Raw genomic sequence first — 107,414 nt, forward strand, 5'->3', positions numbered from 1 at the left:
GGCCAAGAAGATCAAGCGCGACCACCGCGAAAAGGCCTGACCCCACAGCGCAGAGGAGCGACGCATGGCCGACCTGCCCGAACGGTTCGACTATATCATCATCGGCGCGGGATCGACCGGGTGCGTGCTGGCCGAGCAATTGTCGGCCGATCCACGCAACCGGGTGCTGCTGGTCGAGGCGGGCGGGCCGGACCGGTCGCCGCTGATCGCCATGCCCAAGGGGATTGCGAAGCTGGTGTCGAACCCGGCGCATATCTGGGCCTATCCGGTCGCCCAGCCGCGCCGCCCGGACGAACCGGCGCAGGAAATGTGGATCAGGGGCAAGGGGCTGGGCGGATCGTCGGCGATCAACGGCATGATCTGGAGCCGGGGCGAGCCGCAGGATTATGACGATTGGGAAGCGGCGGGCGCGACCGGATGGAATGCCGGGTCGATGGTCGCCGCCTTTCGCGCCATCGAGGATCATGGGCTGGGCGGGAGCGCATTGCGCGGGGAAGGCGGCCCGGTGCATGTGACGCCGCGCACCTATCGCTATCCGCTGGCCGAGCGGCTGATCGCGGCGGGCGAACAGATGGGCCTGCCGCGTACCGATGACCTCAACAGCGTGGTCGGGGATCGGGTCGGCTATTATTGCCATAATATCCGTAATGGGCGGCGCGAGAGCGGGGCCAAGATATTCCTGCGCCCAGCGATGAAGCGCAGCAATTTCAAGGTGATGACCGACACGCTGCTGCGCCATGTGCGACTGTCCAATGGCCGGGCGGTCGCGGTCGAACTGCTCCATGGCGAACGCGGGTCGTTCAGCGTGGATTGCGATGGCGAGGTGATCGTCTGCGCTGGGACGATCGAAAGCCCGCAGATACTCCAGCGGTCGGGCATCGGCGATGGCGATGCGCTGGCCGCCGCCGGGATCGCGGTGCGGCATCATAATGTCCATGTCGGGCGGCATATGCTGGAACATCTGTCTTATTCCATGCCGTTCCGCTTGCGGCGGAACAGTGGCATTCAGGGGCGCTATCAGGGGTTGGGGCTGATGGCGTCGGTCGCGCGCTATTATCTGCGGCGGGATGGGCCGATGGCGACCGGGCCGTTCGAGGTGGGGGCGTTCCTGTCCACCGGGGTCACGGGACCGCGCACCGACCTGCAATTGTACCTCAGCGGCTATATGTTTGCGCTGGGCGATGCCAACGATGCCGTGCCGCTCGGCAATATCGACAAGCGGCCCGGTCTCACCGTGTCGGGCAGCCTGCTGCGGCAGAGCAGCGAGGGGGAAGTGCAGGCGCGCGGGCGCGAACCTGGGGACGGCGTGGCGATCACGCCCAACTGGCTGGACAGCGAAGCGGACAAAGGTTCGGCGATTGCGGCGATCCGGCTGATGCGCGCTTATGTGGGGCAAGCGGTGCTGGCGAGCGATGTCGGCGATGAGCTGATTCCCGGCGCGGCGGTGCAGGAGGATGCGGCGCTGCTGGAGAGTTTCCGGTCACTGTCGACCAGTGGATTGCATGGTGTCGGGACGTGCCGGATGGGCGCGGCGGACGATGCGGTGGTCGATCCAGCGTTGAAGGTTCATGGGGTCGAGGGGCTGCGGGTGGCCGATTGTTCGGTGATGCCGCGTCTCATTAGCGGCAATACCAATGCGCCTGCCATGGCGCTGGGCTGGCGCGCGGCGCAGATCATCTTGGGCAAGGCGTGACGATGGAGAAGGCGATGATGCGGCAATGGCAATTGGCGGACCGACCGGTCGGGCGTGCGCTCGCTGATGGCGACTTTCGCCTAGCCGACGTGCCAATGCCGGTGGCGGGCGAAGGCGAGATGCTGCTGGCGGTGCGCTGGCTGGGTTTCGAGCCCGCGCAAAAGGGGTGGATGGAGAATTTCGGCGGCTATGTCGCGCCGATCGAGCTGGGCGATGTGATGCGCGGCATGGGCGTCGCGGAGGTGGTCGAGAGCCGGGATGGCCGCTGGCCGGTCGGCACGATGGTTGCCGGCATGACCGGTTGGACCGAATATCTGGTGAGCGATGGCGAGGGCTTCGATGTCTGCCACCCCGACCTGCCGCCCCATGCTATGCTGGGGGTGCTGGGGATACCGGGCCTGACCGCCTGGCACGGTTTTCACGCGATCGGCCGCCCGGTGGCGGGCGATGTCGTGGTGGTGTCGGGCGCCGCCGGGGCGACCGGATCGGTCGCAGGGCAATTGGCCAAGGTCGCGGGCTGCCATGTCATCGGCATTGCGGGCGGGGCGGAAAAATGCGCCTGGCTGACGCAGGAGGCCGGGTTCGACGCGGCGATCGACTATCGCGAGGGCAAGGTCGCGGCGCAGCTCAAGGCACTAGCCCCCAAGGGATGCGACATCGTCTATGACAATGTCGGCGGCGTGGTGCTGGACGCGATGCTGGGCCGACTCGCGATCGGCGCGCGGGTGGTGCTGTGCGGCGGGATCAGTCGCTATGAGCAGGGCGGCGAGATTGCCGGGCCAGGCAATTATTTCAACCTGATCCTGCGCCGCGCGCGGATGGAAGGGTTCATTATCCTGGACGAACAGCCACGCTGGGGCGCGATGCGCGATCGGCTGGCGGCGCTGGTGCTGGCGGGGCGGCTGCAATGGCAGGTCGATGAGCAGCAGGGGTTCGAAGCGGCCCCGGCGGCGTTGGCGCGGCTGTTCACGGGCGCGAACCGGGGGAAGCAGATTTTGCGGGTGTGAGGGGGGGAGCCTATCTCCCACCTTATCGCCCTGATTTTGGGTTGGGAGATGGGTCCCCGCCTTCGCGGGGATGACGAAATTGGGGGGCGGTGCGCATTGCGCAACGCCCCCCCTTACGCCGCCGGATTTCAGGTGAGTTTAAGGATCATCTTGCCGTCGTTGGTGCCGTCGAAGAGGCGCATGAAGGCGGGGTAGGCGTTGTCGATGCCCTGTTCGATATGTTCGTCGAAGACGAGCTTGCCCTCGCCGATCAGCGCCGCGATGGCCTGGCTGCCTTCGGGGAAGCGGTCAGCATAGCGGGCGATGAGGAAGCCGCGCATGGTGGCGGTTTTCACGATCAGCTGCCAGATGTTGCGCGCGCCGTGGGGGTCGCCATTATATTCGGAGATGAGGCCGCACAGGAGGATCTGTGCGTCCTGGTTGATGTGGCGCAAGGCCGCGTCGAGGCAGACGCCGCCGACATTTTCAAAGACATGATCGATGCCGTCCGGGCAGGCCGTGGCGATGGCGTCGGCGAGCGCCGCTTCATCCTTGCCGCGATAGTCGATCGCCGCGTCGAAGCCGTAGCGCTCAGTGAGCCGCGCGCATTTGGCCGCGCCCCCGGCGATGCCGACCACGCGCGCGCCGCGCAGCTTGGCGAGTTGCCCGACCATCGAGCCGACCGCGCCCGCAGCCCCGCTGACCAGCACGGTCTGGCCGGGACGGGGCTGCATCGCGTCGCTGATGCCGAACCAGGCGGTGAGGCCGACCGCGCCCATGGCGGAGAGGTAACTGGTGACAGACGGGGCCGCCGACACGTCGATCGGGTGCATGAAGTCATTGGGGGTGACGAGGCTATATTCCTCGATCGCGTTCAGGCCCATGACCCAGTCGCCCGGCTTGAAGCGATCGACGCCGCTCGCCTCGACCGTGCCGATGGTGGAAGCGCGCACCGGATCGCCGATCGCGATAGGCGGCAGATAGCTTGGCGCATCGTCGAGCCAGCCGCGGATAGCTGGGTCGAGCGAGGCATATTGGTTGCGGATGAGGATTTCGCCGGGGCCGGGCGCGGGGACGGGGCTGTCCTCCAGCCGGAAGTCGCTTTCGCGCGGCGAGCCGTCGGGGCGGGAGACGAGGAGGAAACGGCGATTGACGGAGGCGGTCATGATACGGTGTTTCCCCAGAGGCTATGGACGGGATCGGACGGTCCCTGCGCGCCGCGCAGGAAGCCAGCGTAGAGGTCGTCGCCGCCACCGGCGGGCTGGCGGACGACCCAGTCGCACACGAAGCGCCGTTCGATGAACTGCCATGTGCCGTTGGTGCGGACGAAGCGGTCGAGATAGCGGCCGCCGGTCAGCATATGGATGGGGTCGCCTTCCTGCCCGCGCGGGGTGGCGAGCGCGGTGACATAGGTTTCGCCCTTCGCGCTGTCGCCATCGACCTCCACCCATTGATGCGCATTGGCGTGGCTCGTCTGGGTGAAGACGGTGCGGACGATGGCGCAGATTTCGCGGGCGAAATCCTGGCCGCTGCCGTTGAAGGGGCCGCTTTCGACATGGCTGTCGGGGTGGAAAAGCGAACCCAGCAACGCCGCATCGGCGCGATCGACGCCCCGGCAATAGGCCGCCGTCAGGTCGGCGATCTGCTGCTTCGCAACGAGGGCGTCGATCAGCGCGGGATCAGTCATGGATGCCGCAGACGTCGTTCAGCTTTTCATGGAACATCTGCACCCGCTTTTCCTGATTGGGCAGGATGCCGCCGGTAAAGCCGCGCGAATGGAGGCCGAGTTGCTGGCCGATCGCCACGCTCATATCCTGATCGGCGACATCGCCCAGCGACCTGGTGCCGAACTCGATCTTTTCGCGTTCGACATGCTGGAAGGGGGTCGGCCCCATCGGTCCCATAACGACATCGCTGCCGGGCATTTCATGGGCCATGAACCAATGGTCGAAGATGCAGCGTTCCGGGTCGGTCGGGTGCGGTTCGGAGCGCAATAGCTGAAACCCGTCCGGCCACATGGTGAAGGTGATGTTGGGGAAGAGCGTATAGTGGTGATAATCCACAATCTCGCTGTCGCCCATGGTCGCATAATGGGCATAGCCCTTTTCCGCGCCAAGCTTGCGCTTTTGCGCGAGGATGGCGTCGCGCGCCTGGCTGGCGCGGCCTTCGAAATCCTTGGGGTCCAGCTCCCAATATTCGAGTGCCTGGGCCAGCGGCATTTCGAGGATGTCGGAGGTGGGATAGCGGCCCGATGGCTTGAGGCCGCGCATGATCATGCAATTATGGCCTTCGGGGTTCATCTCGAAGATGGTGCCTTCGAGGGCATCGTCGATCGACCCGGCGATTTGCGGGTGGAGATTGGGGAGGTGATAGCTTTCGTTGAAATTGTCGCGAATGATCTTCCAGTTGCACGGCACGTCGGAACTGAGCGATAATACGCGGGTCATCTTACCCATCTGCCATTGTTCGAGCTGTTCGCCCGCTGCGCCGAGCCATGTCTTGAGCGGCGCGGCGTCGCGATCCATGGTGAACCAGACGAAGCCGCCCCAGACGGTGCAGGGAATTTCCTCCAGCTTCACCTTGCCGCAGGGTGAGCCGCCGGGAAAATCATCGGGGTCTTGCACATGGGCGAGCGTGCCATCGGGCGCATATTTCCAGCCATGATAGCCGCAGGTGAGGAAGGGGGAGCCGCCGACTTCGGTCCAGGCGAGGCGATAACCGCGATGCTTGCAGGCATTGTAGAAGGCTTTGACCGATCCATCCTCCTGGCAGAGCATGACCACCGATTCCCGGCCGATATTATGGGTCAGGAAGTCGCCTGCCTCTTCAAGGTCGGCGGCCATGCCGCCAATATGCCAGGCCTTGGTCCAGACATGCGCCCATTCAGCGTCCGCCCAGCGTTTTTCATGATAGCGTGCGCCCGTGATACGGTCACCGCGCACGGGCGGATCATAGGCGGCAATCGCGCGGCCCAGGAAAGACTCGATGGTCATGATACCCTCTCGCTATTTTTTAGTTGAACGATCGACTAAATTTACCCCGATCGGTTGCTGCCTGTCAATATCTTCGCCATAGCTGTCCGATGGGCAGGAAAGCGTTGAAACTAGCGGAAACGACAGGTGGGCCGGAGGGGGCGGCGGCGCCGAAACTCGATCGGCGGCGGGCGCCCGATACGGCGGCGCGGATATTGGACGCGGCGGAGTCGCTCTTTTCGATCCGGGGCTATCATGGCGTGTCGTTGCGCGACATTGCGACGCAGGCCGGGGTGCAGGTGGCGCTGACCCATTATCATTTCGGGTCGAAGGAAGATTTGTTCGGGGCGGTGATCGACCGGCGGGCCGACGCGCATGTCGCGGGCATGGCGGACGCGCTGGTGCAGGCGCGGCAGGTCGCGGGCGACCAGGCGACGCGCCGCCGCGCGATCATCCGCGCCTTCATCACGCCGATCGTCGATCGATCGATGCGCGGCGGGGCGGGTTGGAAAAACTATATCCGGCTGATGGCGCTGGTGGCGAACATGCCGCAGCAGGAAGCGTTCATATCGCCGTTTCGCCAGCATTTCGACGATGTGATCGCCGCCTATGTCGAGGCTTTGCGCGCGCTGCACCCGGAGATGGACGAGGGCGATGTGCAGTGGGGCTTCTTCTTCTTCCAGGCGATGATCACGCATATATTGGCCGAAAGCGGCATGTTGGATCGCCAGTCGGGCGGCCGGTTCAGTTCCAGCGATCTGGACGCGATGGTCGAGCGGATGGTGGACTTCGTCGGCGCGGGCTTCACCGGGCTGGGGCGGGTTGCCTAGCATAAAGCCGAGTTTGGTGCGTCGTCCCGGCCCGTTACCTTGGCGCGTAAAATAGATGTGCGAAGGAAGAGATGATGGGCAGGTTGAACGGCAAGACGGCATTGGTGGTTGGGGCTGCGGGCAAGGATAATATGGCGCAGGTCATCGCCCGCCGCCTGACCGCCGAAGGGGCGCGGGTCGCGGTGGCGGGGCGCAAGGCCGACGCGCTGTCCGCCTTTGCCGACGAGATTGGCGGGGTGGCCGTCGCCTGCGACATGACCGACCAGCAGAGCATAAATATGGCGGTGTCCGACACCGAAGCAGCACTGGGCGGGGTCGATATTGCGATTAACGCGACCGGCTGGGGATTGCTCAAGCCGTTTCTGGAGACGACGCAGGACGATCTGGACGCCATGTATGCGCTGCAACTGCGCGGGCCGTTCCAGTTTTTCCAGGCGCTGATCCCGGCGATGGAGCGGCGCGGCGGCGGGTCGATCATCCAGATCAGTTCGGCGACCGCGACGATCATGTTCCACGACCATGCCGCCTATATGGCGACCAAGGCGGGGACCGACCATCTGGTCCGCACCGTCGCCAATGAATTTGGGGCGATGGGCATCCGCGCCAACAGCGTGTCGCCCGGCATCACCGAAACGCCGATGACGGCGGATGCGGCGGCGGTGCCAGGCTTGATGGATGCGTTTCGCAAGGGCTATCCGCTGGGCCGTTATGGCACATCGGAGGATGTGGCCGAGGCGTGCGTGTTCCTGGCCAGTGACGCCTGTTTCATGACGGGGCAGAATTTGCAGGTGAATGGCGGGCTGACGCTGCGCGCCAATCCGACCAAGGCGGATATCGAGGCGTCGGTTGCCGCCGCGATGGCTGCTGCCGGGGCGTGACGCGGGACCGTTTGCCACCACTCTGCATGGCGTCGGGCATCATGCCCGAAGCGACGCCGCTGCAATTGGTGGAGGCAGCGGCACGGGCCGGTTTCGATTATGGCGGCATGTGGTTCGAGGCGGCGGAGTGGACGGATGCGACGACGCGGCAGGTGAAGGCGGCGCTGCGCGACACGGGCCTGCCGCTGATCGACATTGAAGTGGTGTGGATCAAGCCGGGGCCGCCCGATCCCGATCATCTGCGGCTGGTTGATGTGGGGATGGAATTGGGCGCGCGGAACGTGTTGTGCGTCAGCAGCGATCCCGACGACGGGGCGACGCGCGACAAGCTGGCGATGCTGGCCGAGCGGGCGGGCGATGCGATCCGCATCAATCTGGAATTCGGCATTTTTACCGAGGTTAAGACGATCGGGCAGGCGAGCGCGATACTGCGCGCGATTGATCATCCGGCGATGGGCCTGTTGATCGACGCGCTGCATTGGCGGCGGTCGGGTGGGACGTTGGCAGAGGTGGCGGCGGTGCCGCGCGCGTGGCTGAGCTATGTCCAATTATGCGACGCGCCCGACCCCGGCGCGGACCCGGCCGACGCGGACGCGATCCTGACCGAGGCGATCGACGGGCGCGTGGCGCTGGGCGCGGGGGGATTGCCGATCGAGGCGCTGTTGGACGCGATGCCGCAGGGGTTGCCGGTGGCGATCGAGGAACGGTCGATCGCGTTGCGGGAGGGGTGGCCGGACCTTAACGAACGGGCGGCGCGGATGTTGGCGACGACGCGGGCTTGGATGGCGGGGCGGTAGCGAACCGGGCTGGCTTCCCGGTCCGTTCGCCCTGAGCCTGTCGAAGGGTTTCCCTTCTTGAAGAAAGGAAGAGGCTTCGACAGGCTCAGCCTGAACGGTGTTTTTTGGCGCCTACCCAACCAGCAGCGTCGGTTCCTCAATCAATCCCTTGAGCGTGCGCATGAAGTCCGCGCCCACTGCACCGTCGATCGCGCGATGGTCGCAGGAGAGGGAGAGCTGGACGATGGTGGCGAAGGCCAGCGCGTTGCCGATCTCGATCGGTTGGCGGCTGCCCGCACCCACGGCCAGGATCGCGCCCTGCGGCGGGTTGATGATCGCATCGAACTGGTCGATGCCGAACATGCCGAGGTTGCTGATCGAAAAGCTGCCGCCTTGGAACTCGTCGGGTTGCAGCTTTCCGGTGCGGGCCTTGTCGGCCAGCGCCTTCACCGTGCGCGAGATGGCGGCGACGGAGAGGGTGTCGGCGCCTTTCACGATCGGGGTGATGAGGCCCTTGTCGGTCGCGACGGCGACGGCGATGTCGGCGCTGGCGAAGCGATGGATTTCATCGCCATGGACCTGCACATTGACATCGGGATGCCGGGCGAGCGCCAGGGCGCAGGCGCGCACGAGATAGTCGTTGATGCTGGGCGCTTCGCCGGTCGCCGCCTTTGCCTGCGCGCGCAGGCCCAGGATCGCGTCGATCCTGACGGCCGAGCGCAGGTAGAAATGCGGGATGGTCGATTTGCTGTGGCTGAGCGCCTTGGCAATCGCTTTGCGCATCGGCGACATTTTGACGATTTCCGTGCTGCCTGCCGCCGGGCGGGCGAAGTCGATCGCTGCCGGGGCTGGGGCAGGGGGCGCAGCGGCGGGGGCTTCGACCGGCTTGACCTTGGCCAGCACGTCCGCCTTGCCGATCCGGCCCTTGGGGCCTGAGCCGGTCAGGCCCGTTAGGTCAACGCCATGCTGCACCGCTAGGCGCTTGGCGAGGGGGCTGGCGAAAACCTCGCCCAAGGCGTTGCCGACGGGGGTCAGGTCCACCGCCGCGCCGCCGCCGACCGCGACCGGGGGCAGGCTCGCCTGCTGCACGTCCTGGAAGGTCAGACGACCATTGGGGCCGGAGCCGGTGAGCGCGGTGATGTCCACGCCATTCGCCTGCGCGAAAGCGCGGGCGGCGGGGCTGATATTCGCGTCGTCGGCGATCGCGACCTGCGGAGCGGGTGCGGACTTCGCCTCCGGTTCCGGCGTAGCGGGCGGTGGCGGGGCTGCGCCAGCCTTGGACGCGACCTTGGTGTCGGCGGGCTTGAACCCGGCGACGAAGGCATCGACCTCGTCGGCGCTGACCTTGTCGTCCGGCCCCGCCAGCACGGCGATCAGTTCACCGACGGCATAGGTGCTGCCCTGCTGGGCGATGAGGCGCGGGAACATCCCGTCGGCCTCGGCCTCGATCTCATTGGTGATCTTGTCGGTTTCGATGAGGGCGAGCAGGTCGCCCTTCTTGAACGGCACGCCTTCGGCGACCATCCATTCGGCGACGACGCCTTCAGTCATTTCTATGCCCCATTTGGGCATCGCATATGCGCGCAGAGTGGCCATGATATACTTATCCCCGCCGATAGGATAGGAGCTGCACCGCCGCCGCCACGATCTTGTCGGGCGAGGGCAGATAGGCGGATTCGAGTTCCCGTGCGAAGGGGACGGGGCTGTGTGGCGGTGTCACCATCTCGATCGGCGCCTTGAGCGAGGCGAACGCCTTTTGCGCCACCAGCGCCGACAGGTCGGTCGCGAAGGAGCAGCGCGGCGGGGCTTCGTCGACGATCAGCAGGCGACCGGTGCGTTCGACGCTGTCGAGGATTGCCTCGACATCCAGCGGGCTGGTGGTGCGCAGGTCGAGCAGGTCGCAACCAATGCCGTCCTGGGCAAGCTGTGCTGCCGCCTTTTCGGCAAAGCCAACCATCATGCCGGTGGCGAGAATGGTGATGTCATCGCCCTGCGTGACATGCCGGGCATGGCCGAAGGGGATGGTGTAGTCGCCATCGGGCACTTCCCCCTTCACGCCATAAAGCGCCTTATGTTCAAGGAAGATCACCGGATCATCGTCGCGGATCGCCTGGGTCAGCAGCCCCTTGGTATCGGCGGGGGTGGAGGGCATGACGACCTTCAGCCCCGGCATGGCGGTGACGAACTGATGGATCACCTGGCTATGCTGGGGCGCGGCGTTGAAACCGGCACCATAGGGCATGCGGATGACCAGCGGGCATTTGGACTTGCCACCGAACATGTAGCGGAACTTGGCCGCCTGGTTCCAGATCTGGTCCATGCACACGCCGATAAAGTCGGCGAACATGATTTCGGCAATGGCGCGCTTGCCGGTCAGCGCCGCGCCGGACGCCGCGCCGATGATGGCGCTTTCCGAAATCGGGGTGTCGATCACGCGGTCAGAGCCATATTTGGCCCACAGCCCCCCCGACGTGCCCCATATGCCGCCGATCGCTTCGGGGCCGCCGGGGGCGCCATGGCCGCCGACGATATCCTCGCCCAGCATGATGACGCTGTCGTCCCGTTCCATTTCCGCATCGATCGTGTCGCGAATGACGTCGCGGATCATCTTGATAGCCATGTGTCGATCCCTCTGGCGTCAGTAGCTGATATAGACGTCTTCCAGGACGTCGGCAGCGGTGGGGCGGGCGGCGGTCTGCGCTTCGGCAACCGCGCGGTCGATGAGGTCGGTGACTTCGGCATCGACCGCGTCGAGTTCGGCCCCGTCGAGCAGCTTGGCTTCGGTAACGCGCGTGCGGAAGGTCTTGAGGCAGTCGCGCTCCTCGCGGATGCGGTCAAGTTCGCCGGGGCCGCGATAGCGTTGCGGATCGCCCTCGAAATGGCCGTAGAAACGCTCGCAATCCAGCTCGATCGAGGCCGGGCCATTGCCTGCCTTGCAATAGTCGATCAGCTCGCGCATCGCGTCATAGACGCTGAAGAAATCGATGCCGTTGGCCTTGATCGCCTTCATGCCGAAGGCAGCGGAGCGGACGGTCATGCTTTCCGCGCCAACGGCATAGGCTTCGCCGGTATGTTCGGAATAATGGTTATTTTCGAACACGAAGATGACGGGGAGCTTCAGCACCACCGCCATGTTCATCGCTTCGAATGTCGTACCCTGGTTGCAGGCACCATCGCCCGAAAAGGCGATGGAGACGGTGCCATTGCTCTTGGCGGTGATGCCAGCGCCGACCGCGATCGGTGCGCCCGCGCCGACGATGCCGTTCGCACCGAGCATGCCGACGCCGATGTCGGCGATGTGCATGGAGCCGCTCTTGCCCTTGCACAGGCCATCGCGCGATCCGTAGATCTCTTTCATCATCGCCATGACGTCGCAGCCCTTGGCGATGCAATGGCCATGGCCCCGGTGGGTCGAGATGATATAGTCGGTCGGCCCCAGATGCTCGCACACGCCCACCGCGCAGGCCTCCTGGCCCGCATAGAGATGGGTGAAGCCGGCGATTTCGCCCAGCGCGATCTCATCGTGCAGACGCTCTTCGAACAGGCGGATCGTCTTCATTTGACGATAGGCCCGGATCAGTGCCTCGCGGCTCAATTGCATCTATTCTCTCCTGGTCGATCGACTCTGGTGGCGGTCACAGCCCCAGCACCGTTTTGGCTATGATATTGCGTTGAACCTCATTGGTCCCGCCAAAGATGGTCCAGGCGCGCGAATTAAGATAGCGCGGCGCGGCAAGCTGCGCGGGCTTGCCATGGAGGGCGGGCGGCGCCTGGTTGCCATAGAGCGGCCGCTGTTCCTCCAGCGCAATGCCGGCATAGCCATAAAGCTGCACCGCGAGGCCATCGACCTGCTGGCGCAGGGTGGACGCGACCAGCTTGGACAGCGAGGTTTGCGGGCCGGGCGGCAAGCCCTTGGCCATTTCGGCCAGCACCCGCATTTCGGTCATTTCCAGCGCCTGCGCCTCCAGTTCGGCGCGGGCGAGGCGGGCCATATAGTGCGGATCTTCGGCCATGCAGCCGCCCTTGCCGTCAGGTTCGGTAAGAGCTGCGATGCGCAGCTTGGCGATGTCCGACAGCAATTTGGGGGCGTGGCAGGCGCCACCGCGCTCATTTTCGAGCAGGAATTTGGCGATGGTCCAGCCTTGGCCTTCCTCGCCCACCAGATGATCGAGCGGGGTCACGGCATCGTCGAGATAGACTTCGTTCACCTCATGGTCGCCCGCCAGCCCCATGATCGGCCGCACTTCGATGCCGGGCTGCGCCATGTCGATCAGTAGGAAGCTAATCGCGCGTTGCGGCTTGGCGGTGGGATCGGTCTTGGCGAGGCAGAAGATGTGCGAGGCGTGATGGGCGTGGGTGGTCCACAGCTTGCGGCCGTTGACGACATAATGGCCATCCTTGCGCTCGGCGCGCGTCTTGAGGCTGGCGAGGTCGGAGCCGGAGCCGGGCTCGGAAAAGCCCTGGCACCAGAAATCCGTGCCATCCAGGATGCGGGGCAGGAAATAGGCTTTCTGTTCCTCGGTGCCGAAATGGCAGATGACCGGGCCGAGCAGCTTGAGGCTCAGCACCGGCAGGCTGGGCGCGTCGGCGAGCGCGCATTCCTTTTCGAAGATATAGCGCTGGATCGGCGTCCAGCCGGTGCCGCCGCAGTCGGTCGGCCAATTATAGGCAAGCCAGCCCTTGGCGCGCAGGATCGCCTGCCACTCGCCGCCAATGTCGGGTTCGACGAACACGCCCGGCGTTGCGCGCATGCCTTCGCGCAGATGCTGCGGCAGATTATCGTCGAGGAAGCGGCGGACTTCGGCGCGGAACGCCTGATCCTGAGGGGAGAAATCAAGGTCCATCTTATCGTTCCAAAATGGTCACGCCGGAAATGCCGGGCGCGCCGTAGACATGGGAATAGGCCGTGCGCGGATCGCCGGGCACTTGCCGCCCGCCGCCACGCCCGCGCAGTTGCAGCGCATTTTCATAGACCTGGCGCAGGCCCGACGCCCCGATCGGCTCGCCACAGGCGAGGCACCCGCCATCGGTGTTGACCGGCAGGCGACCGTCGATGTTGGTCCAGCCATTGGCCAGCCATTCTTCCTGATCGCCATCGGCGCAAAAGCCGTTTTCGGCCATGTGCATGATTTCCGCGCCGGATTCGGTGTCCTGCAACTGGGCGAGGTCGATGTCCTCCGGGCCAATGCCTGCCATCTCATAGGCGGCCTTGCTGGCGAGCAACGTCGGCGCACCGCCGCGTTCGATGTCCATCGACGGGGCGAAGACCTCGAACGATCCGGGCGGGCGGGTGCGGATGACCGCCGCCTTGATCCGCACCTGATCGCGGCCGAGTTCGCGCGCCTTCTTGGCGCTGGCCAGAACCAGCGCGACGCCGCCTTCGGCGGGCGAGCAGAACATATATTTGGTCAGCGGGTCGCTGATCATCGGGGCGTTGAGGATGGTGTCGAGATCGACCGGCGACCGTCGCCACGCATGGTCGGCATGGACCGCGTTGCGAAACGCCTTTTCCGCGACCCGGCCGAGCGACGTCGGGCTGATGCCGTGCAGCGCCATATAGCGTTGCAGCTTCATGGCGAAGAACTGCGTGGTGACCATGAAGCCCGCTTCGCCATACCAGTCGGGCAGACTATATTCGGCGGGCATGGCGTTGAACGCGCCGCGCGGATGCTTGTCGAAGCCGATGGCTATGCCGACATCATGCGCGCCCGACGCGATCGCCTGCCAGGAACCGATCAGCGCCGATCCGCCCGTGGCGCAGCCATTTTTGACATTGATGAAGGGCAGCCCGGTCAGGCCCAGCTCGTTGACGATCGTGTCGGCATTGCCCGCCGAATCCGACCCGCCGAACCCGAACTGCATGTCGGGCCACTCAAGCCCTGCGTCGGCCATGGCGGCGCGGGCGGCATTGGCTCCCTGTTGCAGACCGCTCAAGCCTTCGCTGCGGCCAAAGGGGTGGATGCCGATCCCGACGATATAGACGTCCTGCATGGCTCAGGCCTCCGTGGCAGGGGTAAAGGCGTACAGGCGGATCGCATCGCCATTGGCGGCGGTGGCGAAGTCGGTGGTGACCAGGTCCATCGCCATGCCGATCGTCAGGCTATCAAAGTCCGCGCCGACGATCTGCGTTTCCACGATCGTCGCACCAGGCAGTTCGACATAGCCGATGGCGAAGGGGGTGAACGCTTCCGGACCGATATAGGGCGGCGATTTGGGGCGGAAGCGCTGGACAGTCCAGGACCAGAGCGTGCCGCGGCGCGGCAGGTCGATCGGCTCCCAGCGCGCGACATCGTCCGGGCAGGGAAAGACGATCCGCCCCGTATCCCGGTTGCGGCCGCCGATCAGAGTCGGTTCGGGCGTTTCCCGAAACAGTCCCTGCGCTATCGCTGATGCGCCCAACGTCTAAGCCCTCTCATTCTTGTGTGGGGGCACTATGGGAAGGGAAGCGGGCGAAGGCTTCTGTAAGAAAGCATAGGTTGGCAGCGTCGTTGGACGCGCGGGCACAAAAAAAGGGCCAGCCGGTCGCCCGGCTGGCCGCACACTTTCTCAGGGGGAGAAACTTTATTTCGCGGCGGCCGACGCCTGCGTTTCGTGCGGCAGATGCGGCACCATGACGGCGGCGACATTGCCGAGATAGCCAAGCTGCGTCGCCTTGAACACGGTCTGGCTGCGGTTGACCGCCTCCAACTTGATCGCGGCATTATGGATGTGGAAGCGCACGGTGGCGCAACTGCGGCTGAGGATCATCGCGATTTCGGCGTCTGTCTTGCCCACCGCCGCCCAGCGCAAACATTCGACTTCGCGCTTGGAGAGGCGGCAATTTTTGGGAATCCAGGGGCGCTGGCTGCTGACGCGGGTATAGCCGTTGACGAAGCGCCGGGCATGATATTCGAGCTGGTCGCTATAGAGATCGAACTCGCACGATAGGTCGTCGCGCTTGTCGTTGATCGGCGAAAAGCTGATCGCGGCGATCTGACCAAAGGACATATGCACCGGCACGACGATCACGGCCTTGGCATTCACTTCGCCTTCGAAGAGGCTGAGGTCGATCTGGTCGAGCAGCGGATTGGGCGCGCGGGTATGGATGCCATGGGCATTGGCCCAGAAGGGTTCATTTTCATAGCGGCAGGCGAAGGGCAGGGGCGAACTGAGCGCGAGCAGCGGCTTTTGCCACCATTGTTCCTTGGTCGAGGGCCAGCCGAATACCGCGCTGGCCAGCACTTCGCCTTCCGCATCGGTCATCGGCGATCGCGACGCGATATTGGCGCAGGCCGCGACGCGGAAATTGCCCAGGTCGCGGGCAATATCGCGCAACGCCTCCGCCGCCGGCCTTATGTCGGCGGGCGCGAAAATAGCGGTTGGAACCTGCCTGCCCGAACGGAAATCGGTCGCCACTTTTGCGGCTTGTCCGGTATCCTTGCGGGGGGCGACGAGCGTGTCACCTGATCTCTCCATGCGCTGGATGCTATTATGGGCAGGGGGTGCGGGCAAGCGACAAAAACCTATGACTAGCGTTAGGTTTTCCGGGCGCAGCGTGCCCATGGTGAAACTAGCGGAATATCCAGTCCACGCCCTGCCCGCTGCCCGTGCATAAATGCGTCATGAAACAGCAACAGCCGGACGGCGCAGCGCGCGGTCCAGCCAGGACAATCCGGGGGATGGTGGCTTGAATTTCGATCTCAGCGATGAGCAGGCCATGCTTCGCGACCTTGTGCAGCGTTTCGGGGCGGACCGCTATGACGCCGCCAAGCGGCTGGCCTATCTGCGCGAACCGCGCGGCTTTGCCGACGCCAATTGGGCGATGTTGGCCGAAACGGGCTTGCTGGCGTTCGCGCTGCCCGAAGAAGCGGGTGGCTTTGGCGGTTCGCCGGTGGACATCATCACGGTGATGGAAGCGCTGGGGCGCTTCGTTGCGGTGGAGCCGGTGCTGCCCGCGCTGATCCTGAGCGCGGGGCTGGTGGCGGCGGCTGGCACGCAGGACCAGAAAGACGCGCTGCTGCCCGCCATTACCGGCGGCGAAGCGATCGTCGCTTTGGCGCTGTTCGAGACGCAGGCGCGTTTTGGCCTGGACCGATTGCGGACGCGGGTGACCGCGGGACGCATCAGCGGGATCAAGCAGATGGTGCTGGGCGGCGGCCATGCCGATCGGTTCATCGTCGCCGCGCGCGCAGGCGACGGCGCACCGCTGACGCTGCATCTGGTCGAGGCGGGCGCGCCGGGGGTCAGCATCGACCCCTATCGGCTGGTCGATGGCTCGCATGCCGCCGATGTTCGCTTTGCCGATACGCCCGCAGAACCGATGGCGGGTGGCGAGGCGGAACTGGCAGGCGTGATGGATCAGGCACGGCTGGCGGTCAGCGCCGAACTGCTCGGCCTCATGGAAATGATGTTCGCCGCGACGCTCGACTATCTCAAGACGCGGCAGCAATTCGGCCAGGCGCTCGGTAGTTTCCAGGCGTTGCAGCACCGCATGGCCGATTGCTATGCGCGGCTCGAACTCAGCCGGTCGCAACTCTATCGCGCGGCGGGGGCTGGCGCGGACGGGCGGGCGGCAGCGATCATCGGCGCCAAGGCCTATATCGCCCAGAGCGCGGTGCATATCGGCGAAGAATCGGTGCAATTGCATGGCGGCATCGGCACGACCGAGGAATTATTGGTGGGTCAGGCGTTCAAGCGGGTGATGGCGCTTGTCACGCTGCTTGGCGATGTGGATCATGACATGGACGCCTATAGGACGATGACGACCAAGGCCGCACGAGAGGATCAGGCGCGCGCATGACGGAAAGCTATCATCGGGTGGTCGAGGCCAGCGCGATCGAGGAGCGGGCGATGATGCCCTTCATCGTCAATGGCTGGCCGGTACTGCTCTGCAAGGATGAGGGCCAGGTTCACGCCCTCATAAACCGGTGCAGCCACGCCGCCGCGCAACTGGCGCCGGGCGGCCGCGTGCGGCGCGGCGCAGTGATGTGCCCGCTGCACGGCGCGCGCTTCAAGCTGGACAATGGCGAATGTCTGGGCGGGGCGGGATATAAAGCGCTCAAACTCTACCCCTGGCGCGAAAGCGCGGACGGATGGATCGAGGTGGCGGTGCCGGACGAGGCTCCGGGCGCGGAGCATCTGCCGGTCAAGCCGTTGGGGTGAAGCGGGGGGCTAAATCCTCCCCTGTAAGGGGAGGGGGACCACGAAGTGGTGGAGGGGTGTCGCCCTATCGATAGCGCGACACCCCTCCGTCAGGGCTACGCCCTGCCACCTCCCCTGCCAGGGGAGGATTTTAGGTAATTTACTCCCCCTTGCACCACGCAATGCCCCGCCGCAGCAGGTCGTAGAACACCGGCAGATCCCAGGCGCAGCGGTCGATGGTGGGCCACCAGTCGAGGAAGGGCTGCATGTCATAATGGCTGCGGCAATGGCCGAGCGTGTTGTAGAGGACCGCGCCTTCGCCCTGCGCCTTGATATATAGGACGGGGTGCCGGTCCTGCGTCCATTGATGCTCGTCGAAGCCGGTCGCTTCGCCCGCAAATTCGGTGTCGAGCAGGACATGGAGATCGCCATGCCGTTCCATAAGATACAGCTCGTCGGTCGTTTCGAACGGTTCGATGCCGCGGGTCAGCGGGTGATCGGCGTCGGCGACCTCTACCCGGTAGGGGGCGATCGGCGGGTGGGCGATGAACTGACTGCCCAGCGTTTCCATCATCAACGGTGCCCAGCGCGGGCTGCCATAAAGGCCATTGTCGAACAGGCGCAGCACCGAATTGGTGCCGTGCAGCGCATACCAGCGGCCACCATCGCGCACCCATTGGCGCAACGCTTCCTGCGCGGGCAGGGGCGGCACGACGTCGCACGTATAGGTGATGAGCATGTCGGCGGCGAGAATGGCGTCGAGATGACCATAATCCTCGAACACGCGGGTCCGCACGCGCGGGTCTTCGCCCAGCAACTTCAACAGCTCCAGCCGGGCGAAGTCCATGTCGTGATAAAGGCCGCCGACGATCAGCACGCAATTGATGCGGGCGGGCTGTGTCTCGCTCATGCTATCGTCCCCGCTTAATATTGCACGCCCTTGGTGATCCCGCCGTCGATCAGGATGTTGGCCCCGGTCATGTAGCGGCAGGCGGGTGATGCGATGAAGGCGATCGCCTTGGCCAGTTCCTCGCCCGTGCCCATCCGGCCGAAGGGGATTTGCTGGAGGATGCCGTCATGGAAATCGGTCATATTCTTCTTGATATAGGCCCAGGGGCCATCGTCGGTGTAGATAGGGCCGGGCGAGACGCAATTGACGCGCAGCCCTTGCGGCGCATGTTTCTGCGCCAGCGCGGCGCTGTAGTTGATGACTGCAGCCTTCAGCGCATTATAGGGCTGCGGCCCCATAAATTCCTCCAGCGCGCCGGTGGACGAAATGGTGACGATCGACCCGGCATCCGACTGTTCGAGCGCGGGTAGGGCCGCGTGGATGCCGCGCACCAGCGGCAAGATGTCGCCGTTCAGCACCGTGGTCCAGGCTTCGGGCGTGTCCACCCCCGGATTGACCGAGACGAAGGAAATGAAGATGTCGCAGCCGCCCAGTTCCTGCGCGGCGCTGCTGACCCAATTGGGGAAGGCTTCCGCATCGGTGACGTCCACCGACGCGCCGATGCCGCGCACGCCGAGCGCCTGCACTTCGGCCACGACGGCGTCGACCTTGTCCTGCGTCCGCCCGCACAGCGCGACGTCGCAGCCTTCGGCGGCCAGAACCTTGGCAACGGCCCGGCCGATGCTGGCGTTGGCGCCTGCGAGAATGGCTTTGCGCCCCTTCAGACCAATGTCCATGACGGCATCCTTTCCTGTTCACACGGTATTTGCCCGCCTGTTTATCGGCAAAGGAGCGGGGCTGCACTGGCAAAAGCGTCAGGGGCGTTAGCACTCAAGATATGACCCTTAGCGATTGTGAGAGGGGGACGGCGCGGCTTTTGCCGCTATGCTGCGGCCTTGAATGGAGGGTATATGGGGACGGATGCGATCAGAGTAGCGGACCATGTCAGGGCGCATGCCGCCGCGACACCCGAAGCCATCGCGCTCATCTTCGAAGGGCGCGAGACGAGCTATGCCGCGCTGGATAGGCAGGCGAGCCGGGTGGCCAATGGCCTGATCGCGGCGGGTTATGGCGTGGGCGATCGGATCGCCTATCTCGGCAAGAATCGCGACGACTATTTCGGGCTGTGGCTGGGCACGGTGAAGGCCGGGCTGGTGATGGTGCCGGTCAACTGGCGGCTTGCCCCGCCGGAGGTCGCCTATATCCTCACCGACGCGCGGCCGCGCATGATCGTCGTGGAGCCGGAGTTTCTCGATCGGGTGGCGGACAGCGCGGCGAGCATCCTGCTCACTGATGCAGGCGAGGGGCATCCGCTCTTTGCCGACTGGCGCGACGCGCAGGACGTAGCCGATCCGCGCCGCGATGTCGGCTATGACGAGGCGGTGCTGATGCTCTACACATCCGGCACCACCGGCAATCCCAAGGGGGCGATGCTGTCCAACCGCAGCCTGCTCGGCCTGCGCGCGTCGGTGCCGTCGGCGGAGTTGCCCGACTGGTACCGCTGGACAGCGCAGGACGTGTCGCTGATCGCGATGCCGATCTTCCATATCAGCGGGTCGGGCTGGGGGCTATGGACCTTGCAGCATGGCGCGACCGGGGTGGTTGTGCGCGAGTTCGACCCGACGCGGGTGCTGGACCTGCTGGTCACCTTCCGCATTACCAAGATCATGCTGGTGCCAACCGCGCTGCGCATCCTGTGCGATCATCCCCAGGCGGCCCACACGGATTTCAGCTTCCTCAAGACCATCTGCTATGGTGGCTCTGCGATCCCGCTCGACCTGTTGCGGCAGGCGATTGCGGTGATCGGCTGCGGCTTTGCGCAAATGTATGGGATGACCGAGACGGCGGGGACGATCATTGGCCTGCCGCCGCAGGATCATGACCCGCAGGGGAGCGAGCGGATGCGGGGCATCGGCGTGCCTTTGCCCGGCGTGCGGGTGCGGATCGCGAACGAGGCAGGCGAAACGCTGCCGGTGGGTGAGATTGGCGAGATATTGGTGGCGTCGCAGGCGTGCATGATCGGCTATTTCGACCGGCCCGACGATACGGCGCAGGCGCTGGATGCCGAAGGCTGGTTGCGCACGGGCGACGCGGGACGGATGGATGCCGATGGCTATCTCTATCTCGCCGACCGGATCAAGGACATGATCATCACCGGTGGCGAAAATGTCTATCCGGCGGAGGTCGAAAATGCGCTCTACAGCCATCCTGCCGTGGCCGATGTCGCGGTGATCGGCGTGCCGGACGCGAAATGGGGCGAGGCGGTTAAGGCGATCGTCGTGCCGGTGGAGGGAGAAACGCCCGATCCCGCTGCGCTCATCGCCTGGGCGCGCGAGCGGATCGCGGCCTATAAAGCGCCCAAGACGGTGGAGTTCCGCAGCGACCTGCCGCGCAACCCATCGGGCAAGATATTGCGCCGCCTGCTGCGGGATGACTATCGATAGAATGCGATGACTTCGGGTCGAAATACTCAACCTCCGTTCGTTTCGAGCGAAGTCGAGAAACGCCGCGCAACGTTTCTCGACTTCGCTCGAAACGAACGGGTCGGGTTGAAGTCATCGCGCTAAACGATTTGCCGCTAAAACCTGCGATTTCCGGCAGGTTGCCGCGCGTTGCCGAGGGCATATCCTGCGCTGACACATAATCGAGGAGAGGCGTTTTGACCGCCAATTTCACCGGGCCGATCGAGGACCGGATCGCAATCCGCGAATTGCTGGAAACCTATGCCGATGCGGTCAATCGCGTCGATCAGGATCTGTGGGCGTCGCTCTGGGTCGAGGACAGCCATTGGGATCTGTCCCATTATCCAGAGCTAGGCATCGTGTCGGGCAAGGACGCGATCGTTGCCCTGTGGGCGGGCGCTATGCCGCATTATCCGCAACTCAGTTTTCTGGTGAATCCCGGCATGATCCGCGTCGATGGCGATACTGCGGAGGCGCGGGCCTATTTCTCCGAAGTCTATGCCGAGCCGGAGACGGGCAAGGATAAGCGGGCGCGGGCTTGCTATAATGACAAGCTGGTAAAGCGCGACGGGCAATGGTTCTTCCAGAGCCGGTCCTTCACCATCATCCACCAGACCTGAAAACAGGCGCTAGTCCCGCCCACTCGCTCTCCATGAGGGGGTAGGAATTGACCCGGCCGCTTGAGAGCGACCGGGTCTTTTTTGGCTTAGGCCTGAAGTCCCTGACTTTGAAATGACCGTTCGTGCTGAGTAGCGACTGAGCTTGTCGAAGGCGCGTATCGAAGCATCTGCGCCTAGCCCAATCCTTCGATACGCCATTTCGACTTCGCTCAATGGCTACTCAGGACGAACGGACCGATAGCATCGCAGCCGATCATTGCGCGGTCATGCCGCCGTCGATGACGAGTTCGGAGCCGGTCATGAAACTGGCGGCCGGCGCGGCGAGATAGACGATGCCGTCGGCGATTTCCTGCGGCGTGCCCATCCGGCCCAGCGCATGGCCCGCTGATACGGTGGCGCGCGCGGTTTCTTCGTCGGGGAAGGCGCCGGTTTCGACATAGCGCGCGTAGATGGTGTCCATCATGTTGGTGTCGATGCCGCCGGGATGAACGCTGTTCACGCGGATCGGCTGCTTGAGCGCGGCATATTCGAGCGCGGCGCATTTGGTGAACAGCCGCACCGCGCCCTTGGATGCGCAATAGGCGGACATAAAGGGCGCGCCCGCCAATCCCCCGACCGACGACAGGTTGATGATCGACGATCCGCCGCGCCGATCCGCTCCGCTTTTGGCCAACAGGTCGGCCATAGCGCGAGTGCCGAGAAAAATGCCTTCGACATTGATCTGCATGCAGCGGCGGAAGGTGGCGAGGCTGGTGTCGGCGATCGCGTCGGTGACGGAAATGCCCGCATTATTCACCAATATGTCGAGCCGCCCATAGGTGGCATCGACATAGGCCGCCAGCGCAGCCCAGCCATCCTCGTCCGTGACGTCGAGCGGGCGATAGTCGGTCGCCCCCGCGACCGTGGCTGTCTGCGCCATGTCAGTGGCGATCACGCGCGCGCCTGCACCGGCGAGCGCTTGGACAGTGGCGCTGCCGATACCGCCGCTGGCACCCGTCACCAGCGCAACCTTGCCGGTCAAATCGAAATTGCTCATAAACTATCCTTCTGGTTTAGCGCGCGGTCCAGCCGCCATCGACCACGACTTCGCTGCCGGTCATATAGCTGGCGTCGTCACTGGCGAGGAAGGCAACGACCTTGCCGATTTCGATCGGTTGGGCGAGGCGTTTGACCGGCGTGGTTTCGGCCATCTGCGCGATCAACTCCTGCGCGGTCACCGTGCCGTCGCGTTCGGCCCAGCGCTCCATGCCCTTGCGCAAAAGCGGCGTGTCGACAAAGCCGGGATGGACGGAGTTGACGCGGATCGGCACGCCCGCATCGGCAAATTCCAGCGCATTGGATTTGGTGAACAGCCGCACCGCGCCCTTGGACGCATTATAGGCCGATACCTCACCCATGCCGACCAGGCCCATGATCGAGCTGATATTGACGATGCTGGAGCCATAGGGCGTTGTCGCGCCGGTCCGGGCGAGCATCGGCTGGAACGTCTTGGTGCCAAGGAACACCGTATCCATGTTGAGCGTCATCAGCCGCCGCCACGACGCCAGTTCGATATCCTGCACCTTGCCGGTCAGGTCCGCGCCGACATTGTTGACGAGGATGTCGAGTCGGCCATGGTCGGCCTCGATGGCGTCGCGCGCGGCCTGCCATGCCGCCTCCTCGGTCGCGTCGAGGCGGAGGTAGCGGGCGTTCGGCATCGCCGCGAGAATGTCGATGACGGGCTGGCTGTCGGGCGCGTCCAGATCGGTGGTGATGGTGGTCGCGCCATCGGCTGCCAGGCATTGCGCGATGGCATGGCCGATCCCCCTAAGCGCGCCCGATACCAGCGCCACGCGTCCGTCCAATCGTCCTGCCACAGCCATTCCCTTCCCGTTCCGCCCTCACATGGGCGCGTCTTTTGCACCCCTGCTTGTCCGCCCTGCGCGTCTTTGCTTCACCTGCCGTTTTTTGCAGGTTCGCTCCTGGAACGATACGCGCATTGAGGGCCGACGGGCAGGCGCGCCGCTACGGCGTGCCACATCCCGATGCGATTTCGAGAATATAATCAGGTGAGGGTTTAATAATGACCAGGATTTTCGCGCAACGATCAGCCTATGCGATGGCGACCAGCGCCATGGCGCTGTCGATGGGCCTTGCCCAGCCGCTGTTCGCGCAGGATGTCGCCCCGCAGGCAGCGCAGGCAGCGCAGGAAGGCGGCCTGACCGACATCGTCGTCACCGCGCGCAAGCGCGAGGAAAGCGTGCAGGATGTGCCGGTCGCCGTCACGGCCATTTCCGCTGAACTGATCCAGCGCCAGGATCTGACCTCGATCGAAAAGATCGCGGCGCGCACGCCCAACCTCAATGTCGGACGCGCCTCCAACGGGTCGGGCGCGCAGTTGACGCTGCGCGGGATCGGTTCGTCCTCCACCTCCATCGGCATCGAACAGTCGGTCGCGGTAGTGGTTGACGGGGTCTATTATGGCCAGGGCCGGATCATCAACGAAGGCTTTTTCGACCTTGGTGGGGTGGAAATCCTCAAAGGGCCGCAGGCCTTGTTCTTCGGTAAAAATGCGACCGCAGGCGTCATCTCGCTGACCACCGCCGATCCGACATCGACGCCGGAGTTCAAGGCGCGCGCCGGTTACGAGTTCAAGGCGCAGCAGGTGCAGGCCGAATTCGTCGGGTCCGGGCCGTTGACCGACACGCTGGGCGTGCGCGTCGCGGTGCGCGCGTCGAAAATGTATGGCGGCTATTATCGTAACGTCTCGACGCCGATCGACTATCCCACCTTCGACATCGCGACGGGCGCGACCGGCTTTGCGGTCGCCAACCCCGCGCCGGAAGAACAGCCCGGCGAGAAGGAGCTGCTGGGCCGCGTCACGCTGAAATGGGAGCCGACCGACCGGCTGACCGCGACGCTCAAGGCGTCGGGTTCCTATAACAAGACCAACAACAATAGCTGGAACTATGTCGCCTATAATTGCCCCAGCGGCGAGAGCCAGCTCAACGGCTATGCCTGCGCGCGCGATTTCGTGACGCATCAGAACAAGCTGCCGGCCGAATTTGCGGCGCAGATTCCCTATGCCAAATCGGACGGCAGCCTCTATAATCGCTACAAGAGCTGGGCGGTCACCGCGAACATCAATTATGAACTGGACGATGTCACGCTGACGTCGGTGACCAACTATAATTGGAACAACAACCGCTGGGCCTGCGCCTGCGATTTCCAGTCGAGCACGGCGTCCAACTGGGCGACGGAAAATTCGACCTTCGATGCGTTTTCAACCGAGTTCCGGGCGCTGACCAGCTTCGACGGGCCGGTCAACCTGATGGTCGGCGGGCTTTATCAGAAGACCAAGCGGACGTTCGATCAATATATCGTGCTGGGCGGCCTGACCAACAGCGCCGCCGCGCCGGAGGATGAGTATCTCGCCACGCGCAAGACCAGCTTCACCGATGGCGAGACGGTCGCTTTGTTCGGCCAGGCGACGTGGAAGATCGTGCCGACGCTCGAACTGGCGGTGGGTGCGCGCTACACCCATGAGACCAAGGACAGCTATTTCACCCAGCCCTATAATAATGCCGGTGTGGCGGCGATCTTCCGCGACCAGAATGACCCCGATGGCCTGGGCGTCATCACCGCCGATCAGACGTTCAACAACTGGTCGCCCGAAGCGTCGCTGACGTGGAAGCCGGTCAACGGCGTGCTGGTCTATGGCGCCTACAAGACCGCCTATAAGTCGGGCGGCTTTTCCAACGGCGGCATCAATTCCAAACTGTCGGCCGACCCGGTCGCCGATCTGACCTTCGATCCCGAACGGGCGCGCGGTTTCGAGGGCGGGGTCAAGACGACGCTGGCCGACAATCAACTGCGCCTGAACCTGAGCGTCTACAGCTATGCCTATAAGGATTTGCAGGTCGATTTCTTCAACTCGCCCATCTTCGCCTTCCAGACCTTGACCGCCGACGCGCGGACCAAGGGTGTCGAGGTCGATTTCGAATATGCGCCACGCGCCGTAGCAGGCCTCAACATCCATGGGTCGATCAACTATAACCGCGCCCGCTATACCAGCTTCCCGCAGGCCCCCTGCTATGCCGGGCAGAGCGTGGGCGAAGGGTGCAACATCGTGCTGCCGGGCGGCGGCGTCCGCCAGGATCTGAGCGGTCAGGCCTTGTCGGTCGCGCCGGAATGGACCGGGACGATCGGCGCTTCCTATGATACGCCAATGGGCAATGGGCTGATGCTCGGCCTGAATGCCGACGTGCGTTACAGCGGTTCCTACTTGCCGTCCGGGTTCGGCAACCCGGACTCGCGCCAGAGCAAATATGCGACGCTGGACGCGGGCATTCGCGTCGGAGCAGAGGATGACCGCTGGCAGGTGGCGCTGATCGGCAAGAACCTGACCAACCGCTTCTATGTGACCGGCGTGGTCGATGGTCCCTCGACCGGCGGCGCGTCGGGCGGGGCAGTCCCGGCCCATGCCGACCAGCTGGGCTTTGGCACATTGCCGCGCACGGTGATGGTGCAACTCAGCACCAGGTTCTGATAGGTTGCGCCCCCGACCGATAGTCGGGGGCGGCCTTGTTTTGGGAGAGAGAGATGGACCCGCAACGCTATGCCGCCGTCAAGGCGATGGTCGAACAGATTTATGCGCTTACCGGCTCTGGCCAATGGGACGCAGTCGAAGCGATGATGACCGATGATTTCCGCATCGTCGAGGCCGACAGTCTGCCCTTTGGCGGGGAATATCTGGGCAAGGCGGCGTTGCGCGAACTCTATACCAAGGTGTTCAGCTTCTGGGACGATGCGGCGCTTGAAACCGGCGATATCACCATATCTAACGATCATGCGATCGTGATGGTGACGATCAAGGCGACATCGCGGCATAATGGCGAACGCATGACCCTGCCGCTGTGCGAAGTTTTCCACCTGCGCGGCGATAAATTTTGCGGCATCACCCCCTATTATTTCGACACGGCACTGATCGCGCGGGCGTCCGGCACGCTGATGGCTGATTGAAGGACAAGGAAACGACATGGCTGATCTAACGGGCAAGGTGGCGCTGGTCACGGGCGGCACGTCGGGCATCGGACGCGCGACGGTGCAGCGGCTGGCGCGCGATGGCGCGCAGCTGGTGTTCACCGGATCGAAGGAGGATGCCGCCGCGACCTTGAGCGCGGAGACGGGCGCGCGCTTCGTCAAGGCGCGGGTGCAGGAAGAGGCCGACTGGGCGCGGGTCGCGGACCTGATCGCCACCGAGTTCGGCCGACTGGATATCGTCTTCGCCAATGCCGGAACCGAAAGCCATGACGGCAGTGTCGAATCCATCTCGATGGACGGGTGGAACGGCATCATCGGGGTCAACCAGACCGGGGTGATGCTGACCGCGCGCACCGCGCTTGGCCTGATGCGCGCCAATCCGGGCGGGCCATGCGGGTCGATCATCATCAACTCGTCCATGTCGGCGCATAAGGTGATGGGCAATTATATGGCCTATTCGGTGACGAAGGCCGCCGTGCTGGCGATGGCCAAGTCGATCGCGATCCATTGCGCCACGGAAAAGCTGCCGATCCGCTGCAACGCCATTTTGCCCGGCGTGGTGGAGACGGAGATGATCAGCGCGATCATCGCCAAGTCGCCATCGCCCGACGCCGCGCGCGCCGCTTATGAAGGGATGTCGCCGTTGGGCCGGATGGGCCGGGTCGAGGAAATCGCCGCGCTGGTGGCGTTTCTGGGGTCGGACGAGGCGGCGTTCATCTCCGGCGGCGAATATGCGATCGACGGAGCATCCACCGCGGGCATGACCGGGGTTTAGGGTCAGGCGGTGTCCGCCGCCTGTGCCCGGATCGTGTCGATCAGCCAGCGAAGACCGGGGTCATTGCTGCGCGTGACATGATATTGCGCCATTTCAACGAGCGGTGGGATCGGCACTGGCGGCGGGACGATTTTGATGGCGAAATTGCGCTGCATCAGATGCGCCAGCCGCCCTTGCATCAGTGTCAGCCAGTCGGTTTCCTGCAACAGCCAGGGCAGCATGGCGAAATTGGGCGCGGTCATCGCCACGCGGCGCTGGATGCCGATCCGGTCGAGATAGGCATCGCCGAAACTCGGCAACCGTTCCTCGCCGATCGCGACCATCACATGCTCATAGGCCTGCATCGTCTCCAGCGTGATCCCCTCGACCAGCGCGGGATGGTCGGCCCGGCCCACCAGCCAGTAGCGATCCTCCAGCAGGAAGTCGGACGGTAGTTCGGGCGTGAGATATGCTTCCAGCGTGATCAGCAGGTCGATATTGCCATTGTCGAGCAATTCGATCCGCCTTTGGCTGGGCAGGAGCAGTTCGACCCGCACACCCGGCGCGGCCGAAGCGAGGCGGGTGATCATCGGGAAGAGAACGGCGGTGGCGATATAGTCCGACGTCATGACGCGAAAGGTGCGGCTGGATGTCGCCGGATCGAAATGACGGGAGGTCGCCACCACGCTTTCCATCGTCGCGAGCGCGGCCTGCACCTGCGGGATCAGCGTTTCGGCAAAGGGCGTGGGATACATGCGCTTGTTATGCGCGATCAGCAGGTCGTCGCCGAAATAGGCGCGCAGCCGCGAAAGCGCGTTGCTCATCGCAGGTTGGCTGAGATTTACCCGCTGCGCCGCGCGCGACACGCTGCGGTCGACCATCAGCGCATCGAACGCCACCAGCAGATTGAGGTCCAGACCCTTGAAACGCACACGCCTCTCCATTCACGACATGAATTGAATTGCATCAAAACAATCCTTTTATCAATCGTGCAGAACCGCCCTATATGCTTGCGACGAGGTCGTCTGTGGACGAACCGACCCATCATTATCGGAGCAGGATCGCTATGAGCCGCGTCACTGAAATTCGCTTTGTCGGCTATGCCGTCACTAATCTGGAAGCCGAACAGAGCTTCTACCGCGACGTCTGGGGGCTGAAGGATGTCGGCATGCAGGATGGCATGCTGCACTTCGCCGCAGAGGGGAATGACGAACATCATGTCGTCCGCCTGCGTGCCGCCGAGGACAAGCGCGTCGATGTCATTGCCCTGGCGGCCGACAGCCGCGCCGATGTCGATGCTCTGCATCAGAAGGTGACGGAGGCCGGATGCCAGATCATCTTCGAGCCGCGTGACCTTAATACGCTGGGCGGCGGCTATGGCTTCCGCTTCTTCTCGCCCGATGGCCTGCCGTTTGAGATTTCGAGCGATGTCGCGCGCGGCACCGCGCGCGAAATGCACCGCTGGGACGGCGTGCCGCAGAAGATCAGCCACATCGTTCTGCACTCGCCCGATCACAAGGCGATGGTGCAATTCTTCGTCGATGTGCTGGGCATGCGGGTCAGCGATTGGCTCGGCGATTTCATGTGCTTCCTGCGTTGCAACAGCGCGCATCACCGGATTGCCATCTTGCCGGGACCGGCCTGCCTCAACCATGTCGCCTATGACATGCTGACGGTGGACGACATGATGCGCGGCATCAGCCGCCTGCGCAAAAAGGGCACCGATATCCTGTGGGGTCCGGGGCGTCACACCGCCGGGAACAACACGTTCAGCTACTTCACGACGCCCAACGGCTTTGCGGTCGAATATACGTCGGAACTGGAAGAGGTCGATTTCGAGCATCATGTCGATCAGGTCCATGTGCCTGGACCGACCGTGATGGACCAGTGGGGCGTTGGCGTCGGCGGACCGCAGACCATGCCCCATCCAGAGGCCGACAAGGGCCTGTTTCAGCCAGTAGAGGTATAAGCCATGGCTTTGTTTGAATATTTCCCCAACTATATCTGGAACCTGTCGGTTTCCATCGCGCTCGAAAGCGGCGGCAAGATTGGCGAAATCGTCGATATGTGCCAGCCGATCCGCGACGCGGCGGCCTCCGGCGCGGATGCGGGCACGCCCCAGTTCATGGCCCAGTGGGTCGCGATGGCCGAGCGGCTGATCGGCCTCGCCGATGAAGACATCGCCGCCGGGCGCGCTTTCTCCGCCTCCGACAAGATGGAGCGCGCGGCGCTTTATCTGTTCGTGGCCGAACGGATGCAGGGCCATGGCGCTCCGGGCCGCGAAGCAACCTATGCCAAGGCGCGCGACATTTTCGATCGCTCGACGGTACTGGGCAAGATCAATCGCGAGCGGGTGGAAATTCCGTTGGCGCAGGGCACGATGCCCGCGCTCTATACCCGTGCGGCGGGACCAGGGCCGCATCCGGTCGTCGTCTATTGCAATGGCCTCGATAGCTGCAAGGAACTGCTCTACTGGTCCAATCTGCCCGAAGCGCTGGCACGGCGCGGCATTTCGACGCTGAGCGTCGATCAGCCGGGCAGCGGCGAAGCGCTGCGCTTGCAGAATCTGCCGGTCGATCCGCATAGCGAAAATTGGGCGAGCAAGGCGGTCGACTGGCTGGAAATCCAGGCCGACGCCGATCCCAAGCGCATCGGCATGACCGGCATTTCGCTGGGCGGCCATTTCGCGCCGCGCGCCGTCGCCTATGAACCGCGCTTTGCCAGCGGCGCCTGCTGGGGTGCCAATCATAATTGGGCCGAGGTGCAGCAGAAGCGGCTGAACCGCGAAGGCGAAAATCCCGTCCCCCATTATTGGGCGCATGTCATGTGGGCCTTCGGTGCCGACACCATGGAAGACTTCCTGGAAAAGGCGAAGGACATGAACCTGAATGGCGGCCATATGGATGGCGTCAAGGTGCCCTTCCTGGTCACCCATGGCGCGAAGGACCGGCAAATCAGCGTCGATTATGCGCAGGATTGCTATGACCAGCTCGTCAATTCGCCACGCCGCGAACTCAAGCTGTTCACCGAGCGGGAAGGCGGGGTCGAGCATGTCGGCGCCGACAATATGAGCTTTGGCTGCGACTATATCGCCGACTGGTTCGCCGACACGCTGAACGGCCACGCGGGCTAAGCGACAGATCGTCTCAATAGGGTGAATGCGACGGCGGGCCATGATCCCGCCGTCGCCGATTTTTGCAGGGGAGTTAACAATGCGTCTGGCAACATTGAAGCGCGGCGGCCGTGACGGCACGCTGGTAGCGGTCAGCGACGATGGCGCGCGGGTCGCGCCGGTCACAGGCTATGCCACGCTACAGGCGGCGCTGGACGATTGGGACGCGGCGCAGGATGCGCTGACCGCAACCGTCAAGGCGGCAGCGTCGGGCGAAGCCGTTGCACCCGACGATTTCGCCGCGCCCCTGCCGCGCGCCTGGCAATGGCTGGACGGATCGGCCTTTACCAATCACGCCAAATTGATGGAAACGGCGTTCAACATGCCGCCGATCGAAACCGACCTGCCGCTCATGTATCAGGGGATGAGCCACCAGTTCATCGCGCCGACCGACGATGTGCCCTTCCCCAGCGAAGCAGACGGCATCGATTTCGAAGGCGAGTTCGGCGTTATCACCGATGACGTGCCGATGGGGTGCTGCGCCGCCGATGCGCTCGGCCATGTCCGGTTCGTTGTCCTGATCAACGACTGGTCGCTGCGCGCCATCGCGCCGGTCGAGATGAAGACCGGCTTTGGCTGGATACAGGCCAAGCCCGCCTGCAGCGTCGCGCCGTTCGCAGTGACGCCCGATGCCCTGGGAGATGCCTGGCGCGATGGCCGCGTCTGCTTGCCGCTGACGGTCGAGGTGGACGGGGAATGGTTCGGTCATCCCAATGGCGCGGCGATGGCCTATGGCTTTCACGAACTGATCGCCCACGCCGCCCGTTCGAGATCGCTGCCGGCCGGCACGATCATCGGCTCCGGCACCGTCTCCAATGCGGAGCATGAAACGGTCGGCTCCACCTGCCTGTCCGAACGCCGCGCGATCGAAATCATCGCCCATGGCGCCCCCAAAACCGCCTTCCTCCCCTTCGGCAGCCGCGTCGCGATGCGCGCGGGCGAGGGGGCGTCGCCGTTCGGCGTGATCGATCAGCGGGTGGTGAAGGGGTAATCAGCTGCCGTCGGAGATCAGTGTACCGCCATCGACCACGATCGTCTGGCCGGTGGTGAAACCGCCTGCGTCGCTGGCCAAATAGAGCGCGGTGGCGGCGATTTCTTCGGGGGAGCCTGCGCGGCGGAGCGGAGTGAGGCCGAGGCGGCGTTCGGCGCGGTCGGGGCTGGAGAGGATCGCGCCCGCCCATTCGGTTGCGATGAGGCCCGGTGCGATGGCGTTGGCGCGGACGCCCGACGGCCCCCATTCGACCGCCAGATTGCGGGCGAGTTGCGCCAGCGCCGCTTTGGTCATGCCATAATGGCCGAGCATGGCGTTGCCGCGCAGGCCCGCAATGCTGGACAGCAGGACGATGCTGCCGCGTCCGCGCGCGGCCATGCGTGGCGCGATGAGGCCGGTGAGGCGGAGCGGGTGGAGCAGGTTGACGGCGTAGAGCGTGTCGCGGTCGGACTCCGCCATGGCGTGCATCGGCGCTGGCGTTCCGGCGATGCCCGCGTTGCACACCAAGATATCGATGCCGCCGGTTTGGGCTTCGGCCTGGTCCGCCAGGCGGGTGAGCGCTGCGGCGTCGCTGACATCGGTGGGCAGGGACAGGCCGCCCAGAGTCGCCGCGAGCGCGTCGCAGGCCGGGGCGTCGATATCGGCCAGCACCAGCCTGGCCCCTGCGCCCGCGAACAGGCGGGCGATGGCGAGGCCGATGCCGCGCGTCGGGCCGGTGATGAGCGCTGTCTTGCCTTCCAGTCGGAAGGCTGCGAGCGGGTCAGAGGTCTGCAAGCACGGTCTCCACCAATTGGGTCAAGCTGCCGTCATGGCGAAAGCCGAGATCGTCGGCGCGGCGGGTCGTCAGCGGCGGATAGCTGCCAAAGGTGCGGCGGGTGGTGGCGTCCTCTTCGAAGGTCAATTGCTGTACGTCGCCGAAGCGGGCGAGCATATCGACCAGATCGTCGATCCTGACCTGCAAGGCGGGGAGGGTGACGGCTTGTTGCGCGGTCGCATCGCTCAAGGCGGCGGTGACCAGATTCGCGGCGCAGGCGCGGGCGGACAGAAGCCAGCTGGTCGCATCGGGGGCGACGGGGATGGCATAGGGGGTGCCCGCCTTTGCCGCGTGAAAGATGTCGCTGAGGAAGGCCGAGCCGAAGCCGCCAGCGGCTGCCGGGCGGGCGACGATGCCGGGCAGGCGCAGGACCATGCCTTGGATCGCGCCGCGCCGAACGGCATCGGCGAAGGCGATTTCGACCATATATTTGTGCGCGCCATAGACGCTGGCCGGGGCTGGTGGGGTGGCGTCATCGACGGGGGTTGGCAGCGGGCCGCCGAACACCGCGATCGACCCGGCGAGGATCAGGCGGCGGCCCGCCATCGCTTCCATGAGGGCAAGGGACACATCCAGATTGATCGCCCGCGATGCTTGCGGATCGCGTTCCGCTGCGCCGCCGGGGAGGGCGGCGAGATGCAGCAATATGTCGGTTTCGGGGCCGCATAGCGCGCGGACGATCGCCGGGTCGGTCAGGTCGCCCACGAGCGTCGGATAGGCGGACGGGCCGGTGAAGGCCCGATCCGCCAGCAGCAGATCCACATCGGGGCGGCGCTGGCGCAGTTGGCGGAGGACCGCCTGGCCGACGAACCCGGCCGCCCCGGTGATGGCGATCCGCATTACCGCTGCAGATCTGGCTCGAACGTGCCGTCGATCAGGATGAAGGCGATACGGCAATTGCTGTCCGAGCGGTTGGACCAGCCATGGTTGGTGCCGCGCTGAATGACGATGTCGCCGGCGCGGACGGTGGTTTCGCCTTCGTCCATGATCAAGACCAGTTCGCCTTCCAGCACGATGCCATAATCGATGGTTTCGGTGCGGTGCATAAGCGCGTGGCGGGTGGTCTCGCCGCTATGGGCGGAGGCGTCGCTGGCGCCGACTTCGGCGAAATGAGCGCGGGCCTCTTCGGGCGACATGGTGCGGATGGTGTCGCCTTCGGGCGGGATATCCAGCACGCGGATGCGGGTGCCGTTCTTGGGCGGGGCGAGCTTGATGCCGTCTTCGGCCGGTTCGCCCGATGCGGCGTCGATCGGTGCAGGGGTTGCCTGCGTATTCCAGATTTCATAGAACATTGGTCCTGCCGGGCCGCCGACCTGTTGGACGCGCGGCGCGGCGCCATCTTCCTGGATGATGGCCAGGCCTTGGGCATTATGGCCGGTCACGACGCGGCGGACGGGGTTTGTCATCATCTTGCTCCTTGAAGATTTGGCTGCGCTTGTCCGTAGCGCAGCAGGGCGATGCCTGCACCGATCGCCGCGGCTGCGCTGAAGAAGAGGAAGGTGCCTGCCATCCCGCCGAGCAGGCTGGACAAGGCGGTTGCCACGATCGGCGCGATGAACTGGGCCAGGAAGAAGGCGCCGGTCCAAACGCCGGTGCCGCGACCGCGCGTGGCGGGCGGCAGTCGGCGCAATACCCAGGCCAGCATGGTCGGCAGCATCAGCCCATTACCGATGCAGATGACGACGGCGGACGCGACCGTCAGGGCGAAATCCGTGGAGAGGGCGACGCCGACATAGCCGAGCGCCACCAGCGGCAAGCCCCAGGCGAGCAGGTGCGGCGCGGGCCGCGCCTTGACCCGGCCGAATAGCAGCGAGCCGAGCATGACGCCGACATTGGCGGCGGCCCCAGCGACGCCGATCAGCGCGGGCGACGTTACGCCGGTCGCCTCGATCACCGGGCCGAGTTGCACGACGATCGTGTAGAAGAGCAGGCCGATGCCGAAGGTGATCGCAACAAGGCCACCGATACTCCGCAGCACCGATGGGTCGGGCAGTCCAGACCGTGCCTTGGTTACCTTATGTGGTTCGAACAGGATGAGGGCAGCGGCGGCGGCCACCGGCAGCGCCAGCAGATACATCCAGAACGGACCGCGCGAGCCGAAGAGTTCGCCCAGCGCGCCGCCCATGGCGATCAGGGCGATCGCGCTGACGCTGGCGGTTGCGATCTGGATCGACACCCAGCGTTCGCGCAGTTCGCCCTCAAAATAATCGCCGACCATGGCGGTCGCGACGGTCATGATCACTGCTTCGGCCAGCCCCAGCGCAATGCGCACGGCGAAGATGGCGTGGAGGCTTTCGAGCAGGAGCGGGAGCAGGCCAAAGCCCGCATAGCCCAGCAGCGCGCCGATCAGCAGCCGCTTGCGCCCCAGTCGGTCGGACAGCCAGCCCGCAAGTGGCGAGAATAGCGCCACGCAAAGGGCGGGCACGGTCAGCGCCATCGGCACCAGCACCGCTGCGCCCGGCACGTCGGCAAATTCGCGCAGAAGCAAGGGCAGGACGGGGACCAGCGCGATGATCGCCATGGTCGGCATCACCGCCGCCAGCATGAGGATCACGCCATGGCGGGTTGTCGCGTGTCGCATCGGCCTTGCTCCTGCTTCGAGGTCAGATCGGCTGTGCGACGACGTCGAACATTTCCTGCGTCGCCTTGGCATTGTCGACCGGCGGGCCTTTGCCGATCTGGCCCATGCAGATGGCGATGCTGGAACGGACGATATAGGCGCAGCGCTCCAGGCGACGATCATGATAGGCGCTCAAGGCCGCTTCGATATCGTCATGGGTGGCGAGTTCTTCGGCCAGCACCAGGCTGTCTTCGATCGCCATGCCTGCGCCTTGGCCGAGATGCGGCGTGGTGGCGTGGACGGCATCGCCCAGCAGCGCGATCCGGCCCTTGTGCCAGGGCCCGTCGATCATCATCGCTTCGAGCGGGCGATAGACGACGCCTGCATCATCGACGATCTGTTCGGCCAGTTGCTGAATGAAGGGCGCGCAGCCGGTCATCTTCGAGCGCATCAGTGCCGCCTGCCCCTCGCGCGGGTAGCGCGGGTTGCCGGGTTCAGGGGTGGTCACATAGATATACATGAGGTCGTTGGAGATCGGCACCAGTCCGACGCCGGTGGGACCGTTATAGACGTGCAGCGCGTCGAGGTCGGCCGGGCGGGACAGATTGTAGCGCCAGACTGCCTGACCGGTAAATTCGGGGCGCGGGGCGTCGGGGAAGAGCATGGCGCGGGTCTGCGAATAGACGCCATCGGCGCCGATCACCAGGTCATAGCGTTCCGACGAGCCGTTCGAGAAGCGGACGTCGACCCCTTCTCCATCGTCGTTCCATTCGGTCGCGGTGACGCCCAGCAGCACATGCGCGCCGCTGGCGATGGTGCGGTCGCCCAGCATCTTGTGCAGGGCAGGACGGCCGATGCCCATATTGGCGGGATAGCCATCGACCAGCCGGGGGGTGGGGACGCGCGCGACGCGGACGCCAGTGGGGGTGTAGATTTCGACCGCGTCGAAGCCGACGCCTGCGGAGACATATTCGTCGATCAGGCCAAGTTGCGACATGGCGCGGATGACGTTCGATTGCTGGATGATGCCGACGCCATAGACCGACCAGTTGGGATCACGTTCGATCACCGTGACAGCGAAGCCGCGCGCGCGCAGGGCAATGGCGGCGGTCAGGCCACCGATGCCGCCACCGATGACGAGGATATTACAGGCTTGCATGAAGTGCCTTTCAGAAACGGTCGAGATCATTGGCGATGGCGATCGGCCCGCGAAAATGCGTGCGGATCTGGGTGACATAGCTGCGGGTGCGCGCCGGATCGGGCGTGCCTGCGGCGAAATGGGTGACCACCAGCGACTTGACGCCTGCGCCAGCCGCGAGCCGCCCGACCGCGTCGGGGGTCAGATGATGGGTGGAGAGATGCTGTTCGAGCTGTTGCTTGGCGGGGGCTGGCATGTTCGGCGAGTTGCGGGCGACATTGGCCAGCGTACCGTCCATGTCGATCATCTCGCTGACCAGCAGATCCGCGCCCTTGGCCAGCTTTTCCACTGCTGCGCTGGGGCCGGTGTCGCCGGTATAGACGATCGACCGGCCGGGCAGGTCGAAACGCAGCGAGAGCGACTTGTAGTTGCGATCCTCGACGCTGCCGGGGGCGAAGTCATAATGGCTGTTCTGCGCGGCGGTGACGGTCATGCCGTCGACCTTGATACTCTCGCCATCGGTGAGTTCGATCACGTCCACGGTCTGCGCAGGCGGCGTCCAGGGCTTGCCGGGAATGCCATAGCCGACGCGGGCGGCGGGCTGCATCGAGGCGACCATGCCCGCGACCAGTTCGCGCGTGCCGGGCGGGCCATAGACGGTGAGCGGATCGTTGATGTTGGTCTGGTTGCGCAGGCCAAGCACCGCCGACAGGCCGCCGGTGTGATCGACATGGAGGTGGCTGAGGAACACGGCCTTGACCGCTGGCAGGAGGATGCCTGCGCGCGCCAGTTGCTGCACCGTGCCGTCGCCCGCATCGACCAGATAGACGCGCCCGTCATGGGTCAGCGCATTGGCGGGCTGCGACCGGTCCCGGCTGGGGACCGGGCCGCCCATCGTGCCGAGCGTCACGAAGGCGTCTCCCCCGGCAGGCCCAGGCTGCGCGAAGGCGGGAGAGGTCGCCATCAGTGCCGCAAGGGCCAGCCGGGAGAGACGCGCGTGCATCAGAAGTCGAACCCGAGGCGGACGCCATAGGTGCGCGGCGGACGCAGGGTGCCGACCGGGAAGTCGAGGATCGGCCGGGTTCCGGCGCGGGCCAACACTTCCTTGTCAGTGATGTTGTTGATGAAGCCGGTGATATTCCAGCCACCGCGGCTGTCGAGCGTCAGGAAGGCATCCGCCATCATGAAGCCGTCCTGCTTTTCTTCCTCGCGATAGTTGGTGTTCATGTAGCGGCTGGATTCGATGTTGGCGCGCGCGCCCGCAACCAGCGACAGTTCGTCCGACAGGGGGAAGGTCCGCTCATAACCGACATTGATCGCCCATTTCGGCGCATTGGCGGTGGGCTTGCCCGAACAGTCGATGTCATAGAAGCGTGCGCCGTTGACGCCGGGATTGGCGAGGCGGCTGCCCAACGTGGTACAACCCGTCGTCACCGGCGCGCCGGTGGGCGAGAAGTTGGCGGTGACCAGCTCGTCATATTTGCCCTTGAGGAACTGGACGTTCAGGTTGAACAGGTCGTTGCGGCTGGGGGCGAAGCGGGCTTCGAATTCGGCACCGTAGATTTTCGACTTGCCCGCGTTGACGGTGGTCGAACCCTGCGCGAACAGGCCGTTGCCGGTGGGCACGCCGCCGACGAAGGTGATCTGCTGATCCTTATAGTCCCAGTAGAAGGCTTCGAAGTTCAGCTGCAGCTTGTTGTCGAAAAAGCGGTTCTTGGCACCGACCGTATAGGCGGTCAGCGTTTCGGGCGCGAAGGTGTTGTTTGGCGGCTGGGCGACGAAGAAACCGCCCGATTTGAAGCCGGTCGCGACATTGGCGTAGACGAGCGAGGCCGGGCCTGCGTCAAACTCTACGCCTGCCTTCCAGGTGAATTTCTCGAAATTCAGGTCGCCGGTGAAGGGCGCGCTGAGCGGCGGGTTGATCGGGCCGGGCAGGCCGCCCGCAGCGGTCGATGTCAACTGCCGCTTGTCTTCGCGGGTGTAGCGACCGCCAGCGACCAGGCGCAACGCATCGGTCACGTCGAAGGTCAGCTGACCGAAGGCGGCGACGCTTTCAGTATCCAACCGGGGCGTGAAGCGGGTGGTCGAGATATTGCCCTGGCGGAAGAAGTTTTCGGTTTCCTGGTTTTCGCCGAAGTAGAAGGCACCCAAGACATAGCGCAGCCGCTGATCTTCCTTCGACGACAAGCGGACCTCGAGCGACGCCTGTTCGGCGAGATCGGTGAAATCACCGGCAAAGCCCGGCAGATAGGTGCGAAACTTCACGTCCGACTTACGGTAGGCGGGAATGACGGTCAGCGTGCCGAAGCCCATGTCGCCGACGATCGTGGCACTGAGGCCGTAGAATTTATTGTCGAGGAACCCGTCGGAGCCTGCTTGCGCGACGCAGCCGCTGCGCACGAAACCGCCAAAGCCACCACAGAAGGGCGGGGCGAAGATGGTGGCGGCATAGCCTGCAATCGCGGCCTGGGCGCGCGGGTCGGACACGCTGACGCGATCATCAAGGTCCGGCACGGCGAAGGCGGCGCTGGGCAGCAGGACGGCACCGGCCCCCTTGCCATGCTGGCGATAATAGTCGGCGACCAGCGTCATCGACCACATGTCGGACGGTTCGATCAGCAGCGAGGCGCGGACGGCTTCGCCCTTGTCGTCATCATAGCCGTCGGAGATATAGCCGTCGCGATCGACGATCTGGCCAGCGACGCGCAGGGCGACGGTGTCGCCGATCGGCACGTTGAGCGCCAGAAAGCCCTTCTTGCTGTCGTAATTGCCATATTCGAACAGGCCTTCAGCCCCGAATTTGCCGAGTTCAGGCTTTTTCGGCAGCACGTTGATGGCGCCGCCGGTGGCGTTGCGGCCATAAAGCGTGCCCTGCGGTCCCTTGACCACTTCTACCCGCTCCAGATCGTAGAAGACGCCCGCTGGTGCCGTCGGGCGGCCGACATAGACGCCGTTGAAATTGAAGGCGATGGCGTTTTCGGAAAAGCTGTTCTGCGAACTAGTGCCGACGCCGCGTAGGAAGAAGCTGGTGGTGCCGCCGGTCGGCTGGACGACCAGCGAGGGGACCAGCTTGCCGAGATTGGCGGTTTCGGTGATGCCCGACTTGGCGAGATCGTCGCCGGTCACGGCCGATACGGCAAGCGCGGCGCGCTGCAGCGATTCCGTGCGGCGCTGGGCAGTGACGACGATGTCGGCCAGGCCGTCATTAGCGGGTTCGGCGCTGTCCTGCACGGCGACATCGGCTTGTTGGGCCGAGGCGCTCTGTGCGATGCCGAACGTCAGGATGGCGGCGGTTCCGGCCAGAAGCAATGTTTTCATGATATCCTCCCATGCGGCGCGTCGTATCGGGCAGCGCCTTCGCATTGACCTGTGGCAAGTTCGGTAAAATTATCATAACGATTTGTTTCAATGCAGTTCCACAAATAGGATTGATGGATGCGGCTCGACCAATTTGATCTGAACTTGCTGATCGCCTTCGACGTGTTGATTCAGGAGCGCGGCGTGACGCGGGCGGCGGAGCGGCTGAACCTGACGCAATCGGCGATGAGCGCAGCGCTGAAACGGCTGCGCGAGGCTTTTTCGGACGACATATTGGTGCAGCATGGCAAGCGGATGGTGCCGACGCCCGGCGCGCTGTCGCTCGCGCCGCATGTCGCGGCGGCCGTGCTGAATTTGCGCGGCATATTGGCGAGCGGGATGCATTTCGATCCGGCGCAGTCGCGGCGGCGGTTTCGGATCGTTGCGTCGGACTATATCACGACCGTCCTGCTCGGTCCGGCGCTGCGGTCTTTGCAGGCGGAAGCGCCGGGGGTGCAGATCGAGATCACGCTGCCGCGATCGGACATATTGGAGCGGCTGGACGATGGTGACATCGACCTCATTATCTCGCCGGAAAAATATCTCAGTCCCATACATCCGCGCGAACTGGTGTTCGAAGAGCGGCATGTGGTGGTGGGGTGCGCCAACAACCCGGTGCTGCACCAGCCGCTGGATGCTGACACCTTTTACAATAGCGGGCATATCGTGGTGAGCGTGTCGCGGGACGGGACGTTTATCGACGATGTGCTGCGCGATCAGGGGCGGCAGCGGCGGATCGAGATCATCTGCGCGGCCTTTACCCAGGTGCCCTGGATGCTGCCCGGCACGACGCGGCTGGCGTTGATGCATGAGCGGTTGGCGCGCGAACTGGCCCCGCAATTATCGTTGATCGTGTGCGAGCCGCCATTCCCGTTGCCGTCGATGCGCGAGATGATGCAGTTTCACAGCGCGCGGGCGGCGGACCGGGGTCTGTCCTGGTTGCGGGCGCGATTGATTGCGACGTCGGGGGGTGAAAATGGCCAGGTGGCTGACGCTGGCTGATCCTTCGCTAGAGAAGGATGTTGGCTCCCTGAGTAGGATTCGAACCTACGGCCATTCGATTAACAGTCGAATGCTCTACCGCTGAGCTATCAGGGAGCAGCCCGGCTCTCACCGGGCAGAGCGCGCCTATAGCAGCGGGTTTTGCGGAATGGCAAGCGTTAATCTGATGATTTTTTTGGCTTGCGATCAGGCGATGAATTGCTCGGCGGCGATGCGGTCGTCGAGCGTATGTTCGGGGTCGAACAGCAGCGTGAGCGGGGTTGCGCGGTCGATGCGGACCTCCACCTGGGCGACGTCGCGCACTTCGCGCTGATCGGCGACGGCGCTGACCGGGCGCTTGACCGGATCGAGCACGGTGAAGCGGATGACGGTGTTTTCGGGCAGGATCGCGCCGCGCCAGCGACGGGGGCGGAAGGGGCTGATCGGGGTCAGCGCGACGAGGCCCGACCCCAGTGGCAGGATGGGGCCATGGGCGGAAAGATTATAGGCGGTGGACCCGGCCGGGGTGGCCACCAGCACGCCGTCGCACACCAGTTCGGGCAGCACCGCGCGGCCGTTGACCTGCACCTCCAGCTTGGCGGTCTGGCGGGTTTCGCGCAGCAGCGAGACTTCGTTGATGGCGGGGATGGAAAATTGTTCGCCATCGACCGTGTCGACGACCATGCGCAGCGGGTGGACCTTGAAGCTCTTGGCCTTTTCCAACCGCTGGTCGAGCCGTTCGAGCCGCCATTCGTTCATCAAGAAGCCGACAGTGCCCAAGTTCATGCCGAAGACGGGGACGATCCGCCGCGCCTCCAGCATGGCGTGGAGGGTTTGGAGCATATAGCCGTCGCCGCCGAGCGCGATGACCATGTCGGCCTGTTCGATGGGCACGAAGTCATAGGCGGCGCGAAGCCGCTCTTCGGCGGCTCTGGCGGCGTGGGTGGGGGACGCGACGAGGGCGCGCCGCGGCTCGTCGATCATCCGCCGGTGACGCTCATGTGGCGACGGGTGGCGGGGGCGGTTTCGCCAGCGCCGATGCGGAAGTCGTGGCGGGCGGGCTTCAGGCGAAGCGCGCGGTCGATGAGCGGTTCGACCGCGTCGAGGCCACCGTCGCGCAGGGCGGCTTTGAAATCCACATGATCCTCATGGCCCAAGCACATGAAGATCTTGCCTTCGCAGGTCATGCGGATGCGGTTGCAGTCGGCGCAGAAATTCTGGGTGAGCGGGGTGATGAGGCCGAGCCGGGCGCCCAGGCCATCGACGCGATGATAGCGGGCCGGGCCGCCGGTGCGGTCGGACACGGGCGTCAGCGGGTGCGCGGCATTTATCGCGGCGGCGACCTGCGTCAGCGGGAGATAATGGTCGGTGCGGTCTTCGCCCGTGTCGCCCAGGGGCATGGTTTCGATGAGGGTGAGGTCCAGCCCTTCCGCATCGCACCAGAGCAGCATGGGGAGGATTTCATCCTCATTGACGTTCCTGAGCGCGACCATGTTGATCTTGATCGCGAGGCCTGCGTCGCGGGCGGTCGTGATGCCGTGCAGGACGGTGGCGATGTCGCCGCCGCGCGTCACATGGGCAAAGCGCGCGGGGTCGCGGCTGTCGAGGCTGACATTGATGCGGCGGACGCCGGCATCGACCAGCGTTGCGGCATGATCGGCGAGGCGGGTGCCGTTGGTGGTCAGCGTGAGTTCGTCCAGCCCATTGCCCAGATGCCGCCCGATCCGCCGCACCAGATCGCCAATGTCGCGGCGGACCAACGGCTCGCCCCCGGTCAGGCGGATGCGGGTGATGCCGCGCGCGATGAACAGGTCGGCGAGCAGCGCGATCTCTTCGAGCGTCAGCACCTGATTCTTGGGGAGGAACTGCATCTTTTCCGCCATGCAATAGCGGCAGCGAAGGTCGCAGCGATCCGTCACCGAAATGCGCAGATAGCTGATCCGGCGACCAAGGCCGTCGGTCAGCGGCGCGCGCGGGAGGGGAGCCGGAAGCATGGGGGATAGGTAGGCGATGGGCAGGAGCGGCGCAAGCGCCCCGGTTGCAGCGGGGGCAAGAGGTCGGTAACGCATTGCTGTTAAGCCGTTTCGATGCGCGGCGCCGGGGGACGAATATAGTGAGCGGAGAAAGTGCCGCAGACGGCCATCGCAGCCTGTTCATCCTGTCACCGGGCGACCGCGACGGGCTGTGCCATGCGGCGCGGCTGGCGGGGTGGCGCGCGATCGGCGCGCGGCGGCCGGGCGATGCGCCGCAGCGCTTTTTGCGCAGCGAGGCGCAGGTGGCGCTGGTCGATATGCGCCAGGGTGGCGATGCCGCGCGCTTGATGGCGCCTTTGGTCCCGGCGATGGAGGCGGGTGGCGGCGCGTTGATCGTGCTGATCGACGGGAGCGACGAGGCGCGGGTGCCCGCGCTGATGGAGGCGGGGGCGACGCATTTCCTGCTGGCCCCCTTTGGCGATGCGGGATTGCGTGCGGTGCTGGCGTCGGCGCATCGGCTGGTCGAACGGCTGGGCGGCGGGGCCAAGCATAGCCAGCGGGCGCAGCGTATCCGCCGGGGGGATGCGCTTTACTGGCAATTGGAGCGCGACGGGCGGCTTAGGCTGAGCGCCGGGCTGATGGCACATCTGGGGCTGGGAGACGCGCTGGTGACGCCTGCCTCGCTGGTGCGGCGCTTGCCGCGCGGGGAGCGGCGGGCGGTGCTGGCGGCGGTGCGGGCGATGTTGCGCAGCGGGACGCCCGATGCGCTGGCGCATGGCCTGCCCGATCGGCCGGGCGATCGGCTGGTCCATCATCTGCGGGTCGAGGAAGGGATGGTCGCGGCCGATGTCGAATGGTTGTCGGAAGGGCATGAGCGCGAGAGTGCGTCGCGCGATTATCTGACCGGGGTGCGATCGCGGCAGGCGGCGCTGGCCTGGCTGGAGCAGCGGCAGGGTTTGCCGACGACCGTGCTGCTGCTGTCGATCAGCCAGTTCGAGCGGATGAACGCCGCCTATGGCCAGGTGGTGGGCGATGCGCTGCTGGGGCGGATTGCGCGGCGGATCGAGCGGTTGGTCGACGATGTCGCGCCCGGCGCGATGGTGGCGCGGATTGCGGGGACGGAATTTCTGGTCGGGCTGACCGGCGAGGCAGCGGGCGGCGACCGGGCGACCTTCCTGGCGCGGCAGCTGATCGGCGCGATCGGGAGGCCATTCAGCGCGGGGGATCATCTCATTCGCCTGATCGCGCGGTGCGGCATCGCTCAGGCGCGCAGCGATGATGATGCGACGCTGATGCTGCGCCGGGCGGGGACAGCGCTGGCCGATGCGCGGCAGGCGGGCGGCGAGGGCATTCGCATATTGTCGGCCGACAAGCAAAGCCGCCAGGTCGATGCAGACCGGCTGGAGACCGACCTGCGGCTGGCGCTGGACCGGGGCGAAATAGGCATCGTGTTCCAGCCGCAATATCCGGTCCATTCAGCGCAGATCAGCGGTGTCGAGGCGCTGGCGCGGTGGAACCACCCCCATTATGGGCCGCTGGGTGCGGGCATATTGTTCGCGACCGCCGAGCGATCCGACTATATGCTGCCGCTGTCGGCGCATATCCAGGCGGAGGCGCTGCGGCAGGCGGCGGCCTGGCCACGGGCGCTGGCGGCACTGCGGCTGTCGATCAATGTGACCGCGGCGGATATCGCCCAGCCCAGTTTCATGAGCGAATTGTTGCGGATGGTCGATGGCAGCGGTTTTCCGCGATCGCGGCTGACGGTCGAGATTACCGAGAGCGGGCTGATCGAGGATATTGGCGCGGCGTCGGCGCTGCTGCGGGCGCTGCGGGCCGAGGGGCTGGCGGTGGCGATCGACGATTTCGGCACGGGCTATTCGAGCTTGGCCTATTTGAAGAACCTGCCGCTTGATTATCTCAAGATCGATAGCGGGCTGGCACAGGATATTGCAGGCACCGCGCGCGACCGGATCATCGTGCGCGGGGTCATCCATATGGCCAAGTCGCTGGGGCTGAAGGTCATCGCCGAGGGGGTGGAGACCGAGCAGCAGCTCGACCTGCTGGCGCGCGAGGGGTGCGACTATTATCAGGGCTTTTTGCGGTCGGCGGGGATTTCGTCGGCCGATCTGGTGAGTTTGTTTTTGAGCTGACATGCAAAAGGGCGCGGGGGTTGGTCCCGCGCCCTTTTTGCCGTTGGTGGCCGGTTGCTTAGAGCCCGGCTGTAATCCCCAATCCGTTCGTCCTGAATAGCCATTGAGCGAAGTCGAAATGGCGTATCGAAGGATCGGGCGCTGCGCCAGATGCTTCGATACGGGCCTTCGACAAGCTCAGTCCCTACTCAGCACGAACGGAGTATCTAGGATGACTTTAAAGGTCAGAGCGCGGCTTTCAGGGCGTCGACCAGGTCGGTCTTTTCCCAGGGGAAGAAGTCGCCTTCAGGCGTACGGCCGAAATGGCCGTAGGCGGCGGTCTTCTGGTAGATGGGCTTGTTGAGGCCGAGATGCGTGCGGATGCCCTTGGGCGTCAGGCGCACGAGGGTTGGCAGCACAGCTTCGATCGCGGCGGCTTCGACGGTGCCGGTGCCATGCAGATCGACATAGAGCGAGAGCGGTTCGGCGACGCCGATGGCGTAGCTGAGCTGAATCGTGCAGCGGCGGGCGAGGCCGGCGGCGACGATGTTCTTGGCGAGGTAGCGGGTGATATAGGCCGCCGAGCGATCGACCTTCGTGGGGTCTTTGCCCGAAAAGGCGCCGCCGCCATGGGGCGAGGCACCGCCATAGGTGTCGACGATGATCTTGCGGCCGGTGAGGCCAGCGTCGCCATCCGGGCCGCCGATTTCGAACAGGCCGGTCGGGTTGACATAGATACTGGCGTCGTCAGGCATCCAGCCGTCGGGCAGGATTTCGGTCATCACGCCCTTGACATAGGCGCGCAGCTTGGCGCGGCTGTCGTCATTGTCCATGCCCTGGGCATGCTGGGTCGACACGACCAGCGCGGTGGCGCGGACCGGCTTTTCATCGATATATTCGAGCGTCACCTGGCTCTTGGCGTCCGGCTCCAGGAAGTCGACCACCTTGTTGTGGCGATCATGGGCCAGGCGTTCGAGGATCTTGTGGCTGTAATAGAGGGTGGCGGGCATGAGGTCGGGGGTTTCGTCCGACGCATAGCCGAACATGATGCCCTGATCGCCAGCGCCTTCATCCTTGTTGCCGCTTTCATCGACGCCCTGGGCGATATGGGCGGACTGGCCGTGGAGGTTGTTTTCGAAGCGGAAGGTTTCCCAATGGAAGCCGTCCTGCTCATAGCCGATGCGCTTGACCGTTTCGCGGACGGTCGCTTCGATCTCTTCCTTGGCGCCCGGCGCCCAGGCACCATCCTCATAGACGCCCTTGCAGCGGATTTCGCCGGCGAGGACGACGAGCTGGGTCGTGGTCAGCGTTTCGCAGGCGATGCGGGCTTCGGGGTCTTTCGACAGGAAGAGATCGACGATGGCGTCGGAAATCTGGTCGGCGACCTTGTCGGGATGGCCTTCGGACACGGATTCCGAGGTGAAGAGAAATTGGTTGCGCATAGGACTCCCGTAAGATGCTGGGCCGATAAACGATATAAAGAATAGTTTATGTGGCTATTAGCTTTTGCTGGGGCGGATGGCAATGGCGAGGGCAAAGAGCGCCAGCATGAAGGCGAAGGGTGCCCAGTTGCCGACCCGTGCGAAAAGCGTGGGCGGGAGCGCGGGGGGCAGGCCGGAGTCGAGGAAACCGGCGCGGTTGAGGCCGAGGGCATGGGCGACGCGGCCACGGGCGTCGATGATCGCCGAGACGCCGGTGGGGGTCGACCGGATGATCGGCAGCCCTTCCTCCAATGCACGGAGGCGGGCTTGGGCGAGATGCTGGACCGGACCCCAAGGGCCGAACCAGGCGTCATTGGAGGGATTGAAGAGGAAGGCGGGGCGATTGGCGCGATCGACCACCTGGCCTGAAAAGACGATCTCGTAGCAGATCTGCACGCCCATGCTGAGGGCAGGGCGGCCGGTGGTGGCGGGGAGCGTCAGGCTTTGCGGGCCGGGGCCGGGCCAGAAGTCGGCATCGCCGGGCACGAGGCGAGAGAGGCCGATGGGTTCGAGGACCGAGCGCAACGGCAGATATTCGCCGAAGGGGACGAGATGCGCCTTGCTGTAGCGGGCGGCGATCGTCGCTTGGGGGGTGACGATCCAGACGCTGTTATTGGCGCCCGCCAGCTTGTTGACGAGGATGCCGTCTTGTTCGACCGGCTTGAAATAGACTTTGTCCGCGCCGGTCAGCAGCAGGTCGCCGGGGCCGAGCAGGGCGGCGAGGCGGGCGCGCCAGTCGGGTTCCATATCGAGATAGGCGGGGATCGCGGCTTCGGGCCAGAAGATGAGGCGTGGGGCGGGGCGCGGTTCACCCGTGAGGGCGGTCAGCTTGCGGAAATTGGCAAATTCGCGCTCGACCGAATATTTTTCGTCCTGGCCGATATTGGGCTGGACGACGCGTATGCGCGGCGCGCCGGGCGGGGTGGCGGGCGCGGGGGAGAGCCAGCCCCATAGCGCAGCGAGGAGGAGCGGGGCGAGCATCGCGGCGGGGGCTGCGACTTGTCGCCGGGCGATCAGGAGCAACGCGGCGCTGGCGAGGATGACCAGGGCGCCGAGGCCATAGGTGCCGACGAGGGTCGCGGCGATCGCCGCTCCGCTGGGCAGCAGGATGATGCCGATCGGGTTCCAGGCGAAGCCGGTGAAGAGGGTCGCGCGGAGATATTCGGTGGCGATCCAGAGGGCGGCGAGGAGGAGGGGGAAGGTGGCTGTGCCTAAAGGTTGATCCTTGCCGCGATGGCGCGCTGTCTTCTCTGCCGCCTTCCCCCGGATGAAGGTTGGGAGATGGGTCCCCGCCTTCGCGGGGATGACGAGGTTGGACAGCCACCACGCCCCTGACGTCGCCAGTGCGGGGAAGAGGGCGAGGTAGAGAGAGAGGAGGATGACGCCGCCATAGCCGAGCCAATGGGGCATGGCGTCCTGAAAGGTGAAGGCGTGGGCGATCCAGTGGAGGGCGAGGGTGAACTGGCCGACGCCGAACAGCCAGCCATAGGTGAAGGCGGCACGGCGGTCGGGGGCGCTCTGGGTCAGGTGGATGAGCAGCGCGAGGGCGAGCAGCGTGACCGGCCAGAGCGACAGCGGGGCAAAGCCGGTGGCCGAGGCGAGGCCCGCCAGCAGCGCGGCCTTCCTGGGGTGGCGGTCGAGCAGGGCGCGCATGGGGGCGGTCAGCCGATGGTTGCCATGGTGGCCTGGCTGCATGTGTCGCCCTTGCCGCCGCCGCCGGTCAGCATCGAGGCGGCGAGGAAGCCGCCGACGATCAGCACCAGGAACAGGGCGGAGAGCCAGCCGAGATATTTTTCGATGAAGGCTTTGATGGGGCGGCCGAATTTCCAGAACAGGAAGCCGACCAACATGAACTGAAAGGCGCGGCTGACGACGCTGGCCCAGAAGAAGGTGAAGAGCGGCAGGCCGACGAAACCCGCGGTGATGGTGATCAGCTTGAACGGGATCGGCGTCGCGCCTTTGATCAGGATGATCTCCGCGCCATATTCGCGCAGATAGCAGGCGGCGACAGGGAACTTGTCGGCGAGGCCGAGCGCGCTCAGCAATTGCTGTCCGACCGTCTCGTAGAGGAAGAAGCCGATCGCATAGCCCAGCATTCCGCCCAGCACCGAGGCGAGGGTGCAGATGAGGCCGAAGCGGATCGCCCGTTCGGGGCGCGCGAGGCACATCAGGCCCAGCAGGGGATGCGGCGGGATGGGGAAGAAGCTCGATTCCAGGAAGGAAATGACGAAGAGCCAGCGTTCGGCATGGGCATGGGCGGCCTTGGCCAGCGTCCATTGATAGAGCCTGTTGAGCATGGCGGCGACCTAGCCGAGATCGGGGCGGGTCGCCAGCGATTTTGGCGGGGTGAAACGGTCAGCGATGCGGACAGTGGTGGCGGGATTTTGGGGTGGGGGGGAGGTTGTACGCTTTGGGGGGGGGGCAATGTACGCTTTGCGGGGGGAGCAAACCCCGCGTCCGTTCGGGCTGAGCTTGTCGAAGCCCTCCACTTCTCCTCAAAGAAAGAGTGCCCTTCGGCAGGCTCAGGGCGAACGGGGGAGGGGGCGGGTGACGGATGCGTGCCGTGCTGAACCGCGCACCCCACTGTACGATAAGGCACCGCCTATCGCGAATTGGTGCGACGGCGTTGACGGGGCGGCACCGTCTGGGCAAGACCCCTTCTCCCCTGTTCGGTTCGGTTCGCGCGTTTGACATTTTCTTCCATTCCCTGGGCCAGGCTGCGGCAGCGCGCGGGCGGTATCGCGTTTGCGCTGGTGCTGAACGCCATCCTGCTGCTGGGGCTGTTCACTTTGTCGCCCTCGTTCGAGCCGAAAAGGGTCGAGGACCGGCTGCCGGTGACGTTCGACGTTGAGACGGGGACCAAGACCGAGCAGGAGCAGAAGCGCGCGCCCAAGGCGGAGAAGCGCGAGCAGGACGAGGCCAGCCCGCCCAAACAGGCCGAGGCCGTGGTGCGCCCGCCCCGGCCGACGGAGCAGCCGGTCGAGGAACCGCCCGCGCCCTTCCCCTTCCTGACGATGAGCCGCGATCAGATGGCGTCGGCGGATATCGGCACTATGCCCAAGGCGGCGCAGGGCGCGGCGGCGGGACAGGGCGACAGTTCGGCGGTCGCCGGGCCGGGCGAGGGGCCGGGCGGGGTGCAATTGTTCAACGCCGAATGGTATCGGCGACCGACCAATAGCGAGCTGTCCACCTATATCCCCGCCAATGCGCCGCCCGAAGGCTGGGGCCTGGTCGCGTGCAAGACGGTCGACCATTATCATGTGGAAAACTGCCAGATATTGGGCGAATCGCCGCTGGGGTCGGGCTATGCCCGCGCGGTGCGGCTGGCCGCCTGGCAATTCCTGGTCCGCCCCCCGCGCGTGAATGGCAAGCCGCAGGTGGGGAGTTGGGTGCGGATACGGATTGATTATACCCGGTCTGGGGTAAGGGTTGGGGGGTAGTGGGGCGTTTTTGGAGCTTTAGTTCGAAGGCAAGGATTAGGCCTTTCAACTATGCAATCATTGGAATTCCGTTTGAATGGCCTTCCATCACATCTCGGTAACGAACGAGATTGGGGAGATTGGCTACGACGTTTGGATCGTCAGCATTGTCCCGATACCATGTTCTCACAGCCTCGATAAGCCGCTGACAAAAAAGTGCGAGATCGAGGGACAGAGTAGTGCCTTTGAAACTACCGCAGTCTGTGCTCATCATCCGGTCGAATACACTTCCACGGCCGTCGGGAAGGCTAAAAGCAACCCGGTCATAGCGGGATTTTGCGTGGCCAAATTGCCCATGATGCACGACGCCACCCCGCAAACTATAGCAATCGTCACCGGTAAATTCAGGGTAATGCAGTTTTGCTACGTGTTCATTGAACCATGCTGCATACTTTTCACGCTTCGACCACCTCTCGTCCTCGGGTCTCTCAAGTAGCGAACAAATGTCGGGCAGAGATAGCGTAACAGTCAGAGCTGCATACCACAAACGAGCGGCTAGAGCTCTTTCTATATCATTAAGAATTATCTCTAATTCACCAGCCCCCGGATTTACCACATTACAGTACCCGATTCCTTTCACTAAACGATACCCTCGCAATGAGACCGATAAATTCAACATTTATAATACAGTACCCTTCCGTTGAGAGCGCAGATTGTCAATGTCGGATGCTAGCCACGATTCCAAAGTCTGGATTAATTTTTCACGGATTAAAATAGCACGTAGTAAAAGAAAATCGGAGGCAGATTCCTGCTTCGCCATCAATGAGGTACTGTTGATTGTTTTGTAACTGTAATTGTTAAGAATGCAAACTACACAAACGTAAAGGAAAGGGCTTCGACAGGCTCAGCCCGAACGGGGTTGTGGTGATGCGCCAGCGTCGAGGCCCCTCTTCCAACTTCGCCTAGGCGGCTGCGCCGCTGAGGCTGCGTATCCTTCTCCCCGTGGGGGAGAAGGTTTGGGGGGTGGGATTTGTCGCCTCGTACTTACAAATGCCCGTTCGTGCTGAGTAGGGGCTGAGCGAAGTCGAAGTTGAACAGGTCGGACCATCCCCCGGATGGTCCTGAACATGCCGGGGGCATGTTCACCTGTTCAAGTATCGAAGCATCCGCGTAGCGCTTATCCTTCGATACGCTATTTCGACAAGCTCAATAGCTACTCAGGACGAACGGAATGAGTGGGGGCAAATTGTTCTACTACACCCGGCGCGCCGATAGCGGCACTTCGTCGGGGCGGAGGGTTAGGACTTCGACGCCGGTGCGGGTGACGGCGACGGTGTGTTCGAATTGGGCGGAGAGTTTGCCGTCGTTGGTGGTGACGGTCCAGCCATCATCCTGGGTCGAGACTTTGCGGCTGCCCTGGTTGAGCATCGGTTCGATGGTGAAGACCATGCCTTCGCGCAAGGGCAGGCCCGTGCCGGGGCGGCCGAAATGGAGGACTTGCGGCTCTTCATGCATTTCGCGGCCGATGCCGTGGCCGCAATAGTCGCGCACGACGCTATAGCCGTTGCGCTTGGCATGGCGCTCGATCGCAAAGCCGATGTCGCCCAGATGCGCGCCGGGGCGGACCTGGGCGATGCCCTGCCATAGCGCTTCCTGCGTGACGCGGACGAGGCGGCGGGCGGCGGGGGCGACGTCGCCGACGAGGTAGGTTTTGCTGGAATCGGCGATGAAGCCGTTTTTTTCCAGCGTGATGTCGAGATTGATGATGTCGCCGTCGCGGATGATCGTGTCGGCATTGGGCACGCCATGGCAGACGACATGGTTGATCGAGCAGTTCAGCACATATTGGAAGCCATATTGGCCCTTGCTCGCCGGGCGGGCGGCGAGGTCCAGGGTGATATAGCGGTCGACCAGATCGTTGACGGCCATGGTCGAGAGGCCCGCGAGCGGCTGCGTGTCGAGCATGGTGAAGACCGCGGCGAGCAACTGGCCCGATTGCCGCATCAGCGCCAGTTCGTCGGGGGTTTTGACCATCTCAGGCGGCGGCCCGTTGCGCCAGTTCGACATGGGCGGCGGCATATTGCTGGCGGACGATGTCGTTGAAGGAGAGGGTGGGATTGGCTTCGGCCAACATGCCGATCTTCATCCAATATTCCGCCTGCGCATTGATGGAGCGGCACATCGGCGCGCTGGCGCGGCGGGCTTGTTCGTGGAGGTCGTCGGCGATTTTTACGATGCCCATGGGGTGTCCTGATATATGAAATGTATATGGATCGTATATGGTTCATATGGTTTGGGGTCAAGGTGGGGGCGGGCGGTTGGCGGCTGGCGCGGAGCCCCCTCTTCCAACTTCGCCTAGGCGGCTGCGCCGCTGAGGCTTCGTATCCTTCTCCCCGTGGGGGAGAAGGTTTGCGGGCCAATGTCTGGGGATCGGATCGGGCGGGGTTGTTGGCGATGGGGTAGGGGCGTTGGATCGACAGGAGGATCTGATGCGGGTTGCGGTTTTGACGTTTGATGGGTTCAATGAGCTGGACAGTTTCGTGGCGCTGGCGTTGCTGAACCGGGTGAAGGGGTGGCGGGCGGAGATATGTGCGCCGGACGCCACGGTCACGTCGATGAACGGGGTCGAGGTGCGGACGCAGCAGCCGCTGGAATGGGCAGCGCAGGCGGATGTGGTGCTGGTCGGCAGCGGGGCGCGGCGGTTGGAGGTGGCCAATGATGCGGCGTTGATGGCGCGCATAAGGCTGGACCCGGCACGGCAGCTGATCGGGTCGCAATGTTCGGGCGCGCTGATATTGGGCGCGCTGGGGCTGGTCGGTGACATGCCGGTCTGCACCGACCGGACGAGCCAGCCGATGGCGATCGCGGCCGGGCTGCGCGTGCTGGAGGCGCCGTTCGTGGCGCGGGGCAATGTGGCGAGCGCGGGCGGATGCATGGCGGCGCATTATCTGGCCGCCTGGGCGATCGCGCGCGGCGCAGGCGTCGAGGCGGCGCGCAGCGTGATCGACTATGTCGCGCCGGTGGGCGAGAAGGACGAGACGGTGGCGCGGGTGATGGCGGTGATCGCGCCGTTCGTGGCGGATGTTTCCCAGGCGGCATGAGGGTTGCGATCTGCTACTGATCTGTCATGGTTCGGCGCAGTGAGTCGAACCAAAGGAGCCGTTTGCATGATTATCCACGGGTCGCGGCCATCGCCCTTTGTGCGCAAGGTGATCGCCTTTGCCGCCGAGAAGGGTATCGAGGTCGAGGTGCAGGCGGCGGGCTTCGGACGCGGTGGCGAAGGCTATCTGAACGGGTCGCCCTTCGGCAAGATTCCGGCGTTGGAGGATGGCGACTTTCTGCTGTGCGATTCGACCGCGATCATAACCTATATGGATGCATTGCGCCCCGGTACGGAGATGATCCCGGCCGAACCCAAAGCGCGGGCGCGGACAATATGGTATGAGGAATTTGGCGATACGGTGGCGCAGCCGGTGGGGGCCAAGATCTTCTTCAACCGGGCGGTGGCCAGAAGGCTGAAGCGCGAGCCGGACCTGGCGGCGGCGGACAAGGCGGAGGCCGAGGAACTGCCGGGCCTGTATGATTATCTGGAGGGGGTGTTGCCGGAAAGCGGCTGGCTGGTAGAGGATCGCTTCACGCTGGCGGATCTGGCGGCGGGCTGTCCGTTGATCAATATCGGCTATGTGTCCGACGCGCTGGATGCGGCGCGCTGGCCCAAGGTGGCGGCGTGGCTGGACAGGGTGAAGGCGCGGCCGAGCGTGGCGGCGGCGATGGCACTGGAAGCGCCGACGATCGCGGCGATGGTGGAGAAGTAACCTATCTGGAACATTATGCTTGACATCGTCACGCTGTTCTGGCACATATCGGGCGATTATGCACTTTACAAACCCACGAATTTAAGACATAAGAGACGCATCAACGGAGCGTGTCACCATGTCGGTTCTTTCTTCCCCTCATTTCCACGACGAAGCTAAGGCTTTCGCTTTTCTGGAAAGCGTAGTTTGGGCCGATGGGGTTAATTGCCCCCATTGCGGCGTGGTTGGCGGCCGGGTTTACGACTTGGCTGGCGTTCGCAGCAAACCGAGCGTGAAGAACCCAGAGGGCGTTGTTCGCCATGGCCTCAAAAAGTGCGGTGAGTGCCGTAAGCAGTTCACCGTCAAGGTTGGAACCGTGTTCGAGCATGCCCGCATGCCGCTGCACAAGATGCTCCAGGCCGTGCATCTGATGGTTTCCAGCAAGAAGGGTATCAGTGCCCACCAACTAAGCCGCGTTCTGGAAGTCCAGTATAAGAGCGCTTGGTTCCTTGCCCACCGTATCCGCGAAGCCATGCGTTCTGGTGATCTTGCCCCGTTCGGCGGCAACGGCACGCCGGTTGAGGTGGACGAAACCTATTTCGGCAACCGCAAGGGCGTCGTTAAGGGCCGTGGCGGTCACGCCCACAAGATGGCCGTTCTGGCGCTGGTTGATCGCGAAACCGGAACCATGCGCTCGTTCGTGTTCGACAAGTATCGTTCCGATGAAATCCACCCGATCGTTCGCGCCAACATCGCCAAAGAAGCGCGCCTAATGACCGATGAAGCGCGCATGTATATCAAGCTGGGCAAGGAATTTGCCGAGCATGGCACGACGTTCCACGGCATCAAGCAGTATGTCCACCCCAAGGATCGCACGATTCACACCAACACCGTGGAAGGCGCGTTCTCGATCTTCAAGCGTGGGATGAAGGGCGTTTACCAGCATTGCGGCGAACAGCATCTGCACCGCTATCTGGCCGAATTTGAGTTCCGCTATAACCACCGCACCGCCAACGGTGTGAATGATCGCCAGCGCGCGATTGAGGGTTTGAAGGGTATCAGCGGCAAGCGCCTAACCTATCAACAAGCTGATAAAGCGAGGTTGACATTTGCCATATAAGGACTCATTTATATGGCAATCCGGTTCGACCGGAGGCACAAGCCAGAATGCTTGGACGGCTCCTGTATCAGGGGCCGTTTAGCGTTTCTGAGGCCTCCATACTCGCCCATAACGATCCGGATTACCTTCGCCATCTCTATAAAATTTATAGGATTCTAAAATGGGCGCTATTTCGCGCGCAAAACCTGCAAGATCGCCGGTTGCTCCTGTGTAAACAGCGCGGCAATGCGCGAAGGCGGGACGCGCAAGTAAATCCGCCATCTGCAGTCCGATCATTCCACGGTCTTTTGAAACAATTTTAATTTCGCGGGATGTAAAAACTGAATTCAACATGTTCGAATTGATATGTTCCGTGCCTCCATCCATGATCGCACGGTATCTTTCTTTTATCGCTGCGTCGGTTCCGGAATTCTGAGCTTCCACAACTACGTCGCCAGTGCCATTTTTTCGCAGAAAATAAAAATATCATTCTACTATATTTTGGAATAAAGTTTCATATACGTCGAGAACGGCTTTGGGATGATGATAATAAAAAGCCACTTTGTCGAGAGATACGGTTATTACTGAATAACTAGCGCGAGTCATCATATCTAAGCATGACGAATTCCAATTTAAGCGCGATGCTGGGTCATGTAGACAGGAAAACGGCCCCTGTTTCGGAGGGCTAATCATTTTGCGCCGATGCAGCACAGGGGGATTCCCCGCTTCATCCAAGCCGAACGTTCGGCCAACCACCTTTCGCCAACCCGGCTCAAATGTGCTAATAAGGTAATCCCGCTCAAAGATTACTCCAGTTAGGCTGGCGAACCGAGTTGATGCGTTATTGGTAGTGCTTGGGGTTACGTCGCCGGTATCATCGACAAACATAGTGAATTGAGGATCAGGCATGGATACTGAACAGAACGGTAATGCGGAGAAGAGTCAACTCGACAAGTTCAAGCAAGCCGCCCGCGACCTAGAGACGGACGACGACCCCGCGCGCTTCAAGGAGCGGCTGGCGAAGGTTGCGAGGCATAAGCCGGTGGAGAAGCCGGAGTGACGCTGCTTGCTTTGATGCTCGCGTTGCAAACTGCGCCTGGGCCTTGGGATCAGTATCGAGCGGCTGACGAATCTGCGCGGATACCTAAAGAGGGCGACACGGCTTCAAACCCCGCCACAGGCGAAAAGCTAATTTTAAGAGATGGCGTTTGGAGGCCAGTGCTAGGCTCTGGGCCGCACACGCTCATAGTCACCGATGGCACTTCAATGACGCGTATGGATTACAAGACTGGCCCGGACTGCCAACATGCGCGAGACACTGTAGAGCGCCAAGTCGCTCCACCTCGCCCGAAGCCGGGGGTTATCTACGGCGCACCCACCACTAGGGCGGTTTGTGTGCCTCGGTAAGTTTATTCACAGTCGAATGCCAGGGTTTGTAAAGTGCATAATCGCCACATATCGGCATAGTGGAAAAATGTGAGTCGCGGATGACGCGGCGAACCAAGGGCTGATCCGGGCGGGTCGGCCCTTTTTGCGTTGCGGGGGCGGCATGGGCGATGAGGCAGGGACGGAATTGCGGCCGGGGCGGCAGGCTGTCGCGGATGGCACGCGCGCGCAACAGCGCAAGCCGCGCAAGGATAGCTGGACCAGGGCGCAGGAAAGGGAGTTTCTGGAGGTGCTGTCCACGACCTGCAACGTCAGCGAGGCGGCGCGGGTGGCGGGTGTGCGGCGCGCGGGCGCCTATGAACGGCGACAGCGCGACGCGCGCTTTGCCGCCGACTGGGACCGGGCGATCGACATCGGCTATGCCGAGATCGAGGCGATGCTGATGCGCGAAGTGCTGTTCGGCAGCGAGAGCGAGGAGATCGTGCTGGACGGCGAGGGCGCGGTGAAGAGCCGCAAGGTCAAGCGCGGGCGCGACCTGAAGCTGGCGCTGCAACTGCTGATCCGGCATCGCGACAAGGTGGCGGCCTATCGCGCGGCGGCAGGCGTGCAGCGGCCCGACAGCCCCGACGCGGTGGCGCGATTGCGCCGCGCGATGGACGAGATTGCGCGCAAGCGGGCGGCGACGGGGACGTGAGGGGCGCCGCCGCCGGGCGGTGTCAGGCGGGTTCGGCGGCGATCAGCGCGCCGATCTGGTCGAGCAGGGCGAGGCGCTGCTTCTTCAATTCCTCCAGCCGTTCGTCCGAGGCGGGGGCGGTGCCGTCCTCGATCGGCGTGATTTCGCCGAGCAGGGCGTGATAGCGATCGGCGAGCGCGCGGAAGTGCGCGTCGTTGAGTTTCAGCTCGTGCAGCCGGTCGGTGGCTTGCGGGAAGAGGCTGTGCAGATCCTGGCCATGTTCGCTCATGCGTCGTCTCCTGATGGGGATGGTTGGCGCGATTATGGGCCGGGGCGGCGGGGTGGTCGTTAGGTAGTTGTCCGGGGGTGGTTTCAGAAAGAAAGAAGGAAGGAAAACCCTCACCCAACCCTCTCCCGCGAAGAGCGGGAGAGGGCTTTAGATGAAAGGGTAAGACGGCTTTACAGTCCGGCGACAGGCGATAGGGTGGCCCTCATGAAAATCCTTTCCTTGTTCGTTGCTGCTTCGGCGCTTTCCACTCCTGCCATCGCCCAGACCCAGGCGCCTGATCCTGCGCGGTTGAAGGCCACCGTCGAGAAATTGGTCAGTTTCGGGACGCGGCATACGCTTTCGTCGGCGAGCGACCCCAAGCGGGGGATTGGGGCGGCGCGGGCTTGGGCGGCGGCGGAGTTTGCGCGCATATCCAAGACGTGCGGCGGGTGTTTGAAGGTGGAGAGCGTGTCGGAGCGCTTTACCGGGCCGCGCGTGCCGAACGGCGCGGATGTGGTGGATGTGTTGGCGATCCAGGCCGGGACGGGTGATCCGAACCAGGTGGTGATCATCGCGGCGCATATCGACAGCCGGGTCAGCGATGTGATGGACTTTACCAGCGATGCGCCGGGCGCGAACGACAATGGGTCGGGCAGCGCGTTGGTGATCGAGGCGGCGCGGGTGCTTGCCGGAGAAAAGTTTGACGGGACGATCGTGTACGCCTTGCTGTCGGGCGAGGAGCAGGGCTTGCTGGGCGGCAAGCTGCTGGCGAACACCGCCAAGGCGCGCGGCTGGCAGGTGCGGGCGATGCTGAACAACGATATCGTCGGCAACACGACCGGGCAGAATGGCCGGATCGTTTCTGACCGGGTGCGGGTGTTTTCCGAAGGGATGCGGTCGGCCGAGGACGCCAAGGCGGGGATGACGCGGCGCGGGATCGGCGGCGAGGATGATGGGCCGTCGCGGGCGCTGGCCAAGGCGATCGATGACATTGCCGAGGCCAATCCGCAGATCGGGCTGGATGTGTTCGCGGTGCGGCGGCCCGATCGCTTCGGGCGGGGTGGCGATCATGCGCCGCTGCTGGAGGCGGGCTATCCCGCCGTGCGTTTTTCGGTAGGGATCGAAAATTATGACCGGCAGCATCAGGATCTGCGGGTCGAAGCGGGCCGCGACTATGGCGATACCGTCAAGGGGATGGACTTTCCCTATCTGGCGAAGGTGACGGCGCTCAATGTCGCGGCGTTGCGGACGCTGGCGAGTGCGCCGGCTGCGCCTGCGGTCGTGTCGCTCGATGGCGCGCTGTCGATGGATACGCGGGTGTTCTGGGACGCAGTGCCGGGGGCGAGCGCGTACAAGGTGTTTTGGCGGCGGGCCGATGCGCAGGATTGGGCGGACAGCCGGGTCGTGACCGGCGCGACCGAGACGGTGCTGCGCGATGTGGTGGTCGATGATCATTTCATCGGCGTGGCGGCGATCGGCAAGGATGGCGCGGCGAGCATCGTGACGTTCGGGGGCATGGCGCCGCGCAAATAGGGGGCGGTGTCGCCGTCCCTGACGAGGGGAGGGCGATGCAGAGTTCGCATATTGAATGGCTGGCCGAGCGGCCGGGCGAGCGCGACCGGCTGCTGCGGTCGCTGGGGCCGGTGGCGAGCGAGGCGCTGGCGCATGATTGGAGCGCGGTGGCGCGGCCGGGGCAGATCGCGCCGCCGGGCGACTGGCGCATCTGGCTGATGATGGCGGGGCGCGGCTTTGGCAAGACGCGGGCCGGGGCGGAATGGGTGCGGGGGATTGCCGAGGGCGATCCGGGTGCGCGGATCGCGCTGGTGGGCGCGACGCTGGGCGAGGCGCGGCGGGTGATGGTGGAAGGGGCGTCGGGCCTGCTGGCGATTGCGCCCTGGTGGTGCCGCCCGGTCTTTGCGCCTGCGCTGCGCAAGCTGATCTGGCCCAATGGCGCGGTGGCGAATTTGTTTGGGGCGGCGGAGCCGGAGAGTTTGCGCGGGCCGCAGTTCAGCCATGGCTGGGCCGATGAGATCGCCAAATGGCCCTTTGCGGAAAGCGCCTGGGATAATCTGATGATGACGATGCGGCTGGGCGATGCGCCGCGCGTGATGGCGACGACGACGCCGCGGCCGGTGGCGCTGGTGCGGCGGCTGGTGGCGGATGGCGATGTGGTGGTGACGCGCGGGCGGACGGTGGAAAATAGCGCGAACCTGGCCGATGGCTTCATCGCGGCGATGACGCGCAGCTATGGCGGCACGCGGCTGGGGCGGCAGGAGCTGGACGGCGAATTGATCGAGGAGGTGACGGGGGCTTTGTGGAGCCGCGACCTGATCGAGCGGTGCCGGGTGGCGCATGTGCCGGGCGGCGCGGGGGACGCTGCGCTGCTGACGCGGGTGGTGGTGGCGGTCGATCCGCCCGCGTCCGCGCATGGCGATGCGTGCGGGATCGTGGTGGTGGGCCTCGGCCGGGACGGGCGCGGCTATGTGATTGCGGATGCGAGTGTCGAGGGTTGCTCGCCCGAAATCTGGGCGCGGGCGGTGGCGGCGGCGGCGCTGGTGCATGGCGCGGACAAGGTGGTGGCCGAGGCGAATAATGGCGGCGCGATGGTGACCAGCGTGCTGCGCGCGGCGGAAGAGGCGCTGCCGGTGCGGCTGGTCCATGCGAGCCGGGGCAAGGTGGCGCGGGCCGAGCCGGTGGCGGCTTTGTACGAAGCCGGGCGGGTGGCGCATCGCGGGGCTTTCCCGGCGCTGGAGGATGAGATGTGCGGGCTGGTACTGGGCGGGGGCTATGAAGGGCCGGGGCGGTCGCCGGACCGGGCGGATGCGCTGGTGTGGGCGCTGAGCGAGTTGATGCTGGGGCGGCAGGGGGTGGCGCAGGTGCGGGGGTTGTGAGCGCGGAACTTGCGGCGGCGCTTGATCGTTTCGGGGGCATCATATCAAGGATTTACGGAGTGATGCGCATGAAGACGGTCAAGATTTTGGGTGCCCTGCTGGGCGTGACGTTGGTGGCGTCCCCGGTGCTGGCGGCGTCCCTGAGCAGCAAGGAGCGGGCGCGGGTGGCGCGGGCTGCGCCGCGCGATCGCGATGATGTGCGCTATTGCCTGCTGCAGGGCAAGAAGGGCCGCGACAAGGGCACGGTGATCGGCGCGGCCGGTGGTGCTGGCGTCGGGTTACTCGCAGGCGGCGGGGTTGGCGAGACGCTGCTGGGTGCGGGCGCGGGTGCGCTGGCCGGGCGGGTGATCGGCAAGAGCGAGGGGACGAATTCGACCTGCGATCGGGTGTTGGCGCGGAATAGGTGAGGGTGGTGTACCCTTGACCCATTCGTTTCGAGCGAAGTCGAGAAACCTGTGCGCAGGTTTCTCGACTTCGCTCGAAACGAACGGCGGTTGGAGGTAAATGAAAGCCATCCTGGTTTGACGTGAGGGGGGAAGCCCCCTCTCCCAGTTTCGGTAGGCGGCTGCGCCGCTAACCTTCACTAGCCCTCTCCCCGTCGGGGTGAGGGTTTTTTGGTATTTGGGGATAGAGCCATGAAATTCTTTGGGATGAAGGCGGCGGCATCTGCGGATGTCCGGCCAGTGTTGGCGCGCGCCTGGGGGACCGGGGCGGTGGCTTTGGGGGAGTGGCCGGCCAGCTATGAGGCGCAGGTGCGTAGCGGGGTGATGGGCAATGCGGTGGCGCAGCGGGCGATGCGGTTGGTGTCCGAGGGGGCGGGCGCCTGTCCGTTGAAGGTTGGCGGGGTTGAGGATGGGGCGCGGGTGTTGGCGCTGGTGGCGCGCGCGTCGGCGGGGCAGGGGTTGGTGGAGACGCTGGCTTGTCATTTGTTGTTGCATGGCAACGCCTATGTCCAGGTAATGACCGGGGCGGATGGGATGCCTGCCGAGCTGTTCGCGCTGCGGCCCGAACGGGTGAGCGTGGAAGCGGATGCGCGGGGGTGGCCTGCGGCTTATCTGTACCGTGTAGGGGAGAGCGTGACGCGGCTGTCGCCCGAAGATGGCGCGGGGCGGCCGAGCGTGTTGCACTTGAAGGCGCTGCATCCGCTCGACGATCATTATGGGCTGGGTTGCGTCGGCGCGGCGGCGGGGCCGGTGGCGATCCACAATGCGGCCAGCGTCTGGAACAAGGCGCTGCTCGACAATGCGGCGCGGCCGAGCGGAGCGATGGTCTATGAGCCGGGCGATGGATCGGTGCTGTCGCCCGACCAGTTCGAACGGGTCAAGCGCGAGATGGAGGTCGCCTTTGCCGGTGCGACCAATGCCGGCCGGCCGATGCTGCTGGAGGGGGGCCTCCGCTGGCAGGCGATGAGCCTGACCCCGGCGGAAATGGATTTCGTGGGGTTGAAGGCGGCGGCGGCGCGGGAGATTGCGCTGGCCTTCGGCGTGCCGCCAATGCTGATGGGGCTGCCCGGCGACAATAGTTACGCCAATTATCGCGAGGCGAACAAGGCGCTGTGGCGGCAGACGATCTTGCCGCTGGTGGCGAAGATCGGCGCGGGGTTGGGGCAGGGGCTGGCCGGATGGTGGCCGGGGCTGCGGATCGAGGCGGATCTGGATGGCGTGGCGGCGCTGAGCGATGAGCGCGCGGCGCTGTGGGACCGGGTGGCGGCGGCGGATTTTCTGAGTGGGGATGAGAAGCGGGCGATGTTGGGGATCGCTTAGTGGTCGCAGGCGCGCGCTTGGTCATTCCAACGGCCGCCGCTGTCGAGGCAGCTATCGATGGCGAACCAGTCTGCACGCCATATCCATAGCGCGCCGATGGCGAGGGCTAGACCGGCAAGGATGAGGGCGGCGCGCATGCGATGTCTTTAGCAGGCGTGCCGACAGAAGGGCAGGGCTTCGACAAGCTCAGCCCGAACGGAAAACCAGGCAGGGTGGGCGCGGAGCCCCCTCTCCCGCTGCGACTAAGGCGGCTACGCCGCCAAGTCTCGCTGCCCTCTCCCCGTTGGGGAGAGGGGGTTAAGAGGAGGATGGGATGACGGCGGATGCGGAGATGCTGGCGCGGTTGGTGGCGCAGGCGCAGGGGGTGCCGGGCGCGGTGGACATGGTGATGATCCGCGCGCTGGTGGAGGAGGCGAGCGAGCTGGGCGCGGGGCGGGCGCTGGAGCGGCTGGGGCTGGCGGATCGGCGGGCCGAGGGCGATGTGCGCGAATTGCGCGAGCTGCTGCGCGCCTGGCGCGACGCGAAGAAGGCGGCGCGCGGGGCGGTGATCGGCTGGGCGGTGCGGATCGGGCTGGCGCTGCTGCTGCTGGGGATGGCGGTGAAGATGGGGTTGTTGGGGTTGGTGCGGGCGTGATGGGGGCGGATGTCGCGCTGGGCGCTTCTCGACTTCGCTCGAAGCGAACGGAGGGGGGAGATGCAGGCGATGTGCGCTTTGCGGGCTATGCGGCGATTTTCGATCGGGTGGATCGGGGCGGTGATGTGGTGCGGGGCGATGGCGGGGTATCGGAGTTTTGCTGCGGCGGTGGGGGAGGGGGTGGCCTTTCCTTATGTGATCATGAGCCTGGTCGATCCCGCGCAATGGGAAGCGGGGACCGGGACGCTGGATGGTGCGGGGCGGCTGGTGCGGGCGCCGGTGGCGTCTTCGGCGGGCGGGGCCGCAGTGGATTTTGCGGTGGGCGAGAAGTCCGTGGCGCTGACCGTGCATGCGGCCTGGCTGGAGGCGGTCGATACGCATGGCCATGGGATTGGCGATATTGCGGGCCTTGGCGATGCGCTGGCGGGGCGGCAGGCGGCGAGCGGGGAATTGGACGCGATCGCTGCGGTGAGCGGGACGGCGTTCGGCCGGGCCTTGCTGGGGCAGGCGGATGGCGCGGCGGTGCGTAGTCATGTGGGCGCGCTGGGTGCGAGCGGCTCGCAGCGGATGCGCGGGGCGGAACTGCATATCAATACGCAGGGCGACGAGGATTATGCGCTGGAAGGGGCGATCGGCAAGGTGTCGGTGCAGACGCAGGCCATGTCGATCTTCATGGATGGCGGGCAGGCGAGCTTTCGCGTGCTGTCGTTCGGATCGCTGTCCAATAATCGGCTCTATCGCGCCAATGGCACGTTCGCGGCGCGCTGCGATGTCGTCACCAACGATGTGATCGGTGACTATAATGTGTGGGGGATGATCGGCGGGACGTTCGCCGAATTGTCGCGCATCCGCACGACGCTGATTGCCGCCGCGCCGGGGCCGACCAATTTAGCGTCGCGCATGAGTTTCCATGTCGGGCGCAACGGGTCGGCGGCGATGCAGGAGGCGTTGCGGCTGGAGCATCAGGCGCTGACCGCGTTCGGATCGGTTGCGCCATCCAATGATAATGGCTTTGCGCTGGGGAGCGCGGCGGCGCGCTGGTCGGTGGTCTATGCCGCGAGCGGGGCGATCAACACGTCCGATGCGCGGGTGAAGAGCGATGTGGCGGCGGTCGGCGATGATCTGCTCGATGCCTGGGGCGCGGTGGCGTGGCGGCAGTTTCGCTTTGCCGATGCGGTGGCGGACAAGGGCGATGACGCGCGCTGGCATATCGGGCTGGTGGCGCAGCAGGTGCGCGACGCGATCGACGCGCGGCTGGGCGATGGCGCGGCGGTGCGGCTGGGGCTGCTGTGCCATGATGTGTGGGACGAGGGCGACCGTTGGGGGTTGCGTTATGACGAGTGCCTGGCGCTGGAGGCGGCGTGGCAGCGGCGGCGGATCGAGCGGATCGAGGCGCGGCTGGCGCTGCTGGAGGCGCGGGATGTTGCAGGGTGAGCCGTTGGGCGCGGGCGCGATCGGCGACTTGCGCGGTGGCGATGCGCCTTGGGGTGGCGCGTGGCGCGGCGGGGTGCGGCCGGGACAGGACATGCGGGTCGCGGCCCGGCCTGCGCCAGACCGACCGGAAGCGTTACGGGGGAGGATGATCCGATGAGCCTGATTGCCAAAGATCCGCAGGCGCGGATCGACTATGTCATCGACTGGTCCGCCTATCTGGCGGGGCAGAGCGTGATTGCGAGTATGTGGAGCGTCAGCCCGGCGGGCGGCCTGACGGTGGAGGATGCGGCGTTCGAGCCGGGGCGGACCAGCGTGCGGGTGAGCGGCGGGGCGGTGGGGCACGTCTATCGGCTGACCAACCGCGTCACTTTGTCCGACGGGCAGGTGGATGAGCGGTCGGTGACGGTCAGGGTGGAGGAACGCTGATGCTGGCGCAGGAGGAGAGCGGGGCGCTGGCGGCGTCGCTGGATGAACTCAAGGCCTATTTGCGGATCGAGACGGATAACGAGGATGCGGTGTTGGCGGGGTTGCTGCGCAGCGCGGCGGCGCTGTGCGAGCAATTTGTCGGCCAGTGGCTGATCGTGCGCGGCGCGCGTGAGATGGTGGCGGCGCGCCAGGGCTGGCAGCGGCTCGGCGCGCGGCCGGTGCTGGCGATCGAGGCGGTCGAGGCGGTGGACGGCGACGGGGTGGTGCAGCCGCTGCCGGTCGATGCCTATGCGATCGACATCGATGCGGCGGGCGATGGATGGGTGCGATCGACGCGGGCGGACGAGCGACGGCGGCTGGCGGTGCGCTATCGCGCGGGCATGGCGGCGGAGATGAACGGCCTTCCGCAAGCCTTGCGGCAGGGGATCGTCCGGCTGGCGGCGGAACATTTCATGGCGCGCGGCAATGAGGGCGGTACGCCGCCCGCGGTGGTGAGCGCGCTGTGGCGGCCGTTCCGGCGGATGCGGCTGGCATGAGGGCGGCGTTGATGCGGCGCGTGGAGGCGCGGGCGGCGCGCAGGCGGGCGACGATCGCGGCGGCGCTGGCAGAGGCGGGCGTTGATGTGGCGATCGACGGTGAGGCGGTGCGGGTGTCGGCGCGGGATTTGCGGGCGCGCTGGTGGCGCGACCTGGCGCTGCGTGGGGCGGGGAGGACGGGGTCATGAGCGCGGAACTGGCGGTGCGGAGCGCGGTGATCGCGGCGTTGCGGGCGGATGGCGCGCTGATGGCGGGGCTGAACGCGCTTTATGATGGCGAGCCGGTGCGGGCGAGTGCGCCCTATGGCCATGTCGGCGAATGTATCGGCACCGAATGGGGCGGCAAGCAGGTCGAGGGGCGTGAAGTGCGGCTGACCATCGGCTTGCAGGACGCGGGCGAGACGCCGGGGCGACTGGCGGGATTGATCGGGCGGATCGAGTCGGCGATCGGTGCGGTGCAGGCGCGTGAGAGGTGGCGGATCGTTACGGCGCGGCTGGTGCGGTCGCGGGTGATGCGCAGCGGCGGGCGACCGCCGAGCGGGTGGCAGGCGGTGATCGACTATCGGCTAAGGGCGGTTTGGGAGGGGGGCTAGGCGTCGCGGGTTTCGGGCGTCGAGCCCCCTCTCAACTGCGGCTAGGCAGCACGCTGCCGAGCCTTCGTATCTCTCCCCGTGAAGGAGAGAGGGAGGTGGTCAGCCTGGGCGGTTATAGTCTTCATATTCGGCGGTGATCTTGTCGATATATTCGGCGGTCTGGTCGTCGGCGTCGGCTTGGGCTTCTTTTTCGGACATGCCGTCGGCCTTGTCGGTGGCGACGATCGCGGCCCGGAAGGCGGCTTCCTTGTCGGCGCAGGTCTTTTTCATCTCGGACTGGAAGTCGCCGAGCGGCAATTTCTTGTCGAGACCGGGTTTGATCTGGGCGGACAGGCATTGGGAATAGGCTTTGCGGCTGAGCCCTACGGCGTCGGCCGACGGGGCGGCAGCGAGCATCGTGACCAGCGACATAATCAGAAACATCGGGACTCTCCTGAACCTGCGTTTTGCACGCTTTGACTGATGAAAGGATGCGCCATGGGCGTCGAAAAAGGAAGTGCGTTTCTGTTGAAAGTGGGGGACGGCAACATCCCCGCAACATATGCGACCGTGGCGGGGATGCGGACTACGCAATTGTCCGTAAATGGCGAGGCGGTGAACATTACGTCCAAGGATTCGGGCGGCTGGCGCGAATTGCTGTCGGGGGCAGGCGTGCGATCGGTCAGCGTGTCGGCGGCCGGGCTGTTCACGGGATCGGCGGCGGAAGTGCGGATTCGCAACCATGCGCTGTCGGGCACGATCGACCACTATGAGCTGAGTTTCGAGAGCGGCGAGCGGATGCGCGGGCGCTTTCTCGTGACGCGGCTCGACTATGCCGGGGATTATAATGGCGAGCGCAATTATGCGCTGAGCCTGGAAAGCTCCGGCGCGGTGGTGTCGGAATGAGCGGGGTTGTGAACCCTGAAAGGGGCGAGGCGGCGCTGGAGATTGGCGGCGACGTGCTGGCGTTGCGGCCGAGTTTCGGGGCGCTGGTGGCGGCCGAGGCGGAACTGGGGCCGTTGTTCGACCTGGTCGAGCGGGCGGCGGACGGGAAATTGTCGCTGGGCGATATGGCGGCTTTGTTCTGGCATTGCCTGGTCGATCGCGAGCGGATGGACCGGGAAGCGCTGGGCGAGGCTATGCTTGTCGTCGGGCTGGCGCGGCTGACGCCGGTGCTCAAGACGCTGTTGCAGCAGATATTGGCGGGAAAATGAGGCGCTTTGCCGAGGGCGCGCGGCGGCTGGCGGGGGTGGCCGGGTGGCTGCTTGGCTGGCGGCCGGAGGAGTTTTGGCGCGCGACGCCGGCGGAGTTGGCGGCGGTGCTGGGCGCGGCGTTGGGGGAGGATGAGGGTGGTGCGGGGGTGGATGGGGGTGAGTTGGCGCGGTTGATGGGGGTGATGCCGGATTGAGGCATCTCGCCGCCACAAATCGGATCGTCATTCCCGCGAAGGCGGGAAACCATCTCTCTACCTCTGTTCGTGGTGATGGGGTGGGAGATGGGTTCCCGCCTTCGCGGGAATGACGTTGTTTTATGGGTGGGGCGTCGAGCCCCCTCTTCCAACTGACCCTAGCCAGCACGCTGGCAAGGCTTCGTATCCTTCTCCCCGCCGGGGAGAAGGTTTTATTTTATCGGGAGGCGCGCCGTGGACGAGGAAATCGAGACGCTGGTGGTGCGGGTTCGGGCGGATAGGCAGGGGTTGAGCCGCGATGTCGAGGCGATGCGGGCGGGGCTGGAGGGGCCGTTGGGCGAGGGGGCCGAGCGGGCCGGGCGGCGGATCGAGCAGGGGCTGATGCGCGCGGTGCGGACCGGCAAGTTCGGGTTCGAGGATTTGCGGCGGATCGCGCTGTCGGTGCTGGACGAGATTGCGGCGGGCGCGGTGCGCGGGGCGGTCGGCGGCGGCGGTAACAGTGGCGGCGGGCTGGTGAGTTTGGGCGCGTCGCTGCTGACGGCGGCGCTGGGGCTGCCGGGGCGGGCGACGGGTGGACCGGTGGTGCCGGGGCGGGCCTATATGGTGGGCGAGCGTGGGCCGGAAATGTTCGTGCCGACCAGCAGCGGCCAGGTGGTCGCGCAGGGTGGCGGCGCGCGCGATGTGCGGGTGAGCATCGCGGTCAACGGGCGGGGGCAGGAGAGCGAACCGCGATTGCTGGCGCGCAGTGCGCGGCAGGTGGCGCGGGCGGTGAAGGGGGCGCTGGGCTGATGGCGGGACTGGAATATTGGCTGGCGGATGTGCGGCGGGGGCAGGAGACGCGCTGGATCAAGCGGTTTGCGCCGACGCATTGGACCGTCAATTTTCCGCGCCCCATGATGGCGAGCGTGGTCACGACTGCGCCGGATGCCGTGCGGGTGGATGCGGTCTTTTATGGGTCGGGCGATCTGGCGGGGCTGATCTGGGACGCGGTGGACGGGTGGAGCCATCCGCTGCTGGCCTATGAGACGGCAAGGGATTTTCGCGACTGTGTGTTGCGCTTTCGCTGGCGCAGCGGGGGTGTGCGCAGGCTGGACGAGACGCATGGGCCGACGCTGACGATCGAGGGGCGGGACGCAAGCGGGGTGGCGCGGGCCTGGTATGTGCGCTTGTGGAATTATGCGAGCGGCGGGCCGGAAGATGCGGAAATCATGCTGGATTTTGCGGCGTTCGAGGGCGGCTATCTGTTGCCCGACGAAAGCGATCCGGTGTGGGCGGGGGATATTGACCGGATGTTCATTTCGCTGGTGCCGCCCGATTATGATGCGGGGGCGACGCCTTTTGTTGGGGCGCAGGAGGGTTGGGCCGAACTGACGGACATACGGTGCGACGGGGCGGGGTCGGTGCTTGTCGTGGGCGATGTGATGTTGCCGGAGCATGGGCTGGGAATCGCGACGGGCTATGATGATTGTTTCAACCAGACGCCGCAGCGGGTGGTCGAGGCGATCCATGCGCTGGGCTATCGCGGGGCGATCAACCATTATGTCGGGATGAGCCATTATTTCCGGCTCGAACGCGTGGGCGACGGGCTATATGTCAGCCTGAGCGGGGGCGCGTTGAATGCGCCCTGCGCGGCGTGGCATCGGGATTTTGCGGGGCAGGCGAAGCGGCTGGGCTTCGATGTCATCTGGTCGCTATCCTATGAATTGTTCGACGCGCATTGCTGGAACGATTGGAAGCAGCGGGCGGGCAATGGCGATCCGGCGCTGACCGGATGGGTGCCGCCATCGACCTTGCTGTCGCCCGCGCATGGCGGGGCGATGGCCTATTTGCAGGCGGTGGCGCTGGCCTTTGTTTCCATAGGGTTGGCGGCGCTATTGCCGATCCGGTTTCAGGTCGGTGAACCCTGGTGGTGGGTGATGCCCGGCGATGGGCGCATATGCCTGTATGACGACGCGGCGCGCGCTGCCTTTGGCGGCGATCCGGTGGCGATCCCCGATGTGCGCGGGGAACTGGATGCGGCCCAATGCGCGCTGCTGGATCAGGCGGGCGCGCTGCTGGCGGCGTCGACGGCAGCGCTGTGCGCGGCGGTGAAGGCGGCGGTGCCGGGGGCGGTGACGCATTTGCTGGCCTATCTGCCGACGATCCTGGACCCGCAGGCGCCGGAGGCCAAGCGGGCGAACATGCCGCTGGGCTGGGCATCGCCTGCGTTCGATGTGCTGCAACTGGAAGATTATGACTGGGTGACCGAGGGGCGGCCCGCGCGGACGGCGCAGGGGGTGGCTCTGGCGACGGCGCGGCTGGGCTATCCGGTGGACGAGCAGCATTATCTGTCGGGTTTCGTGCTGTTGCCGGAACAGGCGGGCCAATGGCGGGAGATCTTGGCGGCGGCGCAGGCGTCGGTGGCGCGGGGGAGCGCGGCGACCTTTATCTGGGCGTTGCCGCAAATATGCCGCGACGGCGTGACGCTTTTCAGGCGGGATGGGGAGGATGCGATGCAAGCCTTTGACGATGTGGTCTTTCCGCTGGGAATAGGGCGGGAGGCGAGCGTGTCGCCCGCCTTTTCGACGCAGATCGTGGAAAGCCCGTCCGGGCATGAGCGGCGCAGCAGCGATTGGGCGGATGCGCGGCTATCCTTCGATGCGGGGCCAGGGGTGCGGAGCGAGGCGGACATTGCCACGCTGATCGCTTTTTTCCGGGCGCGGCGGGGCGCGGCGCGGGGGTTCCGCTTTGCCGATCCCTATGATGATCGTAGCGGCGCGCCGGGGAGCGTGCCGGGGCCGCTGGATCAAAGACTGGGGATGGGCGACGGGGTGCGGACCCGATTCCAGTTGATGCGCCATTATGGGCTGGGCGCGGAGGCGCAGGGGCGGATCATCACCCGGCCGGTGGCGGGGACGATCTGGGTGGCGGCCGATGGGGTCGAGATGAGCAGCGGATGGAGCCATGCCGGGCTGGGGGTGATCGCGTTCGACGCGGCACCGGCGGACGGCGTGCTGCTGACCGCCGGGTTTCGCTTCGACGTGCCGGTGCGCTTTGCCGAGGACCGGATCGACATCAATCGCGCGACCTTTGCGGCGGGGGAAGCGCCGTCGGTGCCGCTGGTGGAGATACGCGAATGAGCGGGGCCGAGAGTTTGGGCCAGCCGCTTTGCACCTTGGCCTTTTGCTGGCGGATCGAACGGCGGGACGGGGTGACGATCGGGCTGACCAGCCATGATCGCGACCTGATGATCGGCGGGCTGCTGTACCGCGCCGCGCCGGGGATGACGCCATCGGCGATCCGCAGCGGCATCGGGCTGGATGGCGAGGATAGCGATGTCGGCGGGGCGCTGACGAGCGAGGCGATCAGCGAGGCGGACCTGATGGCGGGGCGCTGGGACGGGGCGGCGCTGGAATTGCGGCTGACGCAATGGGAGGTGCCGGGGGCGCTGTGGCTGTTGCTGGCATCGGGCGAGATGGGCGCGGTGGCGCGCAAGGGAGCTGCCTTTACCGCCGAGATGGTCGGGGCGGCGGCCGTGCTAGGGGCGGCGGCGGTGCCATCGACCGCGCCAGATTGCCGCGCGCGGCTGGGCGACCGGGCGTGCCAGGTGGATATGGCCGGGCGGCGTCGGGTGGTGCGCGTGACAGGTGTGACCGATGCGGTGGTGGCGATCGGCGGGCTGGTGCCGGGGGACTATGCGTTTGGCGCGCTGCGCTGGCTGGGCGGGGCCAATGCCGGGCTGACGCAGGGGGTGGCGGATAATGATGCGGCGGGTTTGACGCTGACTGATCCGCCTGCTTTTGCGGTGGAGGCGGGGACGCTGGCGCTGCTGACGCAGGGGTGTGATCGGCAGTTGGCGACCTGTGCCGGGCGCTTTGGCAATGCGGTCAATTTTCGTGGCGAGCATTATCTGCCAGGGATGGACCTGTTGACGCGCTACCCCGGCGCATGAGCGGGGCGACACGGATCGTCGCGGCGGCGCGGGCGATGGTGGGGGTGCCGTTCCGGCTGCATGGGCGGAGCGAAGCGGGGGTGGATTGTGTCGGGCTGGCGGTTTTGGCGCTGGGACAGGATGGGGCTGGGCCGGTCGCTTATGGGTTGCGGAGCGGGGATGTCGGGCTGGCCGAGCGATGGCTGGGCGAAGCGGGGCTGGTCCGGGTGGATCAGGGCGCGCCGGGCGACTTGGCGCTGGTGCGGCCGGGGCCGTTGCAACTGCATCTGATGATCATGGTGCCGGGCGGTTTCGTGCATGCCCATGCGGGGTTGCGGCGCGTGGTCGAGATGCCGGGCGCTTTGCCCTGGCCGGTGATGGGCTGGTGGCGGGCGGAGTGGGGCGCGCAACGATAGGGTGACACCCCTCCGTCTGGCCTGCGGCCAGCCACCTCCCCTGCGAGGGGAGGATTTTTAAGGGAAATAATCATGGCGACGGTGGTGCTGACGGCGGTGGGGACAGCGTTGGGTGGCCCGATCGGGGCGGCGATCGGCGCGGTGCTGGGCAATGTGATCGACCGGGAAATCCTGTTCAAGCCCAAGGGGCGCGAGGGGCCGCGCCTGTCCGATTTGCAGATCCAGACATCGACCTATGGCGCGCAAATTCCGCGCCTGTTCGGGACGATGCGGGTGGCGGGGACGGTGATCTGGGCGACCGACCTGAAGGAAGTGCGCAGCAAGAGTGGCGGCGGCAAGGGGCAGTCGAGCGTGGCCAGTTACAGCTATAGCGCGAGTTTCGCGGTGGCGCTGTCGGCGCGGGCGATCGGGTCGATCGGGCGGATCTGGGCCGATGGCAATTTGCTGCGCGGGGCGGCGGCAGATTTCAAGACCGAGCTGTCGACCTTTCGCGTGCATCTGGGCGGCGAGGATCAGCCGGTCGATCCGCTGATCGCGTCGGCGCAAGGGGTGGCGATGACGCCCGCGCATCGCGGGATGGCCTATGTGCTGTTCGAGGATCTGGCGCTGGCCGATTATGGCAATCGGATTCCGTCGCTGACATTCGAGGTGGTGGCGGATGCTGGGCCGGTGTCGGTGGGGGCGATTGCGGCCGATCTGAGCGACGGGGCGCTTGGGGGTGAGGGGCTGCCGGAGGTGGCGGGCTTTGCGGCGAGCGGCGGGGATGTGCGTGAGGCGATTGCGGCGCTGAGCGAGGTGCATGGGTTGGCGTTGCAGGGGGATGCGGGCGGATTGCGGCTGGCGGCGGCGGGCAGTGTGGCAAGTGCGCATGTCGACGCGGCGATGCTGGCGCGGCGGGTCAACGGGCGGGCGATGGATGCGGTCGAGCGGTCGGCGGCGGCGGCCGAGACGGTGCCGGTGGCGCTGTCGCTGCGCCATTATGATGGCGCGCGTGATTATCAGGCGGGGGTGCAGCGGGTGATGCGGCCGGGGCCCGGGCGGGTCGAGCGCGGCGTCGAACTGCCGGCTGTGCTGGAGGCGGGCGCGGCGCGGGCCTTGGCGGGGGCGCGGTTGCAGGCGGGATGGGCCGGGCGGGCGACGATGACGCTGCGGTGCGACTGGTCGGCGTTGGCGCTGGCGGTGGGCGCGGTGGTGAGCGTGGACGATGCGCCGGGACTGTGGCGGATCGAGGAGCGGGAATGGGAGGGCATGGCGGTGCGGCTTGCGCTGCGCCGGGTGCCGGGTGCCGGGCCGGTGATGCCGGGCGCGGCATCCTCCGGCGCGATCGTGCGGCAGGTGGATGCGCCGCATGGGGCCACGCACTTGGTTCTCGCCGAATTGCCGCCGGTCCGCGAGGGGCTGGCCGATGGGCCGTTGATCGTGGCGGCGGCGAGTGGGGGCGCTGGGTGGCGCAACGCGGCGCTGTTCGTGATGAGCGGGACGGGGGAGGCGGTGCCGATCGGGCCGAGCGCGCCGCGCGCGGTGATCGGCGTAGCGGAGACGGCCTTGCCGGTCGGGAGCGCGACGCTGGTGGATGGGCGCCATGCGCTGACGGTGGCGTTGCTGGCCGGTGATATGGATATGTTTCCGGCCGATGAGGCGGGGTTGGCGCAGGGGCGGAACCTGTGCCTGGTCGGGCGGGAGTTGATCCAGTTTGCAGGCGTCGAGGCGCTGGGGGCTGGGCGCTATCGGCTGAGCGGGTTGCGGCGGGGGCTGCGTGGGAGTGAATGGGCGATGGCGGGGCATGAGGCGGGCGAGGCTTTCCTGTTGATCGAGGAGGATCGGCTGGTCGAGCCGCTGACGGCGCTGGGCGGGCAGGGCGAGATCGGCGCGATGGTCGAGGTGCGCGCGGTGGGGCGCGGCGATGCGGTGCCCGTGGCGGCGGCGCTGACGATCGGCGGTGACGCGGTGATGCCGCCGTCGCCGGTGCATCTGACCGCGCGGGCGACGGCGGACGGCTGGGCGTTCGGCTGGACACGGCGCAGCCGCAACGGGTGGCGCTGGGCGAGCGGGGGCGACGTGCCGCTGGGTGAGGAGAGCGAGCGCTATGCGGTGACGGTGCTGGATGGCGGGGCGGTGGTGCGGGCGGCGGAAAGCACGGTGCCGCAATGGCAGTATGACGCGGCGATGATCGCGGCGGACGGGGTGGCCGGGCGTGCGCTGGTGCTGGACGTGCGGCAGGTGGGCACGCGGGCGACCGGGCGGGCGGCGCGGATCGATTTCACCGCCTGACATTGGCGGGACTTTATCGGGAGACGGGATATGGACGGGACGCCGCGATGGGCCTTGCCCTTTTTGTTCGCCGGGCAGGCGCAGAAGGAAATGTTCCACAATGAGGCGCTGGTGCGGATCGACGCGCTGGTCCACGGGGTCGCGCAGAGCGCGGACCTGGCCAGCCCGCCGGTTGCGCCGGAGATCGGCCAATGCTGGATCGTCGCTGAGGAGGCGACGGGGGCGTGGGACGGGAATGACGGGGCGGTGGCGTTATGGACCGACGGCGGATGGCGATTTATCGCTCCGCAGGCGGGATTGCGGCTGTTGGTTGTGGATCGCGATCATGCACTGCAGCATGATGGCAGTGCTTGGCGGGGTGCTGCCGAGCGGGGCGACGGGCTGTATATCGACGAGCTGAAAGTCGTCGGAACGCGGCAGCCGGGAATCGCAGCCCCGACCGGGGGCGAAACGATCGACGCGCAGGCGCGTAATAGCATCGCCCTGATGCTGACTGCTTTGCGGGCACATGGCCTCATTCATTCGTAATTCTGTAACAATCCCATTTTTTTGTTGGGATGTTTACCTTTTAGCATTAGGGGGAGGTTAAATAGCCTGAACCGTCCACGAACAGCGTGCTACTGCGCTATTTTTGCAACGGTTTCTCTATTTGTGGACTTGCCATGAAACCTTCTTCCCGATACAGGGTTTCAGCAGTCCTTCGTGACACTTTTGAAAGGGGAATTCAGATGCGGAAGCTTGCCCTCGCGGCTGCTCTTGCTACCACTGCCTTGGCCACCCCGGCTATGGCACGTGACGACAGCTGGTACATTGGCGTAGACGCCGGTGTGCTCCTGGTCGAAGACCAGAACATGACCTTCTCGGCCGTCCCTCCCGGCGGTTCGGTCGTTCCTTCGATCGACTACCATAAGGGTTATGACGTCGACGCCAACATCGGCTACGACTTTGGTGGTTTCCGCCTGGAGGCCGAAGCGGCCTACAAGCGCGCCAAGATCGATTTCGATCGTACCGACGGCGGCTTCGGCGGCGCAGCTTCGGCTCTGTCGTTCATGCTGAACGGCTTGCTGGACTTCGGTCCCGATGACGGCCTGCAGGGCTTTGTCGGCGGTGGTGTTGGCGTTTCGCGCGCCAAGATCGCTTCGGACATCGTCAACGACAGCGACACCGGTTTTGCATGGCAGGCTCTGGCCGGCGTGCGTTACCCCGTCACCAACAATGTCGACGTTTCGCTCAAGTATCGTTTCTTCAACCAGGACGATATCAAGCTGATCCCGGCTTATCAGAGCATCTATGGCCAGGCCGGTTCGACCGCCGATACCAAGCTGCGCACGCACAGCCTGCTGTTGGGCCTGACCTACAACTTCGGCGCACCGGCTGAAGCGGCTCCTCCGCCGCCCCCGCCGCCGCCCCCGCCGCCCCCGCCGCCGCCTCCTCCGTCGCCTCCGGTCCAGGAATGCAGCCCCGGACCGTACATCGTGTTCTTCGAATGGGACAAGTCGGACGTCACGCCTGACGCCGCCACCATCCTGGACAACGCGGTTTCGGCCTACAGCAACTGCGGCAGCGCCCAGGTCATGCTGGCAGGTTATGCGGACAAGTCGGGTTCGGCTTCGTACAACGTCGGTCTGTCGCAGCGTCGCGCTGACGCCGTTAAGGCATACATGGCGTCGAAGGGTATCCCTGACGGCGTGATGACGACCCAGGCGTTCGGTGAAACGAACCCCCGCGTCGAAACCGCCGACGGCGTTCGCGAACTGCAGAACCGTCGCGTGGAAATCACCTACGGTCCCGGTTCGGGCATGTAAGATTTTCCGTCCTTCGGGATGGAGAATGGATGAGGGGCTGGTCGCAAGACCAGCCCCTTTTTCTTTGTTGGCGAAAGATGTAAGAGTATTGCAGGAAACTTTCTAGTGCAGCACACATGCTTCCACTATGCTGTCTGTCCATATGACATATATTATATGATTGCGGGCAGGGATTGCTTTAGGGGAAGTAAGTGATCGAGATTAGTGATCCTAAGCCTGTTTCATTAGCATGGTCATTAGCATGTATGGCTGCGAGTTTGGTCGTAGCCGTGTCCTTCAACGAAACGATCCTACCTGATAAGGGCAAGGTAGTTTTTTTGGGTTTTTTCGTAACTACGTTCGTTGGTAAATCAATCGTTGGAATGGCAAGCAGAAATACGATCACGATATTTGTTTCGGCCGTTGCTCTGGTTCATATTGCTTTGATTCTAGTCGCGCCTCGCGATAGCCTTTATCCGGGAGGCATTCTCTTTCCGATTGGGATCATAGACATCGGTGTTTGTTATCTAGCTTTCCGCTGGATGCAAAAAGCCCTGGACGTGAGCCGCTAGACTGGTCATCCGCCCATCGCCGCGAAAGGACCATTAGGAAGTGGCGGTCTCGCACCTTGCCTAATGGTGAGGTAGCACCGCTCCATATAATCAGGTTCGCATCGACCGCCCTGTTCGCTGAGCGGCGTCCAGTGGGACGGCAGGCTCTGCGCTCGTCAGTGATGCGGTATTTCCTACCGCAGTTCCACCATTCCGCTATTATTTCGGTTCCGTGATGACAAACGGGAGTCGATCCGCAACAAAAGCCATCCTGTCGCGTTGCTCGATAATCCATATCCCTAGGAGTCTGCCATGCATTTTGCGCCATTTCTTGCCGCCCTGCCTTTAGCTCTGGTCGTTGGCGCTTGCGCAACTACCACGCCTGATGCCGCATCCACGGCCGCGCCGATGGCGGGGGCCAAGCTGATGGCGGGCGACGGCGCCGCGCGGGGCGAGGCGATGATCACGCAGGCGGCCGATGGGCTGCATGTCGTCGTCAAGGCGATGGGCCTGACGCCCGGCACGCATGCCGTTCATATCCACACCACGGGCACTTGCACCGGGCCCGACTTTGCCAGCGCGGGCGGTCATTGGAACCCGACCAATCGCCAGCATGGCAAGGATAATCCTGCGGGCATGCATATGGGCGACATGCCCAATATGCTGGCCGGGCCGGACGGCACGGGCGAGATCGAATATCATGTCGCGGGCGGGATGATCAGCGGCGGGTCGATGCCGTTGGTGGATGCCGATGGCGCGGCGGTCGTGATCCATGCGCAGGCGGACGATAATAAGAGCGATCCGGCCGGTAATGCGGGCGGGCGCATCGCCTGCGGGGTTATCGCAGCGAAATGATTCTGATGGCGCGGCGGGCTTGGCCGGCCGCGCTTCAATCTTGGAAATCGCCTTCGCCGACATGGGCGCCGAAACGGGCGATCGCGTGATAGCTCGCCCCGTCATGGCCAAGATGGCTTTCGAACAGGGCAAAGCTGTCGACCGCAAAGGGCGGGCTGGTCAGGGCGGCGTGGCGGGCGAGGAACGGGTCGAGCAGGCCGCCGCCCCGACCAAAGCGCGCCAACGTGATATGCGGTCGATAGGCGCGGCCTTCGGGCGGCAAGCCGACGGCGACGCAGGCGCGATCGATCTTGCGGTGCAGGCTGGCGAGGGGATCACGCGGTTCGACCCCAGCCCAGAGGGTGTCGACCACGCCCTTGCGATCGAAGATGCCGAACCCCGCGACCCCGACGTCGAAGGGCGTAAAGCGGATGAGCCGAAGCGCATCGACAAGGTCGTTGGCGCGATGGCGATCCACTTCGCCGACGAAGCGCAGGGTGAGATGGAGTTGGGCATCGCTTTGCCACCGGGCTCCGGCCACGCCCGCCATGATGGCGAGCAGCGCGGCGCGATGGCTGGCAGGAGGGCGGACGGCGACGAACAGGCGATGCATAAGACGGTGATAGCGATTAGCGAACGCCCGCGCCAATTGTAACGTTAGAATGCTGCTGCACCCCGGACTTGAATATGCCGGGCAAAAGGGCGATAATAGAGGTGTCGGCATTGGATGACCGACAAAGGAGACGAATTTCATGGCCAACTGGTCCGACCCCCGTTCCGACACCCGTTCGAATATGGCGGGCTTTGGCGGCGCGACCGCTGACCGTAGCGCGGCGTTCGACGCCGGACTGCGCAGCTATATGCTGTCGGTGTATAATTATATGGCGAGCGGCGTCTTGCTGACCGGCGTCGTCGCGATGCTGTTCGCGTCGAGCGGCATGGCCGCGCAGGTGCTGGGCGGTCCCGGCATCTTGAAATATGTCATCATGTTCGCGCCGTTGGTCTTCGTGATGGTGCTGAGCTTTGGCATCAACAAGCTGTCGACGGCGGCTGCGCAGGGGCTTTTCTGGGCCTATGCCGCGGTGATGGGCCTGTCGCTCTCGTCGATCTTCCTGGTCTATACCGGCACGTCGATCGCGCAGACCTTCTTTGCGACCGCCGCCGCTTTCGCGGGTCTCAGCCTGTTCGGCTACACCACCAAGAAGGATCTGTCGGCTTTCGGCACCTTCCTGATCATGGGCGTGGTCGGGCTGTTCGTTGCGATGCTGATCAACCTGTTCCTCCAGTCGAGCGTGATGGATTTGGTCATCAGCGGCGTCGGCGTACTGTTGTTCGCGGGTCTGACGGCCTATGACACGCAGAAGATCAAGAGCATGTACGCCTATGTCCAGGGCACGGACATGATGGGCAAGACGGTCATCATGGGGGCGCTGAACCTCTATCTCGACTTCATCAACATGTTCCTGTTCCTGCTGCGCTTCATGGGCGGCAGCCGCGACTGATCGACTGCGGTGAGAGAATAGAAAAAGGCCCGGCGGAGCGATCCGCCGGGCCTTTTTCGTTTTCAGCCTGCGCGTGGCAGCGTGTCTCGACTTCGGTCGACACGAACGGGATCGATCAGGCTGGCTTCTGCATTTCGGCGATGAGGGCGTTATCGATCGCCTTTTGCCGTTGATAGGCGGGGCGGGTGCGCAGGCGGTCGGCATAGGCGGTCAGCGCGGGTGTTGCGGGCATGGTGCCGAAGGCGAGGCCCCAATCGACCTGGGAGCCGACATAGACGTCGGCGGCGGTGAATTGGTCGCCGCAGATCCATTGGGGCACGGAAACCGCCTGTCCCAAAGCCTGCAGCACGTCGTCGAGCGTGCCATAGCCAGCCGCGCGCTCGCGGCCTTCGGGGACGACGAAGCCCATCGCCTTGTTGGTGATGGCGGATTCGAGCGGCCCGGCGGCGAAGAAGAGCCAGCGATAATAAGTGCCGCGGGCATCGGTGGGCGGAGCGAGATTGGCGGCCGGGAAAGCGTCGGCGAGATAGGCGCAGATAGCGGCGCATTCGGTGACGATGGTATCGCCATGGCGAATTGCGGGCACCTTGCCCATCGGGTTGATGGCGAGATAGTCGGGTGCCTTCATGGTCGTGCCATAGTCGAGAATGACCGTGTCATAGGCGACGCCGGTTTCCTCCAGCATCCAGCGGGCGATCTGCCCGCGCGACATGGGGTTGGTGTAGAAAGTAAGGCTGGTCATGGGATCGACTCCTGATAGGCGGCGACGACTATGCGGCAAGAGCGGCGGCGGAACCAGTCGGGGGGATCGTTGCGCCGTTCAGGATCTATAGGTTTTTCGTCATCCCCGCGAAGGCGGGGATCCATCTCAGGCCCTATCGAAAGACCGAAGGTTGGGAGATGGGTTCCCGCCTTCGCGGGAATGACGATGATTCGTATGCGATCCGCATTTCGCAACGATCCCCAGTCGGCGAACGGGTCATGCGTAATATGTCCGAATTTTCCGATTTTTCCCGGCGCGATTCAGAGATAGGAAAGGGCTGCGCGTTAATAAGTTGCGATATTGCTCATGCTTCATGGTATTCCTTTATGATCCAGGCCCGGCCCGTACCGTCGCAGCAGATGCAGGGGAGACGCATGTTGGAAGATCGGATCGCCAAGCTGTCCGACGTGCAGAAGCAATGCCTGCGCCTCGCCGCGAGCGGACGCAGTTCCAAGGAAATCGCGCCTGAAGTCGGTCTGTCGCACCAGACGGTCGATCAATATATCCACCGCGCCCGCGTCACGCTGGGCGCGGAAAATCGGCGCGATGCGGCCCGTATCCTGATGGATGCGGAGAGCGCGCAGCCGTTCAAACAATTTGAATTAAAGCCGTCCCGCCTTGATGACCCGCAGGATTCCTCCATTGTGGACCTACCGGCTGCCGAGCCAGTGACGTTAGTCGAACGGATCGGCCTGCCGCCCATCGGAGGCAAGACGAATGACCTGACCGTTCAGCAAAGGCTATATGCGATAGCCCGGATTGCCTTTTTCCTGATGATCACCGCGACGGCGATCATCATCATCAGCAAGGGTGCGTTCGTCGTCCTGTCCTGACCCTGACGACGCCGCCTGACCTTTCCATCTTTTCAACCTAGCAACGTGGAGCCATGCGGTTCCGCGAGGGGATATGCCATGCCTGATTATAATCCGATGCTCGCCCGCCGTGTCGTGACCGATATCGGCCGTACGCATAATGCGATCGACGGGGCGCTCAAGAAGCTGTCGATGCTGACGACCGACGTGCTGGAAGCGTTCAGCGACGCGCAGTTGAACGACGCGATGACGCAGCCGGTGCTGGAAGATATCGCCAATGGCTTTTCGACCATCGTGGCGGGCCGCGGCGCGTTCGTCAGCGCGCATCAGAAGCTCATTGAGATGAAGATGGAGTCCAATCTGCGCAAGGTGGAGATTGGTTGCTCGATCGGCCCGATCTGTCCGCTGCCGTTCGTCGAGGAAGCGCAACTGCGTGAGGTTGCCTAACCCGATCCGCAATGATGCGGTGCCTGCGATCATGAAGTGACCCCACGGCCATGCTGCTTCTGACCTATTGGATCATGACTCTTTGCTGCTGCATTTATGCAGCGGCGAAGGGGGGCACGACCGGGCGGGCGGGTGCGGCCATCGTCCTGTTCAAGACGGTGGCCATCGCGCTCGTTACCTATGTCGAGCGCGACTGGCAGATCACGTCCTATTCGCTGTTACAGGTGGATGCGGCGTGTCTGGTCGCCTTTTTATGGCTGAGTTTGCGGAGCGACGAATATTGGCCGCTCTGGTCGACCGCCTGCCAGTTTCTGGCGGTGGCGATCCATGTGACGACATTGGTGCAGCCCGAACTGACGCCGAAAGTCTATCAGGGGCTGCATAGCTTGTGGGCCATACCGATGCAGTTGTTCATGCTGCGCGGGATCGTCCTCGACCGTCGGTTCCGGCGGCGGCGCGGCAGGATGATCGCGGCATGACGCGGCTGCATCCCCTATCTGGAAAGTCCGTGGCGATGAGCCAAAGCTATCGAATATTGCATGTCGATAATGACAGCGACATGCGGCTGGTGGTCGAGATGGCGACGCTGCTGGATACCGGCATGACCATCCGCAGCGTGCCGAGCGGCGCGGCGGCGATCGACCTGTGCCTGGCGCAGCATGCGCGACCGGACATTCTCATGCTGGATTATCGATTGCCGGACATGAGCGGGCCGGAATTATTGCGGCGGTTGCGCCGCGATCCCGCCTTTGCGGACATGCCGGTCATTTTCCTGACCGACAGTTCGGGCCATGAGGCGGAGGAGGAGATGCGCGCGCTCGACCCCGCCGGGGTGTTGAGCAAGCCGTTCAATCCGCTGTCGCTGGCGATCGACATTCGCCTGATGGCCGATCGCTGGAGCGCGATGCACTGATTGCGTGCGGGTCGATCATGGCGCTAGGATGCGGCATGACAGACCCGCTTGCCATCACCCCCGCCGACATTTCCGACGCCGCCTGGATCATCGCGGCGGCGGCCGTCCGCACCCCGCTGATCGAGAATGACCGGCTCAATGCTTTGTGTGGGCGGCGGGTGCTGCTCAAGTTCGAGGGCGCGCAGCGGACGGGATCGTTCAAATTTCGTGGCGCCTATAATCGGCTGGCGCGGCTGAATGCGGAAGAGCGGGCGGCGGGTGTGGTCGCCTGGTCTTCGGGCAATCATGCGCAGGGCGTTGCCGATGCCGCGCAGTTGCTCGGCATTGCGGCGACCATTGTGATGCCTGCCGATGCGCCCTCGATCAAGCTGGCCAATACGCGCGCGCTGGGGGCGGAGGTCGTGACCTATGACCGGCTGCGCGAGAGCCGCGAGGCGATTGCCACCGCGCTCGCGGAGCAACGGGGTGCGACGCTGGTGCCCTCGTTTGACGACCCCTTCATCATCGCCGGGCAAGGGACGGTCGGGCTGGAAATTGTCGAGCAGGTCAAGGATGCTGGCGCGACGCTGGGGCAGGTGCTGGTCTGTTGCGGCGGCGGCGGGCTGACGGCGGGGATTGCGACGGCGGTGAAGGCACAGGCGCCGGAGGTGGCGATCTATACGGTCGAACCGGCGGGGTTCGACGATACGGCCCGGTCGCTGCGCAGTGGCGTGCGCGAGGCGGTGGCGGCGGATGCGCGATCGATCTGCGATGCGTTGCAGGCACCGATGCCGGGCGCGATGACTTTTCCCATTAACAAGGCGCTGGTCACCGGCGGGCTGGTGGTGACTGACCGGCAGGTGCGGGACGCGATGCGCTTTGCCTTTTCGACACTCAAGCTGGTGGTCGAGCCGGGCGGGGCGGTGGCGCTGGCGGCGATGATGCAGGGGCTTGCGCCGCCGACCGACGGGGTCAGCGTGGTGGTGCTGTCGGGGAGCAATGTCGATCCGGTGGATTATGCGGCGATATTGACTGGGACGGATTGAGGTGCGGGCGTTTTGATCCGTTCGTTTCGAGCGAAGTCGAGAAACGTTTGCGCGGGCGTTTCTCGACTTCGCTCGAAACGAACGGGGTTTGAGGGCTGTCGCGTCAGTGGGCGATGACGCGGACGGCGAAGGCCGCGGCGGCGGCGCGGGTTTCGACGCCGAGTTTCTCGAAAATCTGTTCCAGATGCTTGTTCACGGTGCGCGGGCTGATGACCAATATCTCGCTGATGACGCGGTTGGGTTTGCCATAGCTGATCCAGAGCAGCACTTCGGCTTCGCGCTGGGTGAGGCCGAAATGGCTTTGCAGCCGGGCGATGTCGGCCAGCGGGTCGAGATGGTTGAGGCGGATCAGCACTTCGTCGCGGCGGGGGCGGCCGACGATGATGAGTTCGACGGTGTCGCCGCCGGGGCTTTCGGTCTTGACCGTGGTGCCCGATGGCAGGTCGTCGGGCAATAGGCGGGCGACGGGCGCGCGGAGCATGGCGGGAAGCGCGGTGTCGGTGCGCGACCAAGCGGGTTCGAGCGCTTCCATGAGCTTGTCGGCCCCCGGCGTGCGCCAGGAGAGCGCGCCATCCGCGCCAACGGCGATGAGATTGCGGCCCGTCGCGTCGAGCGCATAATGGCCGCCCTGGGTCTGGCGCGCATTGGCCATGTGGACGCGGACGCGGGCGAGCAATTCCTCGACCACGATGGGTTTGCGGACATAATCGACACCGCCTGCTTCGAGCGCGTGGACGACATGCTCGCTTTCGGTGAGGCCGGTCATGAAGATGATCGGCACCGGCGCGCCCTGGGGCAATTGCTTGATCGCGCGGGTGGTTTCAAAGCCGTCGAGGCCGGGCATCACCGCGTCCATCAGGATGAGGTCGGGCACGACGTGGTTCAGCAGTTCGAGCGCCGCTTCGCCACTGGTGGCGATAAGGACGGAGATGTTCGCGGCCTCCAGCGTGTCGGTGAGGAAGCGCAGGGATTCGGGCGTGTCGTCCACGACGAGGACGGTATCGGAGCGCGGCGTCGGGGTGGTCATTTTACGGCCCTTATGATTTTTATCAGCCCCTTGAGGTCGAAACGGTCGAGGTGGGCGAGCATTCGGGCGGCGAGCGGCTGGGCCTGGGGCACGGCTTGTTCCAGCGCGCGGATGCTCGATTCGATGCCGCGCACATGGCCGATGATCGCCTTTTGCTCGATATCGGCCAGGATCGGCAGGGCGTCGTCCGGCAGATCGGGCAACAGAAGGTCGTCGGGCGTGGGGGCTTCGGGTGGCGGCGCGTCGCCGGTCCAGCGGATGTGCAACTGGTCGGCGATCGCGTCCAGCAGCGCGTCGAGATCGACGGGTTTCATGAGGAACATATCATGCGCCGCGCGGCCGTCGCCGCCACGATGATATTCATGCGCGTTGGCCGACACCATGATGATCCGCACCTTGCCCCCCAGCGTTTCGCGTAGCGCTCGGCTGATGTCCCAGCCGGATTCGCCGGGCATGGAGATGTCGAGCAGCACGATGTCGGGCGCATCGCGCGCGGCGATGTCGAGGCCTGCGCGACCGCTGAGCGCTTCCATCACGGTGAAATCAAGCGGTTCGAGCAGGCCGCGCAGCACCGCGACCTGCGATGGATCATCATCGATCAGCAGCACCTTGCGCCGTTCGCCGACATAGCCGGAGATCCGGTCCACCGGGGGCGCGTCCTCGATCGGGTTGGCGACGTGGCCGAGCATCAGGCGGACGGTGAATTGGGTGCCTTTGCCCGTTTCGCTGACGACCGAGAGGTCGCCGCCCAATATTTGGACCAGTGCCTGGGTGATGGAGAGGCCAAGGCCAATGCCCTTTTGCCGTTGCGCGTCGGGGTTGCTGCCGCGCTCGAAGGGGTCGAACACGCGTTTCAAGTCATCGGGCGCGATGCCAAGGCCGGTGTCGATGATGTCGAAGGTCGCCATCTGGCTGCGATAGGCAACGCGGAAGGTGACGGAACCGGTGCGGGTGAATTTGATCGCGTTGGAGAGCAGGTTGATGAGGATCTGGCGCAGGCGTTTCTGGTCGGTGCGGACGAAATCGGGCAGTTTTTCGGGCCGCTCGAACAGAAATTCGATGCCCTTGGACTGGGCCTGCGGGCGGAACATGTTGGCGATCTGATCAACGAAAGGGGCAAGGCGGACGGTTTCGCTGCTGATGCGCAGGACGCCGCTCTCGACCTGGCTGATGTCGAGCAGCCCTTCGACGAGATTGGTCAGATGTTCGGCGCTGCGGCGGATGATCTTGGCGGCTTCGACGGGTGCGATGTCGTGGCCGCGCTCCATCAATTGCGCATAGCCGTAGATGCTGTTGAGCGGCGAACGGATTTCGTGGCTGACGCTGACGAGATAGCGGCTCTTGGCGGCATTGGCGGATTCGGCGGCTTCCTTCGCCTTTTGCAGTTCCGCGCCGGTGACGTCATGGGCGATTACCTCTTCCATCAGCTTTTGCACATGATGCTCGCTTTCCTGCATCGCGGTGCGGCGGCTTTGGTGGGCGAGGACGATCATCCAGGCGATGACCCCGCCGATGAGCGAGAAGAGGAGGAAGAGGCCGAGCATCAGGCTGGACATCTCCGCCGCAATGTCCGGCATCCGGCGGCCGATCTGCCAGTTGATGCCGCCCAGCAAGGCAGCATTGGCGATCGTGATGGCGGCCATGACGGCGATGAAATGGCCGACCGGCGTATGGACATAGCGGGCTATGCGTTGGGGCAGCAGCCGTTCGAGCCAGCGCGCGGCTTGCTGCGTGGCGCGGCTGTCGGATTTGCAACGGTCATGGCAGCGGGCTTCGAGCGTGCAGCAGAGCGAGCAGATCGGCGCGGCATACATGGGGCAATGCGCCATATCGACCGGCTGGAAGGCATTTTCGCAGATGATGCAGCTCTTGGTTTCCGCGCCCTCGGCCCAGTGCGAGCGGCGGGCGATATAATAGCGGCCATGGGTGAGGAGCGCGATCACCGGCGCGGCGGTGAAGGCGACGGCCATGCCGATGACCGGCGCGAACGCTTGGGCCAATTGCCCCAGCAGCCCCAGATGTGCGCTGCCTGATACAAGGATGGACAGCAGCATTGCGCCGATGCCGACGGGGTTGATGTCATAAAGATGGGCGCGCTTGAACTCGATGCCTGCGGGCGAGAGGCCGAGCGGCTTGGAGATCATGAGGTCAGCGGCCAACGCGCCGATCCAGCCCGCCGCGACCGTGGCGTAGAGGATCAGGATCGCCTCAATCGCGTCGAAGATGCCGACTTCCATCAGCAGCAACGCGAGCAGCACGTTGAAGATCAGCCAGACGACGCGACCGGGATGGCTGTGGGTCAGGCGGGCGAAGAAATTGGACCAGGCGATGGACCCGGCATAGGCGTTGGTGACGTTGATCTTGAGCTGGCAGATGATGACGAACAGGCCGGTCAGCACCAGCGACAGACCGGCATGGCCCGACATGGCGGTGAAGATGGTCTGGAACATGACGGTCGGGCTGGCGGCGTCGCTGGCCGAGGCCGCGCCGCCGATCAGATAATGGGCCAGCCAGGAGCCAAGCAGCAGCTTCATGCCGCCGATCAGCGTCCAGCCGGGGCCGCCCGCGAGCATGGCGGCCCACCATTTGCCTTTGCCGATCTTCTTGGCGCTGGGCAGGAAGCGGAGATAATCCGCCTGCTCGCCGATCTGGGGCAGCAGGGACAGGAGGGTGGAGAGGGCGAAGCCGAAATAGAGCAGGCTGACGCTGCCATCGGGCGCGCCAAGCTGGCCGGTGAAGCGCGACCATTCCGCCAGCGCAGACGGGCCGGACCAGAGGATATAGATAATCGGCGCGACTTGCAGCACGATCCAGATGCCCTGGGTCGCGATCTGGAAGCGGGTGATGGCGCTCATGCCGTAGAGCGCGATCGGGATGACGACGAGGGCGCTGACCAGATAGGCGACGCTCATCGGCATGCCGGTCATGGCGGTGAGCGCGACCGCCATGATCGTGGCTTCGACCGAGAAGAGCAGGAAGGTGAAGCTGGCATAGATGAGCGAGGTGAGGGTCGAGCCGAGATAGCCGAACCCTGCGCCACGGGTGAGCAGGTCGATGTCGAGGCCGTGCTTGGCGGCGTGATAGGCGATCGGCAGGCCGATGATGAACATGAGCGCAACGGCGGCGGCGATGGCGGCGACGCTGTTGGCGAAGCCGTAGGTCAGGGTGATGGACGCGCCGATCGCTTCGCAGGCGAGGAAGGCGGTCGCGCCGATGGCGGTATTGGCGACCTGCCCCGCCGACCAGCGCCGGGCGCTGTCGGCGGTGTAGCGCAGGGCATAATCCTCCAATGTCTGGCTGGCGACCCACTTATTGTAGAGCCGCTTTTCGCGCAGGACATAGGCGGCGCGGTCCATCAGAGGGCGGCGGCGTCTGCGGGATAGGGGCGCAGGCCGCCGGTGGCGACGATGAAGTCGATGACGGCGGGCAGGCCGATATTGTCCTTGAGGTTGGTGAAGAGGAAGGGGCGCTGCCCGCGCATTTTCTTTGCGTCCCGGTCCATGACGCCCAGGTCCGCGCCGACCAGCGGGGCAAGGTCGATCTTGTTGATGAGCAGCAGGTCCGAGCGGGTGATGCCGGGGCCGCCCTTGCGCGGGATCTTGTCGCCGGCCGACACGTCGATGACATAGATGGTGATGTCGGCGAGTTCCGGTGAGAAGGTGGCGGCCAGATTGTCGCCGCCGCTTTCGATGAAGATGAGTTCGAGGCCGGGGAATTTGCGGTGCATCGTGTCGACGGCGGCGAGGTTGATGCTGGCGTCCTCGCGGATGGCGGTGTGCGGGCAGCCGCCGGTTTCCACGCCCATGATGCGTTCAGGCACCAGCGCGCCGGAGCGGGTCAGAAACTCCGCATCCTCGCGCGTGTAGATGTCGTTGGTGATGGCGGCGATGTTGTAATGGTCGCGCATCGCCTTGCACAGCCGGTCGGTCAGCGCGGTCTTGCCGGAGCCGACCGGGCCGCCAATGCCGACGCGCAGGGGACCGTTGCTGGAAGTCATGAGCGAAAAAGCCTTGTGTAGAGGGTTTCATGGGACAGGGAGGCGAGTTCGAGGTCGGGCGCTGCGGTGCCGAGGTCTTCGAGCGGGGTGACGAGCGCTTTCTCTGCAATGGCGGGAATGGCGTGGGATAGCGCGGCGAGCGCAAGCTGGCCATCGGTCTGACCGAGCGGCACGAGGCGGACGCCCGCCGAAACAAGATTGGCGGCGGTGGCGTGGAGCCAGCCGTGCAGCGCGGGTTCGAGCGGGATTTGATGGGCGGTGCAAGCGAGCGCCATGACGGTGGCGTGGGCCATGGGGTGATCGCCGTTGCGCGCGGCGAAGGCGTCGAGCGCGGGATGAGGCCAGGCCTTGCGCGTGACCGAGAGGAAGGAGCCGCCCTGCTGACGGCTTTCGAGCGCGGTTTCGCTGCTGCCGCGAAAGGCGGCGGCGAGTTCGGAGAGGGCGTCGAAGGCGTCGTCGTCTGGCGCTGCGCGGTAGGCGTGGACGAACAGCACCGCATCGATCCAGCCGCCGCCGCGCGCCAGCACCGCTTCGACATAGGCGGTGACATGGGCGGCGGTGGTGATGCGGCCATCCTCGACCGCTGTTTCGAGGCCGTGGCTATAGGTGAAGCTGCCCACCGGATAGGAGGGCGAGGTCCAGGCGAGCAGGCGGTGGAGGGCGGCGTCAGCCAGCATGGTCGTGGGCGTGGTGATCGTGGTGGTGATCGTGATCATGGCCGTGATGGTGATGGCCGCCGCCGGAATAGGCACCGCCTTCTGGGGTGAAGGGGGCGTTGATCTTGGTGACGGTCGCGCCCAGCCCTTCGAGCATGGCGTTGATGACATGATCGTCGCGCAGGCGGATGGCGTGGGGGTGCAGTTCGGCGGGCAGATGCCGGTTGCCGATATGCCAGGCGAGGCGGATCATTGCGGACGGGTCTATAGCGGTGACTTCGACCAGCGCTTCGGGCGCAGCGAGCACTTCGACCAGGCGGCCGTCCGACAGTTGCAGCGCATCGCCATGGCCAAGCACTATCGCGCGGGCGAGGTCGAGCAGGAACAGCGTGCCATGGTCGGCGGTATAGACCCAGCGGCGGCGATGGCGCGCATCATGGTCCAGCGTGATGTGATCGGCGGCGGGGCCGGACCAGTGGCCGTGGGGCAGGACTTCGTGGGCGGTCAGCATGATGTAATCACTCCGTCATTCCCGCGACCCGAAGGGCGGCGTAAGCCAACGCGGGAACCCATCTCCCACCCTGTCTCCAGACGCGAGGTCCGGAGATGGGTCCCCGCCTTCGCGGGGATGACGGGTGAAGGGTGGTTAGGGCAGCTTGTCAAAACAGGAAATATCGTTGCGCGAACGGTAGCACGCTGGCTGGTTCGCAGGTGAGCAATTCCCCATCCGCCCTCACTTCGTAGGTTTCGGGATCGACCTCGATATGCGGCATGGCGTCGTTGAGGATCATCGAGGCCTTGCCGATGCCGCCGCGCGTGTTGCGCACTGCCTCCAGAGGCCGCGCCAGTTGCAGGCGTTCGGCGATGCCGTCCGCAATCCCCGCCGCCGACACGAAATGCACCGCCGACAGCGCGCCTGCGCGGCCCATGGCGCCGAACATCGGGCGGTAATGGACCGGCTGGGGCGTGGGGATGCTGGCATTGGGGTCGCCCATCGGCGCGACGGCGATGCTGCCACCCTTGATCACCATGTCGGGCTTGACCGCGAAGAAGGCGGGGGACCACAGGACCAGATCGGCGAGTTTGCCGACCGCGATCGACCCGACAATATGGCTGATGCCATGGGCGATAGCGGGGTTGATCGTATATTTCGCGATATAGCGTTTGGCGCGGAAATTGTCGCTGTCGGCATCGTCGGTGCCAAGGCTGCCGCGCTGCTGCTTCATCTTGTCGGCGGTCTGCCAGCAGCGGATGATGGTTTCGCCTACCCGGCCCATTGCCTGGCTATCCGACGACATCATGGAGAAAGCGCCAAGATCGTGGAGGATATCCTCCGCCGCGATGGTTTCCTTGCGGATGCGGCTGTCGGCGAAGGCGACGTCCTCGGCGATGCGCGGGTCGAGATGGTGGCAGACCATCAGCATGTCGAGATGTTCCTCGATCGTGTTGACGGTGTAGGGCCGGGTCGGGTTGGTGGAGGATGGCAGGACGTTGGGCAGGCCCGCCAATTTGATGATGTCCGGCGCATGGCCGCCGCCCGCGCCCTCGGTATGGAAGGCGTGGATGGTGCGGCCTGCAAACGCGCCGATGGTGCTTTCGACGAAGCCCGCTTCGTTGAGCGTGTCGGTGTGGATCGCGACCTGAATGTCATACTCGTCCGCGACAGACAGGCAGCAGTCGATCGCTGCGGGCGTGGTGCCCCAATCTTCGTGCAGTTTCAGGCCACAGGCGCCCGCGCGGATCATTTCGACCAGGGCGGCGGACTGGCTGGCATTGCCCTTGCCCATCAGGCCGAAATTCATCGGCATGGTTTCCAGCGCCTGAAGCATCCGGCCGATATGCCAGCTGCCCGGCGTGCAGGTGGTCGCGAGTGTGCCGTGCGCCGGGCCAGTGCCGCCGCCCAGCATGGTGGTGATGCCCGCGTTCAGAGCTTCCTCCACCTGTTGCGGGCAGATGAAATGGATATGCGCGTCGATGCCGCCAGCGGTCAGGATGCGCCCTTCGCCCGCGATGATTTCGGTGCCGGGGCCGATGGGGATGGTGACGCCGGGCTGGACGTCCGGGTTGCCGGCCTTGCCGATGGCGGCGATGTAGCCATCGCGGATCGAGACGTCCGCCTTGATGATCCCCCAATGGTCGAGGATCAGCGCGTTGGTGATGACCGTATCCGGCGCGCCGTCCGCGCGGCTCATCTGGCTTTGGCCCATGCCGTCGCGGATCACCTTGCCGCCGCCGAACTTCACTTCCTCGCCATAGACGGTGCGGTCCTCCTCGACGCGGATGAGGAGGGAGGAGTCGCCCAGCCGCACGCGGTCGCCGGTGGTGGGGCCGAACATGCCGGCATAGGCGCGGCGGGACATGGTTATGGGCATGAGGCGGCCTTCCGTTCGTTTCGAGCGAAGTCGAGAAACGGGTGTGCGAGCGTTTCTCGACTTCGCTCGAAACGAACGGCTGATGTGATGCCGTTCATCACAATTCCCCCATCACATCACCGCGGAAACCGATGACGATGCGGTCGCCGGCATAGGGGATGAGCTGCACGTCGCGGCTTTGGCCGGGTTCGAAGCGGACGGCGGTGCCCGAAGGGATGTCGAGGCGATAGCCGCGCGCGGTGTCGCGATCGAACAACAGGGCCGGGTTGGTTTCGGCGAAATGATAATGGCTGCCGACCTGGATCGGCCGGTCGCCGCTATTGGCGATGGTGAGGGTGATGGGGGTGCGCCCTTCGTTGAGGACGATGTCGCCGGAGAGGGGGAGGATTTCGCCGGGGATCATGCTGTCCACCCCCGCAACCGTTCGGGCTGAGCCTGTCGAAGCCCTGCCCTTATCTGCAAGGAAGAAAAGCCCTTCGACAAGCTCAGGGCGAACGGGGTGAAGAGAGGCGTCAGGCCGTTCACCGGATCGGCCTGTGGACAGTCACCAGCTTGGTGCCGTCGGGGAAGGTGGCCTCCACCTGAATATCGTGGATCATCTCGGCTATGCCCTCCATCACCTGATCGCGGGTCAGGACGTGGCCGCCGCTGGCCATCAGCGCGGCGACCGACTGGCCGTCGCGTGCCCCTTCGACCACATGGTCGGTGATCAGCGCGATCGCTTCGGGGTGGTTGAGCTTGACGCCGCGGGCCAGTCGATTGCGCGCGACCATGGCGGCCATCGCGACCAGCAGCTTGTCTTTTTCGCGTCCTGTCAGGTTCATGGGATCAGCAATAGCAGATGGTGGGCATGGAGGGCGATAGGCCGAATATCGCGGCGCGCAACACGCCCGCCGCGCGCATCACATCCTTGCGCAGCGCGTGGGGATCATCGCGGGTGAGGCGCAGGATCAGCAAATCATCGAAGCTGGTCGCGCCGCCGGTCGGCGCTTCGACCAGCGTGCGCGCGAGGTCGAGATAGTCGGCGGCGTCCGGCCCGGCATAGACGAGCGTCGCGACCGCGCTGGCATCGCCAAAGCCAAACGGCGCCCGGCCTGCGGTGGCGAAGTCGCCCTCGATATGGAGCGCGTCGGCCCAGACCAGCCGTCCGCCGCGCCGGATGCGCCAGCTATCGTGGATCAAGCCGCTTTGATAGGTTTCGCCCATCGCGCCGCGCCCCAGCACCAGCATTTCCATCGCCAGCATCCGCGCGTCGGGGGCCATGTCGGCGCTCAGCGTGCGGCGCATCCGGCTGCGGTCGAACAAGATCGCTTCCTGCGCCAGCCATTCGCAGGTCGCGCCCGCGCCGATGGTGATGCTAGTGTCGATGCGGGTGGGTTCATCCTCGTCCAGCGCGCGGTAGAGCTTTTCGGCGGCCTGCGGCACGATGGTCGCGCACACGCCCGGATCTACGATGATGTCGAGCGCCAGCCGATCCCCGCCGGTCAGCCCGCCGCAGGTGGTGACGGTGACGGCAAGCGGAAAGTCGCCATCGCGGCCTTCGGGAAACAGCAGTCGCGCGGGGGCGACCTGCATCATGTCGCGGATGCCGCGCGGCCCGAACGCCACCATGGCGCGACCATCGACGCGCTGGTGCCGGGACTTGGGAGGCACGGTAATGGCGCGTTGCACGGTCATGGACACCATCTGATCAGGCGCGGGTGGTCGGGACATGGGGTATATGACGTATGGGTGATGGCTAGGAGCGATACTGTTCCCCGGCGAAAGCCGGGGCCCAGAGTCCCAAGCGCTGTGTCATATGGCCCTGGACCCCGGCTTTCGCCGGGGAACGGAATTGCGTGTTTGGGCGGTGCGTGATCAGGTGGTCGGACGCGGCGCGCTGCCGCGGCCGTAGCCGGGATCGACCTTTTCGGTCTTGCCGTCCTTGGCGGCCTTTTCGCCGTAGAAGGGCTGGCCATGCTCAGTCGTCAGGTCGGACAGGAAGCCCGGCTGCCGGATGCCCTTCTTGCGCATCGCTACGCCGGTCAGGCAGGCGTGCATGATGAAATTGGCGTTGAGCGCGCTGCGATAGGTGGGGTCCAGCACGGGGGCGAGTTCGACGATTTCGAAGCCGACCAGTTCATTTTCGGCGCAAAGCCGCCGCACGATCGGGATCGCTTCGCGCATCGTCAGGCCGCCGGGGACGGGCGTGCCGGTGCCGGGGATGAAGGCCGGGTCCAGCACATCCACGTCGAAGGAGATGAAGATCTTCTTGCCGCTCTCACGCGCTTCCTTCAGTGCGCGTTCCATCGTCGCGGCCCAGCCATTTTTCTCGATCTCCGGCATCGCATGGTAGCGCACGCCATTGTCGCGCATCCATTCGAAACCTTCCTTTTCGGGCCAGGGACCGCGCAGGCCGACCTGGATATAGTTTTTGCCCAGGACATGGCCTTCCTTGACCGCGCGATAGACGGGCGCGCCATGGGTGATGAAATGCACGCCGCCCTTGCCCGCATCATAATGCGAATCGAAATGGACGACGCCAAAGCTGCCCTTGCCATGGACATCGGCAAGGCCAGCGACATCGCTATATTCGAGGCTATGGTCGCCGCCGACGATGAAGGGCAGCGCACCGGTGCGCGCGATCTCGGCGACGCGCTCGCGGACATGGGCGACGGTGCGTTCGGTCGACATATTGTCGATGGCGATGTCGCCATAATCGACGATCTTCAATTCCTTGGACGGATCGACCATCGTGTACATGTCGATGCCGCCCGCGCCATATTGGGTGCGCATGGCCGATGGGCCACCCTTCGCCCCGCGATAGCCCGACCCCATGTCGAGCGGCGCGCCGACGATGGCGACGTCCACTTTGCCTGCGACCAGATCTTCGGGGAAGATCGCGACGGGTGCGCCGGCGAAGGTGGCGATGCCGCCGCCATAGACGCCGCCGCCGCGCCCGTTGGCGTAATAGCTTAGTTCAAACGGGCCGGCTTCGCGCTTGGGATCGAGGCCGGATGGGCGACGCAGTTTCCAGCCGTTGAAATTCTCATTGTCGGTATCGAGCGGGATCGCCGCCATGTCCGTCTTGGCATTGAATTTCGAGGCCTCGACCGCGTCCATCATCGCCTCGATATAGGCGTCGATTTCCTGCGGGCTCTTGGTCGCCAGCCGCTCGAACAATTTGTCGTAGGAACCGGCGAACATTTCGGCGGGGTCGGATGTCAGGAACTCGCGCTTGGCCTTGGGCAGATCCTTGATCTTGGCTTCCAGCGCGGGGGGGATGGCGGGCTTGTCGGACTGGGCGATCACCGCCGCCGACGAAATTACCGTCGCCATCAGCAATGCGCCCAGCGCCATGCGTTTCATCGTCATCTTATTCCCCCGAACCCTGGTCCATTCTGCCCGGCAGGCTAGGGCAGGGGTGCGCGTCTGGCAAATGGGGTGATTGACGTAGCGGCTGGGTAAAAGACCCGGACCATGCGTGCAAGGTCCGGGTCTTGGCAGCGGCCATGGGAGCGGCGATTATCGTCTGCCTACGTGGTCGGGACTCCTGCGAGCAATCCCGGCCAGGACGATAGCAGCGGGCCGACGCGCGGCCCTACGTCAAACGCCCTATCGAGGCGCTTTGGTGGTTCCGGTAGCGCCGCCTCTATGTTGATCGCGTCGCTGTTCCTGTTGTGGATGGTCGTCATCCTGCTGGTGGTGGCGGTGGTCGCCCTGTCGCGGCAAGTGCGGGCGATGCAGGAGGGGGCCGGGGCGGTTGCGCCCCGCGCCGTGGTGGCCGTGCCTGGCCGCGCTGCCCCGGTGGTGAGCGCGCCGACGCTGGCGGGCGATATGCTGACCATCGGTGGGCCTAGCGCGGATGGCCGCGCGCAATTGCTGTTGTTCATCGCGCCCGGTTGCGCCGCCAGCCGCTCCGCCGTGCGCGACGCGCTGGCGCTGACGAACCGCACGCAGTTGCGGCTGCTGTTCCTGGGCGAAGGGCGGGCGGAGGATTATGCCGACATGCTGCGCCAGCATCGTATCCGTGACACCGACATCATCCTCAATGCGCAGGTCGGCGCGGATTTCCGTATCGGCACGCGCCCCAGCGCCGCGTTGATCGATGCGGGCGGGCGGCTGCTGGCGCGTGGGGCGATCGACGGGCGCGCCCAGCTCGAAGCCTTGTTGGCGCATGGGCAGGCTGACGCGGCTGCCGGGCAGGAGGCGGATACAAAAATTGTGGCGCTGGCGTCATGATCGCGCTGGACAGGGCGCGATGATCGGGCATCTTGGGCGGGGCATGAGAGGGAATGCGGGTATGGCGATCAGTCTGACGGTGAATGGCGTGGCGCGGCAGGTGGAGGGCGACCCCGCCAAGCCACTGCTATGGGTGCTGCGCGAGGATCTGGACATGGTGGGGACCAAGTTCGGATGTGGCGCGGGACTGTGTGGCGCCTGCACCGTCCATGTCGATGGCAATGCCGTGCGGTCCTGCCAGACGCCGCTGGGCGATGTGCAGGGGGCAAAGATCACCACGATCGAGGGCGTGGCGAAGAGTGCGGTGGGCCAGCGTATCGCCGAAAGCTGGATCGCGCAGGACGTGCCGCAATGCGGCTATTGCCAGGCCGGGCAGATCATGAGCGCGACCGCGTTGCTCAGCCAGACGCCCAAGCCCAGCGACGAGGAGATCGATGCGGCGATGATGGGCAATCTGTGCCGCTGCTCCACCTATGTCCGCATCCGCGCCGCGATCAAGGCAGCGGCGGCATGAGCGCCGCGATCCTTTCCCGCCGGGGTTTCATCTCCGCTTCGCTGCTGGCAGGTGGCGGCTTGCTGTTCGACTTGGCTGTGCCGATGGCGCAGGCGGCGGACGGAAGGCCGGTCGTCCTCAATGCCTTCATCCGCATCCTGCCCGACAATCGCGTCATCATCGGCGCGAAAAATGCCGAGATCGGCCAGGGCGCCAAGACGATGCTGCCGATGATGATCGCCGAGGAACTGGACGTCGACTGGGCGCAGGTCACGGTCGAGCAGACCCATGCGGACGCCGCGATCTTCGGTGGCCAGAGCGCGGGCGGCAGTCGCACGACGCCGCGCGAATGGGTTCCCACGCGCCAAGCCGGCGCGGCGGCGCGGGCGATGCTGGTTGCCGCCGCTGCAGCGCAATGGGGCGTTGGGGCGGAAACGCTGACGACCGGCAGCGGCAAGGTGACTGATCCGAAGTCGGGCAAGTCGGTGGCCTATGCGGCGCTGGCGGCCGCGGCGGCGAAGCTGCCTGCGCCTGATCCGGCGACGCTCACATTGAAAGATCCGGCCAGCTTCCGCATCATCGGCCAATCGGTGGTAGGGGTCGATACCCCCGCGATCGTCGCGGGCAAGCCCTTGTTCGGGATCGATTTCAAACTGCCCGGCATGCTGTATGCGGTGCTGGAAACCTGCCCGGCCTTTGGTGGCACGTTCAAGTCGGCCAATCTGGACGCGGTCAAGGCGCTGCCGGGCATCGCCCAGGTGCTGCCGATCACGGGCGATGGCACGGCGGAGTCGGGCTATGATGGCGTGGCGATCCTGTCGACCAGCTGGTGGAGCGCGAACAAGGCGCGCGAGACGCTCAAGGTCGAATGGGACACCAGCGCTGTCGCTGGCTTCTCGACGGAAAGCTATGCCACGCAGGCTGTCGCGCGGGCGAAGGTGAAGGCCGATACCGACATCACGCGGACGGGTGACGTGGACGCGGCTTTTGCGTCGGCGGCGAAAGTCGTCAGCGCAGACTATAGCTACCCCTTCCTCGCCCATGCGACGCTGGAGCCGCAAAATTGCACAGCCCTGTTCACGGATGGCGCGATCGAAATCTGGGCGCCGACGCAGAACCCGGAAAATGGGCGCGGGCTGGTGGCGAAGGCGCTGAACCTGGCGCCGGAGAAGATCCGCATCAATTTCTCGCGCATCGGCGGCGGCTTTGGGCGGCGGCTGATGAATGATTATATGGTGCAGGTGGCCAAGATCGCCGCGCAACTGCCGGGCGTACCGGTCAAGCTGCTCTTCAGCCGTGAAGACGATATGCGCCGCGATTTCTATCGTCCGGCGGGCTGGCATGGATTCCGCGCCGCGCTGGACAAGGGTGGCAAGCTGATCGCGTTTCACGATCATTTCGTGACCTTCGGCAAGGATGGCAAGGCGGTGCGTGGCGGCGATCTGCCCGCGCATGAACTGCCCGCCGGACTGATCGAGCATGTGCTGCTGGAACAGAGTTTCCTGCCCACCAACATGCCAACCGGCTGGCTGCGCGCGCCAGGCTCCAATGCGCTGGGTTTCGTGACGCAGGCCTTCATGGACGAGGTTGCGGTTGCGGCAGGCAAGGATTTGCCCGGCCTCATGCTCGAATTGCTCGCCGAGCCGAAGGAACTGCCGCGCGGCACCAACCAGCCGCCCTTCGTTACGGCGCGCGCCAAGGGCGTGATCGAGAAGGTGGTGGCGATGGCCAACTGGTCCAGCCGCAAGGCGCTGCCCAAGGGGCGGGGCCTGGGCTTTGCTTTCTATTACAGTCACATGGGCTATTTCGCCGAGGTGCTGGACGTGGAGGTCGCCGATGGCGTGCCCAAGGTGAAGACCGTCTGGGTCGCGGGTGATGTCGGCAGTCAGATCATCAACCCGATCAATGCGCTGCATCAGGTGCAGGGATCGGTGATCGAGGGGCTGGGGCAGGCGCTGGCCGGGCAGGCGATCACGCAGGTTGCAGGCGCGGTCGAGCAGGGTAATTTCCATACCCACCCGCTCCAGCGCATCCCCGACACGCCCACCATCATCGTCGAATTCGTGAAGACCGACTATCCGCCGACGGGCCTTGGCGAACCGGCCTTGCCGCCGGTCATCCCCGCCCTGATCAACGCGATCCATGCGGCGACGGGGAAACGGATACGCAGCCTGCCGGTGACGGCGGAGATGCTCGCCTGACATCAAAGCGTGTCCTCCAGGAAGCGCGCCAAACTGGCCCTGCGACGGTGTGAACTTTGGTATTTGGCTGAGGAAGGGCGACTGGCCGCGATGTCGGCCCATGCGTCATTTGACGTAGAGGGGGGATAGGCTGGGGTTGCCATAACCCGATGGTGCCTAGTGAAAGGGTCTTGCGCTGATGCGCCGTCTGTCTGCTTCGCTGCGGGGATTTTTAGCCCGCGATCCGTTCATCCTGTTCCTGGCGGTGTCGGGCGTGATCTTCGTGCTGTACTGGGCGGTGACCGCGCGGAGGGAGACGATCGACGTGCCCTTGTCGGTGCAGAAAAGCCTGTCCGACGATTATGAGATGATGGCGGGCAAGAAGCCGGATGCGGAGGCGCGCGCCAAGCTGATCCATGATTATGTCGCCGACGAATTGCTGTTCCGCGAAGCGGTGGAGCGGGGCATGCACATGACTGACAAGACCACCAAGCAGCGGCTGATTGACCGGGTGCGCTTCATGATTGCGGGCGCGCCGGCCGAGCCGAGCGAGGACCAGTTGATGGGCTATTATGCGGCGCATCGCGACCTGTACCGGGCCGAACCGCGGCTGTCGGTGGATCATGTGTTTTTCGAACAGAGGCCGGCCGATGCGTCTGCTTTGCTGGCGCGATTGCAAGCGGGTGGGACGGTGAAGGGGGATGATTTCTGGATGGGGCATGATCTGCCCGATTATGGCGTGTCAATGCTGCGCGGCATGTTCGGCCAGCCTTTCCTCGATACGCTTAACAAGACGCCGACGGGTCAGTGGATCGGCCCGCTGCAATCCACGCGTGGCTGGCATTTCGCGCGGGTGCGCGATCGTGGACCGGCTGCGATGCTGGCTTATCCCGCGGTGCGTGATCAGGTGAAGCAGGACTTCCTGGCCGAGCAGAGCGGCGCGCTGGTCGAGAAGGAAGTGCAGAAGCTGGAGGATGGCTATCGCGTGCGGGTGGAGCAATAGGATGCTGCGTTGGCTGCTCCTGCTGCTGGCGTTCGTCGCCGCGCCCGCACAGGCCGATGTGTTCCGCGTCGGCGACTATGCGATCCAGCCGGGCATGGAGCCAGGCAGTTTCGACCTGAGCGCTTCCATCCCGTCCGTTCTGGCCAGTAACCACCCGCTGGGCCTGCCCGAAGGATGTCGCGAGACGGCGCGCGAGCGGCTGAACGAGGCGACCGTCACCCGCTATGCGATCAGCATCGATTGCGACCGGGCCATCACCGCAGAGGATGCGATCATTACGCCATGGGCGGTCGATGGCGGCACATTCCTGTCGACCGCCACCGGAACGCGGGTGCAGCAGGCGTTGCAGCCAACGGGCGATACGCTCTCGCTGCCGATCGGGGCTGTGGCGGCGCGGCAGCGGGCGTTGCCGGAGATCGCTGTCGAATATACGTGGCAGGGGATCATCCACATATTGGGCGGGTGGGATCATCTGGCCTTTGTCCTGTGCCTATGCCTGTTGGCGCGGGGGCGCTATCTGTTGGCGCTGGTGACGACCTTCACCATCGGCCATTCGCTTAGCCTGGCGCTGGCCTTCTTCGACATCGTCAAGGTGCCGGTGCCGCCAGTGGAAGCGGTGATTGCGCTGTCGATCGCCTTCATGGCGCGCGAGGCGATCCGGGCACGGGCGGAGGACATGGCAGACCCGCACCGTCGCCGTCGCCAGCTTGCCGTGGTCGCGGGCTTCGGGCTGCTCCATGGCCTGGGCTTTGCCACCGTGCTGCGCGAACTGGGTGTTGCACCGGACGAGCGGCTGTCGGGCCTGCTCTTCTTCAATGGCGGGGTCGAACTGGGGCAGTTGATCTTCGTTGGCTGCGTGCTGGGCGTCATGAAACTGGCGGCGATCTTCGACCGGGATCAGTGGGTGCGGCAGGCGGCGCTCTATGGCGCGGGGATCGTCGGCTGTTTCTGGATGATCGAGCGGGTGGCCGGCTTCACCCTGGGGACGGCATGACGCTGGAGGCGCAGGCGCGCGCGGCGCTGGCGCGGGGCGATCTGGCGCAGGCGGCGCAGGCGGCGCAGCAATTGGCGATGACGCGGCCGGACGATCCGGCGGGCTATTTCCTGCTTGGGCTGGCCGCGGCAGAGGCGGGGCAGGTGGCCAAGGCGCTGCCGATGCTGGAACATGCGGTGGCGCGCGGGCCGGAGGCGGAACATCTCGCCCAATATGCGCGGTTGCTGATCCTGTTGCGGCGCGATGGCGAGGCGGGGCAGGCTGCGCGGCAGGCTTGGGCGATGGGGCCGAGCGACGCACGCACGTTCGACACGATTGGTTGCGTGCTGGCGCGGCTGGGCGATCATGCGGCATCGCTGGCGCCCTTTGAAGCGGCGGTGGCGGACGAGCCGGATAATCTGGACTATCGCTATAATCTGGCAGCGGCCTGCGGTTTTACCGGGCGGGTCGAGGCGGCCGCCAGCCATTATGAGGTCATCCTGACGGCCGATCCCGGCAATGCGCGCGCGCATTATGGGCTGAGCCTGTTGTCGCGCCAGACCGAGGCGGCCAACCCTGTGCCCCGGCTGGAAGCGGCGCTGGCGCGGGCGGATCGACCGGAGGATGCGTTGCGCATCCGCTATGCGCTGGCCAAAAGCCATGAGGATATGGGCCATGCGACCGAGGCCTTCGCGCATCTGTCGGCGGCGAACGCCGCGCACAAGCGGGCCATCGGTTATGATTTTGCGCAGGACGAAGCGATCTTCGATGCGATCGAGCGGTTATTTGGCGATGGTCCGCCCTCCAGATGGGGGGCGGGGCTGGAGAGCGCGGCGGCGCCGATCTTCGTGACCGGCATGCCGCGCACCGGCACCACATTGGTCGATCGTATCCTATCCTCGCATCCGCTCGTCGGATCGGCGGGCGAGTTGCAGGCAATGCCGCTGGCGGTCAAGCAGATGGCGGGCACGCGGTCGCGGCTGGTGATCGACCCGGAGACGATCGCCGCGAGCGCGGCGGCCGATCCGCTAGCGATCGGGCAGGCCTATATGGCGCGGGCGAACCATCATTGGCCGGAGGGCAAGGCGCGCTTCATCGACAAGCTGCCCGCCAATTTCCTGTATATCGGCCATATTCTCCATGCTTTGCCGCACGCGAAGATCATCTGCCTGCGTCGGCATCCGATGGATACGATATGGAGCAATTACAAAAATCTGTTCGCCAGCCAGTCAGCCTATTATGCCTATAGCTATGACCTGATGGATATTGCCCGCTATTATGCGCGCTTCGACCGGTTGATGGCATTGTGGGACAGGCTGTTTCCCCGTCGGGTGCTACAACTCTCCTATGAAGCCTTGGTAGCCGATCAGGAGGGGCAGACCCGGTGCCTGCTCGATCATGCTGGGCTGGAATGGGATGCGGCTTGCCTGTCGTTCCACGAAAATGAGGCGGCGGTCGCCACGCCCAGCGCGGCGCAGGTGCGCCAGCCGCTCAATGCCGATGCGGTTGCGCGGTGGAAGCGGCATGAAACCGCGCTGGCTCCCGCGCGGGACTGGCTGGCGGGGAAGGGAATATCGGTCGATTAAAGGCGGCGGGCGATCGCGCCTGCGGCCCAGCCCATGCCGACTGCCAGCGCGATCGCAACCAGGCCGTAGAGGAAGGACCAGTTTTCCGCGGCGCTCGCCATGAACTGTTCGAACCCCGATTTGCGCACCGTGATGTCGCGCACGGCAGCGGCGACGACCCGGCCATCCTGCACCAGGAAGGTTTCGGCGGTATAATCGCCGACGATCACCCGCGCCGACAAGGGCAGGCGGGCGCGATACAGCACGCCGTCGCTGATTTCGACTGCGCCGGGGCGTTCGACGAACAGGCCGGCACGGTCGCGCAAATCGACCAATCCTGCCTGGAACCGGTCCATCTCGGCACTGTCGTTGAGCGAGGAGGGCGAGAGTTGCAGCTTGTCGACGCCCAGTTCGTAGATCGCCGCCGTGCGTTCATCGACGATCTGGTCGATCGGGCGAGAGGACGCCATGGCGTAGAAAGTGGGGGCGGATTCGAAGCGGGCGCTATCGGCATTGACCCACATGCCCGCGATTTGCTGCTTTTCGCGCATCAGGATGGACTGGTCCGGTCCTTTGAGCACGACGACGATATCGGCGGGCTTTTCCGGGCGGACGCCGCCGGGATAGACGATCGCGCCGAACAGCAGCAGGTTTGCGCCGGTGAAACTATATTGGATGATGACTTCGCGCTGGGAGACGTCAGGCACCAGTTGCGGTTCGTCCGCGCCGCTTAGCATCAGCGCAGCGGGCAGCAGCAGGGCTAAGGCGCGGTTGCGCATCAGCGCACCTCGATCGTGAAAATCTCGTCCGGGCGCCACACCAGCCCCAGCGTCATGCGGGCCGCGACCAGCAGCACGATCGCGGCGAGCAAGACACGCAGATATTCCGGCCGCATCGTCATCGACAACCGGGTGCCGACCTGCGCGCCGGTCACGCTGCCGATCAGGAGCAACATAGCCAGCACCAGATCGACGGCCTTGGTGGTCATGGCGTGCATCATCGTGGTGGCCATGGTGACGAACAAAATCTGGAACAGCGACGTGCCGACGACCGACTGGGTGGTCATGCCGAGTAGATAGAGCATCGCAGGCACCAGGATGAAGCCACCGCCGACGCCCAGCAACATGGTCAATATGCCGGTCGCCATGCCTAGCAACAGCGGCGCAAGCGGCGAAATGTAGAGGCCCGACCCGTAGAAGCGCCAGCGCATCGGCAGCGCTGCCACCAGCGGATGATGCCGCCGTTTGCGCGCCGGGGCGCGCTTGCCGGTCTTGAGCGCGATCAGCGCCTGGATCGATTCCTTGGCCATCAACAGGCCGATACCACCCAGCATCAGGACGTAAAGGAGCCCGATCACCGTATCGATCTGCCCCAGATATTGCAGCAGGCGGAAGATCAGCACGCCAAGGCCCGCACCCACTACGCCGCCCGCGATCAGGACGCCACCCATGCGGAAATCGACGGTGCCGCGCGCAATATGAGTGACCACGCCGGACACCGAAGCACCGGTCACCTGCGAGGCGGCGGACGCGGCGGCGACGGTTGGGGGGATGCCGTAGAAAATCAGCAACGGCGTCGTCAGAAAACCACCGCCCACGCCGAACATGCCCGATAACAGGCCTACGACCCCGCCGAGGCCGATGATGACCAAGGCGTTGACCGACAAATTGGCGATGGGCAGGTAAAGATCCATGGCCTTTGAGGGGTAGAACTAAAGGACGGAGATATAAAGCCGTTGTGGCGCTCCGCCGTCAAAAATCCGCGCCGAGCGTGAGGGCAAGGCCCGACGCGGGTGCAGCGCTTCCGCCAATCCGTTCGCGCCATTCGATCGATAGCCGCGCGGCGACGGGTTGGAGCGGGAGCCGGACCTGTATCTCCGGGCCGATGTCGAGCCGCTCCACGCCGGGCTGCGCCCCACCCGATATAGCCGCGCCGACCCGCAGGGCCGTGTTTTGGACGGGAGCGAGCAGCGACAATTTGCCGTCGATGAAGGCGTCGCGTTGGCGAAAGCCGACGATGCCGGTCTGGGCATAGGCTTGGGCCTCCATGCCCAGGGCGACCGGCGTTGGACCAAAGCCGCCGACGGCCATCACCGCCATCGCATTGCGGGCACCTACGCCAAGGGCGATCCGTCGTTCGACCGCGACGTTGACGGGCAGGGAGGTGAAGGGTTGAAGCGCAATGCCGATGGCCGCCTCCGGGGCGGCGGGACTGTCCAAGGCGCTGCTGGCGCGAGCATAGGCCGTGGCACGGTGACGAGCGGCAGGGTTAAGGACATAATCCAGCCGCGCGCCGACCTGCGAGCCGCCCAGACGCCCAGTCCTCGCAAGATCGGTTTGCGACATGCCACCGCCGCGCCAGAGCATCCAACTGCTGCCATGCCAGCGATCGGGCCGATTTGGAGGGTCGGGTGCGGGCATTGGTAGAGGCAAGGGAAAGGCGTAGGGGCCTTGGGCTGGACCATCCGACTTGGAGGTTATGGGTGATGCGCTACTGTGGGGTGTCGGATCAAGGGCAACATAGACCACATTCCTTGGGAACCGCATGCTGGTATCCCTGAAAGCGGCTGGTTTGATGGCGACGGTGCGCGGTATGACGGCCGTTCTTGTCGGCGGCTTCGCGCTGAATTGTCGGCGCACGATCGCCGCTGTAGCAGGAAGGCCGCGAACCAGCGGGAATGGGTTGAGCGGTGACGACCCGGACTGGACGGCAATGCGTATAGCGACCCAAGCGATCATCAGCAGCGCCAGGAAGCGCAGAGGTTGACCGCTTTTGGCGCGGGTCACGGATCAGCCGTCAGATTGGGGAAATGATGGTGCGTCTTGTCCCAGGATAGCGGCTTGCCGAGCAGTGATCGGGCATAGAGCGAGATGGCGCGCTGGGTCGCCATGATCGCAATGAGGTTGGCGAGAAAGGTGCGCGGGATCGCGCCCAATCCATAGCGCCAGCCATAGGCATGGCCGACGAACATAGCGCGCATCAGGGCCCGCCACATCATCAGGACGAAGTTGAGCCGGAGGAGTGCATCAACGGCGGGCGAGGGTGGGCGATGATAGGCTGGCTGGAACTGGGCCACGATCCACAATAGCGGCCATAGCAAGAAGGCGGTATAGGCCGCGCACAGTATCAGGGCCGCGACCGCCGCCCGCCGATCCCGCAGACGCATCCATAGTTCCGCGGTGCCGCCACGCCAGCCCATGCGGTCCCACCCCGCCAGTGAAATGCCGACGATCCAGCGCGCCTTCTGCTTGATCGCCGCCTCCATCGTGTCGGGGAAATATTCGCGGGTCGCGACCAGATTGCCGTTCGCATCGCGAATACGCACGAAGACGCCATGGCCGCCGCCGTCGCGTATGCGTAATCCTGCTTCATAATCTTCCGTTAAAGACGAAGGGTCGAACGGCCCATGTGCAGGATTGTCGGCCAAAGCAGCCAGCGCATCGCGTTCGAAGGCGCAGGCGACCCCCGCCGACGGGACTGACGCGCCCAGCGCTTCGCGCACGGTCAGATATTTCCCATGGCTCTCGGCAAATTCATCGCAATAATGATTGGCGATGGCACGAGAGAACCAGGAACCCTCGCCGGGCAAGGGCAGGACGGGCAACTGGACCAGCTGAAACCGATCGATCATGAAATCGAACAGGCGAATTTCGTCGGGGTGGACGACATCTTCTGCGTCATGGAGAACGACCGCCTTATAGCGGCGTCCTAACTGCGCTTCGTCGGCCAGCATCGCGCGCCACAGCACGTTGAGGCAGTCCGCCTTTGTGCTGGGGCCGGGCAGCGGATTGACGCCGACCACCACGCGCGGGTCGCCCTCGGCCACAGCGGCGATGGCGTCGATCGTATCGGGATCATTGGGATAGGTGCCGACGAAGATGCGATAGTCGGCATCGCCCCAGCAACCGAGCGCATGGGTCAGCATCGGACCGATCACCTCGACTTCCTTCCACGCCGGGATGAAGATGGCGATCCTGCCCGGACTTGCCGAAGCAGGCAGTGTAGCCGTCGTCATGCGGGGATAGCGGGCGTAGATGACAAGATCGCGCCACATCCGGCGTGACAGGAACAAGATGTCGATGAGCAAGTCGTCAATCCCGCCTATGGCGAGGCCGACGACGGCGAATAGCAGGATTTCATGATGCAGGGTCGCAAGGAAAGCGACCGCCATGTCCCCCAATTTCCCGCCCTTCCCCTGCAAGCGTGATGCAGGATGCCATTGGCGCAGGGGGATGCCAACCCTTTTTACTGTGCGTATCCGGGACGTTATCCCTAACCATCATGGCTGCCTCGCGATCGCGCCTGTTTGGCCGATGGTTGAATGGGCCAGGTCGCCTGTCAATTGCGTCGAATGGCGTGTCGATACTCTACCGCTTACTTCGCGATGATCGCCGACCGTGATATAAGCTGAGTCGCTGCTTCTGCCTATTCCTTGCCAGAGCAGCCAATCGACCAGTCTCATGCAAAGAGAGGACGGCGACATGACTAGGGAGACGGATATCAATTATTTGCTGCATCGGCAGCAAATGTCCCTGATCCGGGCGCAAAGCTGCCCGTCGCGTCAGGCACGTATCGCTTATGAAAATCTGGCGCGCGGTTATATCGACCAGGTGGATGCCTATCGACGGCGCAATGAAAGCATGACCGGCCGGGCGCATTGAGGCTTATCGTCGTTTGAGCAGCCGCTCGATCACGAGATGATAGTCTTCATCGTCCCGGCACTCCTGTTCCAGAACCGCCTTGATACGGTGAAGTTCGGTTTCGGTCAGATGTTCGATGCCGATGAAATCGTTGCGGGCGTTGTCGACAGCGCGGATCAGTTCGTCCAGCTTCGCCTGTATCGCTGACCCATCGCGATTTTGCGCATTCTGGATCAGGAATACCATCAGGAAGGTGATGATGGTGGTTCCGGTATTGATGACCAATTGCCACGTATCGGAATAGCCGAAAAGCGGGCCGGTCGTCAGCCAAATCAGGATTGTGGCACTGGCCAGGATGAAGGCCAGCGGCTGGCCGGTCCAGCCGGCGACGCGATGGGAAAGCCGGGTGAATATCCTGTCCATTTGCCTCTGCTCCCTTATGGCGCGCGATGACCATTGCGCCGGTCATCGCCTGTTGCCATCAGGGGCGGATGACCGCCATCCTCTTTCGCCCCTTGACCGTCGCGCTGTGCCTTCTGCTGCCCGCCTGCGCCAGCCTTTCGCCCGAATCACGGCTGCGCGCCGGATTGGTCGAAGCCGGTTTGGCGCCCAAGCTGGCGGGATGTATGGCCGAAAAGATGACTGACAGGCTCAGCCTCACACAGTTGCGCCGACTGCAATCGCTGGCGTCGGTCCGCAAGTCGCACATCGGGACGCTTGGCGTCGATCAATGGCTGCATAAGGTGCGCGCGCTCGGCGATGCGGAGATATTTTTGGTGACGAGCAAGGCGGCTGTGGGCTGCACTTTTTAACGCCGATTTCGCAATATTTTGGCCGAGGGCTTCGCAAAGGTTTTGCAATTTTGCAAAGTCGTTTTGCGAAATCGCTCTGGCCATCAAAACAGGCCTGTGCTTTATCCGTCTCATCACGGTTCGACGGAAAAGGACGGTACGCCCCATGAATATTCATGAATATCAAGCCAAGGAATTGCTCGCGAAATATGGCGCGCCGATCGCGGCTGGCTATCCCGCTTTCTCCGTCGAAGAGGCAGTCGAAGCCGCCAAGAAGCTGCCTGGGCCACTCTATGTCGTGAAGTCGCAGATCCATGCTGGTGGCCGTGGCAAGGGCAAGTTCAAGGAACTGGCCCCTGAAGCCAAGGGCGGCGTGCGCCTCGCCTTCAACTTGGACGAGGTCAAGGCCCACTCGACCGACATGCTCGGCAACACGCTGGTGACCATCCAGACCGGTGATGCGGGCAAGCAGGTCAACCGTCTCTACATCACCGACGGCGCCGACATCGACAAGGAGTTCTACCTTGCCTTGCTGGTCGATCGTGGCAGCAGCGAAGTGGCCTTCGTCGTGTCGACCGAAGGCGGCATGGACATCGAAGAGGTCGCCCACTCGACGCCTGAAAAGATTCACAGCTTCTCGGTTGATCCCGCCACCGGCTTCATGCCGCACCATGGCCGTTCGATCGCCGCTGCGCTGGGTCTGACCGGCGACCTCGCCAAGCAGGCGTCCAAGGTCGCCTCGTCGCTTTATGCCGCGTTCCTCGATACCGACGCCGAGCAGATCGAAGTCAATCCGCTGGCACTGACCAAGCAGGGTAATTTGCTGGTGCTGGACGCCAAGGTCGGTTTCGACGGTAACGCCATGTTCCGTCACAAGGATATCGCCGAACTGCGCGACCTGACCGAGGAAGATGCGGCCGAAGTTGAAGCCTCCAAATATGACCTCGCTTACATCAAGCTGGACGGCAATATCGGCTGCATGGTCAACGGCGCTGGCCTCGCCATGGCGACGATGGACATCATCAAGCTGAATGGCGAATTCCCGGCCAACTTCCTGGACGTGGGCGGCGGCGCCACGACCGAGAAGGTGACGGCAGCGTTCAAGATCATTCTGCAGGACCCGGCCGTGAAGGGCATCCTGGTCAACATCTTCGGCGGTATCATGAAGTGCGACATCATCGCCGATGGTATCGTTGCCGCGGCCAAGGAAGTGAACCTGTCTGTTCCGCTGGTGGTTCGCCTGGAAGGCACCAATGTCCAGCAGGGCAAGGATATTCTCGCGGCTTCGGGCCTGGCGATCGTCCCCGCGGACGACCTGGGCGATGCAGCACGCAAGATCGTGGCGGAAGTGAGGAAGGCAGCCTGAGGCCGCTTTCAACCTGAACTGACACCATTTGGGTGCGGGTAGTCCGGTAACGGGCTGCCCGCGCCCGTGTTGGCGTTTATAATGGAGGATGTTGAAATGAAGATCCTTGTGCCCGTGAAGCGGGTCATCGATTATAATGTGAAGCCGCGCGTGAAGGCGGACGGTACGGGCGTCGATCTGGCGAACGTCAAGATGAGCATGAACCCGTTCGACGAGATTGCGATCGAGGAAGCCATCCGCCTGAAGGAAAAGGGCGTGGCGACCGAGGTGATCGCCGTGTCGATCGGTGTTGCCAAGGCGCAGGAAACGCTGCGGACGTCGCTCGCCATGGGTGCCGACCGCGCGATCTTGATCCAGACCGATGAAGACGTCGAACCGCTGGCCGTGGCCAAGCTGCTCGCCAAGGTGCAGGAAGAGGAAGGCGCTGGCCTGATCATCCTGGGCAAGCAGGCGATCGACGATGACAGCAACCAGACCGGCCAGATGCTGGCAGCGCTGCTGAACCTGCCGCAGGGCACGTTCGCGTCGAAAGTCGAGGTCGAAGGCGACAGCGTGTCGGTGACGCGCGAAGTCGATGGCGGGCTGGAGACGGTGAAGTTGTCGACCCCGGCGATTATCACCACCGACCTGCGCCTCAACGAGCCGCGCTATGCGTCGCTGCCCAACATCATGAAGGCCAAGTCCAAGCCGCTCGCGCAGAAGACGCCCGCTGACTATGGCGTGGATATTGGCGCACGGTTGGAGACGCTGAAGGTGGTCGAACCGCCCAAGCGCACCGCTGGCATCAAGGTCGCCGATGTCGATGAACTGGTTGCCAAGCTCAAGGCCATGGGAGTTGCCGCATGAAGACGCTTGTATGGGTTGAACATGAGGGCGGCGCGGTCAAGGACGCGACGCTTTCCGCCATCACCGCTGCTGCGAAGCTGGGCGAAGTCCATCTGC

At 64.7% G+C, this 107,414-nt stretch carries 114 protein-coding genes and 1 tRNA gene (2 of these 115 cut by a window edge); 63 read left to right on the top strand and 52 right to left on the bottom strand.

From position 1 onward, the window contains the following. The 3 genes in view from ACZ2HM_RS01060 to ACZ2HM_RS01070 are tightly spaced (at most 24 nt apart) and all read left to right on the top strand, a layout consistent with a single transcriptional unit that may run on beyond the window. Positions 1–40 carry the end of an acyl-CoA dehydrogenase family protein gene (locus ACZ2HM_RS01060; protein WP_470425979.1) on the top strand. 1,124 nt of this gene lie to the left of the window's left edge, so 40 of the gene's 1,164 nt are visible here — the last part of the coding sequence; its start codon lies beyond the left edge, outside the window; its stop codon occupies positions 38–40. 24 nt (positions 41–64) lie between these two features. After that, positions 65–1,693 (top strand): GMC family oxidoreductase, encoded by a 1,629-nt coding sequence (locus ACZ2HM_RS01065; RefSeq protein WP_470425980.1) that lies wholly within the window; start codon positions 65–67, stop codon positions 1,691–1,693. Positions 1,694–1,695: 2 nt separating this feature from the next. Next, a complete protein-coding gene (locus ACZ2HM_RS01070; RefSeq protein WP_237748871.1) occupies positions 1,696–2,700 on the top strand; it encodes an NADP-dependent oxidoreductase in 1,005 nt (334 codons plus the stop codon). Positions 2,701–2,828: 128 nt separating this feature from the next. Here ACZ2HM_RS01070 and ACZ2HM_RS01075 read toward each other — a convergent pair whose 3' ends face one another. From ACZ2HM_RS01075 to ACZ2HM_RS01085, 3 genes are read right to left on the bottom strand one after another with little or no spacing between them, the layout of a single operon-like run. Then, positions 2,829–3,845 (bottom strand): NADP-dependent oxidoreductase, encoded by a 1,017-nt coding sequence (locus ACZ2HM_RS01075; RefSeq protein WP_470425981.1) that lies wholly within the window; start codon positions 3,843–3,845, stop codon positions 2,829–2,831. Further along, positions 3,842–4,366 (bottom strand): nuclear transport factor 2 family protein, encoded by a 525-nt coding sequence (locus ACZ2HM_RS01080; protein WP_470425982.1) that lies wholly within the window; start codon positions 4,364–4,366, stop codon positions 3,842–3,844. The genes ACZ2HM_RS01075 and ACZ2HM_RS01080 overlap by 4 nt, the downstream gene beginning before the upstream one ends. Beyond that, positions 4,359–5,672 carry an aromatic ring-hydroxylating oxygenase subunit alpha gene (locus ACZ2HM_RS01085; RefSeq protein WP_470425983.1) on the bottom strand — a complete coding sequence of 438 codons (1,314 nt, stop codon included), beginning with the start codon at positions 5,670–5,672 and terminating at the stop codon, positions 4,359–4,361. The genes ACZ2HM_RS01080 and ACZ2HM_RS01085 overlap by 8 nt, the downstream gene beginning before the upstream one ends. A gap of 104 nt (positions 5,673–5,776) precedes the next feature. Between ACZ2HM_RS01085 and ACZ2HM_RS01090 the strand changes: the two genes are divergently transcribed. The 3 genes from ACZ2HM_RS01090 to ACZ2HM_RS01100 all read left to right on the top strand — a co-directional run bounded on the left by ACZ2HM_RS01090 (position 5,777) and on the right by ACZ2HM_RS01100 (position 8,156). Then, complete coding sequence (locus ACZ2HM_RS01090; RefSeq protein WP_313924568.1) at positions 5,777–6,481, top strand: TetR/AcrR family transcriptional regulator; 705 nt, start codon at positions 5,777–5,779, stop codon at positions 6,479–6,481. Positions 6,482–6,555: 74 nt separating this feature from the next. After that, complete coding sequence (locus ACZ2HM_RS01095; RefSeq protein ID WP_037478553.1) at positions 6,556–7,359, top strand: SDR family NAD(P)-dependent oxidoreductase; 804 nt, start codon at positions 6,556–6,558, stop codon at positions 7,357–7,359. Further along, the gene (locus tag ACZ2HM_RS01100) at positions 7,356–8,156 is read left to right on the top strand and encodes a sugar phosphate isomerase/epimerase family protein (protein WP_156106204.1); all 801 of its coding nucleotides are present in this window, start codon (positions 7,356–7,358) and stop codon (positions 8,154–8,156) included. Before ACZ2HM_RS01095 ends, ACZ2HM_RS01100 begins: the two co-directional genes overlap by 4 nt. Positions 8,157–8,267: 111 nt before the next feature. Here ACZ2HM_RS01100 and ACZ2HM_RS01105 read toward each other — a convergent pair whose 3' ends face one another. From ACZ2HM_RS01105 to ACZ2HM_RS01135, 7 genes are all read right to left on the bottom strand, one after another. Beyond that, a complete protein-coding gene (locus tag ACZ2HM_RS01105) occupies positions 8,268–9,731 on the bottom strand; it encodes a 2-oxo acid dehydrogenase subunit E2 (RefSeq protein ID WP_470425984.1) in 1,464 nt (487 codons plus the stop codon). 7 nt (positions 9,732–9,738) lie between these two features. Continuing rightward, positions 9,739–10,755, bottom strand: coding sequence for an alpha-ketoacid dehydrogenase subunit beta (locus tag ACZ2HM_RS01110; RefSeq protein WP_069065021.1), 1,017 nt, complete (start codon positions 10,753–10,755; stop codon positions 9,739–9,741). A gap of 18 nt (positions 10,756–10,773) precedes the next feature. After that, positions 10,774–11,736 (bottom strand): thiamine pyrophosphate-dependent dehydrogenase E1 component subunit alpha, encoded by a 963-nt coding sequence (locus ACZ2HM_RS01115; RefSeq protein WP_069065020.1) that lies wholly within the window; start codon positions 11,734–11,736, stop codon positions 10,774–10,776. A 34-nt stretch (positions 11,737–11,770) separates the two neighbouring features. Further along, positions 11,771–12,979, bottom strand: coding sequence for an acyl-CoA dehydrogenase family protein (locus ACZ2HM_RS01120; RefSeq protein WP_470425985.1), 1,209 nt, complete (start codon positions 12,977–12,979; stop codon positions 11,771–11,773). A gap of 1 nt (position 12,980) precedes the next feature. Beyond that, positions 12,981–14,126 (bottom strand): thiolase family protein, encoded by a 1,146-nt coding sequence (locus ACZ2HM_RS01125; RefSeq protein ID WP_470425986.1) that lies wholly within the window; start codon positions 14,124–14,126, stop codon positions 12,981–12,983. A gap of 3 nt (positions 14,127–14,129) precedes the next feature. Next, on the bottom strand, positions 14,130–14,534 hold the full coding sequence (locus ACZ2HM_RS01130; protein WP_470425987.1) for a Zn-ribbon domain-containing OB-fold protein: 405 nt from the start codon (positions 14,532–14,534) through the stop codon (positions 14,130–14,132). A 162-nt stretch (positions 14,535–14,696) separates the two neighbouring features. After that, positions 14,697–15,590: a helix-turn-helix transcriptional regulator gene (locus tag ACZ2HM_RS01135; protein ID WP_470425988.1), complete on the bottom strand. Its 894-nt coding sequence runs from the start codon at positions 15,588–15,590 to the stop codon at positions 14,697–14,699. A gap of 241 nt (positions 15,591–15,831) precedes the next feature. Here ACZ2HM_RS01135 and ACZ2HM_RS01140 point away from each other — a divergent pair, with 241 nt between their 5' ends. Further along, the gene (locus tag ACZ2HM_RS01140) at positions 15,832–16,914 is read left to right on the top strand and encodes an acyl-CoA dehydrogenase family protein (protein ID WP_162182226.1); all 1,083 of its coding nucleotides are present in this window, start codon (positions 15,832–15,834) and stop codon (positions 16,912–16,914) included. Continuing rightward, the gene (locus ACZ2HM_RS01145; protein ID WP_037476058.1) at positions 16,911–17,276 is read left to right on the top strand and encodes a Rieske (2Fe-2S) protein; all 366 of its coding nucleotides are present in this window, start codon (positions 16,911–16,913) and stop codon (positions 17,274–17,276) included. Before ACZ2HM_RS01140 ends, ACZ2HM_RS01145 begins: the two co-directional genes overlap by 4 nt. 139 nt (positions 17,277–17,415) lie before the next feature. On the opposite strand, the gene ACZ2HM_RS01150 is transcribed toward ACZ2HM_RS01145, so the two are convergent. Both ACZ2HM_RS01150 and ACZ2HM_RS01155 read right to left on the bottom strand, forming a co-directional pair. Beyond that, positions 17,416–18,165, bottom strand: coding sequence for a ThuA domain-containing protein (locus ACZ2HM_RS01150; protein ID WP_037476056.1), 750 nt, complete (start codon positions 18,163–18,165; stop codon positions 17,416–17,418). 14 nt (positions 18,166–18,179) lie between these two features. Continuing rightward, positions 18,180–18,941, bottom strand: a complete 762-nt coding sequence (locus ACZ2HM_RS01155; protein WP_037476054.1) for an SDR family NAD(P)-dependent oxidoreductase — start codon at positions 18,939–18,941, stop codon at positions 18,180–18,182. A 174-nt stretch (positions 18,942–19,115) separates the two neighbouring features. Between ACZ2HM_RS01155 and ACZ2HM_RS01160 the strand changes: the two genes are divergently transcribed. Together ACZ2HM_RS01160 and ACZ2HM_RS01165 are read left to right on the top strand one after the other, a co-directional pair. Next, positions 19,116–20,648 carry a long-chain-fatty-acid--CoA ligase gene (locus ACZ2HM_RS01160; RefSeq protein WP_470425989.1) on the top strand — a complete coding sequence of 511 codons (1,533 nt, stop codon included), beginning with the start codon at positions 19,116–19,118 and terminating at the stop codon, positions 20,646–20,648. Between the two features lie 215 nt (positions 20,649–20,863). After that, complete coding sequence (locus ACZ2HM_RS01165; protein WP_037476050.1) at positions 20,864–21,286, top strand: nuclear transport factor 2 family protein; 423 nt, start codon at positions 20,864–20,866, stop codon at positions 21,284–21,286. A gap of 253 nt (positions 21,287–21,539) precedes the next feature. On the opposite strand, the gene ACZ2HM_RS01170 is transcribed toward ACZ2HM_RS01165, so the two are convergent. Both ACZ2HM_RS01170 and ACZ2HM_RS01175 read right to left on the bottom strand, forming a co-directional pair. Then, positions 21,540–22,322 carry an SDR family NAD(P)-dependent oxidoreductase gene (locus ACZ2HM_RS01170; RefSeq protein WP_470425990.1) on the bottom strand — a complete coding sequence of 261 codons (783 nt, stop codon included), beginning with the start codon at positions 22,320–22,322 and terminating at the stop codon, positions 21,540–21,542. Positions 22,323–22,338: 16 nt separating this feature from the next. Next, positions 22,339–23,148, bottom strand: a complete 810-nt coding sequence (locus ACZ2HM_RS01175; protein WP_470425991.1) for an SDR family NAD(P)-dependent oxidoreductase — start codon at positions 23,146–23,148, stop codon at positions 22,339–22,341. Between the two features lie 200 nt (positions 23,149–23,348). On the opposite strand from ACZ2HM_RS01175, the gene ACZ2HM_RS01180 reads away from it, so the two are divergent. Genes ACZ2HM_RS01180 through ACZ2HM_RS01190 form a run of 3 tightly spaced genes read left to right on the top strand, consistent with a single transcriptional unit; the run spans position 23,349 to position 27,083 of the window. Then, complete coding sequence (locus tag ACZ2HM_RS01180; protein ID WP_470425992.1) at positions 23,349–25,814, top strand: TonB-dependent receptor; 2,466 nt, start codon at positions 23,349–23,351, stop codon at positions 25,812–25,814. A 53-nt stretch (positions 25,815–25,867) separates the two neighbouring features. Then, on the top strand, positions 25,868–26,287 hold the full coding sequence (locus ACZ2HM_RS01185) for a nuclear transport factor 2 family protein (protein WP_470425993.1): 420 nt from the start codon (positions 25,868–25,870) through the stop codon (positions 26,285–26,287). Positions 26,288–26,303: 16 nt separating this feature from the next. Beyond that, a complete protein-coding gene (locus tag ACZ2HM_RS01190; RefSeq protein WP_037475339.1) occupies positions 26,304–27,083 on the top strand; it encodes an SDR family NAD(P)-dependent oxidoreductase in 780 nt (259 codons plus the stop codon). 2 nt (positions 27,084–27,085) lie between these two features. Here the strand turns inward: ACZ2HM_RS01190 and ACZ2HM_RS01195 are convergent, their stop codons facing one another. Further along, entirely contained in the window at positions 27,086–27,994 is a 909-nt protein-coding gene (locus tag ACZ2HM_RS01195) for a LysR family transcriptional regulator (protein ID WP_037478306.1), read from the bottom strand. A 134-nt stretch (positions 27,995–28,128) separates the two neighbouring features. Between ACZ2HM_RS01195 and ACZ2HM_RS01200 the strand changes: the two genes are divergently transcribed. From ACZ2HM_RS01200 to ACZ2HM_RS01210, 3 genes are all read left to right on the top strand, one after another. After that, the gene (locus tag ACZ2HM_RS01200; RefSeq protein WP_037475337.1) at positions 28,129–29,031 is read left to right on the top strand and encodes a VOC family protein; all 903 of its coding nucleotides are present in this window, start codon (positions 28,129–28,131) and stop codon (positions 29,029–29,031) included. Between the two features lie 3 nt (positions 29,032–29,034). Then, complete coding sequence (locus tag ACZ2HM_RS01205) at positions 29,035–30,195, top strand: alpha/beta hydrolase family protein (protein WP_037475335.1); 1,161 nt, start codon at positions 29,035–29,037, stop codon at positions 30,193–30,195. Positions 30,196–30,274: 79 nt separating this feature from the next. Beyond that, entirely contained in the window at positions 30,275–31,225 is a 951-nt protein-coding gene (locus ACZ2HM_RS01210) for a fumarylacetoacetate hydrolase family protein (protein ID WP_470425994.1), read from the top strand. Here ACZ2HM_RS01210 and ACZ2HM_RS01215 read toward each other — a convergent pair whose 3' ends face one another. The 7 genes from ACZ2HM_RS01215 to ACZ2HM_RS01245 are packed head-to-tail and all read right to left on the bottom strand — an operon-like array spanning position 31,226 to position 39,055. Continuing rightward, positions 31,226–31,999, bottom strand: coding sequence for an SDR family NAD(P)-dependent oxidoreductase (locus ACZ2HM_RS01215; RefSeq protein WP_470425995.1), 774 nt, complete (start codon positions 31,997–31,999; stop codon positions 31,226–31,228). It lies immediately after the preceding gene. Beyond that, positions 31,986–32,879, bottom strand: coding sequence for an NAD-dependent epimerase/dehydratase family protein (locus ACZ2HM_RS01220; protein WP_470425996.1), 894 nt, complete (start codon positions 32,877–32,879; stop codon positions 31,986–31,988). The genes ACZ2HM_RS01215 and ACZ2HM_RS01220 overlap by 14 nt, the downstream gene beginning before the upstream one ends. Continuing rightward, complete coding sequence (locus ACZ2HM_RS01225) at positions 32,879–33,445, bottom strand: cupin domain-containing protein (RefSeq protein ID WP_470425997.1); 567 nt, start codon at positions 33,443–33,445, stop codon at positions 32,879–32,881. The genes ACZ2HM_RS01220 and ACZ2HM_RS01225 overlap by 1 nt, the downstream gene beginning before the upstream one ends. Continuing rightward, positions 33,445–34,620: an MFS transporter gene (locus ACZ2HM_RS01230; RefSeq protein ID WP_470425998.1), complete on the bottom strand. Its 1,176-nt coding sequence runs from the start codon at positions 34,618–34,620 to the stop codon at positions 33,445–33,447. Before ACZ2HM_RS01230 ends, ACZ2HM_RS01225 begins: the two co-directional genes overlap by 1 nt. Before the next feature lie 22 nt (positions 34,621–34,642). Next, a complete protein-coding gene (locus tag ACZ2HM_RS01235) occupies positions 34,643–35,758 on the bottom strand; it encodes an FAD-dependent oxidoreductase (RefSeq protein ID WP_470425999.1) in 1,116 nt (371 codons plus the stop codon). Positions 35,759–35,768: 10 nt separating this feature from the next. Beyond that, positions 35,769–36,701 carry an MBL fold metallo-hydrolase gene (locus ACZ2HM_RS01240; protein WP_470426000.1) on the bottom strand — a complete coding sequence of 311 codons (933 nt, stop codon included), beginning with the start codon at positions 36,699–36,701 and terminating at the stop codon, positions 35,769–35,771. A gap of 38 nt (positions 36,702–36,739) precedes the next feature. Next, entirely contained in the window at positions 36,740–39,055 is a 2,316-nt protein-coding gene (locus ACZ2HM_RS01245; RefSeq protein ID WP_470426001.1) for a TonB-dependent receptor, read from the bottom strand. A 117-nt stretch (positions 39,056–39,172) separates the two neighbouring features. Between ACZ2HM_RS01245 and ACZ2HM_RS01250 the strand changes: the two genes are divergently transcribed. After that, positions 39,173–40,096 (top strand): LysR family transcriptional regulator, encoded by a 924-nt coding sequence (locus ACZ2HM_RS01250; protein WP_470426002.1) that lies wholly within the window; start codon positions 39,173–39,175, stop codon positions 40,094–40,096. 21 nt (positions 40,097–40,117) lie between these two features. Here the strand turns inward: ACZ2HM_RS01250 and ACZ2HM_RS01255 are convergent. From ACZ2HM_RS01255 to moaA, 3 genes are all read right to left on the bottom strand, one after another. Further along, a tRNA-Asn gene (locus tag ACZ2HM_RS01255) sits at positions 40,118–40,192 on the bottom strand. Positions 40,193–40,282: 90 nt separating this feature from the next. Continuing rightward, positions 40,283–41,059, bottom strand: coding sequence for an NAD kinase (locus tag ACZ2HM_RS01260; protein WP_037475318.1), 777 nt, complete (start codon positions 41,057–41,059; stop codon positions 40,283–40,285). Then, positions 41,056–42,069: a GTP 3',8-cyclase MoaA gene (moaA, locus tag ACZ2HM_RS01265; RefSeq protein WP_470426003.1), complete on the bottom strand. Its 1,014-nt coding sequence runs from the start codon at positions 42,067–42,069 to the stop codon at positions 41,056–41,058. The genes ACZ2HM_RS01260 and moaA overlap by 4 nt, the downstream gene beginning before the upstream one ends. 119 nt (positions 42,070–42,188) lie before the next feature. Here moaA and ACZ2HM_RS01270 point away from each other — a divergent pair, with 119 nt between their 5' ends. After that, positions 42,189–44,198 carry a putative bifunctional diguanylate cyclase/phosphodiesterase gene (locus tag ACZ2HM_RS01270; RefSeq protein WP_470426004.1) on the top strand — a complete coding sequence of 670 codons (2,010 nt, stop codon included), beginning with the start codon at positions 42,189–42,191 and terminating at the stop codon, positions 44,196–44,198. Between the two features lie 224 nt (positions 44,199–44,422). Here the strand turns inward: ACZ2HM_RS01270 and metK are convergent, their stop codons facing one another. From metK to ACZ2HM_RS01285, 3 genes are read right to left on the bottom strand one after another with little or no spacing between them, the layout of a single operon-like run. After that, positions 44,423–45,619, bottom strand: coding sequence for a methionine adenosyltransferase (gene metK, locus ACZ2HM_RS01275; protein ID WP_470426005.1), 1,197 nt, complete (start codon positions 45,617–45,619; stop codon positions 44,423–44,425). A gap of 57 nt (positions 45,620–45,676) precedes the next feature. Then, positions 45,677–47,311 (bottom strand): apolipoprotein N-acyltransferase, encoded by a 1,635-nt coding sequence (gene lnt / locus ACZ2HM_RS01280; protein ID WP_470426777.1) that lies wholly within the window; start codon positions 47,309–47,311, stop codon positions 45,677–45,679. An 8-nt stretch (positions 47,312–47,319) separates the two neighbouring features. Further along, positions 47,320–47,955 (bottom strand): YqaA family protein, encoded by a 636-nt coding sequence (locus tag ACZ2HM_RS01285; RefSeq protein WP_470426006.1) that lies wholly within the window; start codon positions 47,953–47,955, stop codon positions 47,320–47,322. A gap of 390 nt (positions 47,956–48,345) precedes the next feature. Here ACZ2HM_RS01285 and ACZ2HM_RS01290 point away from each other — a divergent pair, with 390 nt between their 5' ends. Next, positions 48,346–49,098, top strand: a complete 753-nt coding sequence (locus tag ACZ2HM_RS01290) for a hypothetical protein (protein WP_470426007.1) — start codon at positions 48,346–48,348, stop codon at positions 49,096–49,098. A gap of 49 nt (positions 49,099–49,147) precedes the next feature. Here ACZ2HM_RS01290 and ACZ2HM_RS01295 read toward each other — a convergent pair whose 3' ends face one another. The 3 genes from ACZ2HM_RS01295 to ACZ2HM_RS01305 form a co-directional block, all read right to left on the bottom strand. Next, positions 49,148–49,756, bottom strand: coding sequence for a hypothetical protein (locus ACZ2HM_RS01295; protein ID WP_470426008.1), 609 nt, complete (start codon positions 49,754–49,756; stop codon positions 49,148–49,150). Positions 49,757–50,331: 575 nt separating this feature from the next. After that, positions 50,332–51,111 (bottom strand): type I methionyl aminopeptidase, encoded by a 780-nt coding sequence (map, locus tag ACZ2HM_RS01300; protein ID WP_470426778.1) that lies wholly within the window; start codon positions 51,109–51,111, stop codon positions 50,332–50,334. 1 nt (position 51,112) lies between these two features. Continuing rightward, positions 51,113–51,319: a ParD-like family protein gene (locus tag ACZ2HM_RS01305; protein ID WP_313924513.1), complete on the bottom strand. Its 207-nt coding sequence runs from the start codon at positions 51,317–51,319 to the stop codon at positions 51,113–51,115. Between the two features lie 247 nt (positions 51,320–51,566). On the opposite strand from ACZ2HM_RS01305, the gene ACZ2HM_RS01310 reads away from it, so the two are divergent. The 3 genes from ACZ2HM_RS01310 to ACZ2HM_RS01320 all read left to right on the top strand — a co-directional run bounded on the left by ACZ2HM_RS01310 (position 51,567) and on the right by ACZ2HM_RS01320 (position 53,991). Further along, positions 51,567–52,178 (top strand): DJ-1/PfpI family protein, encoded by a 612-nt coding sequence (locus ACZ2HM_RS01310; RefSeq protein ID WP_470426009.1) that lies wholly within the window; start codon positions 51,567–51,569, stop codon positions 52,176–52,178. A 66-nt stretch (positions 52,179–52,244) separates the two neighbouring features. Then, on the top strand, positions 52,245–52,892 hold the full coding sequence (locus ACZ2HM_RS01315; protein ID WP_470426010.1) for a glutathione S-transferase family protein: 648 nt from the start codon (positions 52,245–52,247) through the stop codon (positions 52,890–52,892). 118 nt (positions 52,893–53,010) lie between these two features. Then, positions 53,011–53,991 (top strand): IS1595 family transposase, encoded by a 981-nt coding sequence (locus ACZ2HM_RS01320; RefSeq protein ID WP_470426011.1) that lies wholly within the window; start codon positions 53,011–53,013, stop codon positions 53,989–53,991. A gap of 78 nt (positions 53,992–54,069) precedes the next feature. Here the strand turns inward: ACZ2HM_RS01320 and ACZ2HM_RS01325 are convergent, their stop codons facing one another. Next, entirely contained in the window at positions 54,070–54,414 is a 345-nt protein-coding gene (locus ACZ2HM_RS01325) for a hypothetical protein (RefSeq protein WP_470426012.1), read from the bottom strand. A 463-nt stretch (positions 54,415–54,877) separates the two neighbouring features. On the opposite strand from ACZ2HM_RS01325, the gene ACZ2HM_RS01330 reads away from it, so the two are divergent. Both ACZ2HM_RS01330 and ACZ2HM_RS01335 read left to right on the top strand, forming a co-directional pair. Next, entirely contained in the window at positions 54,878–55,030 is a 153-nt protein-coding gene (locus ACZ2HM_RS01330; protein WP_470426013.1) for a hypothetical protein, read from the top strand. A gap of 489 nt (positions 55,031–55,519) precedes the next feature. After that, positions 55,520–56,050, top strand: coding sequence for a hypothetical protein (locus ACZ2HM_RS01335; RefSeq protein WP_096061451.1), 531 nt, complete (start codon positions 55,520–55,522; stop codon positions 56,048–56,050). A gap of 22 nt (positions 56,051–56,072) precedes the next feature. On the opposite strand, the gene ACZ2HM_RS01340 is transcribed toward ACZ2HM_RS01335, so the two are convergent. Further along, a complete protein-coding gene (locus tag ACZ2HM_RS01340; RefSeq protein ID WP_470426014.1) occupies positions 56,073–56,318 on the bottom strand; it encodes a YdcH family protein in 246 nt (81 codons plus the stop codon). Between the two features lie 204 nt (positions 56,319–56,522). On the opposite strand from ACZ2HM_RS01340, the gene ACZ2HM_RS01345 reads away from it, so the two are divergent. The 4 genes from ACZ2HM_RS01345 (at position 56,523) to ACZ2HM_RS01360 (ending at position 60,951) form a co-directional block, all read left to right on the top strand. After that, positions 56,523–57,830, top strand: coding sequence for a M28 family peptidase (locus tag ACZ2HM_RS01345; RefSeq protein ID WP_470426015.1), 1,308 nt, complete (start codon positions 56,523–56,525; stop codon positions 57,828–57,830). 35 nt (positions 57,831–57,865) lie between these two features. Further along, a complete protein-coding gene (locus ACZ2HM_RS01350; protein WP_470426016.1) occupies positions 57,866–59,188 on the top strand; it encodes a DNA-packaging protein in 1,323 nt (440 codons plus the stop codon). Between the two features lie 68 nt (positions 59,189–59,256). Then, the gene (locus ACZ2HM_RS01355; protein WP_470426017.1) at positions 59,257–59,595 is read left to right on the top strand and encodes a hypothetical protein; all 339 of its coding nucleotides are present in this window, start codon (positions 59,257–59,259) and stop codon (positions 59,593–59,595) included. A 228-nt stretch (positions 59,596–59,823) separates the two neighbouring features. Further along, entirely contained in the window at positions 59,824–60,951 is a 1,128-nt protein-coding gene (locus ACZ2HM_RS01360) for a phage portal protein (protein ID WP_470426018.1), read from the top strand. On the opposite strand, the gene ACZ2HM_RS01365 is transcribed toward ACZ2HM_RS01360, so the two are convergent. Then, a complete protein-coding gene (locus tag ACZ2HM_RS01365) occupies positions 60,948–61,088 on the bottom strand; it encodes a hypothetical protein (RefSeq protein ID WP_470426019.1) in 141 nt (46 codons plus the stop codon). The genes ACZ2HM_RS01360 and ACZ2HM_RS01365 overlap by 4 nt on opposite strands. A 176-nt stretch (positions 61,089–61,264) precedes the next feature. On the opposite strand from ACZ2HM_RS01365, the gene ACZ2HM_RS01370 reads away from it, so the two are divergent. The 6 genes from ACZ2HM_RS01370 to gp17 all read left to right on the top strand — a co-directional run bounded on the left by ACZ2HM_RS01370 (position 61,265) and on the right by gp17 (position 64,573). Then, entirely contained in the window at positions 61,265–61,585 is a 321-nt protein-coding gene (locus ACZ2HM_RS01370) for a DUF6127 family protein (RefSeq protein ID WP_313924502.1), read from the top strand. Between the two features lie 138 nt (positions 61,586–61,723). After that, positions 61,724–63,019 carry a tail fiber domain-containing protein gene (locus tag ACZ2HM_RS01375; protein ID WP_470426020.1) on the top strand — a complete coding sequence of 432 codons (1,296 nt, stop codon included), beginning with the start codon at positions 61,724–61,726 and terminating at the stop codon, positions 63,017–63,019. A gap of 153 nt (positions 63,020–63,172) precedes the next feature. Next, positions 63,173–63,445, top strand: coding sequence for a phage fiber-tail adaptor protein (locus ACZ2HM_RS01380; protein WP_470426021.1), 273 nt, complete (start codon positions 63,173–63,175; stop codon positions 63,443–63,445). Continuing rightward, positions 63,445–63,981 (top strand): head-tail connector protein, encoded by a 537-nt coding sequence (locus ACZ2HM_RS01385; RefSeq protein WP_470426022.1) that lies wholly within the window; start codon positions 63,445–63,447, stop codon positions 63,979–63,981. The genes ACZ2HM_RS01380 and ACZ2HM_RS01385 overlap by 1 nt, the downstream gene beginning before the upstream one ends. Then, positions 63,978–64,169 (top strand): hypothetical protein, encoded by a 192-nt coding sequence (locus ACZ2HM_RS01390; RefSeq protein ID WP_470426023.1) that lies wholly within the window; start codon positions 63,978–63,980, stop codon positions 64,167–64,169. The genes ACZ2HM_RS01385 and ACZ2HM_RS01390 overlap by 4 nt, the downstream gene beginning before the upstream one ends. Then, positions 64,166–64,573 (top strand): tail completion protein gp17, encoded by a 408-nt coding sequence (gp17, locus tag ACZ2HM_RS01395; RefSeq protein WP_470426024.1) that lies wholly within the window; start codon positions 64,166–64,168, stop codon positions 64,571–64,573. The genes ACZ2HM_RS01390 and gp17 overlap by 4 nt, the downstream gene beginning before the upstream one ends. Before the next feature lie 99 nt (positions 64,574–64,672). On the opposite strand, the gene ACZ2HM_RS01400 is transcribed toward gp17, so the two are convergent. Next, positions 64,673–64,996, bottom strand: a complete 324-nt coding sequence (locus tag ACZ2HM_RS01400; protein WP_470426025.1) for a hypothetical protein — start codon at positions 64,994–64,996, stop codon at positions 64,673–64,675. 54 nt (positions 64,997–65,050) lie between these two features. On the opposite strand from ACZ2HM_RS01400, the gene ACZ2HM_RS01405 reads away from it, so the two are divergent. The 12 genes from ACZ2HM_RS01405 (at position 65,051) to ACZ2HM_RS01460 (ending at position 75,747) form a co-directional block, all read left to right on the top strand. Further along, complete coding sequence (locus ACZ2HM_RS01405) at positions 65,051–65,458, top strand: phage tail tube protein (protein ID WP_096061466.1); 408 nt, start codon at positions 65,051–65,053, stop codon at positions 65,456–65,458. Beyond that, positions 65,455–65,766, top strand: coding sequence for a gene transfer agent family protein (locus tag ACZ2HM_RS01410; protein WP_096061467.1), 312 nt, complete (start codon positions 65,455–65,457; stop codon positions 65,764–65,766). The genes ACZ2HM_RS01405 and ACZ2HM_RS01410 overlap by 4 nt, the downstream gene beginning before the upstream one ends. After that, a complete protein-coding gene (locus ACZ2HM_RS01415; RefSeq protein WP_470426026.1) occupies positions 65,763–65,960 on the top strand; it encodes a phage tail assembly chaperone in 198 nt (65 codons plus the stop codon). Before ACZ2HM_RS01410 ends, ACZ2HM_RS01415 begins: the two co-directional genes overlap by 4 nt. 234 nt (positions 65,961–66,194) lie before the next feature. Next, positions 66,195–66,749, top strand: a complete 555-nt coding sequence (locus ACZ2HM_RS01420; RefSeq protein WP_470426027.1) for a tail tape measure protein — start codon at positions 66,195–66,197, stop codon at positions 66,747–66,749. Continuing rightward, a complete protein-coding gene (locus ACZ2HM_RS01425; protein ID WP_470426028.1) occupies positions 66,749–69,079 on the top strand; it encodes a phage distal tail protein, Rcc01695 family in 2,331 nt (776 codons plus the stop codon). Before ACZ2HM_RS01420 ends, ACZ2HM_RS01425 begins: the two co-directional genes overlap by 1 nt. Continuing rightward, positions 69,076–69,891: a DUF2163 domain-containing protein gene (locus ACZ2HM_RS01430; RefSeq protein WP_470426029.1), complete on the top strand. Its 816-nt coding sequence runs from the start codon at positions 69,076–69,078 to the stop codon at positions 69,889–69,891. The genes ACZ2HM_RS01425 and ACZ2HM_RS01430 overlap by 4 nt, the downstream gene beginning before the upstream one ends. Continuing rightward, a complete protein-coding gene (locus ACZ2HM_RS01435; protein WP_470426030.1) occupies positions 69,888–70,286 on the top strand; it encodes an NlpC/P60 family protein in 399 nt (132 codons plus the stop codon). Before ACZ2HM_RS01430 ends, ACZ2HM_RS01435 begins: the two co-directional genes overlap by 4 nt. Before the next feature lie 72 nt (positions 70,287–70,358). After that, positions 70,359–72,557, top strand: coding sequence for a phage tail protein (locus ACZ2HM_RS01440; RefSeq protein WP_470426031.1), 2,199 nt, complete (start codon positions 70,359–70,361; stop codon positions 72,555–72,557). 30 nt (positions 72,558–72,587) lie between these two features. Next, positions 72,588–73,085 carry a DUF2793 domain-containing protein gene (locus ACZ2HM_RS01445; protein ID WP_037472664.1) on the top strand — a complete coding sequence of 166 codons (498 nt, stop codon included), beginning with the start codon at positions 72,588–72,590 and terminating at the stop codon, positions 73,083–73,085. Between the two features lie 200 nt (positions 73,086–73,285). Further along, the gene (locus ACZ2HM_RS01450) at positions 73,286–74,362 is read left to right on the top strand and encodes an OmpA family protein (protein ID WP_470426032.1); all 1,077 of its coding nucleotides are present in this window, start codon (positions 73,286–73,288) and stop codon (positions 74,360–74,362) included. 191 nt (positions 74,363–74,553) lie between these two features. Beyond that, positions 74,554–74,913, top strand: a complete 360-nt coding sequence (locus ACZ2HM_RS01455; RefSeq protein ID WP_156106179.1) for a hypothetical protein — start codon at positions 74,554–74,556, stop codon at positions 74,911–74,913. A gap of 291 nt (positions 74,914–75,204) precedes the next feature. Beyond that, positions 75,205–75,747 (top strand): superoxide dismutase family protein, encoded by a 543-nt coding sequence (locus tag ACZ2HM_RS01460; protein ID WP_470426033.1) that lies wholly within the window; start codon positions 75,205–75,207, stop codon positions 75,745–75,747. Between the two features lie 34 nt (positions 75,748–75,781). Here ACZ2HM_RS01460 and thpR read toward each other — a convergent pair whose 3' ends face one another. Then, positions 75,782–76,339 (bottom strand): RNA 2',3'-cyclic phosphodiesterase, encoded by a 558-nt coding sequence (gene thpR / locus ACZ2HM_RS01465; protein WP_470426034.1) that lies wholly within the window; start codon positions 76,337–76,339, stop codon positions 75,782–75,784. 139 nt (positions 76,340–76,478) lie between these two features. Between thpR and ACZ2HM_RS01470 the strand changes: the two genes are divergently transcribed. Then, positions 76,479–77,228 (top strand): Bax inhibitor-1/YccA family protein, encoded by a 750-nt coding sequence (locus ACZ2HM_RS01470; RefSeq protein ID WP_037474800.1) that lies wholly within the window; start codon positions 76,479–76,481, stop codon positions 77,226–77,228. A 115-nt stretch (positions 77,229–77,343) separates the two neighbouring features. On the opposite strand, the gene ACZ2HM_RS01475 is transcribed toward ACZ2HM_RS01470, so the two are convergent. Further along, positions 77,344–77,970 carry a glutathione S-transferase family protein gene (locus ACZ2HM_RS01475; RefSeq protein WP_037474802.1) on the bottom strand — a complete coding sequence of 209 codons (627 nt, stop codon included), beginning with the start codon at positions 77,968–77,970 and terminating at the stop codon, positions 77,344–77,346. 239 nt (positions 77,971–78,209) lie between these two features. Between ACZ2HM_RS01475 and ACZ2HM_RS01480 the strand changes: the two genes are divergently transcribed. The 5 genes from ACZ2HM_RS01480 (at position 78,210) to ACZ2HM_RS01500 (ending at position 81,188) form a co-directional block, all read left to right on the top strand. Further along, positions 78,210–78,824, top strand: a complete 615-nt coding sequence (locus ACZ2HM_RS01480; RefSeq protein WP_470426035.1) for a helix-turn-helix domain-containing protein — start codon at positions 78,210–78,212, stop codon at positions 78,822–78,824. A 78-nt stretch (positions 78,825–78,902) separates the two neighbouring features. Next, complete coding sequence (locus ACZ2HM_RS01485) at positions 78,903–79,250, top strand: hypothetical protein (RefSeq protein WP_037474804.1); 348 nt, start codon at positions 78,903–78,905, stop codon at positions 79,248–79,250. Between the two features lie 50 nt (positions 79,251–79,300). Further along, the gene (locus ACZ2HM_RS01490; RefSeq protein ID WP_052027612.1) at positions 79,301–79,729 is read left to right on the top strand and encodes a hypothetical protein; all 429 of its coding nucleotides are present in this window, start codon (positions 79,301–79,303) and stop codon (positions 79,727–79,729) included. Next, positions 79,726–80,163 carry a response regulator gene (locus ACZ2HM_RS01495; protein ID WP_083217070.1) on the top strand — a complete coding sequence of 146 codons (438 nt, stop codon included), beginning with the start codon at positions 79,726–79,728 and terminating at the stop codon, positions 80,161–80,163. The genes ACZ2HM_RS01490 and ACZ2HM_RS01495 overlap by 4 nt, the downstream gene beginning before the upstream one ends. A 35-nt stretch (positions 80,164–80,198) precedes the next feature. Then, entirely contained in the window at positions 80,199–81,188 is a 990-nt protein-coding gene (locus tag ACZ2HM_RS01500) for a threonine ammonia-lyase (RefSeq protein ID WP_470426036.1), read from the top strand. Between the two features lie 103 nt (positions 81,189–81,291). On the opposite strand, the gene ACZ2HM_RS01505 is transcribed toward ACZ2HM_RS01500, so the two are convergent. The 10 genes from ACZ2HM_RS01505 to ACZ2HM_RS01550 all read right to left on the bottom strand — a co-directional run bounded on the left by ACZ2HM_RS01505 (position 81,292) and on the right by ACZ2HM_RS01550 (position 92,594). Beyond that, entirely contained in the window at positions 81,292–82,215 is a 924-nt protein-coding gene (locus ACZ2HM_RS01505; protein WP_037479607.1) for a response regulator transcription factor, read from the bottom strand. Further along, the gene (locus tag ACZ2HM_RS01510; RefSeq protein ID WP_470426037.1) at positions 82,212–85,571 is read right to left on the bottom strand and encodes a hybrid sensor histidine kinase/response regulator; all 3,360 of its coding nucleotides are present in this window, start codon (positions 85,569–85,571) and stop codon (positions 82,212–82,214) included. The genes ACZ2HM_RS01505 and ACZ2HM_RS01510 overlap by 4 nt, the downstream gene beginning before the upstream one ends. Beyond that, entirely contained in the window at positions 85,571–86,212 is a 642-nt protein-coding gene (gene ureG / locus ACZ2HM_RS01515) for an urease accessory protein UreG (protein ID WP_470426038.1), read from the bottom strand. The genes ACZ2HM_RS01510 and ureG overlap by 1 nt, the downstream gene beginning before the upstream one ends. Then, a complete protein-coding gene (locus ACZ2HM_RS01520; RefSeq protein WP_470426039.1) occupies positions 86,209–86,928 on the bottom strand; it encodes an urease accessory protein UreF in 720 nt (239 codons plus the stop codon). Before ACZ2HM_RS01520 ends, ureG begins: the two co-directional genes overlap by 4 nt. Next, complete coding sequence (ureE, locus tag ACZ2HM_RS01525) at positions 86,879–87,379, bottom strand: urease accessory protein UreE (protein ID WP_470426040.1); 501 nt, start codon at positions 87,377–87,379, stop codon at positions 86,879–86,881. The genes ACZ2HM_RS01520 and ureE overlap by 50 nt, the downstream gene beginning before the upstream one ends. A 148-nt stretch (positions 87,380–87,527) precedes the next feature. Then, a complete protein-coding gene (ureC, locus tag ACZ2HM_RS01530; RefSeq protein WP_470426041.1) occupies positions 87,528–89,240 on the bottom strand; it encodes an urease subunit alpha in 1,713 nt (570 codons plus the stop codon). Between the two features lie 97 nt (positions 89,241–89,337). Further along, positions 89,338–89,643 (bottom strand): urease subunit beta, encoded by a 306-nt coding sequence (locus ACZ2HM_RS01535; protein WP_470426042.1) that lies wholly within the window; start codon positions 89,641–89,643, stop codon positions 89,338–89,340. Positions 89,644–89,761: 118 nt separating this feature from the next. After that, positions 89,762–90,064 carry an urease subunit gamma gene (locus ACZ2HM_RS01540; RefSeq protein WP_043154324.1) on the bottom strand — a complete coding sequence of 101 codons (303 nt, stop codon included), beginning with the start codon at positions 90,062–90,064 and terminating at the stop codon, positions 89,762–89,764. Between the two features lie 4 nt (positions 90,065–90,068). Then, complete coding sequence (locus ACZ2HM_RS01545; RefSeq protein ID WP_470426043.1) at positions 90,069–90,917, bottom strand: urease accessory protein UreD; 849 nt, start codon at positions 90,915–90,917, stop codon at positions 90,069–90,071. A gap of 180 nt (positions 90,918–91,097) precedes the next feature. Continuing rightward, positions 91,098–92,594 carry an arginase family protein gene (locus tag ACZ2HM_RS01550; protein WP_470426044.1) on the bottom strand — a complete coding sequence of 499 codons (1,497 nt, stop codon included), beginning with the start codon at positions 92,592–92,594 and terminating at the stop codon, positions 91,098–91,100. Between the two features lie 279 nt (positions 92,595–92,873). On the opposite strand from ACZ2HM_RS01550, the gene ACZ2HM_RS01555 reads away from it, so the two are divergent. The 6 genes from ACZ2HM_RS01555 to ACZ2HM_RS01580 all read left to right on the top strand — a co-directional run bounded on the left by ACZ2HM_RS01555 (position 92,874) and on the right by ACZ2HM_RS01580 (position 99,696). Next, complete coding sequence (locus ACZ2HM_RS01555; protein ID WP_470426045.1) at positions 92,874–93,461, top strand: thioredoxin domain-containing protein; 588 nt, start codon at positions 92,874–92,876, stop codon at positions 93,459–93,461. Positions 93,462–93,522: 61 nt separating this feature from the next. Further along, on the top strand, positions 93,523–93,975 hold the full coding sequence (locus ACZ2HM_RS01560) for a (2Fe-2S)-binding protein (RefSeq protein WP_470426046.1): 453 nt from the start codon (positions 93,523–93,525) through the stop codon (positions 93,973–93,975). Then, complete coding sequence (locus ACZ2HM_RS01565; protein WP_470426047.1) at positions 93,972–96,155, top strand: xanthine dehydrogenase family protein molybdopterin-binding subunit; 2,184 nt, start codon at positions 93,972–93,974, stop codon at positions 96,153–96,155. Before ACZ2HM_RS01560 ends, ACZ2HM_RS01565 begins: the two co-directional genes overlap by 4 nt. A 178-nt stretch (positions 96,156–96,333) precedes the next feature. Then, positions 96,334–97,137: a peptidyl-prolyl cis-trans isomerase gene (locus tag ACZ2HM_RS01570; protein WP_470426048.1), complete on the top strand. Its 804-nt coding sequence runs from the start codon at positions 96,334–96,336 to the stop codon at positions 97,135–97,137. A gap of 1 nt (position 97,138) precedes the next feature. Next, a complete protein-coding gene (locus tag ACZ2HM_RS01575) occupies positions 97,139–98,131 on the top strand; it encodes a HupE/UreJ family protein (protein WP_052027629.1) in 993 nt (330 codons plus the stop codon). Beyond that, a complete protein-coding gene (locus ACZ2HM_RS01580; protein WP_470426049.1) occupies positions 98,128–99,696 on the top strand; it encodes a sulfotransferase family protein in 1,569 nt (522 codons plus the stop codon). Before ACZ2HM_RS01575 ends, ACZ2HM_RS01580 begins: the two co-directional genes overlap by 4 nt. Here ACZ2HM_RS01580 and ACZ2HM_RS01585 read toward each other — a convergent pair. From ACZ2HM_RS01585 to ACZ2HM_RS01600, 4 genes are all read right to left on the bottom strand, one after another. Beyond that, positions 99,693–100,454: a TIGR02186 family protein gene (locus ACZ2HM_RS01585; RefSeq protein ID WP_037475662.1), complete on the bottom strand. Its 762-nt coding sequence runs from the start codon at positions 100,452–100,454 to the stop codon at positions 99,693–99,695. The two genes, ACZ2HM_RS01580 and ACZ2HM_RS01585, sit on opposite strands and share 4 nt — an antisense overlap. Beyond that, positions 100,454–101,368: a sulfite exporter TauE/SafE family protein gene (locus ACZ2HM_RS01590; protein ID WP_037475664.1), complete on the bottom strand. Its 915-nt coding sequence runs from the start codon at positions 101,366–101,368 to the stop codon at positions 100,454–100,456. The genes ACZ2HM_RS01585 and ACZ2HM_RS01590 overlap by 1 nt, the downstream gene beginning before the upstream one ends. A gap of 58 nt (positions 101,369–101,426) precedes the next feature. Further along, complete coding sequence (locus ACZ2HM_RS01595) at positions 101,427–102,020, bottom strand: hypothetical protein (RefSeq protein ID WP_237748861.1); 594 nt, start codon at positions 102,018–102,020, stop codon at positions 101,427–101,429. Between the two features lie 437 nt (positions 102,021–102,457). Then, the gene (locus tag ACZ2HM_RS01600; RefSeq protein ID WP_470426050.1) at positions 102,458–103,846 is read right to left on the bottom strand and encodes a glycosyl transferase family protein; all 1,389 of its coding nucleotides are present in this window, start codon (positions 103,844–103,846) and stop codon (positions 102,458–102,460) included. 310 nt (positions 103,847–104,156) lie between these two features. Here ACZ2HM_RS01600 and ACZ2HM_RS01605 point away from each other — a divergent pair, with 310 nt between their 5' ends. Then, positions 104,157–104,336 (top strand): hypothetical protein, encoded by a 180-nt coding sequence (locus tag ACZ2HM_RS01605; protein ID WP_037475694.1) that lies wholly within the window; start codon positions 104,157–104,159, stop codon positions 104,334–104,336. Positions 104,337–104,339: 3 nt separating this feature from the next. Here ACZ2HM_RS01605 and ACZ2HM_RS01610 read toward each other — a convergent pair whose 3' ends face one another. Next, positions 104,340–104,738, bottom strand: coding sequence for a low affinity iron permease family protein (locus tag ACZ2HM_RS01610; RefSeq protein ID WP_037475696.1), 399 nt, complete (start codon positions 104,736–104,738; stop codon positions 104,340–104,342). A gap of 68 nt (positions 104,739–104,806) precedes the next feature. Between ACZ2HM_RS01610 and ACZ2HM_RS01615 the strand changes: the two genes are divergently transcribed. The 4 genes from ACZ2HM_RS01615 to ACZ2HM_RS01630 all read left to right on the top strand — a co-directional run. Next, positions 104,807–105,127, top strand: a complete 321-nt coding sequence (locus ACZ2HM_RS01615) for a hypothetical protein (RefSeq protein ID WP_037478442.1) — start codon at positions 104,807–104,809, stop codon at positions 105,125–105,127. A gap of 145 nt (positions 105,128–105,272) precedes the next feature. Further along, positions 105,273–106,472 (top strand): ADP-forming succinate--CoA ligase subunit beta, encoded by a 1,200-nt coding sequence (sucC, locus tag ACZ2HM_RS01620; RefSeq protein WP_096063395.1) that lies wholly within the window; start codon positions 105,273–105,275, stop codon positions 106,470–106,472. 96 nt (positions 106,473–106,568) lie between these two features. Continuing rightward, positions 106,569–107,318, top strand: coding sequence for an electron transfer flavoprotein subunit beta/FixA family protein (locus ACZ2HM_RS01625; RefSeq protein WP_470426051.1), 750 nt, complete (start codon positions 106,569–106,571; stop codon positions 107,316–107,318). After that, on the top strand, positions 107,315–107,414 hold the beginning of the coding sequence (locus tag ACZ2HM_RS01630) for an electron transfer flavoprotein subunit alpha/FixB family protein (RefSeq protein WP_470426052.1). 830 nt of this gene lie beyond the right edge of the window; only the first 100 of its 930 coding nucleotides appear in the window; it begins with the start codon at positions 107,315–107,317; its stop codon lies beyond the right edge, outside the window. Before ACZ2HM_RS01625 ends, ACZ2HM_RS01630 begins: the two co-directional genes overlap by 4 nt.

This window comes from Sphingobium sp. KKT206 (assembly GCF_055640555.1).

What these genes read in the sequence shown, in the direction of transcription:
- ACZ2HM_RS01230 (WP_470425998.1), bottom strand. Translation starts at nt 34,620, where the DNA reads ATGCGACACGCGACAACCCGCCATGGCGTGATCCTCATGCTGGCGGCG.
- ACZ2HM_RS01370 (WP_313924502.1), top strand. Translation starts at nt 61,265, where the DNA reads ATGACGGCGGATGCGGAGATGCTGGCGCGGTTGGTGGCGCAGGCGCAG.
- lnt (WP_470426777.1), bottom strand. Translation starts at nt 47,311, where the DNA reads ATGCGCGCCCTGCTCGACCGCCACCCCAGGAAGGCCGCGCTGCTGGCG.
- ACZ2HM_RS01250 (WP_470426002.1), top strand. Translation starts at nt 39,173, where the DNA reads ATGCGGCTCGACCAATTTGATCTGAACTTGCTGATCGCCTTCGACGTG.
- ACZ2HM_RS01150 (WP_037476056.1), bottom strand. Translation starts at nt 18,165, where the DNA reads ATGAGCGAGACACAGCCCGCCCGCATCAATTGCGTGCTGATCGTCGGC.
- ACZ2HM_RS01285 (WP_470426006.1), bottom strand. Translation starts at nt 47,955, where the DNA reads ATGCTCAACAGGCTCTATCAATGGACGCTGGCCAAGGCCGCCCATGCC.
- ACZ2HM_RS01160 (WP_470425989.1), top strand. Translation starts at nt 19,116, where the DNA reads ATGGGGACGGATGCGATCAGAGTAGCGGACCATGTCAGGGCGCATGCC.
- ACZ2HM_RS01575 (WP_052027629.1), top strand. Translation starts at nt 97,139, where the DNA reads ATGCTGCGTTGGCTGCTCCTGCTGCTGGCGTTCGTCGCCGCGCCCGCA.
- ACZ2HM_RS01485 (WP_037474804.1), top strand. Translation starts at nt 78,903, where the DNA reads ATGCCTGATTATAATCCGATGCTCGCCCGCCGTGTCGTGACCGATATC.
- map (WP_470426778.1), bottom strand. Translation starts at nt 51,111, where the DNA reads ATGGTCAAAACCCCCGACGAACTGGCGCTGATGCGGCAATCGGGCCAG.
- ACZ2HM_RS01180 (WP_470425992.1), top strand. Translation starts at nt 23,349, where the DNA reads ATGACCAGGATTTTCGCGCAACGATCAGCCTATGCGATGGCGACCAGC.
- ACZ2HM_RS01610 (WP_037475696.1), bottom strand. Translation starts at nt 104,738, where the DNA reads ATGGACAGGATATTCACCCGGCTTTCCCATCGCGTCGCCGGCTGGACC.
- ACZ2HM_RS01310 (WP_470426009.1), top strand. Translation starts at nt 51,567, where the DNA reads ATGCGGGTTGCGGTTTTGACGTTTGATGGGTTCAATGAGCTGGACAGT.
- thpR (WP_470426034.1), bottom strand. Translation starts at nt 76,339, where the DNA reads ATGCATCGCCTGTTCGTCGCCGTCCGCCCTCCTGCCAGCCATCGCGCC.
- ACZ2HM_RS01505 (WP_037479607.1), bottom strand. Translation starts at nt 82,215, where the DNA reads ATGACCACCCCGACGCCGCGCTCCGATACCGTCCTCGTCGTGGACGAC.
- ACZ2HM_RS01460 (WP_470426033.1), top strand. Translation starts at nt 75,205, where the DNA reads ATGCATTTTGCGCCATTTCTTGCCGCCCTGCCTTTAGCTCTGGTCGTT.
- ACZ2HM_RS01380 (WP_470426021.1), top strand. Translation starts at nt 63,173, where the DNA reads ATGAGCCTGATTGCCAAAGATCCGCAGGCGCGGATCGACTATGTCATC.
- metK (WP_470426005.1), bottom strand. Translation starts at nt 45,619, where the DNA reads ATGCGCAACCAATTTCTCTTCACCTCGGAATCCGTGTCCGAAGGCCAT.
- ACZ2HM_RS01245 (WP_470426001.1), bottom strand. Translation starts at nt 39,055, where the DNA reads ATGAAAACATTGCTTCTGGCCGGAACCGCCGCCATCCTGACGTTCGGC.
- ACZ2HM_RS01410 (WP_096061467.1), top strand. Translation starts at nt 65,455, where the DNA reads ATGAGCGGGGTTGTGAACCCTGAAAGGGGCGAGGCGGCGCTGGAGATT.
- ACZ2HM_RS01185 (WP_470425993.1), top strand. Translation starts at nt 25,868, where the DNA reads ATGGACCCGCAACGCTATGCCGCCGTCAAGGCGATGGTCGAACAGATT.
- ACZ2HM_RS01320 (WP_470426011.1), top strand. Translation starts at nt 53,011, where the DNA reads ATGTCGGTTCTTTCTTCCCCTCATTTCCACGACGAAGCTAAGGCTTTC.
- ACZ2HM_RS01210 (WP_470425994.1), top strand. Translation starts at nt 30,275, where the DNA reads ATGCGTCTGGCAACATTGAAGCGCGGCGGCCGTGACGGCACGCTGGTA.
- ACZ2HM_RS01240 (WP_470426000.1), bottom strand. Translation starts at nt 36,701, where the DNA reads ATGGCGACCTCTCCCGCCTTCGCGCAGCCTGGGCCTGCCGGGGGAGAC.
- ACZ2HM_RS01125 (WP_470425986.1), bottom strand. Translation starts at nt 14,126, where the DNA reads ATGCAGGACGTCTATATCGTCGGGATCGGCATCCACCCCTTTGGCCGC.
- ACZ2HM_RS01435 (WP_470426030.1), top strand. Translation starts at nt 69,888, where the DNA reads ATGAGCGGGGCGACACGGATCGTCGCGGCGGCGCGGGCGATGGTGGGG.
- moaA (WP_470426003.1), bottom strand. Translation starts at nt 42,069, where the DNA reads ATGCTTCCGGCTCCCCTCCCGCGCGCGCCGCTGACCGACGGCCTTGGT.
- ACZ2HM_RS01450 (WP_470426032.1), top strand. Translation starts at nt 73,286, where the DNA reads ATGCGGAAGCTTGCCCTCGCGGCTGCTCTTGCTACCACTGCCTTGGCC.
- ACZ2HM_RS01495 (WP_083217070.1), top strand. Translation starts at nt 79,726, where the DNA reads ATGACGCGGCTGCATCCCCTATCTGGAAAGTCCGTGGCGATGAGCCAA.
- ACZ2HM_RS01595 (WP_237748861.1), bottom strand. Translation starts at nt 102,020, where the DNA reads ATGTCGCAAACCGATCTTGCGAGGACTGGGCGTCTGGGCGGCTCGCAG.
- ACZ2HM_RS01580 (WP_470426049.1), top strand. Translation starts at nt 98,128, where the DNA reads ATGACGCTGGAGGCGCAGGCGCGCGCGGCGCTGGCGCGGGGCGATCTG.
- ACZ2HM_RS01115 (WP_069065020.1), bottom strand. Translation starts at nt 11,736, where the DNA reads ATGCAATTGAGCCGCGAGGCACTGATCCGGGCCTATCGTCAAATGAAG.
- ureG (WP_470426038.1), bottom strand. Translation starts at nt 86,212, where the DNA reads ATGACTTCCAGCAACGGTCCCCTGCGCGTCGGCATTGGCGGCCCGGTC.
- ACZ2HM_RS01155 (WP_037476054.1), bottom strand. Translation starts at nt 18,941, where the DNA reads ATGGACATTGGTCTGAAGGGGCGCAAAGCCATTCTCGCAGGCGCCAAC.
- ACZ2HM_RS01550 (WP_470426044.1), bottom strand. Translation starts at nt 92,594, where the DNA reads ATGACGATGAAACGCATGGCGCTGGGCGCATTGCTGATGGCGACGGTA.
- ACZ2HM_RS01400 (WP_470426025.1), bottom strand. Translation starts at nt 64,996, where the DNA reads ATGTTTCTGATTATGTCGCTGGTCACGATGCTCGCTGCCGCCCCGTCG.
- ureE (WP_470426040.1), bottom strand. Translation starts at nt 87,379, where the DNA reads ATGCTGACCGCCCACGAAGTCCTGCCCCACGGCCACTGGTCCGGCCCC.
- ACZ2HM_RS01225 (WP_470425997.1), bottom strand. Translation starts at nt 33,445, where the DNA reads ATGACAAACCCCGTCCGCCGCGTCGTGACCGGCCATAATGCCCAAGGC.
- ACZ2HM_RS01390 (WP_470426023.1), top strand. Translation starts at nt 63,978, where the DNA reads ATGAGGGCGGCGTTGATGCGGCGCGTGGAGGCGCGGGCGGCGCGCAGG.
- ACZ2HM_RS01075 (WP_470425981.1), bottom strand. Translation starts at nt 3,845, where the DNA reads ATGACCGCCTCCGTCAATCGCCGTTTCCTCCTCGTCTCCCGCCCCGAC.
- gp17 (WP_470426024.1), top strand. Translation starts at nt 64,166, where the DNA reads ATGAGCGCGGAACTGGCGGTGCGGAGCGCGGTGATCGCGGCGTTGCGG.
- ACZ2HM_RS01085 (WP_470425983.1), bottom strand. Translation starts at nt 5,672, where the DNA reads ATGACCATCGAGTCTTTCCTGGGCCGCGCGATTGCCGCCTATGATCCG.
- ACZ2HM_RS01590 (WP_037475664.1), bottom strand. Translation starts at nt 101,368, where the DNA reads ATGGATCTTTACCTGCCCATCGCCAATTTGTCGGTCAACGCCTTGGTC.
- ACZ2HM_RS01120 (WP_470425985.1), bottom strand. Translation starts at nt 12,979, where the DNA reads ATGGACCTTGATTTCTCCCCTCAGGATCAGGCGTTCCGCGCCGAAGTC.
- ACZ2HM_RS01260 (WP_037475318.1), bottom strand. Translation starts at nt 41,059, where the DNA reads ATGATCGACGAGCCGCGGCGCGCCCTCGTCGCGTCCCCCACCCACGCC.
- ACZ2HM_RS01305 (WP_313924513.1), bottom strand. Translation starts at nt 51,319, where the DNA reads ATGGGCATCGTAAAAATCGCCGACGACCTCCACGAACAAGCCCGCCGC.
- ACZ2HM_RS01490 (WP_052027612.1), top strand. Translation starts at nt 79,301, where the DNA reads ATGCTGCTTCTGACCTATTGGATCATGACTCTTTGCTGCTGCATTTAT.
- ACZ2HM_RS01625 (WP_470426051.1), top strand. Translation starts at nt 106,569, where the DNA reads ATGAAGATCCTTGTGCCCGTGAAGCGGGTCATCGATTATAATGTGAAG.
- ACZ2HM_RS01600 (WP_470426050.1), bottom strand. Translation starts at nt 103,846, where the DNA reads ATGGCGGTCGCTTTCCTTGCGACCCTGCATCATGAAATCCTGCTATTC.
- ACZ2HM_RS01220 (WP_470425996.1), bottom strand. Translation starts at nt 32,879, where the DNA reads ATGCGGATCGCCATCACCGGGGCGGCCGGGTTCGTCGGCCAGGCGGTC.
- ACZ2HM_RS01205 (WP_037475335.1), top strand. Translation starts at nt 29,035, where the DNA reads ATGGCTTTGTTTGAATATTTCCCCAACTATATCTGGAACCTGTCGGTT.
- ACZ2HM_RS01340 (WP_470426014.1), bottom strand. Translation starts at nt 56,318, where the DNA reads ATGAGCGAACATGGCCAGGATCTGCACAGCCTCTTCCCGCAAGCCACC.
- ACZ2HM_RS01335 (WP_096061451.1), top strand. Translation starts at nt 55,520, where the DNA reads ATGGGCGATGAGGCAGGGACGGAATTGCGGCCGGGGCGGCAGGCTGTC.
- ACZ2HM_RS01480 (WP_470426035.1), top strand. Translation starts at nt 78,210, where the DNA reads ATGCGTAATATGTCCGAATTTTCCGATTTTTCCCGGCGCGATTCAGAG.
- ACZ2HM_RS01145 (WP_037476058.1), top strand. Translation starts at nt 16,911, where the DNA reads ATGACGGAAAGCTATCATCGGGTGGTCGAGGCCAGCGCGATCGAGGAG.
- ACZ2HM_RS01105 (WP_470425984.1), bottom strand. Translation starts at nt 9,731, where the DNA reads ATGGCCACTCTGCGCGCATATGCGATGCCCAAATGGGGCATAGAAATG.
- ACZ2HM_RS01540 (WP_043154324.1), bottom strand. Translation starts at nt 90,064, where the DNA reads ATGAACCTGACAGGACGCGAAAAAGACAAGCTGCTGGTCGCGATGGCC.
- ACZ2HM_RS01425 (WP_470426028.1), top strand. Translation starts at nt 66,749, where the DNA reads ATGGCGGGACTGGAATATTGGCTGGCGGATGTGCGGCGGGGGCAGGAG.
- ACZ2HM_RS01415 (WP_470426026.1), top strand. Translation starts at nt 65,763, where the DNA reads ATGAGGCGCTTTGCCGAGGGCGCGCGGCGGCTGGCGGGGGTGGCCGGG.
- ACZ2HM_RS01175 (WP_470425991.1), bottom strand. Translation starts at nt 23,148, where the DNA reads ATGGCTGTGGCAGGACGATTGGACGGACGCGTGGCGCTGGTATCGGGC.
- ACZ2HM_RS01235 (WP_470425999.1), bottom strand. Translation starts at nt 35,758, where the DNA reads ATGCAAGCCTGTAATATCCTCGTCATCGGTGGCGGCATCGGTGGCCTG.
- ACZ2HM_RS01295 (WP_470426008.1), bottom strand. Translation starts at nt 49,756, where the DNA reads ATGTTGAATTTATCGGTCTCATTGCGAGGGTATCGTTTAGTGAAAGGA.
- ACZ2HM_RS01440 (WP_470426031.1), top strand. Translation starts at nt 70,359, where the DNA reads ATGGCGACGGTGGTGCTGACGGCGGTGGGGACAGCGTTGGGTGGCCCG.
- ACZ2HM_RS01355 (WP_470426017.1), top strand. Translation starts at nt 59,257, where the DNA reads ATGAAGACGGTCAAGATTTTGGGTGCCCTGCTGGGCGTGACGTTGGTG.
- ACZ2HM_RS01555 (WP_470426045.1), top strand. Translation starts at nt 92,874, where the DNA reads ATGTTGATCGCGTCGCTGTTCCTGTTGTGGATGGTCGTCATCCTGCTG.
- ACZ2HM_RS01475 (WP_037474802.1), bottom strand. Translation starts at nt 77,970, where the DNA reads ATGACCAGCCTTACTTTCTACACCAACCCCATGTCGCGCGGGCAGATC.
- ACZ2HM_RS01500 (WP_470426036.1), top strand. Translation starts at nt 80,199, where the DNA reads ATGACAGACCCGCTTGCCATCACCCCCGCCGACATTTCCGACGCCGCC.
- ACZ2HM_RS01365 (WP_470426019.1), bottom strand. Translation starts at nt 61,088, where the DNA reads ATGCGCGCCGCCCTCATCCTTGCCGGTCTAGCCCTCGCCATCGGCGCG.
- ACZ2HM_RS01110 (WP_069065021.1), bottom strand. Translation starts at nt 10,755, where the DNA reads ATGGCTATCAAGATGATCCGCGACGTCATTCGCGACACGATCGATGCG.
- ACZ2HM_RS01190 (WP_037475339.1), top strand. Translation starts at nt 26,304, where the DNA reads ATGGCTGATCTAACGGGCAAGGTGGCGCTGGTCACGGGCGGCACGTCG.
- ACZ2HM_RS01200 (WP_037475337.1), top strand. Translation starts at nt 28,129, where the DNA reads ATGAGCCGCGTCACTGAAATTCGCTTTGTCGGCTATGCCGTCACTAAT.
- ACZ2HM_RS01080 (WP_470425982.1), bottom strand. Translation starts at nt 4,366, where the DNA reads ATGACTGATCCCGCGCTGATCGACGCCCTCGTTGCGAAGCAGCAGATC.
- ACZ2HM_RS01535 (WP_470426042.1), bottom strand. Translation starts at nt 89,643, where the DNA reads ATGATCCCCGGCGAAATCCTCCCCCTCTCCGGCGACATCGTCCTCAAC.
- ACZ2HM_RS01615 (WP_037478442.1), top strand. Translation starts at nt 104,807, where the DNA reads ATGACCGCCATCCTCTTTCGCCCCTTGACCGTCGCGCTGTGCCTTCTG.
- ACZ2HM_RS01510 (WP_470426037.1), bottom strand. Translation starts at nt 85,571, where the DNA reads ATGGACCGCGCCGCCTATGTCCTGCGCGAAAAGCGGCTCTACAATAAG.
- ACZ2HM_RS01565 (WP_470426047.1), top strand. Translation starts at nt 93,972, where the DNA reads ATGAGCGCCGCGATCCTTTCCCGCCGGGGTTTCATCTCCGCTTCGCTG.
- ACZ2HM_RS01585 (WP_037475662.1), bottom strand. Translation starts at nt 100,454, where the DNA reads ATGCGCAACCGCGCCTTAGCCCTGCTGCTGCCCGCTGCGCTGATGCTA.
- ACZ2HM_RS01570 (WP_470426048.1), top strand. Translation starts at nt 96,334, where the DNA reads ATGCGCCGTCTGTCTGCTTCGCTGCGGGGATTTTTAGCCCGCGATCCG.
- ACZ2HM_RS01330 (WP_470426013.1), top strand. Translation starts at nt 54,878, where the DNA reads ATGGATACTGAACAGAACGGTAATGCGGAGAAGAGTCAACTCGACAAG.
- ureC (WP_470426041.1), bottom strand. Translation starts at nt 89,240, where the DNA reads ATGCCCATAACCATGTCCCGCCGCGCCTATGCCGGCATGTTCGGCCCC.
- ACZ2HM_RS01405 (WP_096061466.1), top strand. Translation starts at nt 65,051, where the DNA reads ATGGGCGTCGAAAAAGGAAGTGCGTTTCTGTTGAAAGTGGGGGACGGC.
- ACZ2HM_RS01070 (WP_237748871.1), top strand. Translation starts at nt 1,696, where the DNA reads ATGGAGAAGGCGATGATGCGGCAATGGCAATTGGCGGACCGACCGGTC.
- ACZ2HM_RS01350 (WP_470426016.1), top strand. Translation starts at nt 57,866, where the DNA reads ATGCAGAGTTCGCATATTGAATGGCTGGCCGAGCGGCCGGGCGAGCGC.
- ACZ2HM_RS01065 (WP_470425980.1), top strand. Translation starts at nt 65, where the DNA reads ATGGCCGACCTGCCCGAACGGTTCGACTATATCATCATCGGCGCGGGA.
- ACZ2HM_RS01375 (WP_470426020.1), top strand. Translation starts at nt 61,724, where the DNA reads ATGGCGGGGTATCGGAGTTTTGCTGCGGCGGTGGGGGAGGGGGTGGCC.
- ACZ2HM_RS01560 (WP_470426046.1), top strand. Translation starts at nt 93,523, where the DNA reads ATGGCGATCAGTCTGACGGTGAATGGCGTGGCGCGGCAGGTGGAGGGC.
- sucC (WP_096063395.1), top strand. Translation starts at nt 105,273, where the DNA reads ATGAATATTCATGAATATCAAGCCAAGGAATTGCTCGCGAAATATGGC.
- ACZ2HM_RS01385 (WP_470426022.1), top strand. Translation starts at nt 63,445, where the DNA reads ATGCTGGCGCAGGAGGAGAGCGGGGCGCTGGCGGCGTCGCTGGATGAA.
- ACZ2HM_RS01135 (WP_470425988.1), bottom strand. Translation starts at nt 15,590, where the DNA reads ATGGAGAGATCAGGTGACACGCTCGTCGCCCCCCGCAAGGATACCGGA.
- ACZ2HM_RS01605 (WP_037475694.1), top strand. Translation starts at nt 104,157, where the DNA reads ATGACTAGGGAGACGGATATCAATTATTTGCTGCATCGGCAGCAAATG.
- ACZ2HM_RS01445 (WP_037472664.1), top strand. Translation starts at nt 72,588, where the DNA reads ATGGACGGGACGCCGCGATGGGCCTTGCCCTTTTTGTTCGCCGGGCAG.
- ACZ2HM_RS01170 (WP_470425990.1), bottom strand. Translation starts at nt 22,322, where the DNA reads ATGAGCAATTTCGATTTGACCGGCAAGGTTGCGCTGGTGACGGGTGCC.
- ACZ2HM_RS01430 (WP_470426029.1), top strand. Translation starts at nt 69,076, where the DNA reads ATGAGCGGGGCCGAGAGTTTGGGCCAGCCGCTTTGCACCTTGGCCTTT.
- ACZ2HM_RS01470 (WP_037474800.1), top strand. Translation starts at nt 76,479, where the DNA reads ATGGCCAACTGGTCCGACCCCCGTTCCGACACCCGTTCGAATATGGCG.
- ACZ2HM_RS01360 (WP_470426018.1), top strand. Translation starts at nt 59,824, where the DNA reads ATGAAATTCTTTGGGATGAAGGCGGCGGCATCTGCGGATGTCCGGCCA.
- ACZ2HM_RS01140 (WP_162182226.1), top strand. Translation starts at nt 15,832, where the DNA reads ATGCTTCGCGACCTTGTGCAGCGTTTCGGGGCGGACCGCTATGACGCC.
- ACZ2HM_RS01315 (WP_470426010.1), top strand. Translation starts at nt 52,245, where the DNA reads ATGATTATCCACGGGTCGCGGCCATCGCCCTTTGTGCGCAAGGTGATC.
- ACZ2HM_RS01520 (WP_470426039.1), bottom strand. Translation starts at nt 86,928, where the DNA reads ATGATCACGATCACCACCACGATCACCACGCCCACGACCATGCTGGCT.
- ACZ2HM_RS01545 (WP_470426043.1), bottom strand. Translation starts at nt 90,917, where the DNA reads ATGACCGTGCAACGCGCCATTACCGTGCCTCCCAAGTCCCGGCACCAG.
- ACZ2HM_RS01095 (WP_037478553.1), top strand. Translation starts at nt 6,556, where the DNA reads ATGGGCAGGTTGAACGGCAAGACGGCATTGGTGGTTGGGGCTGCGGGC.
- ACZ2HM_RS01345 (WP_470426015.1), top strand. Translation starts at nt 56,523, where the DNA reads ATGAAAATCCTTTCCTTGTTCGTTGCTGCTTCGGCGCTTTCCACTCCT.